The organism is Runella salmonicolor, from assembly GCF_024158025.1.
Taxonomy (GTDB): domain Bacteria; phylum Bacteroidota; class Bacteroidia; order Cytophagales; family Spirosomataceae; genus Runella; species Runella salmonicolor.
Genome location: NZ_JAMZEL010000004.1, coordinates 57672 through 173014 on the forward strand (window position 1 = coordinate 57672; position 115343 = coordinate 173014).

At 45.1% G+C, this 115343-nt stretch carries 86 protein-coding genes and 1 riboswitch (2 of these 87 cut by a window edge); of the genes, 39 read left to right on the plus strand and 47 right to left on the minus strand.

Translation table 11 applies throughout. The features are described 5' to 3' along the window. The 3 genes from NCI00_RS11770 to NCI00_RS11780 all read right to left on the minus strand — a co-directional run. Positions 1-743, minus strand: partial view of a 3-keto-alpha-glucoside-1,2-lyase-like domain-containing protein gene (locus NCI00_RS11770; RefSeq protein ID WP_253527705.1) — the 5' portion only. Its footprint begins 994 nt before the window's first position; 743 of the gene's 1737 nt are visible here — the first part of the coding sequence; its start codon is at positions 741-743; the stop codon falls past the left edge of the window. Between the two features lie 57 nt (positions 744-800). Beyond that, positions 801-5234, minus strand: a complete 4434-nt coding sequence (locus NCI00_RS11775) for an Ig-like domain-containing protein (RefSeq protein WP_253527707.1) — start codon at positions 5232-5234, stop codon at positions 801-803. Between the two features lie 87 nt (positions 5235-5321). Continuing rightward, on the minus strand, positions 5322-8288 hold the full coding sequence (locus NCI00_RS11780) for a serine hydrolase domain-containing protein (RefSeq protein WP_253527709.1): 2967 nt from the start codon (positions 8286-8288) through the stop codon (positions 5322-5324). A gap of 291 nt (positions 8289-8579) precedes the next feature. Here NCI00_RS11780 and NCI00_RS11785 point away from each other — a divergent pair, with 291 nt between their 5' ends. From NCI00_RS11785 to NCI00_RS11800, 4 genes are all read left to right on the plus strand, one after another. Then, positions 8580-11375: a TonB-dependent receptor gene (locus tag NCI00_RS11785; protein WP_253527711.1), complete on the plus strand. Its 2796-nt coding sequence runs from the start codon at positions 8580-8582 to the stop codon at positions 11373-11375. 42 nt (positions 11376-11417) lie between these two features. After that, positions 11418-13196: a beta-helix domain-containing protein gene (locus NCI00_RS11790; protein WP_253527713.1), complete on the plus strand. Its 1779-nt coding sequence runs from the start codon at positions 11418-11420 to the stop codon at positions 13194-13196. A gap of 45 nt (positions 13197-13241) precedes the next feature. Further along, positions 13242-13820, plus strand: coding sequence for a hypothetical protein (locus NCI00_RS11795; protein WP_253527716.1), 579 nt, complete (start codon positions 13242-13244; stop codon positions 13818-13820). 128 nt (positions 13821-13948) lie between these two features. Then, complete coding sequence (locus tag NCI00_RS11800; protein WP_253527719.1) at positions 13949-15028, plus strand: DUF3500 domain-containing protein; 1080 nt, start codon at positions 13949-13951, stop codon at positions 15026-15028. Position 15029: 1 nt separating this feature from the next. Here NCI00_RS11800 and NCI00_RS11805 read toward each other — a convergent pair whose 3' ends face one another. Next, on the minus strand, positions 15030-16235 hold the full coding sequence (locus NCI00_RS11805) for a parallel beta-helix domain-containing protein (protein ID WP_253527722.1): 1206 nt from the start codon (positions 16233-16235) through the stop codon (positions 15030-15032). Between the two features lie 121 nt (positions 16236-16356). Between NCI00_RS11805 and ribH the strand changes: the two genes are divergently transcribed. The 5 genes from ribH to NCI00_RS11830 are packed head-to-tail and all read left to right on the plus strand — an operon-like array spanning position 16357 to position 19259. Then, complete coding sequence (gene ribH / locus NCI00_RS11810; RefSeq protein WP_253527725.1) at positions 16357-16836, plus strand: 6,7-dimethyl-8-ribityllumazine synthase; 480 nt, start codon at positions 16357-16359, stop codon at positions 16834-16836. Between the two features lie 5 nt (positions 16837-16841). Continuing rightward, positions 16842-17429: an imidazole glycerol phosphate synthase subunit HisH gene (gene hisH, locus NCI00_RS11815; protein WP_253527728.1), complete on the plus strand. Its 588-nt coding sequence runs from the start codon at positions 16842-16844 to the stop codon at positions 17427-17429. Positions 17430-17450: 21 nt separating this feature from the next. Continuing rightward, positions 17451-18185 (plus strand): DUF2490 domain-containing protein, encoded by a 735-nt coding sequence (locus tag NCI00_RS11820; RefSeq protein WP_253527730.1) that lies wholly within the window; start codon positions 17451-17453, stop codon positions 18183-18185. Next, complete coding sequence (locus tag NCI00_RS11825; RefSeq protein WP_253527732.1) at positions 18185-18682, plus strand: rhodanese-like domain-containing protein; 498 nt, start codon at positions 18185-18187, stop codon at positions 18680-18682. Before NCI00_RS11820 ends, NCI00_RS11825 begins: the two co-directional genes overlap by 1 nt. Then, positions 18675-19259: a methyltransferase domain-containing protein gene (locus NCI00_RS11830; protein ID WP_253527734.1), complete on the plus strand. Its 585-nt coding sequence runs from the start codon at positions 18675-18677 to the stop codon at positions 19257-19259. The genes NCI00_RS11825 and NCI00_RS11830 overlap by 8 nt, the downstream gene beginning before the upstream one ends. Before the next feature lie 131 nt (positions 19260-19390). Here NCI00_RS11830 and NCI00_RS11835 read toward each other — a convergent pair whose 3' ends face one another. Both NCI00_RS11835 and NCI00_RS11840 read right to left on the minus strand, forming a co-directional pair. Then, on the minus strand, positions 19391-19651 hold the full coding sequence (locus tag NCI00_RS11835) for a hypothetical protein (protein WP_253527736.1): 261 nt from the start codon (positions 19649-19651) through the stop codon (positions 19391-19393). A gap of 369 nt (positions 19652-20020) precedes the next feature. After that, the gene (locus tag NCI00_RS11840) at positions 20021-21391 is read right to left on the minus strand and encodes a dihydroorotase (RefSeq protein ID WP_253527738.1); all 1371 of its coding nucleotides are present in this window, start codon (positions 21389-21391) and stop codon (positions 20021-20023) included. Positions 21392-21507: 116 nt separating this feature from the next. Here NCI00_RS11840 and NCI00_RS11845 point away from each other — a divergent pair, with 116 nt between their 5' ends. Next, entirely contained in the window at positions 21508-23940 is a 2433-nt protein-coding gene (locus NCI00_RS11845) for a TonB-dependent receptor (protein WP_253527740.1), read from the plus strand. Positions 23941-23945: 5 nt separating this feature from the next. After that, positions 23946-24884 carry a DUF4249 domain-containing protein gene (locus NCI00_RS11850; protein ID WP_253527743.1) on the plus strand — a complete coding sequence of 313 codons (939 nt, stop codon included), beginning with the start codon at positions 23946-23948 and terminating at the stop codon, positions 24882-24884. 52 nt (positions 24885-24936) lie between these two features. On the opposite strand, the gene NCI00_RS11855 is transcribed toward NCI00_RS11850, so the two are convergent. Then, the gene (locus NCI00_RS11855) at positions 24937-25908 is read right to left on the minus strand and encodes a zinc-dependent alcohol dehydrogenase family protein (protein WP_253527746.1); all 972 of its coding nucleotides are present in this window, start codon (positions 25906-25908) and stop codon (positions 24937-24939) included. Positions 25909-26143: 235 nt separating this feature from the next. Between NCI00_RS11855 and NCI00_RS11860 the strand changes: the two genes are divergently transcribed. Further along, on the plus strand, positions 26144-26755 hold the full coding sequence (locus tag NCI00_RS11860; protein WP_310586772.1) for a lysophospholipid acyltransferase family protein: 612 nt from the start codon (positions 26144-26146) through the stop codon (positions 26753-26755). 32 nt (positions 26756-26787) lie between these two features. On the opposite strand, the gene NCI00_RS11865 is transcribed toward NCI00_RS11860, so the two are convergent. From NCI00_RS11865 to hisA, 3 genes are all read right to left on the minus strand, one after another. Continuing rightward, on the minus strand, positions 26788-27027 hold the full coding sequence (locus NCI00_RS11865) for a hypothetical protein (RefSeq protein ID WP_114068449.1): 240 nt from the start codon (positions 27025-27027) through the stop codon (positions 26788-26790). Next, positions 27002-27601: an RNA polymerase sigma factor gene (locus NCI00_RS11870; protein WP_114068450.1), complete on the minus strand. Its 600-nt coding sequence runs from the start codon at positions 27599-27601 to the stop codon at positions 27002-27004. The genes NCI00_RS11865 and NCI00_RS11870 overlap by 26 nt, the downstream gene beginning before the upstream one ends. A gap of 301 nt (positions 27602-27902) precedes the next feature. Further along, positions 27903-28628, minus strand: a complete 726-nt coding sequence (hisA, locus tag NCI00_RS11875) for a 1-(5-phosphoribosyl)-5-[(5-phosphoribosylamino)methylideneamino]imidazole-4-carboxamide isomerase (RefSeq protein ID WP_253527752.1) — start codon at positions 28626-28628, stop codon at positions 27903-27905. Positions 28629-28822: 194 nt separating this feature from the next. Between hisA and NCI00_RS11880 the strand changes: the two genes are divergently transcribed. From NCI00_RS11880 to murI, 3 genes are read left to right on the plus strand one after another with little or no spacing between them, the layout of a single operon-like run. Further along, on the plus strand, positions 28823-31240 hold the full coding sequence (locus NCI00_RS11880) for an endonuclease MutS2 (RefSeq protein ID WP_253528341.1): 2418 nt from the start codon (positions 28823-28825) through the stop codon (positions 31238-31240). 45 nt (positions 31241-31285) lie between these two features. Beyond that, positions 31286-32464: a DUF819 family protein gene (locus NCI00_RS11885; RefSeq protein WP_253527755.1), complete on the plus strand. Its 1179-nt coding sequence runs from the start codon at positions 31286-31288 to the stop codon at positions 32462-32464. Between the two features lie 19 nt (positions 32465-32483). Next, a complete protein-coding gene (gene murI, locus NCI00_RS11890) occupies positions 32484-33317 on the plus strand; it encodes a glutamate racemase (RefSeq protein WP_253527757.1) in 834 nt (277 codons plus the stop codon). A gap of 52 nt (positions 33318-33369) precedes the next feature. Here the strand turns inward: murI and NCI00_RS11895 are convergent, their stop codons facing one another. Next, entirely contained in the window at positions 33370-34605 is a 1236-nt protein-coding gene (locus NCI00_RS11895) for an ABC transporter permease (RefSeq protein ID WP_253527759.1), read from the minus strand. Positions 34606-34801: 196 nt separating this feature from the next. On the opposite strand from NCI00_RS11895, the gene NCI00_RS11900 reads away from it, so the two are divergent. Beyond that, complete coding sequence (locus NCI00_RS11900) at positions 34802-35644, plus strand: universal stress protein (RefSeq protein ID WP_253527761.1); 843 nt, start codon at positions 34802-34804, stop codon at positions 35642-35644. Here NCI00_RS11900 and NCI00_RS11905 read toward each other — a convergent pair. After that, the gene (locus NCI00_RS11905) at positions 35637-39392 is read right to left on the minus strand and encodes a sensor histidine kinase (protein ID WP_253527763.1); all 3756 of its coding nucleotides are present in this window, start codon (positions 39390-39392) and stop codon (positions 35637-35639) included. The two genes, NCI00_RS11900 and NCI00_RS11905, sit on opposite strands and share 8 nt — an antisense overlap. Positions 39393-39537: 145 nt before the next feature. Further along, complete coding sequence (locus NCI00_RS11910) at positions 39538-39828, minus strand: HesB/IscA family protein (RefSeq protein WP_253527765.1); 291 nt, start codon at positions 39826-39828, stop codon at positions 39538-39540. A gap of 97 nt (positions 39829-39925) precedes the next feature. Between NCI00_RS11910 and NCI00_RS11915 the strand changes: the two genes are divergently transcribed. Further along, a complete protein-coding gene (locus NCI00_RS11915; protein ID WP_114461673.1) occupies positions 39926-40450 on the plus strand; it encodes a DUF7935 family protein in 525 nt (174 codons plus the stop codon). Positions 40451-40489: 39 nt separating this feature from the next. On the opposite strand, the gene NCI00_RS11920 is transcribed toward NCI00_RS11915, so the two are convergent. The 16 genes from NCI00_RS11920 to NCI00_RS11995 all read right to left on the minus strand — a co-directional run bounded on the left by NCI00_RS11920 (position 40490) and on the right by NCI00_RS11995 (position 53381). Then, positions 40490-41680 (minus strand): T9SS type A sorting domain-containing protein, encoded by a 1191-nt coding sequence (locus NCI00_RS11920; RefSeq protein ID WP_253527768.1) that lies wholly within the window; start codon positions 41678-41680, stop codon positions 40490-40492. Positions 41681-41814: 134 nt separating this feature from the next. Next, entirely contained in the window at positions 41815-43260 is a 1446-nt protein-coding gene (locus NCI00_RS11925; RefSeq protein ID WP_253527770.1) for an anthranilate synthase component I family protein, read from the minus strand. A gap of 252 nt (positions 43261-43512) precedes the next feature. Continuing rightward, the gene (locus NCI00_RS11930; protein ID WP_166558475.1) at positions 43513-44094 is read right to left on the minus strand and encodes a porin family protein; all 582 of its coding nucleotides are present in this window, start codon (positions 44092-44094) and stop codon (positions 43513-43515) included. 102 nt (positions 44095-44196) lie between these two features. Beyond that, entirely contained in the window at positions 44197-44751 is a 555-nt protein-coding gene (locus NCI00_RS11935; protein WP_166558476.1) for a YqgE/AlgH family protein, read from the minus strand. Between the two features lie 88 nt (positions 44752-44839). Further along, the gene (gene bioB, locus NCI00_RS11940) at positions 44840-45811 is read right to left on the minus strand and encodes a biotin synthase BioB (RefSeq protein WP_253527772.1); all 972 of its coding nucleotides are present in this window, start codon (positions 45809-45811) and stop codon (positions 44840-44842) included. A 14-nt stretch (positions 45812-45825) separates the two neighbouring features. Continuing rightward, the gene (locus NCI00_RS11945; RefSeq protein WP_253527774.1) at positions 45826-46527 is read right to left on the minus strand and encodes a Dph6-related ATP pyrophosphatase; all 702 of its coding nucleotides are present in this window, start codon (positions 46525-46527) and stop codon (positions 45826-45828) included. Then, complete coding sequence (locus NCI00_RS11950) at positions 46527-47117, minus strand: DUF6580 family putative transport protein (RefSeq protein WP_253527776.1); 591 nt, start codon at positions 47115-47117, stop codon at positions 46527-46529. Before NCI00_RS11950 ends, NCI00_RS11945 begins: the two co-directional genes overlap by 1 nt. Positions 47118-47167: 50 nt before the next feature. Beyond that, positions 47168-47383: riboswitch (cobalamin riboswitch) on the minus strand. Positions 47384-47489: 106 nt separating this feature from the next. Next, positions 47490-48041 carry a hypothetical protein gene (locus tag NCI00_RS11955; protein ID WP_253527778.1) on the minus strand — a complete coding sequence of 184 codons (552 nt, stop codon included), beginning with the start codon at positions 48039-48041 and terminating at the stop codon, positions 47490-47492. 218 nt (positions 48042-48259) lie between these two features. Continuing rightward, positions 48260-48598 (minus strand): DUF1493 family protein, encoded by a 339-nt coding sequence (locus NCI00_RS11960; protein ID WP_253527780.1) that lies wholly within the window; start codon positions 48596-48598, stop codon positions 48260-48262. Positions 48599-48814: 216 nt separating this feature from the next. Further along, the gene (locus NCI00_RS11965) at positions 48815-49366 is read right to left on the minus strand and encodes a hypothetical protein (RefSeq protein WP_253527782.1); all 552 of its coding nucleotides are present in this window, start codon (positions 49364-49366) and stop codon (positions 48815-48817) included. Positions 49367-49505: 139 nt separating this feature from the next. Next, a complete protein-coding gene (locus NCI00_RS11970; RefSeq protein ID WP_253527784.1) occupies positions 49506-50057 on the minus strand; it encodes a hypothetical protein in 552 nt (183 codons plus the stop codon). A 139-nt stretch (positions 50058-50196) separates the two neighbouring features. Beyond that, positions 50197-50748, minus strand: coding sequence for a hypothetical protein (locus NCI00_RS11975; protein WP_253527786.1), 552 nt, complete (start codon positions 50746-50748; stop codon positions 50197-50199). Positions 50749-50952: 204 nt separating this feature from the next. Beyond that, complete coding sequence (locus tag NCI00_RS11980) at positions 50953-51618, minus strand: hypothetical protein (protein ID WP_253527790.1); 666 nt, start codon at positions 51616-51618, stop codon at positions 50953-50955. A gap of 370 nt (positions 51619-51988) precedes the next feature. Beyond that, positions 51989-52297, minus strand: a complete 309-nt coding sequence (locus NCI00_RS11985) for a hypothetical protein (RefSeq protein WP_253527793.1) — start codon at positions 52295-52297, stop codon at positions 51989-51991. Between the two features lie 17 nt (positions 52298-52314). Continuing rightward, the gene (locus tag NCI00_RS11990; protein ID WP_253527795.1) at positions 52315-52938 is read right to left on the minus strand and encodes a hypothetical protein; all 624 of its coding nucleotides are present in this window, start codon (positions 52936-52938) and stop codon (positions 52315-52317) included. A 140-nt stretch (positions 52939-53078) separates the two neighbouring features. After that, positions 53079-53381 (minus strand): LuxR C-terminal-related transcriptional regulator, encoded by a 303-nt coding sequence (locus NCI00_RS11995; protein WP_253527797.1) that lies wholly within the window; start codon positions 53379-53381, stop codon positions 53079-53081. A gap of 337 nt (positions 53382-53718) precedes the next feature. Between NCI00_RS11995 and NCI00_RS12000 the strand changes: the two genes are divergently transcribed. After that, positions 53719-54618 (plus strand): DMT family transporter, encoded by a 900-nt coding sequence (locus tag NCI00_RS12000; protein ID WP_253527799.1) that lies wholly within the window; start codon positions 53719-53721, stop codon positions 54616-54618. A 2-nt stretch (positions 54619-54620) separates the two neighbouring features. On the opposite strand, the gene NCI00_RS12005 is transcribed toward NCI00_RS12000, so the two are convergent. Next, complete coding sequence (locus NCI00_RS12005) at positions 54621-56351, minus strand: TlpA family protein disulfide reductase (RefSeq protein WP_253527801.1); 1731 nt, start codon at positions 56349-56351, stop codon at positions 54621-54623. Between the two features lie 62 nt (positions 56352-56413). After that, positions 56414-57604, minus strand: coding sequence for a putative sugar nucleotidyl transferase (locus NCI00_RS12010; protein ID WP_253527803.1), 1191 nt, complete (start codon positions 57602-57604; stop codon positions 56414-56416). 191 nt (positions 57605-57795) lie between these two features. Here NCI00_RS12010 and NCI00_RS12015 point away from each other — a divergent pair, with 191 nt between their 5' ends. The 6 genes from NCI00_RS12015 (at position 57796) to rny (ending at position 65105) form a co-directional block, all read left to right on the plus strand. Then, positions 57796-59286, plus strand: coding sequence for a tagaturonate reductase (locus tag NCI00_RS12015; RefSeq protein WP_253527804.1), 1491 nt, complete (start codon positions 57796-57798; stop codon positions 59284-59286). A gap of 86 nt (positions 59287-59372) precedes the next feature. Beyond that, positions 59373-60014 (plus strand): DUF1684 domain-containing protein, encoded by a 642-nt coding sequence (locus NCI00_RS12020; protein WP_253527807.1) that lies wholly within the window; start codon positions 59373-59375, stop codon positions 60012-60014. 205 nt (positions 60015-60219) lie between these two features. After that, entirely contained in the window at positions 60220-62643 is a 2424-nt protein-coding gene (gene pheT, locus NCI00_RS12025) for a phenylalanine--tRNA ligase subunit beta (RefSeq protein WP_253527809.1), read from the plus strand. 88 nt (positions 62644-62731) lie between these two features. Then, a complete protein-coding gene (locus tag NCI00_RS12030; protein ID WP_253527811.1) occupies positions 62732-63130 on the plus strand; it encodes a hypothetical protein in 399 nt (132 codons plus the stop codon). Between the two features lie 10 nt (positions 63131-63140). Then, a complete protein-coding gene (gene zapA, locus NCI00_RS12035) occupies positions 63141-63440 on the plus strand; it encodes a cell division protein ZapA (protein ID WP_114461638.1) in 300 nt (99 codons plus the stop codon). A gap of 99 nt (positions 63441-63539) precedes the next feature. Continuing rightward, positions 63540-65105, plus strand: coding sequence for a ribonuclease Y (rny, locus tag NCI00_RS12040; RefSeq protein WP_114461637.1), 1566 nt, complete (start codon positions 63540-63542; stop codon positions 65103-65105). Positions 65106-65393: 288 nt separating this feature from the next. On the opposite strand, the gene NCI00_RS12045 is transcribed toward rny, so the two are convergent. Continuing rightward, positions 65394-65954, minus strand: coding sequence for an acyl-CoA thioesterase (locus tag NCI00_RS12045; RefSeq protein WP_253527814.1), 561 nt, complete (start codon positions 65952-65954; stop codon positions 65394-65396). 78 nt (positions 65955-66032) lie between these two features. Further along, on the minus strand, positions 66033-67712 hold the full coding sequence (locus NCI00_RS12050) for a S41 family peptidase (RefSeq protein WP_253527816.1): 1680 nt from the start codon (positions 67710-67712) through the stop codon (positions 66033-66035). 147 nt (positions 67713-67859) lie between these two features. Here NCI00_RS12050 and polA point away from each other — a divergent pair, with 147 nt between their 5' ends. Further along, positions 67860-70727 (plus strand): DNA polymerase I, encoded by a 2868-nt coding sequence (gene polA, locus NCI00_RS12055; protein ID WP_253527819.1) that lies wholly within the window; start codon positions 67860-67862, stop codon positions 70725-70727. Between the two features lie 21 nt (positions 70728-70748). Here polA and NCI00_RS12060 read toward each other — a convergent pair whose 3' ends face one another. From NCI00_RS12060 to NCI00_RS12070, 3 genes are read right to left on the minus strand one after another with little or no spacing between them, the layout of a single operon-like run. Next, positions 70749-71132, minus strand: a complete 384-nt coding sequence (locus NCI00_RS12060; protein WP_253527821.1) for a hypothetical protein — start codon at positions 71130-71132, stop codon at positions 70749-70751. Continuing rightward, the gene (locus NCI00_RS12065; RefSeq protein ID WP_253527823.1) at positions 71129-71953 is read right to left on the minus strand and encodes an endonuclease/exonuclease/phosphatase family protein; all 825 of its coding nucleotides are present in this window, start codon (positions 71951-71953) and stop codon (positions 71129-71131) included. The genes NCI00_RS12060 and NCI00_RS12065 overlap by 4 nt, the downstream gene beginning before the upstream one ends. Positions 71954-71983: 30 nt before the next feature. Further along, positions 71984-72400, minus strand: coding sequence for a hypothetical protein (locus NCI00_RS12070; RefSeq protein WP_253527825.1), 417 nt, complete (start codon positions 72398-72400; stop codon positions 71984-71986). Between the two features lie 372 nt (positions 72401-72772). Between NCI00_RS12070 and NCI00_RS12075 the strand changes: the two genes are divergently transcribed. The 3 genes from NCI00_RS12075 to NCI00_RS12085 all read left to right on the plus strand — a co-directional run bounded on the left by NCI00_RS12075 (position 72773) and on the right by NCI00_RS12085 (position 78253). Continuing rightward, entirely contained in the window at positions 72773-73141 is a 369-nt protein-coding gene (locus NCI00_RS12075) for a hypothetical protein (protein WP_253527827.1), read from the plus strand. Positions 73142-73306: 165 nt separating this feature from the next. After that, positions 73307-76396, plus strand: a complete 3090-nt coding sequence (gene secDF / locus NCI00_RS12080; protein ID WP_253527829.1) for a protein translocase subunit SecDF — start codon at positions 73307-73309, stop codon at positions 76394-76396. 213 nt (positions 76397-76609) lie between these two features. Continuing rightward, entirely contained in the window at positions 76610-78253 is a 1644-nt protein-coding gene (locus NCI00_RS12085; RefSeq protein WP_253527831.1) for an amino acid permease, read from the plus strand. Between the two features lie 205 nt (positions 78254-78458). Here the strand turns inward: NCI00_RS12085 and NCI00_RS12090 are convergent, their stop codons facing one another. The 4 genes from NCI00_RS12090 to NCI00_RS12105 form a co-directional block, all read right to left on the minus strand. Continuing rightward, positions 78459-79157: a porin family protein gene (locus tag NCI00_RS12090; RefSeq protein WP_253527834.1), complete on the minus strand. Its 699-nt coding sequence runs from the start codon at positions 79155-79157 to the stop codon at positions 78459-78461. A 133-nt stretch (positions 79158-79290) separates the two neighbouring features. Further along, complete coding sequence (locus tag NCI00_RS12095; protein WP_253527836.1) at positions 79291-81249, minus strand: STN and carboxypeptidase regulatory-like domain-containing protein; 1959 nt, start codon at positions 81247-81249, stop codon at positions 79291-79293. A 12-nt stretch (positions 81250-81261) separates the two neighbouring features. Continuing rightward, the gene (locus tag NCI00_RS12100; protein WP_253527838.1) at positions 81262-82332 is read right to left on the minus strand and encodes a FecR domain-containing protein; all 1071 of its coding nucleotides are present in this window, start codon (positions 82330-82332) and stop codon (positions 81262-81264) included. Between the two features lie 14 nt (positions 82333-82346). Next, entirely contained in the window at positions 82347-82925 is a 579-nt protein-coding gene (locus NCI00_RS12105; protein WP_253527840.1) for an RNA polymerase sigma-70 factor, read from the minus strand. A gap of 275 nt (positions 82926-83200) precedes the next feature. On the opposite strand from NCI00_RS12105, the gene NCI00_RS12110 reads away from it, so the two are divergent. Continuing rightward, on the plus strand, positions 83201-83932 hold the full coding sequence (locus NCI00_RS12110) for a head GIN domain-containing protein (protein WP_253527842.1): 732 nt from the start codon (positions 83201-83203) through the stop codon (positions 83930-83932). 45 nt (positions 83933-83977) lie between these two features. Here NCI00_RS12110 and NCI00_RS12115 read toward each other — a convergent pair whose 3' ends face one another. Continuing rightward, positions 83978-89686, minus strand: a complete 5709-nt coding sequence (locus NCI00_RS12115; protein WP_253527844.1) for a Kelch repeat-containing protein — start codon at positions 89684-89686, stop codon at positions 83978-83980. A gap of 482 nt (positions 89687-90168) precedes the next feature. On the opposite strand from NCI00_RS12115, the gene ileS reads away from it, so the two are divergent. Beyond that, positions 90169-93615: an isoleucine--tRNA ligase gene (gene ileS / locus NCI00_RS12120; RefSeq protein WP_253527846.1), complete on the plus strand. Its 3447-nt coding sequence runs from the start codon at positions 90169-90171 to the stop codon at positions 93613-93615. Positions 93616-93688: 73 nt separating this feature from the next. Here ileS and NCI00_RS12125 read toward each other — a convergent pair whose 3' ends face one another. The 3 genes from NCI00_RS12125 to NCI00_RS12135 form a co-directional block, all read right to left on the minus strand. Next, complete coding sequence (locus NCI00_RS12125) at positions 93689-94474, minus strand: LytR/AlgR family response regulator transcription factor (RefSeq protein WP_166558501.1); 786 nt, start codon at positions 94472-94474, stop codon at positions 93689-93691. 51 nt (positions 94475-94525) lie between these two features. Continuing rightward, on the minus strand, positions 94526-96556 hold the full coding sequence (locus tag NCI00_RS12130; RefSeq protein WP_253527848.1) for a histidine kinase dimerization/phosphoacceptor domain -containing protein: 2031 nt from the start codon (positions 96554-96556) through the stop codon (positions 94526-94528). 242 nt (positions 96557-96798) lie between these two features. Continuing rightward, complete coding sequence (locus NCI00_RS12135) at positions 96799-98949, minus strand: S9 family peptidase (protein WP_253527852.1); 2151 nt, start codon at positions 98947-98949, stop codon at positions 96799-96801. Between the two features lie 83 nt (positions 98950-99032). On the opposite strand from NCI00_RS12135, the gene NCI00_RS12140 reads away from it, so the two are divergent. After that, positions 99033-101897 (plus strand): metallophosphoesterase, encoded by a 2865-nt coding sequence (locus tag NCI00_RS12140; RefSeq protein WP_253527855.1) that lies wholly within the window; start codon positions 99033-99035, stop codon positions 101895-101897. Here the strand turns inward: NCI00_RS12140 and NCI00_RS12145 are convergent. Then, positions 101887-102348, minus strand: a complete 462-nt coding sequence (locus NCI00_RS12145) for a (deoxy)nucleoside triphosphate pyrophosphohydrolase (RefSeq protein ID WP_253527858.1) — start codon at positions 102346-102348, stop codon at positions 101887-101889. The genes NCI00_RS12140 and NCI00_RS12145 overlap by 11 nt on opposite strands. Before the next feature lie 173 nt (positions 102349-102521). Between NCI00_RS12145 and NCI00_RS12150 the strand changes: the two genes are divergently transcribed. Then, positions 102522-104030 (plus strand): DUF4301 family protein, encoded by a 1509-nt coding sequence (locus NCI00_RS12150; RefSeq protein ID WP_253527861.1) that lies wholly within the window; start codon positions 102522-102524, stop codon positions 104028-104030. 89 nt (positions 104031-104119) lie between these two features. Here NCI00_RS12150 and NCI00_RS12155 read toward each other — a convergent pair whose 3' ends face one another. Next, the gene (locus NCI00_RS12155) at positions 104120-106606 is read right to left on the minus strand and encodes a T9SS type A sorting domain-containing protein (RefSeq protein ID WP_253527863.1); all 2487 of its coding nucleotides are present in this window, start codon (positions 106604-106606) and stop codon (positions 104120-104122) included. A gap of 151 nt (positions 106607-106757) precedes the next feature. Between NCI00_RS12155 and NCI00_RS12160 the strand changes: the two genes are divergently transcribed. After that, positions 106758-107468 (plus strand): ATP-binding cassette domain-containing protein, encoded by a 711-nt coding sequence (locus NCI00_RS12160; protein WP_253527865.1) that lies wholly within the window; start codon positions 106758-106760, stop codon positions 107466-107468. A gap of 83 nt (positions 107469-107551) precedes the next feature. Then, positions 107552-108211, plus strand: a complete 660-nt coding sequence (locus NCI00_RS12165) for a hypothetical protein (RefSeq protein WP_253527867.1) — start codon at positions 107552-107554, stop codon at positions 108209-108211. A gap of 72 nt (positions 108212-108283) precedes the next feature. Here the strand turns inward: NCI00_RS12165 and NCI00_RS12170 are convergent, their stop codons facing one another. Beyond that, positions 108284-109534 (minus strand): bifunctional 3,4-dihydroxy-2-butanone-4-phosphate synthase/GTP cyclohydrolase II, encoded by a 1251-nt coding sequence (locus tag NCI00_RS12170; RefSeq protein ID WP_253527869.1) that lies wholly within the window; start codon positions 109532-109534, stop codon positions 108284-108286. 150 nt (positions 109535-109684) lie between these two features. Between NCI00_RS12170 and NCI00_RS12175 the strand changes: the two genes are divergently transcribed. The 5 genes from NCI00_RS12175 to NCI00_RS12195 all read left to right on the plus strand — a co-directional run. Further along, positions 109685-111625: a T9SS type B sorting domain-containing protein gene (locus NCI00_RS12175; RefSeq protein WP_253527871.1), complete on the plus strand. Its 1941-nt coding sequence runs from the start codon at positions 109685-109687 to the stop codon at positions 111623-111625. Between the two features lie 316 nt (positions 111626-111941). After that, positions 111942-113399 carry a CotH kinase family protein gene (locus NCI00_RS12180; protein ID WP_253527873.1) on the plus strand — a complete coding sequence of 486 codons (1458 nt, stop codon included), beginning with the start codon at positions 111942-111944 and terminating at the stop codon, positions 113397-113399. After that, the gene (locus NCI00_RS12185) at positions 113400-114206 is read left to right on the plus strand and encodes a polyphosphate polymerase domain-containing protein (RefSeq protein WP_253527875.1); all 807 of its coding nucleotides are present in this window, start codon (positions 113400-113402) and stop codon (positions 114204-114206) included. 27 nt (positions 114207-114233) lie between these two features. After that, complete coding sequence (locus tag NCI00_RS12190; RefSeq protein WP_253527878.1) at positions 114234-114896, plus strand: DUF4956 domain-containing protein; 663 nt, start codon at positions 114234-114236, stop codon at positions 114894-114896. Further along, positions 114856-115343, plus strand: partial view of a DUF2490 domain-containing protein gene (locus NCI00_RS12195; protein WP_253527881.1) — the 5' portion only. Its footprint extends 259 nt past the window's final position; the window shows 488 of its 747 coding nt (coding positions 1-488); its start codon is at positions 114856-114858; its stop codon lies beyond the right edge, outside the window. Before NCI00_RS12190 ends, NCI00_RS12195 begins: the two co-directional genes overlap by 41 nt.

A 115343-nucleotide genomic window follows, 5' to 3' on the forward strand; every position in this document is an offset into this window, starting at 1 on the left:
TTTTTGAGAAGGTTTTCGGCCAGAAGTTCTTTGGGTTTATCATTTCCTGCTTTGTACAACTGGTAAGACAGCTTGCGTAACGCTACTGGGCGGGTATCGTTGAGCAACTGATAAAAGACGTTTCGGAAAGCGGCCATGCCCGACACTACTTCCAGCGATAGGGCCGTTTCGGTCGTTGGTGGAGCGCTAAGAAATGCATTTTCCTGAACGGTTACGCCGTTGAGGACCAGCTTTTCAATTTGGGCGGCGGTGGTTTGACCCGCTCTCTTAAATTGTACCGTTATGCTTTGCCAAAGGCCCGGGGCTTTGGCGGCATTTTGTAGGGGAGCCAATGCCCCGATACCCGCGCTAACGTTTGCGTCCAATCGAGGGCTTTTCCAACTGTCATTGAGTCGAATGGCGTAGCCTCCGGGAAGGGTTAAGGCAGCATTGGTGCCGGGTGCTAGCATGAACTCCATCTTGAGCACAATATCACCTACCCCAAGGGCAACGGCGGCTTTGGCTCCCGTTTTTCCCAAAATAAGGCTGGTGTTTTTGTCGGTAGAAGGAGTGGTTTTAACAAACGACGCTTTGTCTGGATGCAAGGTCACCGACCCCGCTGCTTTCCAGTCGCCCGATAATTGAAAGGGGGCGTTTCCGTCGGTGGCGAGTTGGGTCATGCCTTGGTTTTGGGCATTGAGCGAAAAAATCAAACCGGCCGCCAAAAGTAGGCAGCCGGTTTGGAAAGCAATACGTATTTTCATATTCAAGGAATGTCGGCGTTTTGTATATTATTAATCAAAAACGTGGACGTGTTATTTCTACTGTATTTTTAAGATTTTTCGTCGAGCCATCTGGCCATCGCGCTCGGCATTTAGGAAGTACATGCCGGGGGCTAGGCTGCTGAAATCCAGCTCATCTTTGTTTGACGTGGTTTGTTGACGTAATATAATTCGCCCCAAGCCATCAGTTACGGTCATCGAAACCGTCTTGCCCGTAGTACCGTCGATTTCGATGGTACAGCGAGCCTGAACTGGTACAGGATACACTTTTATCCACTCACTGCCGAGGGCAGGCTCTACGCCCAATACGGGGTCTACGATGAGCACAAACCGAGAGGTAGCAGGTCCGTTTCCGCAACCATTACTTATGGATACCACGCTGTAAGTATTGGTTTTGCCGGGTCTGACGGTAAATTCATACGGTGTAGCAGATGTTGAGAAAGTAGTGTCCTTTGTTGAAAGACTATCCCGATACGTGATGTTCCAAGGGGTTTCGCCCGTGAAGGCAATGGCCAGTTTAGCACTTTCATTTTCATAGATTCTGGTCGGTCCTGAAATGGTAGCGGTCGGCAATTCCCGTACATTGATTTGAACAGGACTTAGTTTTCCTTTTATCGTAAAATTATTTCCTGCTACCGAAGCTAGACCCACAATTCTCAAATAGTAAGTGCCACCCGAAGTAGCATTTGGAATGGTAGCTCTAACGGGGCTGTTGTTTCCTTCTGTCGGAATGGTTTGGAAACTAGCATCATCCATTGTTTTAGAAATCTGCACCCGGAATTGGGTACTGGAAGGGAAAAAGTCGGATGAGAAATAAGGAATCGTAAACGTTTGGCTAGCGCAAATGGTGGTAGCACTTGGATTTCCAACATCAATGGTGGCAATTTTTACCTGCACAGAAGCACTGCCCGCGGGGGTTCCTTCCCCGCAGTTGTTGGTAATTTTTGTAACGTTATAAATGGTTGATTCAAGAGGATAAACTTGAATCGTTACGGGATTCTGGGGGGTTGTGAATGTTGAGCCGTTGGAAAGCGTATACGTCCAAGGGCCTTGTCCCGTAAAGGCAATGGTTAAATTGCTGGGTTCTCCCTGTGTAATTGCGCCACCGCCCGTAAGGGTTGCACTAGGAAGCGGTTGAATCACCACCGTAATTTCCGCCCTTGGGCTTTCGCAAGTATTCGCACCAGTTTGTGTTACATAAAACTGGTAGGTTCCGGGCGTTTGGGTGGGTGGGATGTTAGGCGTATCTTGAGGTGTACCACCCGTTTTGTTAGTATTGTACCATTTTAATCTTTCTCCCGTTGCCTGAAGTGGCTGAGGCGTAGAATTTTGGCAACTTACTACTGGAATAGTACTCACAGTTGGTAGCGGAGTGGTACGAACGTTGACTTTGATCTCAGTACGTCCACCTCGGCAGCCGTCTAGCACTTGCAACACGGCAAAAGTTCCAACAAATCCTGCCTCGGTTGTAATCACAGGTGCATTGCCTGTTTCGTTGCTGTTGGGTAAAATCCACACCAAACTTTGTCCAGTACCTTCCAATTTAGCGTCCAATTGAACCGATGGGTCAAATTGGCAAAGCAGGTATTCTTGTTTTGGTACATTCGGAAAAGGAGGCAAAGGTTTGGTGGTAACCTGTATCTGAGTGCGTGGGCTTTCGCAATTGAACTGGTTTGTCTGCGTTACATAAAAGTTTGCAGTTCCTACGTTACCTGTTGAAGGCGTAGGAGCAAGGCCTGACCCTGTACCGCCGGTGGGTTCATTGTACCATCTCAAATTCTCGCCATTGGCCGACAAGGGTTGAGAATTGGCGGTATTGCAATAAAAGATTGGAGTGCTTGCACTTGGATTGCCAGGGGTTGGATTGACCGTAACCACCAACTGCCCCCGGGGGCTTTCGCAGGTGAAGCTGTTGGTTTGTGAAACATAGAAACTCGTTTGACCTGGAGTCGTTGTAGATGGCGTTGGGGCTGCGGTGTTAGAAGTGCCTCCTGATGCGTTGGTGCCGTACCATTTCAGGGTGTTGCCCGCATCGGCAGAGGCATTTAAAGAAACTGCGGTAGCATTTTGACAATACTGAATAGGGTTTACGCCCGGCCTGCCGGGCGTGGGATTGATGGTAACCGTAATTTGTGCCCGTGGGCCTTCACAGTTAAATCCATTGGTTTGACTTACGTAATAATTAATTGCCCCTGCATTAGCGGTATTGGGGGTGGGCGCTGTTGTAGTGGCTGTACCACCCGTGGCAACCGTGTACCACTTGAGGCTATTTCCAGTGGCAGTTAGTGGGCTGGCTCCGTAGGTTTGGCAATAGGGTGCTGGATTGGTGGTACTGGGAGCCAATGGCAATGGATTTGTAATTACGGCAATTTGCGCCCGAGGGCTCTCACACCCTGCAAAACCTGAAACAGCATACAGCGTCTGGGAAACGTAAAAATTGGCCGTACCAACGGTGCCCGTGGATGGCGTGGGGGCTGTTCCGCTGGCCGAACCGCCCGAGGCGGCTGTGTACCAGTTCACGGTAGCACCCGAACCCGTATTGGCGGTTAAAGCCACTGCGGGGGCATTTTGACAATAAGAAACCGGAGAACTAACGCCCGGGGTAGGTGTTACATAAACCGTGGTGGTGATTTGAACTTTGGGACTTTCGCAGTTGGCGGGTGAGCCTGAAATTTGCGAAACATTATAAGTCGTAACTGCGGTACTTCCTACGTTGGTGGAAGGTGTGGGGGCGGTTGTTCCGATAAAGGAAGCTCCATTGTACCAGCGAAGCGTATTGCCGCTGCTCGCCGTCGCCGCTAGAGGGGTTGCGGAAGCATCTTTACAGTAAAGTACGGTGTTTGTTGCCACAGATGGCGCTGCGGGGATAGCATTGATAATCACACTGATGGGAGCCCGTGAACTTTCACAGGTATTGCTTATTTGACTAACATAATAGGTCGTCGTGCCTACACTTGCAGTGGAGGGTGTTGGGGCGCTTGGGCTTGATGAGCCCCCTGAAGCGTTTGTTCCCCACCAGAGCAAGTTGGCACCGCCAGAAGCAGTAGCAAATAGCGGGCCTGCTCCTGTGTTAAGGCATAAGTTGACTGGTGAAGTGACCGACGGAGCGTTGGGGACAGCGTTTACTTGTACAATAACGCTGGTCCGAGGACTGCTTTCACAACCTGTTGTATTATTCTTTTGGGTAACATAATACGTTGTCTGGCCTGTTGAGGAAGTACTCGGAACGGTTGCCGTCGTTGAACCGCTCCCTCCCGAAGATAATGTTCCGTACCAAAGTAATGAATTCCCGCCCGAGGCGTTGACGTAATTGCCCAATGATGTGGCGGTTCTGTTTTGACATTCATTAATCGGTAATCCTACCGAAATAGAAGGAGGAGCGGTGTAATTGACCGTAACCGTCACTTTGGTACGTGGCACAAACTCGCACCCAAACGAAGTGGCTTGCGTTACATAATATTCCGTAACCGTAGTGCTGTTGACGTTGGTATTGGGAGTGGGAGCCCCGCCAAGCTGGGTTGAATTGTTGCTTGCGTACCATCTTATGGTATTGCCCGAGGTAGGGGTCGCACTTAATGCAGAACCAGACTGTCCTTGGCAATAAACAACGTTTGTGTTGGTGGCAGGGGCGGTTGCAGCCCGTTGATTTATGTTAACAGTGATGGTGGTGCGGTTACTTTCGCAACCATTTACCGTTTGACTCACGTAATAAAGTTGCGTTCCTGCTCCACCTGTATTGGGCGTGGGAGCGGTGGTACTTCCTGTTCCGCCTGACGAAGTGGTGTACCATTTCAAATTACTACCGTTTGCCGAAAGTGGCCCTGGCGTATCTCCCTGACAATAATTGAGGGTGCTTTGCGCAACGGTTGGGGGAGCGGTAAAAATGACATTGACGGTAATTTGGGTGCGGTTGCTTTCACAACCATTGACGGTTTGACTCACGTAATAAAACTGCGTTCCTGCACTACCCGTATTTGGAGTGGGGGCGGTCGTATTTCCTGTTCCTCCCGAAGCAACGGTGTACCACTTTAGGTTACTCCCAGTAGCGCTTAACTGCGAAGCGGTAGCTCCCACGCAATAATTAACCGTCGTGGATGGAACCGTAGGGTTGGAAGGTGGGTTGCCTATCTGCAATGTTTGGGTGCTGGCAGCCGACGTGACCATTCCTGATATTACCCGAACTTTAAATCCGTTACCTGTGATATTGGGAAGGGTCGCCGAAACAGGGCTACTGGTACCAGTACCGATATTGATGGGAGACGCAAAACTGCCCGCTGAGTTTGACAGCTGTACCGTAAACGTCGTAAGTGCACTGGTAAACGTCACTCTGATGCTTGCACTGGTACAAAAATCAGACGTTGGTACGTTTGAGGTATTATTCACGGTTACGTTCGTAATCTGCGCTGCGCCAGTAATTGCTAACCCACAGACCAGTAAAGTGGCACAGCTGAGAATAAGTAGTTGTTTTAACATAACTTAAATTAGAAATAGGTTTTTTTTGTAAAAAACGCTCAAAATTAGTGCTTTATTGAAAACAGTCCTCTTTTCTGACCACAAGATTTATTTTCCGGTAATATCCATGGACTGATAAACATACTCGTGAATCCGTCGCCGAATCTTCTGCCGATTGATTTCATTGTTTTCGGCATTAGGGTGAACACGGTTGGAAAGAAACACAAAAACGAGGTCGTATTTAGGGTCTGCCCACACCATTGTGCCCGTAAAACCTGAATGCCCAAACGAGGCAGCGGAGGCGGAAGGAGCTACATAATTGCTTTCTCCTTTGGTAGGAGCTTTGTCCCAACCAAGCCCCCTGTGGTGAGCCATATCGTACATTTTTGTGAACAATGGAACCGTTGCATCCTGAAAATAACGCCGGTCGCCGTAGAGCCCTTTTTGTAAATTCATCTGCATCAAAATCGCTAAATCATAGGCAGTGCTAAACAAACCCGCATGACCTGCCACGCCGCCATAGACCGCCGCCATCTGGTCATGTACCGTACCGCGCAAGAGCTGGTTGCGGTACGAAAAATCGCTTTCGGTAGGGGCGATTTGCGTTTCTGGAAAGCGTTCTAACGATTTAAAGCCTGTTTGCATCATGCCCAGAGGTTCGTAAAAATTTTGCTGCAAAAACTCGTCAAGTGGCTGATTGGTGACGCGTTCGACGATTTTCTGTAACATTAAAATGCCTAAATCACTGTAAACAAAAGAATAACGACCTCCAGGCTCCCGCTTATTGTGGAGCGGAGATTGAATCACCCATTTCCAAACCGAATCTTTTAAGGCGGGTTTGGCAAATAACTTAGGCGCGATTTGCATTGAATATACACTGTCGCGCAGTGAACTGTAATATTCGGTCATCAGGCCACCTCCTCCCGTTCTGGTTCGTTCCCAGAGTTTAGGATAAAAAGCCACCATCCCTGAGCGGTGCAGTAGCAAGTCCTCCAAAGTGATCTGAGATTTGTTTGTCCCCACTAACTCAGGCAAATAGTGTGCCGATTTCTGTTTTAGGTCAAGTACATTTTGTTCTTGCAGGTACATCACGGCCTGAAGGGTAGCTGCTACCTTGGTGACCGAGGCTACATCATAAAGAGATTCATTCTGAACTTTTTCCGTGATTTTGTCATAACTGAGGGTTCCGTAATTTTTTTGGTATACAATCCGCCCCTTTCTCGCCACCACCACCTGACACCCCGGAAAGATGCGCGCATTGATAGAGTTCTGAATCAGGGTATCCATGCGGTTGAGCAGTAAACTACTCATGCCTACTTGCTCGGGCAAGCCCAGCGTCATGCGGTTGAGGGTGGTGGTTTCATACCCCGTTCCTATTTCGTATTGGCCTTCAATAGAGACGGGCAATTTTCCTTTGAAAGGCAGCGCCCCGAAGATTTGCTGCGCGGCGGTTACTTCCAAATCAGCCAGATTTTCGTACGCACACACCACCGCCGAGGTGGCAGGAAGCTGCTTAAGGGCGTAAGGTGTGGCAAACAAACTGACAATTACTTTGGCTTTTTGCTGTAATCTCGTAATCAATTCAATCGTAGCGGGGGTAATTACAAACGGTCGGTTAAAGTTCCGCCGTGTTTCGTGCAGACTTACAATAACAACGTTGGCATCGCCGACCTGCGTGAGCAAACTCTCCACTTCTTCGTTGGTGGTGGGTTTGTCGGCGTACATGATGTGTTTGAAGGGAGCGTAGCGACTTAGGGTTTGCTGAAACTGATTGATACCGCCACCGCCGATGGCGATAGATGCAAACGCGCAGGTATCAACGGCGCTGATGGGCAGAAGTTGGTTATCGTTGCGAACCAGCGTAACGGCTTGCTCGCACAATTCGCGCGAAAGCGCCCGCACTTCGGCTTTTTGGATATCGTCGTTCAAATGCTTCATCACAACGGGCCGGGATTTATGCAAGCCCATCCAGTATTTAGCCCGAAGTATTTTGTGGACTTTTTCGTCAATAACATCTTTGGGAATGCGCCCTTTTTCTACTTCTATTTTAATCCTTTTAATGGACTCGGCGACGTGCTCGGGGTACAATAAAATATCATTTCCTGCCAGTAGGGCTTTTATGTTGGCATCAACAGCGGTGCGTCCCCGCATCACCCCTTGCATGTTCATGGCGTCGGTGAAAACCAGCCCTTGAAAACCCAGTTTATTTTTAAGTAAATCAGTGACTATTTTTTCGGAAAGAGAGGAGGCGAGAAAAGGCGTATTGTCAAGAACGGGTACGTATAGATGCCCCGTAATGATGCCCGTGAGGCTGTCGGCGATGAGCTTACGGAACGGATAAAGGTCGGTCTCCTCCAAGCGGTCGCTGGAATGCGAGAGAACAGGTAAGGTATAGTGTGAGTCGGAATCTGTATCGCCGTGCCCTGGAAAATGCTTGGCGGTGGCGATGATGCGTTGATGCTGGAGGCCTTTCATGTAGGCGGCGGCTTTGTTGGTCACATTGTCGCGGTCTTCGCCAAATGAGCGCAGACCAATCACGGGATTACGAGGGTTGCTGTTAATATCGGCAACGGGCGCAAAGTTCACGTTTACCCCTAATCGTTGGCACTGGCGGGCTATTTCCAAGCCCATTTTATAAATGTATTGATTGTCCTGAATGGCCCCCAAAGTCATTTGTTTGGGAAAATCTTCGATGCTATCAAGCCGCATTCCTAAGCCCCATTCGCCATCAATGCCAATCATCAACGGCACGTTTGAGAGCGCCTGATAACGATTAATCAGGCTTGCCTGTCGCGCAGGACCACCTTTAAAGAAGATAAGCCCCCCAACTTGCTGATTTTTAATCAATGCATCGAAATGGCGATAGTAAGACTCGCTGCGGTCAGAATGCGTGGCGAGCATAAAAAACTGACCTATTTTTTGTTCGAGCGTAAGTGATTTAAAAACACTATCGACCCATTTACTTTCAGCAAATATAAAAGTGCCCCTCGGTGTGTCATTTTTAAAACTTGTCACGCCCAGTAGGCAAGCAAGAGTACACCCCAAAAAGGAGGTGCTAATCAATATTTTTTTCATTAGGTGTTGGTAAATACTGACAAAAATAATAAAAAATAAAGTTATGACATCCTAAAAAAATAGTACAAAACTCATTTCAAGGGTGAAAGAGGTTTTGGGGCGAATTATCCTGTATCGGTATTAGTAGGTAGTTGGTTTTGTATGTAAATATTTGATATTCAATTGTTTGTTCTTCGGGTTTTAATGGTAATCTACTCTTAATGTTGGCTTAACATTGGCATAATATTGTACCCGTACTTTTGCACCCGACAAAACACTGATATGAAAGTTAAATTTAAACATTACAAATCCATGAGCAGATTACTCATATTTGCTGCCATTATTTTTGTTTCGATTCAGTCCTTTGCCCAGTCGGGCACCGTTCGAGGCACCATTACCGATGCTAAGAATAAAGAAACGCTCATTGGGGCTACTGTAAAACTTGCCGGAACCCAACTTGGGGCCGCCACCGATATTAACGGTTTCTTTTCCATTGCCAAAGTCCCCGCGGGTAAGTATACATTAGAAATTACCTACGTTTCTTATAAAACGGAAATCATTGAAAATGTGTCTATTGAGGCCGACAAAGTAACCGAAGTCAATACGGCCCTTTTGGAAGCCGCCGCTACGTTACAAGAAGTGAGAGTGGTAGCTACCCGCCAAACCAACACGGAAGTTTCGGTCATCAGCGAAATCAAAGCCTCCCAGAATATCGTCAGCGGGATTTCGTCTCAACAAATTGCGCGTACCCTTGACCGCGATGCAGCGCAGGTGGTGAAACGTGTACCCGGAATTACCATCGTTGGCGACCGTTTTATCAATATTAGAGGATTAAATCAGCGTTATAACAACGTAATGCTGCACAATGCCTTCACGCCTTCGATGGAAACGGACGTGAAGTCGTTTTCATTCGACATCATCCCGAGTTCACAAATCGACCGTTTGTTGGTATTTAAAAGCCCAGCGGCGGAATTGCCCGGCGAGTTTGCGGGTGGAGTCGTGAAGATTTTTACCAAAAACATTCCCGACCAGACGAGCATTACGTTTGATTACAGCACGAGTTTCCGTCAAGGAACGACGTTCGGGGATTTTGATCAACCTGAGCAGGGCAAAAACTACTGGACGGGTTTCAACAACGGCTACCAGAGTATTCCGAGCAGTTTCCCTAATAAGAACCTGAATTTCGCCACGCCGGCTGAATTAGAACTGGCTGGCCGCGCCTTACGTAATAACTGGACCGCACAGCGCACATCGGCGATTCCTGACCAACGTTATTCGTTGACGGGCAACTTTAAACTACAAGCAGGAAACGTGAGAATCGGCAACGTTACAGCGCTTACGTATAGCGACAGCCGAACTGCTTTTGAAATAACGCGCAAAGACTTCAACGAGAGCAACAACAACGTACAGTCGGTCATTTATAACTACAACGATGCCCAGTCTAACCGCAATATTCGGGTGGGTATTTTGCACAACTGGTCGGTAAGATTTAACGAAAATCACTCTATTGATTTCAAAAACCTGTACAATCAACTGAGCAATTCGAGCACCGTAAACCGTACAGGACGCAACCTTGAATCCAACTTCTCGCCCGATAGCTATTCTTTTGACCAAGTGTATCGTGGAATTTATACGGGGCAATTGTTGGGAAAACACGAGTTTAACAACGATAAAACGGTGGTTGACTGGGTTGTAGGTTATAACAACGCCTACCGCGACCAACCCGACTATCGTCGTTACCGGTCCGATTTGGATGAATCAAACGGCCAAAGAACTCTTTATGTGCCCCTCGGCACGGCGGCGGCCTTTTTCTTAGGTCGTTTTTCTTCAAAAATGAATGAGAGTGCGGTAACGGGTGGTGTAAACCTGACGCATAAACTGGCAACCAAAAACGGTTCGGATATTGAGCTGAAAGTTGGTGGTTATTATGAAGATAAAAGCCGTGAATTTAAAGCCCGCAACTTAGGCTATGTGCGCACCAGTCGTACCAATCCCGATATTTTGAGTGGCTCAATTACGCAATTGTTTCAGCCTCAAAACATTAACAACACCGACGGAATTCGGATTGACGAACAAACCAACAACAGTGACTCTTACGATGCTGACAATAGCTTAATTGCCTTTTACGGTTCGGCGAACATTCCTCTGTCGAAAAAATTCAACATGATTGCTGGGGTACGTTATGAAGCCAACACGCAACAATTAAAATCAGCAACCATTAACGGAGACCCTATCAACGTAAGTTTTCCCGTCAATAAGCTGTTGCCGTCGCTGAATCTAACGTATAATTTCTCCGAAAAAACATTGATTCGGGCTGCCTACGGACGTACCCTCAACCGCCCCGAATTCCGCGAATTAGCGCCGTTTGCCTTCTATGATTTTGATTATAACATTGTTTACAAAGGAAATCCAGATGTTCAAACGGCCAATGTTGACAATTTTGACCTGCGCTACGAGTGGTACCCCACGCCCAATGAAGTGGTGAGTATTGCGGGTTTTTACAAGTATTTTACCAATCCCATTGAAGTAATCGTAGTGCCGGGCGCTGGCTCGGGAGGGGCAAAGACGTTTACGTTTGCCAACGCCAAAAGCTCTGTAAGCTCAGGTTTAGAATTAGAAATTCGCAAAGGACTAGGCTCGCTTGCTCCCTCTCCCATCTTGCAAAACGTGAGTTTGTTGTTCAACGCAGCCTTGATTTTCAGCCGCATCAAGTTAGGTACTTTAGGCTTAGGCCAGTCTGACGACCGCCCATTGCAGGGTCAATCGCCGTACATCGTCAACGTGGGCTTGAACTACAACAATCCTAAGTCTGATTTTCAGGTAAACGTGCTCTATAACGTCATTGGACGCCGAATCTTTGCCGCAGGTTTTGAAGGTTACCCTGATATTTATGAAATGCCCCGCAACGTATTGGACCTTACATTCTCTAAAGCAATCGGAGCGCGTTGGACGGTGAAAGGTGGGGTGACTGATATTCTGAACCAAACCAACGTGTTGTTGCAGAATGGCAACGGCGACAAAAAATTTGACCGTAACAACGACCAATTAATCCAAACGTATCGTCCGGGACGAATGCTGCAACTGGGCTTCTCTTTCCGCATTCTATAAGTTTTATGCTTTAACCATCAAGTAAGTCAATTATCCCAAACTATGAATATGTTTAAATCCATCAAAATGTTGCGAACGATAGCGCTTTTGCTGTCAACCGCAGTAATCTTCAATGCCTGTAAAGAAGAGGAAGAAGTTTTTCCTGCACCGACCATCGCGGCGGGTGCCGCCGCAAACGCCAAAACAGGTGATGTTGTAAAAATTACGGCTACGCTCAACGCTCCTGGCGGTTTGAAAACATTGACCGTTTTGAAAAATGGTCAAACATTTGAAAGCAAAGCACTTACGGGTGAAACAACGCTTTCTTATACCAAAGATTATACGGTAGAAAACTTGCCAGTAGGGTCTACGGTTGTGTTTACATTTCAAGCCACTGATAGCAAAGACCAAGCTTCTACGATTGCTACGCAAATCGTTACGGTTTCGGCCGTTCCGAGCAAGCCCATCGTGGATGTAAGCGGTACTTTAGAAGGAAACATCAGCTGGACAAAAGGGAATATCTACCGTCTGAAAGGATTCGTTCGGGTGGGTGAAGATGCCAAAATTGACGGAACCCCCACTAAAACGGGCACGCTGACCATTGAAGCTGGTACGGTGATTATCGGTGAGCGCTCTTCAAAAGCAACGTTGATTATACAGCGTGGTAGCAAAATCATCGCCAACGGAACCGCCGATGCCCCGATCGTATTTACCTCTGAGCGTGCCATTGGCGAACGCGAAGCGGGCGACTGGGGTGGTTTGGTTATCTGCGGTAGAGGTTTGAACAACTTGACCACCGGTGGTGTAAAAGGAGTAGCTGAATTGGAAGGCCAATACGGCGCATTCCACGGCGGAACCGACAATGCCGACAATTCAGGTTCATTGAAATACGTTCGGGTAGAATACGCTGGTATACCCATCAACCCCAACCAAGAAGTAAACTCGTTTACGTTTGGTTCGGTCGGAAGTGGCACTACCATGGAATACTTGCAGGCATCTTACGGCGGCGACGATTCTTTTGAGTGGTTTGGTGGTGCCGTTAACGGTAAATATTTGATTGCTTACCGTGGTTTGGACGATGATTTCGACATTGACAACGGTTTCAGCGGAAATTTACAGTACGGAATCGGTCTTCGTGGTGCGGCGGTTGCTGACCAGTCTGGTTCAAACGGTTTTGAAATCGACAACGACGGAAGCGGTACTGCCAATACGCCAGTGACATCGGCTACTTTATCGAACTTCTCTCTGATTGGACCAAAATTGGACAATACAACCGCCATCAGCGTTCAGTACCAAAACGGTATGCACTTGCGTCGTAATGCCCAAGTGAAGATTCATAATACCGTTGTAACGGGCTTTCCTAATGGTGTTTTCATCGACCCAAGTGGCGCAGTTTCTACGTTACAAAATGCCGCCGATGGAAAATTGGTGTTGAATCGCGTGGTGGTTTCTGGCGTAAAAAGCTGGGGTTCAAACAGCTTCGGTGCTGGTGCAGGCAACCCTAACGGTTTTGCGGTTCGTGATGTAAATACCGCTACTACGCCAGTAGCCCTTGCCAACATTGGTACGCAAAAACCATCTGAGTGGTTTGCGGCACAGCCCGGCAACAAAATCTTGACAGATTGGACGCTTACTGGCCTGAGTAATACCCTGTTTGTGGCAGGTACACCTACCTTTACGGTTGGTGCTTCTGCTGCGGAAACTTTAACCAAAGGTGGTCAAGCTCCTGCGGGTGCTTTCTTTACAGCGACTGATTTTATCGGCGCGTTTAAAGACATGGACTGGACTGCTAAATGGGCTAACTTTAATTCGGGCACGACGGATTATACCAAAGTGCAATAATTAGTATATTTCGGGAAGTCATTTAAATTCGACTTCCCGAAACTTATGAAAACACAATTTTCAACCGCGTTCTTTCTTTTATTTATTGCTATTGGAGCAACTGTTGGTGTTGTAAGTTGCAAAGACGGAGACCCTTACGATGTAAGTGCGTATTTTTCTGAAAATGAAAAAGATACGCTGCTCGCCAACATCATTACTTACACCAGTCAGTATGCCAAAGGAGCTACCAACGCTACCCGTTTTGAACCACGTTTTCGCAAAGAATACGTGAGTCGCTTGGGGCAGTATAAGTTTGAAGGTTACTTTGTTGCGCCTGATTCCACGCACTACTTTTTCATCAACCGCCCTGTGGGCAGTGGCTATTACAAGCGTGGGGTGGGAGGTAAGTTTAAGATGGGCAAAAATCTAATGCCTATGCAGTACGAAGAACTATGGTGTACACCTCATTTTAAGAGTGACAGTTTGGTGTTGGAACGAGGTGAGTTTTTGTTTAAAGCAATGATAAAAGAAGGAAACATTGATAAGTATGTGACCATGAAGCATTACGTGGAGTGGCCAGATTCGACTTTGGTTTATGATAAAAAGATAAATGAATGGGTTGTGCCGGCCAAAGTACAGCCTTAACATAAAGAATTCATATTGGTGTCAGATTATAAAAAAAGCCGAGGACGACTGTTCTCGGTTTTTTTATGGAGTAGATTTAAGGAATGTCATCATTTTCAGAGTGTTATTCCTTAAATCCTGCCCCGATTATGCAAACCTGCTCTTTTGTTTCTCGAAGAATCTCTGACAGCGCAAAAATTATCGCGCTTTTATTCCTCTATCTCTACGTTGTTACGGTGGAGCTACACGCGCAAAAAAAGCTCAGTAGCGACTTAAAATCAGCTTCTGAGCAATTTTTGGAAGCTCTTACAGCAGAACAAAAAGCATTGGCTACGTTGCCTTTCGACTCCGAGTGGCGTTATGATTGGAACTACACGCCGCGTCAACGCAAAGGATTGCCTCTCAAACAAATGAATGAATCCCAACGCAAAGCCGCCATGAATTTGTTGAAAGTTGCTTTAAGTGACCAAGGGTTAGCCAAAGCCGAGGCGATTATTAGCTTGGAATACGTATTGCGTCAGGTGGAAAAACGCCCCGAAAATGACACTTACCGCGACCCTGAAAATTACGCTTTTGCCGTTTTTGGTAGTCCCGATGCCAAGCAGCCCTGGGGCTGGAGTGTAGAAGGCCATCATTTGTCTTTGCATTTTACGATTGTGGATAACAAAGTGGAATTTATGCCGAGCTTTTTCGGTAGCAACCCGGGTATTGTACTGCCGGGTTACATTCAGGAAGGAAAACAGGTGTTGAAAGAAGAAACCGATGCTGCATTTCGCTTATTGGGTTCTTTTGACGAGCAACAACTCAAAAAAGTAATGCTTGCCGACAAAGCGCCCAATGATTTACTAACCACCAATTCTCGAAAGGTAAATCTCGAAAATCGGGAAGGATTGGCACTGGGCGATATGGCACCTGCACAACAGAAAATGTTTCAAGAATTGATAAGTATCTATCTAAGCCGATACCACGTAACGCTCAAAAATCAGGAATTGGACCGTTTGCGCCAAGCAGATATGAACAAAATTTATTTTGCTTGGATGGGCGACCGCGAGCCGATTCGGGGGGCAGGGCATGGGCATTATTTCCGCGTACACGGCCCCACGTTTTTGATTGAATACGACAATACCCAAAACGGCGGCAACCACGTTCATTCCGTGGTGCGAGATTTAACCAACGATTGGGGTGAAGATTTATTAAAAGCGCACTACGAGGCGGCCCATAAGAAATAAATTATTTCATACTGACCGCCGCTTGTTTTAGTGGCGAATGGGAACAGTCGTAGGCAGCGGCATCGCGCGAAACATTTTTGAAATTATTGGCTGCGTCAATATTTACAAAGGTTGCGTTTTGATTGTTTCGAACACAAATGCGGCTTTCCGCTTTAATTTGCCCGTTTTCTAAAGTGTTGGCGTCTACGATTCCGTCGTAAATAATATGGGGGACTTTTTTGCCGAAGCGTAATTTATAACGAAACAACTGGCCCAGGCGGCCCTTGCCCTGATAGCGCACGCGGTCGCGCTCATAGACGTTGTCGTGGATATAAATGCCCGTGGGATAAGGGTAATAATCTTTGTCTTTGATGCGATTTTCGGTCAGAAAATAGCTGATAATGCCTGTGCCTAGGCTGTTGTTGCCAATGATTTTATTGTTGAAAACCTCCACTTGGTTGGTCGCCAAAATCATGACTCCTGTACCCTGCGGCACGCCAGCTACGATGTTTCCTTTTGGGGCAAAATTGGGGAAATTATTGTGGTGAATATGATTGTTGTACACGCGCACATTCCCGCCTTTTTTCTGAACCAAATCGGGTAAGTCAAACACTAAAATACCGCCCGTATTTTCGGTGGATTCGTTGTCGTAGACGTCGGCTACGAGTGAGTTTTCGATTTCAATGCCTGCTACATTGTGGTAAGCACGGGAATTGCGTACGATGATATTTTTGGATTGCCCTACGTAAATACCTGCATCAGAAGCGCCAATGGCCACGCAACCCTCAATCAATACATTTTGGCACATAACTGGATACAATCCGTAAGCGCCGTTGGTGGCTTTGGGCTCGCCTGTCCATTCGGTTTTGACGTTTCTGAACGTTATACCATTGACATTCATGGTTTTGATGGCATCGCCCTTGGCATCTTGGACGCTAAAATTTTCTAGCATTATATTTTCGGCGTTACTCACCCGTAATCCTTCCGCGCCGTCGGTTTGGCCTTTGAAGCTCAGAATGGTTTTTTCCATTCCAGCTCCGCGAACGATAATATTTTTTTTGCCTTCGAGCGACAAACTTCCACTCAATGTATAAGTGCCAGCTTCAAGGTTAATGGTGGCACCGTCTTCGGCCATAATGAGCTGACGCTGAAGTTTTTTTTGAAAATCAGCCTGCGCAAGGGCCGTAAAAGAAGCAAAACTGAGGGCAACAAATGATAAAAAACGCATAATTTCGAAAGGTTTAGGAAAGACGAAAGTACGAAAAAATAGAAACTTCGCAGCAATACCCTAATTTTGTGATTCGCTGTTGTAAAACTATAGACTATTAACCGTAAACGGACTGCTAAGAATGTCATCTGCTCACAAAAACCTGAGTGTATTCAACACGGAAGGTTTACCCGATATAAGTGCTAAAAAATTTGTCATTGTTGTGGCCGAATGGAACGACGAGGTAACGGGCGCGCTCTACGAAGGAGCCCATAAAACGTTGCTCGAATACGGTGCCAAACCCGAGAATATTCGGAGAGTGAATGTTCCTGGAAGTTTCGAATTGAGTTTTGGCTCACAAGTATACGCCCAAAAGCCCGACGTCGATGCCGTTATTGCCATCGGCTGCGTGATTCAGGGCGAAACCAAGCACAACGACTATATCAACCACGCGGTTGCTCACGGTCTCACCGACGTAGCGTTGAAGTATAACAAACCCGTTATTTTTGGCGTCTTAACGCCCAATACGCTGCAACAGGCCCTCGACCGGGCAGGAGGTATCCACGGCAATAAAGGCGACGAAGCCGCCATCACCGCCATCAAAATGTTGGGCCTTCAATAAAAACGATGAAAACAGTTATTATCAAATACAACGCAGGCAATGTGCAGTCAGTGATGTACGCCTTGGACCGAATCGGCGCGGCCTACGAATGGACCGACGACCCAGATACGATTCGTTCGGCCGATAAAGTGATTTTTCCGGGCGTGGGAGAGGCAAGTACCGCCATGGCGTATTTGCGGGAGCGCGGGCTTGATAAATTGATACCCTCGCTCAAACAGCCGCTGTTGGGTACGTGCGTAGGAATGCAGCTTATGTGTCGTTATTCGGAAGAAAACGATACTACTTGCATGGGGATTTTTGACGTGGATGTGTTGCGTTTTCCGCGTACAAATGGCTTTAAGGTGCCTCAAACGGGTTGGAATGACATTTATTCGCTCAATAACCCACTTTGTGCGGGCTTGAATGAGCACGATTATGTGTATTATAATCACGGCTATTATGCACCGCTTTGTGACCAAACGGCAGCCAAGACCAACTACATCGTTGAATACTCAGCGATGTTACAAAAGGGTAACTTTTTTGCGGCTCAGTTTCACTCCGAAATCAGTGGGAATGTGGGGCAGCGCATTTTTGAAAATTTTCTAAATCTGTAAACTCTTTCAACCGCTTTCCCCTTGCATCGCTTCTTGTTCCTGTTTGCAGTTGGAGTATGGCCTTTCATTTCAGAGGCGCAAAAGCAGCATTACCCTCACCTAACGCTTTGGTCACGGGTGCAGGTAGCCAAAGAACCGAATCCGAACTGGAATCTTGTAGGGACGCTCATGTGGAGACGTCAGAATAATTATCAGGAGAATCCTCATAATCCAACTGCTAGCCCGCTGACGGTGGGAGGGCAAGCGCTGATTACACATCGTAATACCCAAAATACGGTATGGGTACATATTGCCCAAATGAGTTACATGGTTTCCAATCAGCTGTTGGGAAAAGAGGAGGATTTTAACGCTCCCATTGGCAAGGAGTTTCGTTATGCAGGCGGGGTGGAGTTTAATCAAGAGGTAAACGAAAAACTCACGTTTCGGCAGCGGTTCATGCAAGAGTTACGGTTTTTTAAAGCCAATAATTTTCATCCCGTTGGCCGGGTACGCGGTAGGGCCAATATTCGTTATCAATTCACCCCTTTTGTAAGTGTAAATGGCGTTACGGAGATTCTTTTTCATGACCCACCGCTGTTGAGCGGTCAAAAGCCTTTGCGTTTTCACCAATTTTGGCTTGGAGGAAGCTTGTTGTGGAGTTTAAGCGAACGTGTCAACCTCGAAACGGGTTATACATTTATTCATGGTCGTCGCGCTACATTAGTGGAGTTTGACGAACAAAATGTATTGAATCTCCATTTAGCGTTCGAAATCTAATGCGAAAGCTCCTTTTGTTACTGATGTTATTTTCATGGTTTAAACCCAACGCCCAGACCAACAGCCGAGCTTATAAGCTGATGTTGGAGGGCATGTATAAGCATACCGTTCCGACGGTAAGTTGTAAGGAATTGAAAAAGGAACAGTCTCAGGTTGTTCTGCTGGATACCCGCGCCAAACGCGAATATGATGTGAGCCATTTGCCCGAAGCTAGATGGGTTGGGTATGAAGAATTTGACCTCAAAAAAGTAGAAAACTTTCCCAAAAATACGCCAATCGTGGTGTATTGTACCGTAGGCGTTCGGTCAGAGCGCATTGGCGAAAGACTTAAAGCGTCAGGGTTTCAAAATGTCCGAAATCTTTATGGTAGTATTTTTGAATGGGTAAATCAGGGAAATGCCGTGGTAGATACGCAGGGAAAACCTACCCAAAAAGTCCATGCTTATTCGCGGTCTTGGGGGATTTGGCTCAATAAAGGTGAAAAAGTGTATGAGTAATTTAGACCAAAATTTCTGGGATGAACGCTACCGCGCTGGTCAAACGGGGTGGGATATTGGCTATGTATCGCCGCCTTTGAAAGAACACATTGACCAATTAACCGATAAGAATCTTCGTATTCTTATTCCTGGCGGTGGCAATAGCTATGAGGCAGAATATCTTCTTCAGCAGGGGTTTACGGATGTGACCGTGGTGGATATATCGGCCGAAATTGTTAAAAAACTTCAAGATAAACATGCTTCAAAAGGCTTAAAAGCTGTTTGTGAAGATTTCTTTGAGCACGAGGGGCAGTATGACTTAGTTTTGGAACAAACGTTTTTCTGCGCCATCGACCCGTCGCTGCGGCCGCGTTATGTGCACAAAATGCATGAATTGCTGACTCCAAGTGGAAAGTTGGCGGGACTTTTGTTTAATCGGTCGTTTGAGGGCGGTCCTCCTTTCGGTGGAACGGTCGAAGAGTATAAAGGTTTATTTGAGGAAACTTTTGACCTAAAACGCATGAGTCCCGCCGCCAATTCCATTCTTCCTCGGCAGGGTTTTGAGGTCTTTTTTGTGGCTTCTCCCAAGGTTAATTAAAAAACAAACGCCACCCAACCGAGCAGCGTTTGTCCCTTTTTCTAAACCCTAACTACAATAAATTTTTTACTTCTGAATGTTTTTGTGGAGTGCTTTTGTCATTGGGCTGAGACCTGCTGACGGTGGAAGTACTAGTGCGTAATTTTGATAATGAAGCTTACAATACGCCCAACGGTAGAAACAGCTTGGCGAGTTTCCTCCACGCCGTCCTGTGCTCGTTGCGTAACGTTCTTAAGAATAGAACCTTGCGGAATCACAGTCTTTTGGGGTTGAGCAACAACCGTACGCTCGGTCAAGGCTTTGTGGGTCGCAAAAATATTGTGCGGCCGGCCAATTGAAAAAGCGGCGGTACTCAACAAACACAGGGCGACGACGAGGGTGATAGCTTTCATGACTGTATGAGTTTTTAAATGGATTCGTAACGAGTATTTATTTTCGATGGCTGAATTCGGACCGACGATTCGGATGAAACAAAGATATGGGTTTGGGATGGTATTATGCAATACAAAGTACCTTGTTTTTGGTTAAAAAGTGTTAATCGGCAAATTTAGAGGATGAGTGGTAAGCAATTTTTCTTGTCGTTGAAAACTTCCTTTCATCACATAACCATTGACCACCAACCCTCTGCAACTATATGATGTAAAGGTGGGTGAAAAGGTTGCATGTTGCCCAAAAAAAAAGACAAACCTGTGGTTTCGCCTGATGAAACCGATAAAATAAGGAGTGAATTGCAAAAGGTAGAAATGCAACACAGTGCGTCTCTAAACTGTACGTCTAAAATATAATCGTTTTCCTCTTTCCGACTCATCAAAAACTCCGTTGGCATACACCAAATGTCCCGAAACAAGTGTGTGCGTAATGCCTGATTGAAAGGTAGTTCCTTCCAATGGAGACCAACCGCATTTGAATAAAATATTCTCTTTAGTTACGGTGGTAGGTTGGTTTAAATCTACCAATACTAAGTCGGCCCAGTAGCCTTCACGGATGTATCCACGGCGGTCTATCTGAAATACGTCGGCTACGGCGTGGCTCATTTTCTCTACTACTCGTTCTATCGAAATCTTACCTTGCTGCACAAATTCTAACATGATATTGAGTGAATGCTGCACTAAAGGCAAACCAGAAGGGGCCGCCCAATAGCCTTTTGATTTTTCTTCCCAAGTGTGTGGAGCGTGGTCGGTAGCGATGACGTCGATGCGGTTGTCAAGCAGGGCCTGAAAGATTTTTTCTTTGTGGTGAGGCGCTTTGATGGCAGGGTTACACTTGATTTGGGCACCCAATCGATGATAATCTTCGGCGTCAAACCATAGATGATGTACGCAGGCTTCTGAGGTGATGCGTTTTTGTCGTTTATCGCTTTCGGTTATGGCGCTGTTTCCGTAGCTACCAACTTCAAATAATTCGGTTTCCTCACCCGTCGAAATGTGGAGGATATGCAGCCGTGTACCGTGTTTTTTTGCCAGCTCCACCGCCATCGAAGATGATTTGTAACAAGCTTCTTCGTTGCGAATGAGCGCGTGAATATTGTACGGAACGTTGTCACCGTATTGTTGTTTAAACATTTCTGTACGCTGCCGAACCGTGGGCTCATCTTCGCAATGCGTGGCAATCAGGCAAGGAGCGTTGGCAAATAGTTTTTCCAGCACTTCTGGCGCATCTACGAGCATATTGCCCGTGGAAGAGCCCATAAAAATCTTGATGCCGCACACATCAGGGCAAATCGTTTGCATAACCTCATCATAATTATCGTTGGAAGCACCCATAAAAAAAGAGTAATTTGCCAACGAGGTCTGCGAAGCAATTTGGTATTTGTCTTCTAATAAGCTTTGGGTCAGTGCATTGGGTACTGTATTGGGCATCTCCATGAAAGAAGTTACCCCGCCCGCAACGGCCGCTTTGGCTTCCGAATAAATAGTAGCTTTGTGTGTCAGACCTGGCTCACGAAAGTGAACTTGGTCGTCTATCACCCCCGGTAGTAGGTATTTGCCAGCGGCGTCGATGATTTTATCGGCAGCAAGATGTTTTAAATCACCCCCGATTTTTTCAATCAAACCGTTTTTTACCAGAACGTCCTGTTCCAAAATACGCCCTTCGTTGACCACGCGGGCGTTAATGATAAGAATAGATGACATAATTATTTTCTAAGTTGGTTCCAACCTTTTTGGCTACTTAACAGACTATGTATTAAAAAGGAAGCGTTATACATTAAACCGCCAAACTTACAACTCATTACCTGAACAGCCATATCATGCGTTTAATTTTATTTTTTAGTCTGCTTACATTTTCGGTCTATGCCCAATCACGTTTTACGGTCAGTGGTTATATCCGCGAAAGCGGAAGCCAAGAGCAATTAATTGGTGTAAACGTTTATTTGCCCAATACCACCACAGGCACGACCTCCAATACCTACGGCTTTTATTCTATTACCCTTCCCGCGGCCGATTCTGTTACGTTGGCTTTTTCCTTTGTTGGTTATGGCACAGAAATCCGTACCGTAAAGCTGCGCAGCAATCTCCAACTTAACGTGCAGTTGGCGGCTATCGGACGAGAGCTGAATGAAGTGGTCGTATCGGGGCGGCGTGAGGCCGACAAAGTCAGCCAAACGGCACAAATGAGCCGGATTGATATTCCAGTGCAACAAATCAAGAAAATTCCCGCTTTTTTGGGTGAAAAGGACGTGTTGCGCGTGCTGCAACTCATGCCTGGGGTTCAAAAAGGCTCAGAAGGCCAAACGGGCATTTATGTACGTGGCGGTGGGCCCGACCAAAACTTGGTGATTCTCGACGATGCGCCAGTATACAATGTAAGTCACCTGTTTGGATTTTTCTCCGTTTTCAACGGCGACGCTCTCAAAAGTGTCGAACTGACCAAAGGAGGCTTTCCCGCACGATTTGGCGGGCGGTTGTCGTCGGTGGTGGAGTTGAATATGAAAGAAGGCAACAAAGAAAAGCTGCACGGTGAAGGTGGCGGCGGACTAATTGCCAGTCGTTTAACGCTCGAAGGGCCCATCAAAAAGAAAGGAGTTGCCGTGGCCAAGTCATCTTTTTTAATTTCTGGGCGACGTACGTATTTGGACTTATTGGCGCGGCCACTCATTGCCGCCCAAACCGACGACAATACGATGGGAGGCTATTATTTCTACGACCTCAATGCCAAATTTAATTATGATTTTGGACAAAAAAACAAGGTTTACGCCAGTGGCTATTTTGGGCAAGATCGCTTTTTCTTTCGCGAAAAAAACGCATCTTCTGGCAGTGAAGGGGGATTGAATTGGGGCAATGCGACTGGTACGCTGCGCTGGAACCACCTATTTAGTGAGAAACTGTTTTCCAACGCTTCGTTGATTTTTAGCAACTACAAATTTCAGATTTATGCCAAAGAGAGTGAAAGGTTTAACAATACAGAAAACGAGTTTGAGTTGCGCTATACCTCAGGGGTAAGGGATTGGGGGCTAAAGTATGACGTTGATTATTTCCCCAACCCTCAACATGCCTTACGTTTTGGCGTGGTGACCACATTGCACCGTTTTACACCGAGCGCCGTAGTGGTCAAAAATTCAGATATTAATCAATTCAAAACCGAAGTAGAGGCCCTCAACAACGTTGAATCTGGAATCTATGCCGAAGATACTTGGAAACCTAATCGTTGGCTCAAAATGAATGCGGGCTTAAGATTGAGCCATTTCAGCGCAGAAAACCAAAATTATTTTCGGCCAGAGCCTCGCATTTCGACGGCTCTGATGTTGCGCCCCGATTTGTCGTTTAAGGCGTCGTATGCCCGTATGAATCAGTACATTCACTTACTCTCTAACACTGGTATCGGCCTGCCTACGGATTTGTGGGTGCCGAGTACGGCCAAAATTGCACCGCAGCAATCGAGTCAGGTGGCGGCGGGTTTTGCCAAAGATTTTGAAAAACAGGGTTTGGCGCTGACTTTGGAAGGGTATTACAAAACCATGAAGAATATCGTCAACTATAAAGAAGGTTCTAGCTTTTTGTTGATTGATGACCCCTCAAGTGCTGACAAGGTTCGTTGGGATGAAAATATCACCAGCGGGCGTGGCTGGTCGTATGGGGCAGAAGTGTTATTACAGAAAAAAACGGGGAAACTTTCGGGTTGGATTGGCTACACCCTTTCGTGGACGCAATGGAAATTTGCTGAACTTAATTTCGGACAAACATTTTATCCCCGTTATGACCGCCGACATGATTTATCCGTTGTAGGAATTTATGAATTTAGCCCCCGTATTACGCTTTCGGGTACGTGGGTCTATGGCACTGGCAATGCCCTCACATTGCCCCAGAGCAATTATATAGCTTATCCGCATAATCTAAATCCGCAAGTGCAATACGGTCAAAATATCAATGCTTCGTCGGTTGTTTATAGGTCGTTTGGTGGTGGATGGAGTGTGAGCGATTATGGGCCCAAAAACAGTTTTCGCGCCGAGCCTTACCACCGCTTTGATTTAAGTTTGCAGTTTCATAAGAAAAAAAGGCATCACGAGCGAACCTGGGAATTAAGCGTTTATAACCTCTACAATCGTCGAAATCCTTTTTTCTATAATCTCACTTCCCGTCAAGTGTTTGATGCCAACGGAAAATATGTGAAAACAGAGACGGTGCTACAACGCATTTCTATTTTCCCGATTGTACCGACGTTGAGTTATAACTTTAAATTTTAAACGCCATGAAAAATATCATTTTGGCCCTCTTGGCGATTTGCTCAATCGGCCTTTTTTCTTGCGAAACCCTCGTCAATGACGTGGACCCTGACCGCCTGCCGCGCAGTGACAGCAAATTGGTGGTTCATGGTTATCTATCACCGCAGGATACCACGATAAGCATCAACGTTTACTATAGCAGTCAATTGATTGGTGGCAATAATTCACCTTATTGGCTGAATGGGTCGCCGATATCACTAAAAGACGCCGTTGTCACGCTCTCAAACCAAGGGAAAAGCGTGACGTTGCCATTTGATTCCAAAACAGGTACATACAGTATTAAAGCTACCATAATGCCGATTTTGGAAGGCCAAACGTATGAACTAAAAGTAGAAAGAGGCGGTCAAACCGCCGAAGCCCAATGTACAATCCCCCAAGCCGTCGCTATTCAGGAAATAAAACAAGATTCTGTGGATTCTAAGATGATGGATCCAAGTAACCCTAACTTTGTTCCACCTAAAGAATATCTTTATCGTATTGTTTGGCGCGACATTGCGGGGCAGAAAAATTATTATCGGGTAGGAGGGTATGTGTTTCAAAACCAGACCGTTCAAACAAGCCCCAATGTGTTTACTGTCATCCCATCCATTCAAGACCTGAATTTTTGGGAGAATAATCGTTTGGGGGCATTTTCGACGGATGCCAGTGCCGACGGCAAAGAAATGGTATCCAGTACTGCGCGCACTAGGCTGTATAATTATCCCGGCTCAATGTTGGTTTTTAAGGTCAAGTATGTCGAGTTGACGCTGCTTAATTGCGAGAAAACCTACTATGATTATCATCGTGCGGTGCAAGCATTTGACCGAGATAATCCCTTTGCGGAGCCGTCATTGATTCCTTCAAATATCAAAAACGGATTGGGTTGTTTTGCTGCATTCAACCGAAGTTCTTTTGTGTTAAAGTAAAAATCGTCCCTGTCAGAGTAACAAAATACACCCTCTGACAGGGACTGTTTGCTTATGGCTTCAATAGCACTTTTCCCCAGCGACCGTGGGCGTCGGCATGGGTAACGGCGGCTTTGATTTCGTCCAGGCTATAAATAGCCTCAATCGGCATTTTAACCTGCCCAGTAGACAATAACGTAATCACCTCCTGCGATACCTTTTGGCGCGTAGTTCCATCCACCCGTCGCATCCAATCTGTAAGCCAGAAGCCTTTTAGGGTCAGCTCGCGGAAAATCATCAGGCCGATATTTATTTTAGGGTCTTGAAGGCTTAAAACGCCATAAATGAGCATGATAGCGCCGCGCCCCATACATTTTATTGCTTCGCTTGCGGTGTCGCCTCCCACGCATTCCAAGACCGCTCGCACGCCTTCGTAGTTGGTGATGTGCTGTACGCGTTTAGGGAGGTTTTCTTCGGCGGTATTGATAATTTCATCCACACCAAGCGCTTTCAGTTCGTCATTATGGTCATTTCGGCGTACTGTGCCAATGGTTTTGATGCCGCGCATTTTACAGATTTGGACAACCATTTTTCCTAAGGCCGAAGTACAGGCCGTAATCATGAGCCATTCGCCTTCTTTCACGCCCGAGTCTTCTACCATAGCTACGGCCGTAAATGGATTTACGAACAATTGGGCGGCGGTTTCATCGTTCATGGCCTCTGGAACAGGAATTAACGTTCGATGGTTGGTGACGATGTACTCACTCCAAGCCCCAATCCCCGTAAAACTTACGCGTGTTCCGACCGCAATTTTGGCATTGCTGCCTACGGCTTCCACAATTCCTACCCCTTCAAATCCTGCTCCTGACGGCAAATGCGGGCGAATCCCGTACAGGTTTTGTACAAACATAATATCGGAAGGATTGATAGGGCTGGCCAAAACTTTGATGAGGACTTCGTCAGGTCCGGGAGTGGGGGTTTCTGCATTTTCAGCGTTTAAAATATCCGCTGGTTTACCGAAGTGATGGAATACGACTTTTTTCATGATTATAAAGAGATTAACTTATTTATATCAGTGTTTGTCAAATTGAATACAATGTTCAATATTCGGCAAATACTTTTACATTTTTCGTTTTTATGCAATGAAAGTTATTTATACAATTTGGTGTTTTTTTTGGTTGATTCTCATTTTTCTGCTCCTGTTTCCATTCACGTATATCTGCTTACAACGAAAAGAATGGAAGCCGTATGCGCATCGGATAAACCGACTCTGGGGACAATTGTTTTTTCCACTGGCAGGGATTAGGTTTGAGATAGAATACAGGGGGCAGCTTGCTCCAAAACAGGCCTACGTTTTTTGCGCCAATCATTTTTCGTATTTGGATATTGCAGTAATGGGCGTTATTGTAGAACATTATTTTGCATTTGTTGGCAAAGCCGATGTTAAGGACATTCCCCTTTTTGGGTATATGTTCCAGCATTTGCACATTCAGGTAAAGCGAGAAAGTACCCAGAGCCGGGTGTCGTCGCTGAATCGGGCCATCAAAACCTTGGCGCAAGGAAGAAGTATTGTGGTTTTTCCCGAAGGGGGGATTAAGGCAAAACAGCCACCTCAAATGCATCGACCTTTTATGGATGGCGCATTTAAGATGGCTATTCAGCAGCAAGTACCGATTGTTCCGATCAGTCTGCTGACAAACTACAAAATTTTACCAGACGTACATCCTATCCGAATGCATCGTTTTCCAATGCAGGCAATAGTACACGAAGCAATACCAACGGTCGGCCTAACCCCTCAAGATGTTGTATCTTTAAGAGACAAATGCTATGGAGTGATAGACGACGAACTGAAAAAACATCATCTCCCTCAACAGGAGGGAAGCAAAGAGTAATTCGCAAACAAAAAGCAGTCAATCGTTGGCAATTATGCCACAGATTGACTGCCTGTATAGTTTCGCGAATACTCCAGAATGTTTGAAACTGCGCGGTTTGAGGGCGCGCGTTCAATTTTGGTCATTAGGCTTTTTATCTCAAGCGTATCGAGATAAAATTCCAATAGCTCTTGGTCGCCGATTAAGGCATCTTCAATGAGCGTGTTTTCTTCATCGGTTGTTTCTTCATAAACATACCGAATGACATCATCTGGGGTAAACGTTTGTATCATATATAGGAACGCGTTTGCTGAGTTGCTTTCGCAAATTAATCAGCGCGTAACGCATTCTCCCCAAAGCCGTGTTGATACTCACTCCTGTGGCATCTGCAATTTCCTGAAAACTCATGTCTTCGTAGTGCCGCATAATGAGCACTTCCCGCTGAGGGTCAGGCAATCGTTGAATCAGTTCGCGTAAGTGTTCATGCGTTTCTTGACGAATCTGGAGCGACTCAATGGAGTCCTCCGAAAAGTCTAACGTATTAAACACGTTGCTTCCGTCTTCAAACACTATCTCGGGGTAGCGTTTGTCGCGCCGAAAATGGTCAATAGCCAAATTGTGAGCAATTCTCAGTATCCACGGCAAAAACTTGCCCTCATCGTTATACTTACCAGATTTAAGCGTTTCAACAGCTTTAACGAAGCTGTCCTGCATTAAATCTTCAGCTACGTACTGATCTTTAACAATCAAATAAATAGTGGTGTAAATCTTGGACTTGTGACGCTGAACGAGTTTTTCAAAGGCTTTTTCGTTGCCATGAACGTACAATGAAACCAGATCACTGTCGCTAACTTGGTACTTTTCCATTTCAGTATGTACAATTAGTTAACGTAAATCTTTGTTTCGATATTGTAGCCCCTCGTTGTTTTGGTTGAAGAAAATTATTTTGCGTCTTAACTTTATGACCCAAAGATAAAACAATAAAAATTTATTGTGCAAGCGTTTGCCAAATTTTTTTTAAAGTGTAAAGGAAACACCAAATATAATTCCGAGTATTCTTTGGAATCCAGAATTATTGTCTGTATTACACTTAACCAAGAAAAAATTGTACAACCAAATTGTTTTGTATAAACAGAATTTATTTTTTAAGTAATTTATACATGAAAAATTACTTAATAGACCAGCGTTGTAGCTCTGCCAGAGTCACTTTGCCTTCATAAATGGCTTTCCCAACAATTACGCCAAAAAGATTCATTTCGGCCAACATTTCAATATCGTTTAAGTTGCTTACGCCTCCGCTGGCAATGATTTGTATGCCAGGGCATTGGTCCTGCATATTTCTATACAATTCAAAAGACGGTCCCTGAAGCAATCCGTCTTTGGCTACATCTGTACTTATAGTATACTGTGCACCTTTATCAATCCATTTTTGTACAAAATCATAGACCCATAGTTCGGTGCCTTCCTCCCAACCGCTGACGGCTACGCGCTCATTGCGGGCATCGGCACCTAGAATGATTTTTTCGCCGCCATAATTTGAAAGCCATTTTTCAAATAAATCAGGGTTTTTTACGGCAATACTCCCACCCGTTACCTGTTTGGCTCCTGATTCAAATACTACCCGCAAATCATTTTCTGACTGAACGCCTCCGCCAAAATCGACATGAAGTTTGGTTTTGGTCGCGATGGTTTCCAAAACTTTCCAATTGATTACTTTTTTAGCCTTGGCACCGTCCAAATCAACAAGGTGTAGGCGAGTGAGTCCCGCATCCTCAAACTGCATAGCAACTTCCAACGGATGCTCATTGTAGATTTTTTTTTGTTCGTAATCGCCTTGGGTTAGGCGTACACATTTGCCTTCAATAAGGTCTATGGCGGGAATGATATGAAACATGAATTTAGTGAGTAATCCACCGTCAAAAGTGGAGTCTGTGGGTGAGTTTTGGTCGTAAAATTAAGTAGTAACCGTGGTTTTAACAATACTTCATTGTATAGTGACTACCTTTGTGGGAACTTTTCATTGAACATTTGTCATTTAGCATTGGCTATATATTTGGATGAATGTTCAATGCCTTATGTTGAATGACAATGTTATACCCGCAAGATTTAGAACAAAAATTAGGATTTGACCGCATTCGCGAACAATTGAGTGAGTTGTGCCTGAGCCCACTCGGGCGGGCCTTTGTGCAGAAGATTCGCTTTTCGGATAATTTCGCCGTGATTGATAAATTGACTCGTCAAACTGCCGAGATGAAAGCTATTCTCGAAGAATCGACGGGCGAGTTTCCTTCCCAAAACTATTTGGATGCTACCCCCGCTTTGGATAAAATGCGGGTGGAAGGCATGGTTTTGTCGTTGGATGAGTTTTTTGATTTGAAACTTTCGCTCCGCACCATTCGCCAGGTGCTGAAGTTTCTGGCCGAGCAGGAAGAAGGACGGTTTCCTTTTTTAACTGAATTGGCAGGCAACGTCAAAGTGGAAAAATCGGTCAGTGATGCCATCGACCGCATCATTGATGACCGCGGACAGATCCGTGACAATGCCTCGCCCGAGTTGGCGGATATTCGTCGTCGATTGATTTCGGAAGCGGCCGGTGTGCGTAAAAAGTTGGATTCGATGCTCAAGCACGCCAAAAGCAGCGGTTGGGTAGGGGATGATGTATCCTTAACGGTACGCAATGGCCGAATGGTAATTCCGATTTCAGCCGAACACAAGCGAAAATTAAAAGGCTTTGTCCACGATGAATCGTCGACAGGGCAAACCCTGTTCATTGAGCCCGCCGATGTGTTGGATTCCAATAACGAAATCAAAGAGTTAGAATACGCTGAACGACGGGAGATTAACCGTATTTTAATTCAATTGGCCAATCAAATTCGTCCCCATTTGCCTGATTTACAGAAAGCTTGTCAGTTTTTGGGGATGGTAGATTTTATTCGTGCCAAAGCAAAATTTGCGTCACTATTAGGAGCCGTCAATCCTGCTTTTGTGAATCAACCCGTGATTGACTGGCGCATGGCACGGCATCCATTGTTGTATTTGTCTTTTCAGAAACAAGGCCGAAAAGTGGTTCCTTTGGGCATTGAACTGCGTCAAAATCAACGTATTTTGGTGATTTCGGGACCAAACGCAGGGGGGAAATCCGTGGCATTGAAAACAATAGGATTGGTGCAATATATGCTTCAATGCGGTTTGCTCGTGCCCATGCGTGAAGATTCTACGGTGGGGTTATTTCAGAATTTATTTATTGACATCGGCGATGAGCAAAGTCTGGACAATGATTTGAGTACGTACAGCAGCCACCTGACCAACATGCGTCATTTCCTGCAATTTGCCCATAAACGTACGCTGTTTTTAATTGATGAATTTGGAACAGGAACCGAGCCCAGCTTAGGCGGGGCGGTTGCCGAAGCCATATTGGAAGATTTGACCAAGTCGGGCGCCTTTGGCGTAATCAATACGCACTATACCAACCTCAAAACCTACGCCGATAAAACACAGGGACTGGTAAATGGTGCTATGCGCTACGATGGAGAACATCTGGAGCCGCTGTATCAGCTCGAAATTGGCAAACCGGGGAGTAGTTTTGCGTTTGAAATTGCGACCAAAATCGGTTTGCCGAAGGCTGTTATTGAACGGGCTAAGGGTAAATTAGGTACGCAGCAGGTCAATTTCGAAAAATTGTTGAAAGAGCTGGACATTGAGAAAAAAGTGTTTTCGGAAAAGAACATTGAAATAGGAATCAAGGAGCGAAAACTGGCCCAACAACTGGTCGAAACGACAGCCTTGCAGACGCGTTTGGACAATGACCAAAAGAAAATCATCAACGATGCTAAGCAAAAAGCCAAGCAACTGTTGGCTACGGCCAATCAGCGCATCGAAAGTACCATTCGGGAAATAAAGGAAAACAAAGCCGAACGCGATACCACAAAACTGATACGGCAGGAACTGGAGCAGTTTGAAAAGCAGGAGTTGAAAATTGAAGCGGTTGCCGAACCCGAGCGCGAGGAATTTATTCCCGAGGGGGGAGAAGTTACCATTGGCAGCTTTGTACGAATCAAAGGACAGGCTACCGTGGGTGAAGTGCTGGCCATGAAAGGCAAAGATGTGGAGATTCGAATCGGCGATTTGAAGTCCAATGTAAAATTGAATCGGTTGGAAAAAGTCTCCAAAAAAGCGTTCAAAGAAGCAACGGGAGAAAAAGGCGCGGGCGCAGGCATAAGAACGGGCGTGGGCGGAATTGACATCAACGAAAAGATGATGAATTTTAGCTTTAATCTTGATATTAGAGGCAAGCGCGGAGAAGAAGCAATTGTTGAATTAGACGACTTTTTGAGCAATGCCCTGATGCTTGGTTTTAATGAGTTGCGGATTGTACACGGAAAAGGCGACGGTATTTTGCGTCAATTGGTTCGTAATCACTTAAAATCATATAAGCAGGTAGGAAAAATGCAGGATGAACATCCAGATCGCGGAGGAGCGGGGGTTACGATAGTGCAAATGCGATAAGAAATGATAAATTGCATCAGCTATTTACCCATTCCTTAACCTACTATGCCTTTATTTCAAGATTCACTGCCTATTTTGGCGGTATTGATGGTCAATATCATCATTTCCGAACGATTGGCACGTCTGCCGTACCTGCGTCACATGGGTACGGCGCTCATTGTCATTATATTGACCGCAATTACGTCCAATCTGGGCTTAATTCCAGCTTCAACCAATTCACCGCCAATTTACGACGGCATTTTTACTTATCTCGCGCCGATTTCGATATTCTATTTACTCCTGACGGTTAATCTGAAAGGGTTGAAAAAGGCCGGGACCCCCATGATTTTGAGTTTTTTTCTGGGAACAGCAGGAACCATGTTGGGCGTTATTGCGGGTATTTGGGCTATTTCAGGCCCCAAAGGTTTTGGGGAGTTTTATTATGCGTTGGGAGGAATGTTTACGGGTACGTACATCGGTGGCAGTACAAATTTCAACGCATTGGCGTTGCATTACGAAGTCAATAAAGAAGGAAATGTGTATGCCGCAGCGGTGGCGGTGGATAATATCCTGACGGCTTTATGGATGGTGGCGACATTACTATTACCGCAGCTCTTAAATCGTTATTTACCACGACGCATCGAATACAATCATACCGCCGAACAGGCGCAACAGTTTGAAAAAGAGGCTTCGGCGCAAGTGAGTGATGTTGAAACCTTCAACCCACAAGATTTGGCCATTTTGGTGGGGATGGGAGCGGCAGGGCTGTATGTATCAAAACAATTGGCAGTGATGATACCGCAGGTACCTCAAATCCTTATTTTAACCACGTTGGCGTTGGCATTGGCTCAACTTCCAGTAGTACAGCGTTTACGGGGAATGAAGGTATTGGCGATGTTTTTTATTTATTTATTTTTGGCCGTCATCGGCGCTTTTTGCGATATTGAGGCCTTGCTTAAAGACGGGCCTTTGGCCATTAGCATGATGGTTTTTGTAAGCACATTGATTGTGATTCATGCATTGGTCATCTTCGGAATTGGGGCGCTTTTAAAACAGGATTGGGATGTTTTATCCATCGCTTCACAAGCCAATATCGGAGGTTCTGCGTCGGCGTTGGCCTTGTCCAAAAGTCTGAATCGTCCAGATTTGTACCTGCCCGGAATTTTGGTGGGTGCTTTGGGAAATGCCATTGGCACGTATTGCGGGCTGTTTGTGGCGGAATATTTAAAAACAGTATCTTGGTAAACACTTTAAATGAACATCAATGCAGGGGCCGATTGGCGTATTTGATTCGGGTTACGGCGGCTTAACAATTTTAAGAGAGTTGGTGAAGCAATTGCCGCAGTATGATTACTTGTACTTGGGTGATAATGCCCGTGCTCCCTACGGCACGCGCTCGTTTGATACAGTGTATCATTACACCCTCGAATGCGTCAAACATCTTTTTTCTAAAGGCTGTCATTTGGTGATTCTGGCGTGTAATACCGCTTCGGCCAAAGCCTTGCGCAATATTCAGCAACTGGATTTGCCACATATTGCTCCTGATAGGCGGGTTTTAGGCGTTATTCGACCTACCACCGAAGTGATTGGGACATTTACCGATACGCAGCATATTGGGATTTTTGCCACGGCAGGTACCGTCTTATCGGAATCGTATTTGGTTGAAATAAAGAAATTTTTCCCAGACATACACGTCGTGCAGGAAGCTTGCCCAATGTGGGTGCCATTGATTGAAAATGGGGAATTTGACAGCGATGGAGCAGATTATTTTGTCAAAAAGCACGTTGAGCATTTGCTGGCGCAGTCGCCCGATATTGACGCTGTTTTGTTGGGATGTACGCATTATCCGTTGTTAATCAAGAAGATACGACAGTTTTTGCCCGCGTCTATTCGCATCATCAATCAAGCCGAAATTGTGGCGCACAGTTTGACGGATTATCTTCAGCGCCATCCCGAATTGGAAGCTAAATGCAGTAAAAATGGCAAACGGACATTTTATACCACGGATTCGACCGAGGCATTTGACCGTCAGTCAGCCGTGTTTTTCGGGCAAGAAGTAAAGAGTTTACATCAGGATTTAGGAAGTTCTATTAACTAAAAAGAAACCGCTGATGGGTATTTTACCAACCAGCGGTCTTAAGTGTAATGCTTTATTCTTCGGCCAATGTCCGCGACAAATTGATGCGATAAATGCCCAACGAAGGAATGGCCGCTGCTAAAATTCCAATCAGTATAGCGCCGCCCAGAAGCATAATTTCTTCGGGTAGAAGACTAAAATCGGCAAAAGAATAGTGATAATCCGACTCAGCCGCCCGACTGAATAGCCATAGCCCCACGCGACTGAGCAAAACTCCTGCGCCGTAGCCTACCAGTGCCAACATAATTCCTTCCAGTAATAACATCACAAAAAGTTTGGTGCGAGTGGCGCCCATCGATAGCATGAGGGCCATTTCGTATTTACGTTCTTTCAGTGAATTATAAAGCGAAATAAAAACACTCACGCCCGCAATGAGAATGATAATCAGCGCAATAGCGCGTAGGGTATCAATACCGATGCCCAATAATGAAAACAAACGATTGATTTCAAAAGCCACGGAAGCGGCCTGCATTTTGGTGTTTTCATTGATAAATCGCGGCAAGGCTACCATGCCCATTGGATTCCTAAATTTTACCAACAGGCTGGTGATTTCTTGACTTGGCTCATCGGTTTGGGTAGAATCGCCGCCTGTGAGCATATCAGTTACGTTGGCGCCTTTGCCGGGCTCATCGGCGTGCTCGTGAATAGACCATACGCTCGAAATATCGGTTAAAATAAGCTGGTCGATGACGGAATTATTGGTTTCGAAAATACCAACCACTTTGTATTTTTTGTTGCCATGGACATCATCCATGTTGTCAAAACCGTGTGCTCCCGAAAAAGTATCGCCGATTTTTAAGCCTGTCACACTTGCGGCTTTGGCCCCCACGGTCGCTTCCATTGTGGTCGAAAAAAGTCGGCCTTCTTTTACTTTGGCTTCAAAATGGTTGGGGTATTTTGGGTTTGTTCCCACAATCCGGTACGACATATAGTTATCCCCCATTGCCAACGGAATGGCCGTTTTGACCAGTGGGTTTTTCATCACCCGTTGAGCTTCGTCGAGCGACACATTGCCCGTAGGGGAGTCGATTTGATAAATACTCGATAAAATCAATTGCAGTGGACTGCCTTTGGCCCCCACGACCATATCAATTCCTTTGATGTTGCGGCGAAACTGCTCATCCAACTGCTTGTTCAACAACAATAACATCGAAATAATACCGATTCCGAGCGTCATTAGGAGTGCGCTTAGAAAACTGTTCAGCTTTTTATCTTTGAGATTGGCCCAACTTATTTTGAAAAGGTTCATCGATGGTTTTGTTAAATGAATATTGGTTACCAAAATTAAGCAGAGATTGATTGATAGACATCAGGTTGGGGACATATTTTCCGATGAAAAGTGATTAGTTGATGGAAATCAGTCACTTGTCTTGATTTTTGTCAGCATTTGAACTTCGTTGTAAATGTACATTTACTATCATTTTTAAATCAACCGATGTACTGCAATGAAAAAGATATTAGTTCCTACTGACTTCTCAGGTTTTGCGCACAATGCCCTTGAAGTGGCGGCCGATATAGCCTTTAAAACAAATGCCGAAATAATGTTGCTCCATGCCAACGAAAAAATGGTGACGGCAACGCCGTTGGCGGAGTACTATCTATACGATAAAGCCATCGAGGATGAGTATTTGGACATGGTCACGGAGAGCTTGAAAAAAACACTAGCCGAAATTGCAGAGAGTGGAAAGTTTGCGAGGGTAAAAGTTAAGACGGCCGTTATTGGAGGGCCGATGGTAAGCGTTATCGAAGATTTTGTGAAAGACCACGCCATTGATTTAGTTGTGATGGGAACGCGCGGTGTGTCGGGAATGGAAGAAATTATCGTAGGGTCAAATACTGAAAAAGTGATTCGTCGGGTAAAATGCCCCGTTTTGGCCGTGCCTTCCCCAGCAGTATCGTTTGGTAAAATTGTTTTTCCCACTACGCTCAAAGAAAGTCAACTTCCAGCTTTTAAGGCTTTTGCGGCTTTGCAGAAAATTTTTAGCGGAGAGGTGTCTTTGCTTTACATCAATGATCCTGGCCATTTTAAAAACACGGCGGCGATGGAAGCCCAAAAAGATTTTTTGGTGAAAGAATCAGGTTTAAAAAATGCAACCTTGTTTGTGTCTGACACCGAAGTATTCAATGAAGAAGATGCTATTCTTGACTTTGCGCACCAGAACCATGCGGATTTGATTGTGATGGGTACGCATCAACGTCGAGGACTGGCCCACTTTTTCATGGGTAGCATGACCGAAGACACCGTCAATCATTCGGATATTCCAGTGCTTAGTTTGAGCATTAAATAAGATTATTACTTACTTCAGCAGGACGATCGCTGTGCTTTAAGGGGAGGGATAGGAAAAATGTGGTTCCTGTCCCTTCTTCTGTTTCAAACCAGATGGAGCCTCCGGCATGTTCCACCCCTCGCTTGGCAATGGCCAGTCCCAAGCCTGAGCCGTCTTGCTTGGTACTGAAGTTAGGCAAGAATACTTTTGGACGGATGGCTTCTGGAATACCATTTCCGTTGTCTTGTACTTCGATATAAACATTGCCTTCATCAATCCGTAATCGAAGGAAGATTTCGGGTCTACGTCCAGTTGGTACAGACTGTATTCCATTGATAATCAGATTGGTGATGATGCGACCAATGAGTTGTCGGTCACCGATTACGTTCACTCTTCGGTTTTGAATATCTCGGTGAAGGATGATTTTGGTGTCGTCGGCATACAAATCAGCGGCCTTATTCAGTACGGATGAAATCTCAAATAGCTCATTTTTGGGAAGCGGCATTTTGGCGAAATCCGAAAACGACGTGGCAATGTCACTGATATTGTCTATCTGGTCAATCAACGATTCGAAGGTGCGTTTTATGCGCTCATTTTGGGGTAAATTAGGGGGCAAATCGCGCAGCATCGTTCGCTGAAGCTGTTGAATAGTCAGCTTCATCGGTGTTAGAGGGTTCTTGATTTCGTGCGCTACTTGCTTGGCCATCTCGCGCCATGCCGACTGCTTTTCATTTTTGGCGAGTTCTTCTTTGCTCTCATCTAGTTTCTTCAACATTTGGTTATAAGAACCTACCAACAAGCCAATCTCATCGTCTGATTTCCAATTGACGGGCTCGTTAAGTTGGTGCAGGTTGATTCGTCTGATTTTCTGCGTCAGGATGCGTAGCGGAATAGTCAATAGGTTGGAAGCCCAGTAAGAAATGGCTAAAAACAACAGAAACATGATGGCAAACACGCTCAAAATCGTTGAAATTACTTCGATGATTTGCCGATCAAGTTCAGGTTTTGAGTCAAAATAAGGTATACTTAAAATGCCCAATGGTTTGCTGGTGTTGCGGGCCCGGACAATCACGTATGCGGTGCGATACTGCTTTTTACCCAGCGATTCGTCCAATAATACTTCGTTTTCCCGGTCTTGAATCAGGTGAATATAAGCATCAGGGTTGAGCCATTTGGATAAAAGCTTGATTTCATAAATCAGGGGCTCGGTGGTGATGCTGAGGTTGCCTTCTTCATTAAAGAAATTAATGTCAACGTTGGCATCCCGGGCAATTTTCCCCAGTTCCTCTTCCATTGCGTCTCGGCTTCTTTTTCCGCTAAGGTACTCTTCCAGATAGGGGGCAAAGTTGTTGCCGATGTTTTTGGTACTGGTGAGATAGGTATTTTCTTGATTGCTGTTGTAGTTGGCCGTAATAACTTGTAGGGTGATAAGTACAATGAGTAATAATGGCGTGAAAAAAGCAACATTAAGCAAAATCTGAATTTTGGTTGTATAGCTAATTTTCAGCCGTCGTAAGCCATATTTTAGGGCATATACGCCAATAATACCAATGACGTATAATACCAATATGAGGTACAAAAATGAGAAATTGGAAATAATACTTTTATAAGGATACGACTTAGACGACACAATCATGTATCGGTTGTTTTTATCGCGATTGCCTATATGTTTGTAATCATAGAGTTGGATGCCCCGTGTGTATAAAATTGGATTGCCCAACTCAACAGGCGGCATTTTTCGGTCGTAGTTGTAGCTGCCTGAGCTATAAATAAGGTTTTTGGCCGTATCATAAACGGCATAGCTGTACTGACGTGTTTCGGGAGCTTGCACAAACTTTTTATCCATCAATAACTCTGGATATACATTTCTGGACTGCTCTTCGCGGGGGTTTAGGTTGAGTACTACCCGCCCAACTAAGGTTGAGCCTTTGCGAATATCAATCAAACTCAAGTACTGTTTCTGGAAATTGTTGACAAGATCATTAATAAAATAAAGGGAAGGGTACTTGGTTTGGTATTTGGACAGCTGGTAAAACTTAGTATAGTTGTCAAATGTTTCATCCGAAATGGACGTATCTAAAGGCTGCCCATCGGCCCGAAACGACACTACTTCAATATCATACTTATCAAAGTATTTATCCAAGTGAATACTCTTCACGATTTGCTGAATACGCTCTCGGGACAAAACTGTATCACTGACAAATGAATTTTGGATTTCGGGGTCTTTACTGATTGACTCTTTGGCGCGGTCCAACAAAAATTCACCCAAACCATCATTTTCAGAAAAAATTTGCTCTCCAAATTCTTTTTTGTTGGCAATGTCTTTTTGTTCTTCTTCATTGTAGACCACGTAGGTCGTAACGATGGCCCAGAAAAAAGCCCCCAGAAAATAATAAATGGTGGTTCGGTAACGAAATGTGTATAAAACACGTGGAAACCGGGCGAAGTATAACAATAAAAAATAAAGAGCATGAACACCCAAAATCCATTTAAGGTCGACTCCCAAAATAATTGCCAGAAGCAGAAAGATAAGGGCGCCAATCGCAAAAATCAGCACACCATATATTTTTTTTGGGTTGAGTCGAATAAATAATCCTACTAGTAAGTGAGTACATAGAAAATAGATGCTCGAAATAAGAATAAAGATAATGAGGCAAGCTATTTTAAGGACAGAGAACGAGATGCTTAACGTGATGTCGAGCGTAAATTGTGATTTTTCGTAGATGTTATTCAGTTCTAACAGACTTAGGTAAAATACCCCAAAACTAAGAATGATAAATAGAACTGATAAAATAGGTTGTACTTTTTGGGAGATATTTACTAAGAATAGGTAAGCCTTTGAACGGAAATAAAAATCAGCTACGTAAAGCGATAATATAAAGCAAACCGAGCAATTGAGCAAAAAGTCGCCGAGCGAAGGGGCAATGGGCGAGGAAGCATAAAACTTGGGGTTGAATAAATCGTTTTCTGAGAATAAAAAAGGAATTCCAAAATAAAGCATCCCTGCCCGAAGGAGCACCAAATACATCATCAATAGCAAAAATGCCATTTCGTAACGCTTCTGTTTGCTTAATGTAATGACCCATTGGATAATGTATATCCCGAACAAAACTGCCGCTAAGATTCCCCACGTGATGGTGTTGACGGGGGCTGTTTGATTATGGTAGGAGTCAAATTTGGGGGGGATGATAGAAAACAAAAACCGATTTTGGTTGTCCAGAATGTTTTGATACGCTGGCCCGAAATTGGTTGAAATTAGCTCGGGGTCTACCGTAAAAAGAGTTGCGTTGTAGCCCGATTGTAAGTAGTTATTTTCGTTCTTATAGTGTCGGTACAGATTAATGACTGAAACTACATCAATACGAGCATTGGGGCGCGTAAACTGCCGACGACTGACTAAATATTTGCTTTGGTCAAAGGTAACAAGTTGAGTTTGAGATATTTTATGAATAGCTTCATAGTCTGGAATAAATCGATAGTCGGACCAGAAAATCAAACGTCCGTTTTGGTAAACGTAGTAAGGGTATTTGGTGGGCTGGCGAAGGTCAGAAAACTGCGTATTTGTGGTTTGAGCAACCAGCATTGTAATGCGTTCAATCTCTTCCTGCGAAACCGAAAGTTCATGCTTGATTCGTTCTTTTACAGCCGAGAAATAAGTCTCTTCTGCCGCACCCAAAGCCCCTCTTTCAAAGAAAAAGAAAGACAATAATGCCACCAATAACGAACATGTCGCCAGAATGGCTGGTATATGTTTCCTAATTTTTTGCACGAAGATCCAAAAAGTGGTTTTGCCGGTTTTTATGTATTCAGTCAATTATACTATAGACCTAAAATCGTGCCAAAAGTTACTATTGTTTATATAAGTATTGATAGAAATAATTGTAAGCGCGGTGCGGTTGGCTATCAAGGGGAGGTTATTTTACCAAGGTAAATCCCGCTCCTTCCTCTGTTTCTTCAAAATCTACCTCTGTGCCGATTACGTACATTAAGTGGCGTTTGTCGATAATGACTTTGATGGTATCTACCATGTATACGTGGTCGTTTTCGGTGGGTAGATCAAAACCCAACAAGAACTGGGCGCCGCATCCTCCGCCTTTCATTCCGACCCTTAATCCGTATGTGTCTGGAATCTTGTTGATGCGTAAAGTATCCACTATTTCTTGGTGGGCAATGGGAGAAATTCTAATGGGATTTTTGGTAATCATGGGAGTTTTATGCGTTAATCCGCAAAAATACGCACTATTTTGCCGACAGTTTGCGTTCTTTGCGGAGACTCTTTACTGGTAAACAAACAATAAACGAATGGAAATTGTCACCGACCTGTTGAAAATAGTACTTCCTGCTGCTTTGGTGTTATATGCGGTGTATTTGACCGTAACTGCCTTTTTGAAAAAACAATTTGTGGAAAAACAGCTGGAAAACCGAAGTAAAAAGTTGGAAATAACCCTACCGATTCGGCTTCAGGCTTACGAGCGGATGTGCCTTTTTTTGGAACGAATCAGCCCCAATAATCTTATCGTTCGTTTGAATGGTTCGGCTACTCAAGCCATTGAATTTCAGCAGATTTTAATGCATGAAGTGCGCGAAGAATTCAATCATAATCTTTCGCAACAAGTCTATATGAGCCATGAGGCATGGGAGCAAATACGGGGTGCCCAGCAGGAAGTGATTACGCTTATCAATCAAGCCGCCTCAGAGGTAGCCCCCGACGCGCCTCCGCTTGATTTAGCCAAGAAGATTTTCGAGAAAATCATTCAGGAAAACCGCAACCCTACGGCTTCAGCGCTCAAGTTTGTTAAGGAAGAAATTCAGCAGGAGTTTATATAATTAACACTCAATATTTTCTGACGACTCCTTTTCTAGCCCTTATTTATTCACCCACAGCTTTTGGGTCAATCTTCCTCGTCCCATTGCGTCGGCATAGGTGATGAAATACAGCCCCGTTTGTAGTTCGCGCAGTGGTTTAATGGTCAAACTGTTGGTATTGCTGGCCTGAATTTCAAAAGGAATTTCCTGACCAAGTAAAGTCGACAAACGTAGACCATCTAGTTCAAGGTTATCAAATTGCAGTTTTATGTTTTGCCCATCTGAAGGGTTTGGGTAAATAACAAACCGTGAGGAGGCAGTTTGAGGGCTGACTGCAATGATTTTTGAATATTCTGAAGCGCGGTCTTTGTCCACTTGTTTCAGTCGATAATAATTCACTCCTGGCAAGGGCGCTTCATCCAAAAAGCTGTACTCGACGCGTTGCTTTGAATCTCCCGCCGACGTAATGCGCCCTATTGACGTAAATTCCTTTAAGTCTGTACTGCGCTCTACCTGAAAATAGTCACTGTTGGATTCATTTGCGGTGGCCCAATTCAGGCGTACGCGGTCGTTTTCTGCTTTTCCACGAAAATAAATAAGTTCAACAGGTACAATACTGGCCCATGATAAGTCCGTCAGGAAGATACTTTGCGCAGTAGTGGCACCGTTACGGATATTATCACCGCTGTTGAACGCAATGGTCACTTTTTTAACACCAGTGCCCGGAAAAGTAACCGTCGAGCGGGTACTGTCTAAGGGATCGGAATTGAAACCGGATAGAATTCTTACAAAAGGCTCTATTCCGTTGGTTAAAAAGGCAAAATTAGGATTATAAGAAATGGCCGGTGTGACACCTATATCGTTGTCGTCATAACCCGCAATAAGGACACGGTCTTGATAGTTACTAAAGCTTAATTCGCGGTCGATTCCCAGAATTCCAAATGATAAATTGGTTACGGGCTCACTAAATGTGAACGTAACACTGATGCCTTCGGTACGGTTTCCTAACGCAATGTTTAGCCATAATCCCCGGGAGTCATTACGGGGGGTTTGGTTACGAAGTCGATTGGTGTTCCCCTGAATGGTGGCCGTGACGGTCACTGGCGGAGTGCCTATGTTACTGAATGTCTGCAATAAAGCGCCATCGGGCCTCCACGGCGTCACCTCTGTATTTGAAGAAAGGTCAATATAACCCTGTCCAAATGCGAGTGTGGAATAAAATATGGTCAGTAGTGTAAAAAGTTTCCTCATACCGTGAAAACGATTATGCATTATACTTTCTTGTTTGATTACAGAATATATACGCAATAAACGAAACAAAGATAGACAAACTTTGGAAAAAAATCTGTTTCGAATTACGGACGATTTTGTGTTTTGGTGCTTTATTACAATTCATTAGCCATTTCAATGGCGTTGCGGAGCGCGGCGAGCTTATTATGCACCTCCTGCATCTCAGAAGCAATGTTCGATTTGGCCACTACGCCCATTCCTGCTTGATAAAACAACGTATTGTTTTTACTCAAAAAAGTACGAATCGTAATGCAGTGATTGAAGTCTCCGCTAAAACTGATATGACCCAATGCACCGCCGTAAATACTACGATTGGTGGTTTCAAGACGATTAATGATGGTCATCGCGTTGTGTTTGGGGGCGCCTGAGAGCGTTCCAGCCGGAAATGTATCGGCAACCAATTGGAGTGGATTAACCCCCGCGCTCATTTTTCCTGTTACCTTAGAAACCAAGTGAATCACGTGTGAGAAAAACTGTGCTTCTTTGTAGGTTTCTACTTTGACCACGTCGCAGCTCCGACTCAAATCATTACGGGCTAAGTCTACCAACATCACGTGTTCGGCTGTTTCTTTGGGGTCGGCGGCTAGTTGACGCGCCAATTCAGCGTCTTTTTCGTCATCGCCTGTACGCCGGAAAGTGCCCGCAATGGGGTGAATTTCGGCGTGCCCGTTTTTGATGTAAATTTGTTTTTCGGGCGACGAACCGAACACTTTGTAATTGCCGAAATCAAAGTAAAAAAGATACGGAGAAGGATTGATGGAGCGCAAAGCCCGGTAAACATTGAATTCATCGCCTTCAAATTTCTTGCTGAAACGACGCGAAGGTACAATCTGAAATACATCGCCGCGTAGGCAATGATTGATGCATTGCTGAATCGTACCCGCCATTTGCTCATCGGTGACGTTGCTTTCTTCGATGGCATTGGCTTTAAAGCGGAACGTCGCCATTTTAGGCGCTTTAACAATCATCTCCAAAGAATCCAAATCCATGCCCATACTTCGGCTGTGGTTGGAATCCTGCCTTGTTACGCCATAATCATGCTCAAACAAATACACTTCATCTTTGAAATGATTGAACGCAATCACAAAACGATACACGCGATACACCATCTGTGGAATGGCGTTGTCGGGTGTTTTTGGCTGAATCTCAATGTCTTCAAAGTATTCCACTGAGTCGTAGGTAATATGCCCAAACAAACCACCATTGATGAAAGGGTAATCATTTTTTGGAGCGTCAAAGCGCTGGATAAAATCCCGTAGGGTTTGCATGGCGTGTTTGCGATGAGGCAAACCAAACGTCTCCTCGGAGCCGTCAGGAAAGGTTTGCGTTACCACGTCTTCGTCCAACACAAACGAGGCAACGGGGTCGCAGGCAATGACGCTGAAGCCGTGCTCCATGCCGTGGTATTCGGCACTTTCGAGCATGACGGTGTAGGGGAACTTATCGCGGAGTTTGAGATAAACGCCAACGGGCGTAAGCATATCTCCTAATAATTTACGGCTTTGAGTGCTGATTTTGAAGGTAGTATCGGTCGTTGTCATTACCTATATCGGTTGAATTTGTTAGTTATCAAGTTTGGGAATTGAAAATAAAAAAAGCTCGCTGTGCGATGAACAGCGAGCTTTTTGGGTTAAAAATAAGCATAGCATTACGTGTTCATCTTTTTGGAAGAAGAACGCCACCACCATGCGCTATTTTTTACGTTTAAAATCATGTTGCAAAATTACAATCGGGATTTATAAATCCAAATTTTATTTATTCTTCCTCAAAAAACCCCTTGTAGATTGCTTGAGCTACTTCTTTTTGTACAAATTGTAAATGACCGAAACCTGTAACGTACGATTGTAAAGCGATTCAGTTTTGGAAGTTGACAAATTGGTGAACCCGTGAATGTAGCGAAGGTTCAGGCTGAAATCTTCTGCCATATCCATAAAGTCAAACCGTAGCCCTGTACCCATGCTGAATTCGTTTTTACGAAGTGGAACCACGCTTCGGAGGTTATTGACCGCGTAGCTAAACTCTGGTGCAACCTCAAAAGTTAAGCCTTCGGTGAGAATGTATCCTACCACTGGTACAAAGCTGGCGTAGTTGAAATTGTTGCGTACTACTTCAAGTTCTCCCTTAAATGTACCGCCGCGTACCGAAAGTTGTACTTCTGGTTGAAAAACCCATTTTTGATTCCGAATACGGTAGAAAACACCTAAATTAGGGTGAGACTGGCGTTTGAGGCTGTAAATAAAGTTGGGAGAATAGGTACTGCTGGAAATATTTAATCCTGCACGCAAACCCAAATGGGGTTTCATGTAAACAGTCTGGGCCTGTGCTCCAATGGACACAATCACCAAAAGTAGAAGTAATCTAAGGTTCAAATTCATGATACAATTCAAAAAGTTAGTTTATGGTGGTTTTCAAACCACTTGGCTGTGTTAGTGACAACCTCACTATTGTTTATGTGATTGATTATTAATTGTTTGTCTTTAATTTAGCCGTGGGTCGGTGGGATAATGCGACTTGACCCGGTACTCGCCGCCCATTTTTCGTAAAACTGCCCTCCAAAATTGATCAACTGGGGTGTCAAAGATAAAGCTAGCATCCGTGTCGGATACAATCCAGGCGTTTTTGCTGAGTTCTTCGTCCAATTGTCCCGCTGACCATCCTGAATATCCAATGAAAAAACGCAAATCTCGTTCGGTTATTTTCCCGACGTTGAGCATGCTCATAATTTGTTCAAAATCGCCGCTCCAATATAAATTATCACCTACGGGCACGGCATCTTCAATAAATGACAACCGATGAAGAAAATGTAAGGTGTTCTGTTCGACTGGACCGCCCAGATAAAGTGGCAGGTTGGTCACAACGGGCTCTTTCAGAACGTCGTTAAGGTGTAAGTTGGTGGTTTGATTAAAGACCAATCCAAAGGTTCCATGTTCGTTGTGTTCGCACAAAAACACCACGCTCCGTTCAAAATTGGGGTCACCCAAAGTTGGTTCGGCAATTAATAATTTTCCTTGGGCAGGTTTTAGCGGCGGCATTTGGTCCTGGTTCAGTGTCTCTTTTAGGGAGATAACGAAATAAAAATCAAAAATAGTGGATTTTCAAGAACAAATGAGCACGTTGTGACTAAACCGCTTCCAATTTTTGTGCTTTGAAGGCAGGACGCGGCCTGATATTCAGGGTTTGAAACATCTCTTGGTCGGCATCAACATCAGGATTGGGGGTTGTTAGCAGCTTTTCTCCCGCAAAAATAGAATTGGCCCCTGCCATAAAACAAAGTGCCTGTTCTTCCATCGTCATATTGACACGGCCCGCCGAGAGACGAACCATGGCTTTAGGCATCAGAATGCGGGCCGTGGCTATCATCCGAATCATATCCCAGACCGATACGCGTTTTTGATGCTCCAGCGGCGTGCCTTCTACGGCCACCAGGGCATTGACAGGCACCGATTCAGGAGCCTGTGGAAGCGACGCCAGGGTATGAAGCATTCCGATGCGGTCGTCGTGGCTCTCGCCCATGCCGATGATACCGCCTGAGCAGGCCGAAATTCCCACTTTCTGCACGTGATTGATGGTTTGGAGGCGGTCGTCGTAGGTACGGGTTGAAATAATATCGCGGTAAAACTCCTCGCTTGTGTCGAGGTTATGGTTGTAGGCATAAAGCCCAGCTTCTTTCAGTTTTTGAGCTTGGGTTTCGGTCAGCATTCCCAACGTGCAGCATACTTCCATGTCGAGTTGATTCACGCCTTTGACCATTTCCAGTACTTTATCAAAATCGCGATTATCACGGACTTCGCGCCAAGCGGCACCCATGCAGAAGCGCGTGCTGCCCGCTTCTTTGGCGCGTTGGGCGGCACTTAATACTTCATCCACTTCCATCAATTTATGGGCTTGTACTCCCGTGTGGTACCGCGCAGCCTGTGGGCAATAGGCGCAATCTTCGGGGCAGCCCCCCGTTTTGACAGACAGCAAGGTACAGACCTGTACTTCTTGAGGGTCGTGGTGTTGGCGGTGAACCGTGGCGGCTCGGTAAATCAACTCCAAAATAGGAGATTCGTAAATTTCGCGTACCGCGTCTTTCGATAACGTAGGATTCATCTTGCGCAATGACTTTAAATGGGCAACAAATCTGTGAAAAAATAAGTGGAAGTCAAGTGTTCTCCTTCGGCATTTTGAAAATGATAGGTCTTTTCGACGGTTTCTCCTTTTTGAAAATCAATGGGTTGGGAAAAATAAGGAGCTTCAAAAACAAAGGTGTGAAATTCGCCGTTTTCGCCACAGGGGTCGATATTGGCGGGCAATTCGCTGACAAAATCGCGGTCTAGCACGCGGCCACAAAAGGATTGGTCCAACACATTTCCGTTTACGCTGACGACGATGGTTTTGAATCCTAAGCCCCAAAATTCTTCCAGCAATTCCATCGAAGGACGTTTCCAGAGGGGAAATATTCCTTGCATTCCAATGGTCGCCAGTTGATTTTCGCGGTAAAGGCGCAAATCTTCCAGAAAAATATCGCCAAAAATGGATTTTGTGATGCCCGCGTCGGCTAAGGGTTGGAGAATTTGAGCCATACGGAGTTGATATTCTTCCATAGACGTAGTTTCGGGCAGGCGCAGCTTGAGCAGTTCGATGCCGAGCCGTTGGGCCTGTTGGTCGAGCAGTTCTTCGCGCACGCCGTGCATCGAGATTCGTCGGAAGGAGTCGTTCAGTGAAGTCAGGAGGTAACGAACGTCGTAGGCTTTGTTTTGCAAACTATGATACAATGCCAGCGCCGAGTCTTTTCCTCCCGACCAATTCATAAGAGCCGTCTGCATTATTCAGCAACGGCCAGTTTGGGAAAACGCATTTTCAGAACTTCAAAGCCGCCAAAAAGCAAAGCGCTGTATGCCAACGTACCCGCCAGAAAATTACGCATAAACGGCGCGCCCTGCGTGAGGCATTGCACAAACCCAGTCCAATCGCGCGTGAGGGGCAGACCCGTGCGCAGATCAATGCCACCGCTCAGCCACACGCTGCCATCCGACAAGACCCAATGCGACAACGTGGCAATGACGGCGACCAAAACGACGTTTTTGACGTTGATTTTTTGTAGTAACACTTTTCCGTAAAAAACAATCAGCGCAAAAATGCCGTATACCCAATACCAGCCTTCGTAGATGATGCCGTAGCGGCCTTGGTAAATGACGGCGTTGATGAGTAAATCGCTGATAAAAAGGGTGATAAGCGGGAAAGCAAAGGCTTTCCAACGGGTACTGAAATACGCGCCGCTAAACAGCGCCATCGCGCCAAGCGGTGTAAAATTGGAAATGGGCGAGAGCTGCGCCACGTTCAGAATACGAATCAGCGCTGCGGCCAACATAAAGCACAGCAACGTCAGCAGACGGGGATTGAGGGTGTTTTTCATACTATTTAAAAGAATAAAATCGGTTTAGCTGCGCATCCTCCGTGCGCGGCGACTAAATAGTTCATTGGGCAGGTCTCCTGACTTGTTTCATCGCCCTTGCACCTTCCCGATTTACGTTTGAAAATCAGTGGTTTATGCAGTTGTTAAGAGCGACCTTGGATGAAACTTACAGTTGCGGGGACAGTCTCCGTTTTGCACGGAATTCCCTTTTAAGCCGTCAAAGCCTGCCACGAAGCAGGCATGAGGCACCCAAGACGAATACAAAAGTAGGGAGAAGTAGGGAGTGAGGGGTAGGAAAGGCGGATTTATTTTTTGAGGGAGGGGGGATTTGCTTTTAGGTGGTAAATCGTGTCAAAGCAAGAAACGAGACACTTAGACACTTTTTAACTTTTTTACTTCCCCCGTTTTTTTGTTGATTATAAGAGTAATTTCAAAAGGCGAGCCTCCCATTGATATACCTATTTGGTAGTTTCTTCTTTTTAAACTCCCATCTCTATGGTAAGTCTCCACCCACCTTCCTCTTCTCTTTTGTTCAACAAATACCCGATCACCAACCTCATTCAACAAAGCTTCCAGTTGTTCGGGGGGAATTTCGTTTTTAATTATTTTGCCCTTTGCATCACGTTGATAAATCAAAATAACCTTTCCCCACAGATGCGCATATTGTTGGGGGGGATTATCTTTAAAGCTATCGGTCAGTCTTGCTACTAATTCAATTCTTTTTTCTTCCTTTCCACTATCTGGATATACATGCATTTCATAAACACCCATGTCTTTGTACATCTCATTCGCTTTCTTACAATTGATGATGAACTCGCCAATTGCATCAATAAGAATCGGGTCTTTAATTTGGGTTTTTTCGCAAGTCTGTGCCAGAGCAGAAACCCAAAAACAGCAGAGTAAAAGCGTGATTATAACTCTCATTATTTTATCAGGTTAAAACGACTTTATTTCATATGTCTTGAGTATTCGAAAAATACTTAGTTTCTGTATATGTATTTACATAAATTTCTTTTAAAGAAGAATCATTCAACTAAGCTTTTTTTATAAATGTAATTAAAAACAATAATATTCTCCCATAATCTTTAGGTAAAAAATGAGCAGAAAGATGATAGTAATGATTGAATATCACGATAGTAATACTAATCAATATTGTTCCATTTTTTATCAATTATTGCTTTTTCTAAATCCCCTAAAGTTAACTTATGCTTAGAACGTTTTGGTAATGGAGTTCCATAAATAAGTTGCTTAAACCAATCAATGTTAATCAGCAGTCCTTCATCGTCAAAATATTTTGAAAATTCAAAATTAGAGAATTCAATATTAAATTTTCTAAAAAAAGATTCCATAAACTCAATTGCATCGTCACCTGTCAATGATAAATCGCGCTCTAATTGAGTCTCTCTCGTTAACTCTTTTCTATATTTCCACCGTGTAGTGTGTACAAAGCTAATTAAATCACTAAAAATATCTTGTTCCATATGCTAACAGTCTTGAGTTATTTCATTGAATTTAGAAGTAGTTTTAAACAAAATAGAAACTAAATCATAAGCTAAAATCCCCCAACCAATGACAGGTTATGACAATCTCAAGACACACGTATGAAGTTACACATGAGGAGTAAGAATATTTTTTTAAACAAAAAAGCGAAGCCACAAACAAAAAAGTGGCTTTGCTTGATTCATTTACGCTCATCTTCAAACAGATTTCAACTTTCTTACTTCTCCCGTTTTTTTGTTGATTAAAAGAGTAATACTTGTAGGGGAGCCTCCGCCCGATATGATTTGCTGAAAGCTTCTTTTTTTTAAACTTCCATCGGCATTATAGGTTTCCACCCACCGTCCCCTTCTTTGTTGTTTAATAAATACCCGATCACCAACCTCATTCAACAAAGCTTCCAGTTGTTCGGGGGGAATTTCGTTTTTAATTATTTTGCCCTTTGCATCACGTTGATAAATCAAAATAACCTTTCCCCACAGATGCGCATATTGTTGGGGGGGATTATCTTTAAAACTATCGGTCAGATCTATCCACAAATTAATTCTTTTTTCTTCCTTTCCACTATCCGGATGCACTCCCATATGTATAACCCCCATATCTTTGTATATTTCATTGACTTTATTACAGTTAATAATAAACTCACCAATAGCATCAATGAGAATAGGGTCTTTAATTTGGGTTTTTTCGCAAGTCTGTGCCAGAGCAGACGAGAAAAAGTAGGAAAGTAAAAGCGTGATGTAAAGTTTCATTGGCTTCATTTTGTGAGCGAATTAAAGATATTGCCTATCATCCCAAGACATACGCATGAGGAGTAAGGATATTTTTTTAAACAAAAAAGCAAAGCCACAAACAAAAAAGTGGCTTTGCTTGATTCATTTACGATAATCTTCAAACAGATTTCAACTTTCTTACTTCTCCCGTTTTTTTATCGATTAAAAGGGTAATACTTGTAGGCCCACCTCCCATTGATATACCTATTTGGTAGTTTCTTCTTTTTAAACTCCCATCTCTATGGTAAGTCTCTACCCACCGTCCTCTTCTTTGTTGTTTAATAAATACCCGATCACCAACCTCATTCAACAAAGCTTCCAGTTGTTCGGGGGGGACTTCGTTTTTAATCATTGCGCTTTTTTCATTAAATTGATGAATCAATATAATTTTCCCAAAAAGATGGGCATAGTGTTGGGGTGGATTTTCTTTAAAGCTATCGGTCAAGCTTGCCCATAAGCTAATTCTTTTCTCTGCTTTACCACTATCGGGATTTATGCCCATGTGTATAACTCCCATGCTCTTGTACATTTCATTGGCTTTATTACAATTAATAATAAACTCCCCAATAGCGTCAATGAGAATAGGGTCTTTTATTTGGGTTTTCTCGCAGGTTTGAGCCAGAGCAGACGAGAAAAAGTAGGAAAGTAAAATCGTGATGTAAAGTTTCATTGGCTTCATTTTGTTAGCGAATTAAAGATATTGCCTATCATCCCAAGACACACTTACGTGTGTTACGCATCAGTTTTTAAACAAAAAAGCGAAGCCACAAACAAAAAAGTGGCTTTGCTTGATTCATTTACGCTCATCTTCAAACAGATTTCAACTTTCTTACTTCTCCCGTTTTTTTGTTGATTAAAAGAGTAATACTTGTAGGGGAGCCTCCGCCCGATATGATTTGCTGAAAGCTTCTTTTTTTTAAACTTCCATCGGCATTATAGGTTTCCACCCACCGTCCCCTTCTTTGTTGTTTAATAAATACCCGATCACCAACCTCATTCAACAAAGCTTCCAGTTGTTCGGGGGGGACTTCGTTTTTAATCATTGCGCTTTTTTCATTAAATTGATGAATCAATATAATTTTCCCAAAAAGATGGGCATAGTGTTGGGGTGGATTTTCTTTAAAGCTATCGGTCAAGCCTGCCCATAAGCTAATTCTTTTCTCTGCTTTACCACTATCGGGATTTATGCCTATGTATATAACGCCCATATCTTTATACATCTGATTGACTTTATTACAGTTAATAATAAACTCACCAATGGCATCAATGAGAATCGGGTCTTTTATTTGGGTTTTCTCGCAGGTTTGAGCCAAAGTAGAGGAGAAAAAGTAAGACAGTAAAAGCGTGATTATCAATCTCATTATTTTATCAGGTTAAAACTAAAATTACAGTTGCGGGGCAGTTTCCGTTCTGCACAGAATTTCCTTTTAAGCCTTCAAAGCCCCCTACGAAGTAGACATTAGGCACCCAAGACGAATACAAAAGTAGGGAGAAGTCGGGAGTGAGAAAGGAGACTTTATTTTTTGGGGAGGGGGCTTAGTATTTTTGAAAAAGCCCTTCTTATCCTATTTTATGGGAGTTTCCTGATCATAAAATTCAAGGATTTTTATTAAATCACTTTCGACGGAATAATCCAAACGATTAGATTTAACAAATTCCGAAATCATCGACGCTTTGTCACTTAATGCCTCCAAAACCGCCGATTTTTTTCGTTTGATAGGACTTATTTGTCCCTCTTTTACGAGGTATAGCTCTTCTTCCCGGACAAATTTTGATGATTTTACGACTGACCCAAATTCAGTTTCGGAGATCATTTTGGTTTGAATATTTTTCAACAACTTCGTGTGCTTATCATACAGAACTTGGTAGAAATGACGCGGACCTTGCTCGCCGATTGGGGGGAATCCGCACCGAAAAGTGGCTTGATTGAGTTTAAATTCAGAAATTTGTGCGGCATCCAATCGGAGTAGTTTGGCCGTAGAAGGCTGCTCGTACTCAAACTCATTTTTGTAGGCATCAAATCTTGCTTTGGGGTACCGATACCACTTCCCATTTTGCCGTGACTTGGTTTCTCCTTCCACAAAGGAGTCGTTCCAGTAAGGTGTTCCTTCAACGCCCGAAAATTTTGTTTCTAAAGCGGGTTGCCCATCCCCTTTGCTGACAAAACGGCCCTGGGCATACCCGTTATGTAAACTACACACAACAATGGCTACTAAAATATAAAGTCTCATCCTAGTTTTCGCTAAGTACGTAATAAAATAAAAACGCATAAAAAGGCACCAAAAATACAAGAATCCAAATAGCTGTTTTTTTTACAAGCGGCGTATATGTTAACCAATTAAGGTATTCCAAAAATACTCCCATTAAAACACAGGCTATGCCTATAAATAAAAAAAAATATCTCAAATAAGAATTATTGAACGAATTGGGATTGGTTAGACAAACAAAAGTCAACACTCCACCGGTACATAAAAAAACAAGCGTTATTATAGGGTGAATTACGGGTTTCATTGGGTCTAAAATTGCAATAAGTTTGCCTATAATTTGATATTACAGGCAAACTTAAATGTTGTTTGTGTATAAATGTAAATAAAAATACTACTACCCAATCTTTAGGTAAAAAATAAGCACAAAGGCTGTAGCAATGATGGAACAGACTATCATCGCTATTTGATTCTTTTTATTAGCATTATGATTTGTGAAGACTCTGTATGCCAAAAATAATTGCAGACATAAACCTAATAGAAAGAACAAAATTACCCATGTTTTTTTCATAGCAAAAGCCTCAATGCCGCCGATTAACCAAACACCTACGATGTTACCAACTACTACGTAGATAACATCCCTAACGAGGGTTTGCTTGTTTTTCTTAAGTTCTTGGTGTTTTTGTTTCAATTCTGTTTGTGTCATGGTATTAAGTGTTTAAATTAATGACAACAACCTCCATAAGTTTGTTCGGCTTTTCTAATGCAGTCGTTGGCCCAACCTGCACCTCTTAATGCAGGTACTGCCAAACCTGTTAACCAACTAAAACCTAAAATTACAGTTGATCCGCCTATACAACCCCATAAATGACCTCTCATACTTCCACAACAATCGGTTGATTTTGCAGTTTTAAAACGATCTCCGTAAGAAGTAATACAATGTTTCCATATTTCATTTCTGACTTCATCAGATAGGTTTGGTAAATTATTATATTTCTTCATGACAGAGATTTGGGCAGTATTTAATGCAGTTAAAGATTCTTGAAAGTCAGCATTAGTCTGTATATTTCTCTTTTTTAGAAGAAATAAAATATCGTCATTGCTTTTTTTTTCGTTTAGTTCAGTCAGCATACCTCCCCATTGATTTTTTGGAATGTCTTCATAAATATAGGATACTTGTACTGAAAAATCAATTTGACGATCAATAAGAGTAAATACTAACGGGTCTTTAGACATTTGTATCTTATACTGTTCAATTACAAAATTCTCATTTTCAATTGAAGAATCGTTTTGACAGGAAAAGATAAATAAAAATAGTAGAAAATAAATAAAAGGAAAAGATTTCATTTTTGTTGAATTTTAAGGTTGAACATTTTCTTTAATATTTGTCGTTGCGCTTCAACACCACAAACATAGCGGCTCAACCATTATCAAAATAGAGCAAAACTACCTCAAAGAATGAGGTATAATTCCCTCAAAATAGAGGGCTATTTCATTACTTCCTTTTTGAGTAGGTGTAAAAACTCTTGGTGTTGGATAGCGAAGCGTCGCAATGCCCGGCAACCACCAAGATATAGCTTGTCGGCAATGCGCTCTTTGTAGTTGGCTATACTTTTGGGTTTGATACGCATGGCTTTGGCAATCTCAACGGCGGTGAGGTCGTCGGCTAAGTGAATCAGAACAATGACCTCTTGTGAGGTAAGACCGGCCAATGATTGAACGTTTTCAGGCTTGATGCGGGGCTGTTGGTACGCAAGTGCCAACAGTTTTTGAGAGAGAATTAAAGACATGTTTTATGGCATTGGGTTCTATAAATGTAACTTTATCTATAGTTTCCCATAACGTAGCACCGTGCCCATAAAACTAGAACAGAAAATAGTGATTCCAAAATAAAATAATGAAAAAAGTGGCCAAATAACGGTGAAACCTAACTATTTGACCGTGAAATGACACTGCTATGGCCGATTGTCAGATGTTTCACGAATTAGATTTTTTTGTTTTTGTCACAAAAAATCCAGACTTAAAAGACATATTTTGTGTGTTTTGTGCTTCTTGTGTTCTTCGCAAAGGCTAAGATAATGTAAACACAAAATGCCTATTTTTGCTTTTTCGTAATCAACCTCCCGTATGAATTCTCCGCTGCCCAAACCCACCTTTGCCGATTACCTGCATTTGCATTTTTTAGTACTTATCTGGGGCTTTACGGCCATTTTGGGGAAACTGATTAATCCGCAACTTTCGCGTATTAGTCTCACGTTTTTTCGCACGCTGCTGGCGGCCGTTGGTTTGGCGGTGGTGCTGTGGTTGTGGAAAGAATGGAAGCGCGTACCAGCCAACGACCGTTGGGCCATGCTCGGCGTGGGGGCTATCATGGGGCTGCATTGGCTGACGTTCTTTGGCTCGGCGCACGTGTCGAGTGCGTCGGTGTGTTTGGCTGGAATGTCTACCACGTCGCTTTTTACTTCATTGTTGGAGCCGTTGTTTGCGCGGCGGCGGGTGCGGCCGCTGGAGATTTTGCTGAGTTTGTTGGTGATTGTAGGGCTTTACCTCATTTTTCGGTTTGAGGTAGACCAGTCGTTAGGCTTGGGTTTAGCGCTGGTTTCGGCGTTTTTGGCGGCTCTTTTTACCATTGCCAACAGCCGTTTTGCGCGCCGACACAATGCGCTTCTGATTACCTTTTACGAAATGAACGGCGCCACCATCGCCATGTTGATAGGTTTGGCGGGCGTAGCTTTTACAAGCGGGCTGACCACCCAGGAAATGATTCCTCAATCGGCTGATTGGCTCTGGCTCGTCATTTTAGCTTTGGTGTGTACGGTGTATGCTTACTCGGCAGGGGTGCATTTACTCCGAAAAGTCTCTCCTTTTACGCTCAATCTAACCATCAATCTGGAGCCAGTCTACGGCATGGTGCTGGCGTATTTTATCCTCAATGAGCGCATGACGGCGGGATTTTATGCAGGCTCGGTGGTGATACTGCTGGCCGTGATTGTATACCCGATGCTCAACAGTCGTTTTGCCAAATAAGATCAGTTAAAAACCTTATTCCAAATTTTGCTCCAGCCTTCACGGTCGGCGGGCAGGGGCGCGCCGCGACGGATGTATTTGCCGTTGGCATCCATCAAAACTGCATAAGGCACCTGAGTGATGGCCCATTCGTCCACAAAATAATCGTTTTGTGATTCGTCCAATTTAAGGTGCAAACCCCTGCTTCTACTTTTGATGGCGGCTTCGAGCCATACATTGTCGCTCGTTTTGTACTCTGATACGTACACAAATTCGACGCTGTTGGGTGGCAGGCTTGCCCGCAAGGCGTTGGCTTCGGCCAATACGCGGCGTCCCCATTCATCGTTGGTCCAAAAGATAAAATACACTTTTTTCCCTTTAAATTTTTGTTTGAGTTGGTCCCACAATAACGTTTCGTCAGATGATGAAGTGTTATTGGCCAATAGTACCCCCGATACCACTTCTAGCGGGTTATTCAAGGTGGCATCACTCATTTTGGGTTCGGAGGTACGAATCAATGCTGAATCCAGATTGGCGATGTGGTGAAGTTCGTCCAGAGAGCGCACATAATACGGGTTTTTGAGCCCAGGACGCAGGTGATTGTACCAGAGGGTCGTGTTTTTTAGCGTAAAATTATTGGTGTTTTCTGCGTAAAATACCGCATTTAAGTAGTCCAACTCTTTGGCTGAATGTGCGGCACCGAATTTGCGGGTGTACAATTCAAACGCAGCAATAAGCCGAAGTGTATCTTCTTTTTGATTAAACAGATTGCTAAGCCACCGCAACTCCCGCATTTTGGCCGTTTCTCCTTGCACATACCCCACCAATTTTAGGCTGTCGGCGGTCGAAATATTGGGAACATACTGTAAAATCAAACGTGCCAAGGTATTGACGGGCAAAGACGATTCGGGAAGATCGGGCGTGGTAGCTAAGGCGTAATTGGTGAATTGGCGGTAACTGTCGGCTTTGGCAAACGTAAAAAAACGGCTAGTGTCCAATTCGGTCGATGCGGATATAGCCAACGCGAGTTTTTGTTTTTCCTGCGATAAATAACTGTAAAATCTGGCTTTGGCGGCGTCGTTGAGCGACGAAATCACCCATTTGTCAAGCAGCGTATCTTTGACGGTTTGGAAGTTGCGATAAAAAGAAATTTTACGGTCGCGCTCTTGGGCCACTTTTTCCCAAAAGTGAAAGCCAGTCGCTGCTTTGATGGGCTTTTCGGGATTAGCTTTGAGCCACTTATTAAAAGCGGCATAAAAATGAGCGTGTCGATTATTGGTAGCTGCGTGAGCGCCCCCAAAACGGATAGGAACCTCGCTTTTGGTCAGAGAGTCGCCGTTGAGGGTGATTTCCACCGTGCCTTTTTCGCCCAAAAAAGGCATTACTACGTTGGCATAAGTTACATAACATTCTTCCAACGGATACACCAGTGGCATTTTCAACTCAAAACTTCCATCGGGTTGGAGTTGGGCGGCACGTACTATTTCTTGGTTAGATTGTAAAATATTGACCCGGGCTACCGTAATCTCGGGTGCTTGGCGGTACAGCCTCACCGTGAGATTTTCTATTTTTCCACGCACCGTTAGGGTGTCGGTTTGGGCGTATGACGAAGGAATGAACAATGCACTGAAGACGATGAGCCAAAGCAATAATAAAAGACGTTGGAGGCGTGGTGGAAAAAAACTGATTGCTGGGAGAACGATGCAATACAGATTCTTACAGAATGATAAAATTGCTTTATTTCGCTTATTCATTGCTTTGACTTTTGATGTTCAAAATTAATAATTGCCCATTCTGACTTGGCATTCCTCGCTCCTCACTTCTGATTGTTGCCCCGACTTAGCTCAAATACGTGCTTTAAAATCTCTTCCTCTATTTCTCCGAAGGCTTCGCCCCGTCGGCTAACGGTCTCATAGGCTACTTTGAGGGCTTTTTCGATGCGGTATTCCGTGAAGCCTTCGGCCGCGCCGCCCCACGAAAAAGACGTAATATGCTTGGGTTGAAAGCCTGCGCCGAAAACGTTGGTATTCACGCCCACCACCGTACCAGTGTTGAACAGAGTACTGATGCCTGCTTTGGTAAAATCGCCCATAAAGAGGCCACAAAACAGACGGTTTGTGTCTTCCAAGGTTTCGGTGGCGTAGCTGTAAAGCTTCACGTTGGTATAATCATTTTTGAGGTTGGAATTGTTGCAATTCGCCCCTAAGTTACACCACTCTCCCAAAACAGAATTCCCCAAAAAGCCGTCGTGACCTTTGTTGCTGAAACCAAAAAGTACCGAGTTGCTGACCTCGCCGCCAATTTTGCAATGCGGCCCCACGCTGGTATTCATCCGCATTTTAGCGCCCCAATTGACGGCAGAGCCCTCGCCCAACGCAAACGGCCCCATAATAACGCTGCCTTCGTTGACGGTCGCATTCTTTCCGATGTAAATCGGCCCATTTTCGGCATTCAGAATGGAAGCTCGTACCTTGGCACCTTCTTCCAAAAATACATTTTCTGGGGCGTAGACGTGCGTAAAAGGGTCTGCCAACGGCTCACTGACTCTGCCTTGGGTAAGAGCCACAAAATCTGCTTTGATTTGTGGACCGTTTTCGCCATAAATATCCCAAAGACGTTTAATGGTAACAATAGGTTCGGAAAAAAGAACCGTTTTCAACTCGCTCACGGGGTTTACTACTTCAAACGGTGAACGGTAGGCAATGACTTGGTCGTTTTCGAGGGCAATCAATGCTTCCCCCGCTTTTAATTGGCCAACGGCCGTTGCGATGGAAGCGGTTGCGCAGACGGCACCGTTGAGGAAAATATTGTCGTTGGTGGCAACAAACGGGAATTTATGCTGAAGATAAGGCTCGGTCAAAAAAGAGGGTTTGGCATGAAGAAAATGCGTCCACTTTTCGGTCAATGTCAGGATGCCGCAGCGGATTTCTGACACAGGACGCGTGAAAGTAAACGGCAACAGATGCGGACGGACGGCAGCATCGTCGTAAAGGATGTAATTGTTCATAAGAATGATTTTAGCGGTTCGATTCTATGAAATTTAGACTTGACTAGATGGCCTAAAATCCACGGAATGAATAAAATCTATTAGAGTTTTGACGGCTTTGGTCGCTACAAAGATAAGTTTTGCGCAAAATTTATTAGGTTTGCCAATACAAACATTTTTGACCTGCCAAACTGTTAAATATACCATTAGCTATGCCGAAATTATCTAAACAAGTCATTGATAGCGAAACTCAATATACCTTTGATTTGCCCGTAAAAGTATTGCAATTTGGAACAGGAGTGCTTCTGAGAGGGCTTTGCGACTACCTGATTGATAAAGCAAACAAGCAACATATTTTCAACGGACGAATTGTAGTGGTGAAATCTACCGCCGGTTCGGCCGATGATTTTGCCGAGCAGGATGGCCTCTACACGGTTTGCGTACGTGGGGTGGACAATGAAGGCCAAACCATCGACGAGGCCACGGCCGTTACGTCTATCAGTCGGGTCATTTCGGCGCAGGACAGTTGGCAGAGCATCCTACAGGTGGCGCGTAATCCGCATTTGGAAGTGATTATTTCAAATACCACTGAGGTAGGCATTCAGTACGTAGAGGAGAGCATTTTCCAGAGCCCACCGCAATCATTTCCTGCCAAGTTGACCGCGTTTTTGTATGAGCGTTTTCGTACTTACGGAGGCAAAAAAGACAAAGGGTTGGTGGTAGTTCCTACTGAATTGATTACCGATAACGGTCTCAAACTCCGTGAGTGCGTAGAAAAAATTTCGGTCTATAATGAGCTGGGGAAACTGTTTAATAAATGGCTTAAATACCACGTTAAATTCTGTAACTCATTGGTAGACAGGATTGTGCCAGGTAAGCCCGACGCGGCCACGTTTGCGGCGTTGCAGGAGAAAATCGGCTATGAAGATGCGCTTTTGACGGTAGCTGAGCCTTATCTGTTGTGGGCGATTGAAGGAGATGAGCGCGTGAAGAAAGCCCTTTCTTTTGAGCAAATCAGCGAAAATGTCATTGTCGACGAAGATATTTCTTATTACCGCGAGCGCAAATTACGTATCCTAAACGGAAGCCACAGCGCGGCGGCTCCTTTGGGTTATTTAAGCGGGTTTGACATCACGTTTCAGTGCATGAACGACCCCGCTATGTCGAAATATTACGAAAAGATTATCTACGACGAAATAGTCCCGACGTTGCCGTTTGAGGAGCAAATGGACGAGCTGAAAGTGTTTGCGGGGGATATTCTGAATCGTTACCGTAACCCATTTATTCAGCAAAAACTCATCGGGATTACGCTTCAGCAATCGTCGAAAATGAACGCGCGCAATGTAGCCACCATTCGTCGTTATTATCAGCAATTCAATAAAGCGCCTAAGTTGTTTACGATTGGCTTTGCAGCCTATTTGCTGTTTATGCGGGCTGTTAAGCAACAAAATGAGCATTATTTCGGTCAACGTGGGGAAGAGTTTTACGTCATCAACGACGAACAAGCGGCGTATTTCTACGAACAATGGCAGGGCGTGACGGTCGAAACCGTACCTGCATTTGTGCAAGCCGTATTGAGCAATACCAAACTTTGGGATACCGATTTGACCAAGCTCCCTGGTTTTGCCGAAACCGTGACGGAGTATTTGGCGGAAATGATGAACACCAGCGTAAAAACAACCTTGGAAAAAGCAATTCTATAATCATAAATGTAAGCGTAAAGGGGTTAGGTGTTAGGTATTGACTTAACTTCTAACCCCTTCACTTTTAGCACTAAATCTGGAAAGCTATGTTGAAAAATAAATTTTTACAGTTGCTGATTGCCATCGTTATCATCGGGGTGATTGGCTATACTTTTTTTGGGGAAGAAACAACGGTTTCGGATGCCGATTATGTGGCGCAGTTGGAGAAAGACCGCAAAGAAAAAGATAAGTTTTACCAAGATTCCGATACTTCTCCGATTGGCGACAAAGCGGCTTTTAAAGGTCTTAATTATTTCGCCCCCAACCCTGCCTACAAAGTGGTGGCTACTATTATTCCTTACCAAGCTCAGGATAAGCAAGTAGCCGTACCCATGACCGACGGCAGCACCACCACCTACGAAAAATACGGTTTTGCTGAATTTACATTGCCTGATGCAAGCAAGGCGGCCGAGCTGAACGTGTATCGCCTGCTCATTTATAAACATGAGAAAGGCCTTTCAATCCTCTTTCGCGATGCCACGGCCCCGCAAGAAACCTACGGTGGCGGGCGTTATTTAGATTTTAAAACCGACGATATAACCGACGGTAAACTTACCCTCGACTTCAACGTCGCCTATAATCCCTACTGCGCTTACAACCCTACTTACGCCTGCCCCATTCCGCCCAAAGAGAATACCTTGCCCGTACGTGTGGAAGCGGGAGAGAAGATTTATGAGAAGAATGAGTAAAGTTGAAGAATGAGACCGCTGTCCTGAATATCTTCTGGATTTGGAAAAACTTACCTCCATTGGAAGCGTAGTATTTCAATGCTTTTCCCTAAAATCCCCTAATTTTGCGGTGCCTTTGGGCAAAAGTTGCTGGTTATTGGTTGGACGTTGGTTGAAAAACGTTGCCCGATAACGGCAGACTAGTATAACGATTAACAAATTCTCAATGAAAATTTCCTATAACTGGCTTAAAGAACTTATTGATATTCAGGAGTCTGCCGAAGAAGTCGGTAAATTGTTGACCGCCACTGGTCTCGAAGTGGAAGGCATCGACCCGGTCCAACGCGTGGAAGGAGGATTGGAGGGCATCGTGATTGGAGAGGTGCTTACGTGCGAACCTTTTACCGTCAAAGAAAAAACATTGCACCTTACTACGGTAGATATTGGCGCGGATGTGCCATCCAATATCGTGTGTGGAGCGGCCAACGTAGCTGCGGGTCAGAAAGTAGTCGTAGCCACCGTGGGAGCCACGATTCATCCGACTGGCGGGGAGCCTTTTACCATTGCGAAGCGCAAAGTGTATGGCCACCCTTCCGAAGGAATGATTTGTGCTGAAGACGAAATCGGCTTGGGTACCTCACACGCGGGCATCATGGTATTGGATACTGATTTACCCAATGGCACGTCGGCGGCGGAATACTTCGGCTTATTGCCCGATTACGTCATTGAAATCGGGCTGACGCCCAACCGCGCTGATGCGGCCTCTCACCTTGGCGTGGCCCGCGACTTGAAAGCGGTGCTGAATCGAGAACTCAAAATGCCCGCAGTTGAAAACTTTACCGTTTCAACTACAACCTCGCCTATCGAAGTAAGTGTTGAAAACTCCGAAGCCTGCCCGCGTTATGCAGGGCTGACGATTTCGGGCTTGACCGTGACTGAGTCACCTGATTGGTTGAAAGAAAAATTGCAGGCGGTAGGTGTGCGGCCGATTAACAACGTGGTGGATATTACCAACTACATTTGCCACGAACTCGGACAACCATTGCACGCTTTTGATGCGGCCAAAATCATCGGCAACAAAGTAATCGTAAAAACGCTCCCTGCTGGTACGCCTTTCGTGACCCTTGACGGCGTAGAGCGCAAGCTGTCGGACCGAGATTTGATGATTTGTAACGCCGAAGAACCTATGTGTATCGGAGGTGTTTTTGGCGGCACTAAGTCGGGTGTTTCGGAGCAAACGACGGATATTTTTCTGGAAGCTGCTTATTTTTCTCCCGCTTCAATTCGCAAGACTGGTACTTTTCACGGCCTGAAAACCGACGCCTCTTTCCGCTTCGAGCGCGGAACTGACCCCAATATGCCCGTCTATGCACTCAAGCGTGCGGCGCTGTTGATTCAGGAGGTAGCTGGCGGACAAGTATCGTCGGAAATTGTGGATATTTATCCCAATCCGATTCCCAATCATGCAGTGAAAGTTAAGTACAAAAATGTCGATAGACTCATTGGCAAAGTACTAGACCGCGCGCTGATTAAGCAGATTTTAACCAGCCTCGACATTGAAATTCAAGACGAAACACCCGAAGGATTTTTGGCTTCTGTGGCCCCTTATCGCGTGGATGTGACGCGCGAAGCGGATGTCATTGAAGAAATCCTGCGGATTTATGGATTCGACAACATAGAGCTTTCCGAAAACTTAGCCACTGATTTCCTGTCGGGCTTCCCAATTGTCGACCCTGACAAACAGAAATTGCGCATTGCTAACCTTTTAGCCGCCAATGGATTTAACGAAACCATGTCAAATTCGTTGACAAAACCCATGTACAACGATGCAGTTCGGGCGAGTTTGCCTGGAGAAGATGTGGTAATGCTCAACCCTTTGAGCGAAGACCTCTCGGTGATGCGGCAGACGATGTTGTTTTCGGGATTGGAGTCATTGGCTTATAACCTGAACCGCCGTCAGCGTGATTTAAGAATATGTGAATTTGGAAAAACGTATCACAAGATGCCCGAATCGAAGTACAAGGAACTTTCGCACTTGGTTTTATTGATGGCGGGGCATCAACGGGCCGAAAGCTGGTTGGCCAAAGACCAAAAACTGGCTTTTCACGATTTGGCAGGGATGGTACATTTGGTTTTGAATGCCTTTCGGGTGGCGCAGGTAGAGAAGCAGGAAATTCAAGACAAAACAATTTTTGAGTATGGCCTGTCTTATACCATTAAAAAGAAGCCCGTCGTTAGTTTTGGACAGGTAAAAGCGAAGCTGACCAAAATCGCCGATATCAAACAACCTGTTTTTTACGCCGATTTTGATTGGGCCTATTTGTTGAAACAATACAACGATAAAGTGCGTTTTACGGAAGTTTCTAAGTTTCCAGAAGTACGTCGTGATTTGTCGTTGGTGTTGGATAAAGCCGTCACTTTTGAACAAATTCGTCAGACAGCCCATAAATATGAGCGAGAGTTGTTGACCAACATCAACGTGTTTGATGTGTATGAAGGAGAAAATATCGGAGCAGATAAAAAGTCGTATTCGGTAAGCCTCACGCTTCAGGATGAGACCCAAACCCTGACCGACAAAGTCATTGACAAAACCATGCAGAAATTAATGATGGCCTTTGAAAAAGATTTAAATGCAGTAATACGTAAATAACAGATACCAGATGGGTGACCTTGGACGTTAGAAGAGTGTTCGTTTTTAATGTCCAAGGTTGAAGTTTTACAGGATAACATAACGCGGCATGAAACTTGTAACCTTCGAAGACGATAGACTTTTAGACGAGCTGAATTTTCAATTTCTGTTTGTTGAAAGAAGTGTTAGTGCGTTGCAAGCGGCTTACGCCCACGAAAAAGCGGCGCACAGCGAGCTAAAGTCACGCTTTGAAGTCCTTCAAAAGCGTTATGACAAACAAAACGAAGAGTTAAAATTTGAACGCCAAGAAAATAAAATCTTAAAAACGGAAAATAAACAATTGCGAGAAAAAGAACTTTCTTTGAAAGAAAAGTTAAATAATTTCAAACAATTGTCTATAATTGTAAAAAACCCGAAAAACGTAGACGCGATTACGGAACTGAACACCAAATTGGACGAATACATTCGATACGTAGAAGAAACCATCACTTTGTTACACACGTTGTGACCCAGACGCAATGGAAACCATAAAAAAAAGGCGAATCGTAAGAGTAAAGATTGCCGATAAATCTTACGAAGTCTGGGCTGACTCAGACGAAGATGAGTCTTTTATGAGAGAAGCAGCCAAGAAAGTTGATGCACAGGTAGAACTTCGAATGAAAAAAGAAGGGGATATTCAGAAGGTTTTGGCAATGGTTTGCCTTGACTCGATGGTAGCTCGCCTAAAAGGAGATAACGATTTAGAAGTCATACAGTCAACAGTATTTAAACACTTAGACTACCTACAAAGACACTTCAATCCATCGGGCCAAAACTAATCCTTTTGGTCTCTTCCAATACGTTCAAAAAGGGATAGGTTCGGTACACTCAAGGCTGCGTTTAGGGAATATATGTTGAACCTATAAACACAGACACAGATGCCCGATATATTATTGTTTTTACTCGACGCTGCCGTTTCGGCGGTTGTGGGTGCAGTAATTGTCTACTTCGTTATTAAAAAGACAACCAAGAAAACCGAAGAAGACGCCCAACAGCGCGCCGCCGAAATCCTTAAAAATGCGGAAATTACCGCCGAAAACATCAAGAAAGACCGCATTCTTGAAGCAAAAGAAAAATATTTGAGGTTGAAATCAGAGTTTGAAGACGACACAAATAAAAAGAAGCAGATTATTCTTCAAAACGAGCAGAAAATCAAGCAACGTGAGCAGCAACTCAACCAAATGACGGAACAAAACAAACGTCGTGAGAACGAGTTGGAAGCTCTTAAGAAAAACCTCGAACAACAAACCGAGGTGGCTACAAAACGCCGTGATGAAGCCGAAAAAATGCATCGCTCACAAGTCGAACAATTGGAGCGAATCGCCAATCTGACCGCCGAGCAGGCCAAGCAGCAATTGGTAGAAGCCCTTCAAGCCGATGCCCAGTCGCAAGCCTCGGCATACATCAAAAATACGATTGATGAGGCCAAATTGACGGCCACCAAAGAAGCCAAGAAAATCGTAATCGAAACCATTCAACGCACCGCTTCTGAGCACGCCATCGAAAATACAGTTTCGGTATTCAACATTGAAAGCGATGATGTAAAAGGAAAAATCATTGGCCGGGAAGGACGCAATATTCGGGCGCTGGAAGCGGCTACGGGTTGTGAAATCATCGTTGATGATACTCCTGAAGCAATCGTTATTTCAGGTTTTGACCCCGTTCGTCGCGAAATAGCCCGCTTGTCGCTGCACCGTTTGGTGCAGGATGGACGTATTCACCCAGCGCGTATTGAAGAAGTGGTTTCAAAAACAAAGAAAAATATTGACGACGAAATCGTTGAAATCGGCGAGCGTACCGTCATTGATTTGGGGGTTCATGGTTTGCACCCTGAATTGGTAAAAATGATTGGACGGATGCGCTTCCGTTCGTCGTATGGCCAAAACCTCCTCCAACACTCGCGCGAAGTAGCGCGGCTTTGTGCTACGATGGCATCAGAGTTGGGGTTAAATGCCAAACTCGCCAAACGTGCTGGGTTACTGCACGATATTGGAAAAGTATGGCCCGAAGAATCAGAGCTGCCGCACGCAATTCTGGGGATGGAGTTGGCGAAAAAATACAAAGAGAATCCAGAAGTATGCAACGCCATCGGTGCTCACCACGATGAAATTGAGATGACGAGTATGATGTCGCCCATTATTCAGGTGTGTGATGCTATTTCGGGGTCGCGCCCAGGCGCTCGTCGCGAGATGATGGAGTCATATATTCAGCGTTTGAAGGATTTGGAAGCGTTAGCTACCAACTTCCCAGGCGTTGATAAATGTTATGCCATTCAGGCGGGGCGTGAGTTGCGCGTGATTGTCAATTCGGATACCGTCAATGATGATACCGCGGGTAAGCTTTCGTTTGATATTTCTCAAAAAATTGAGAAAGAAATGCAGTACCCTGGCCAAATCAAAGTAACGGTAATCCGTGAAATGCGCTCCGTAGCCTACGCAAAATAAAAATGCCGAGTTTCCGGGTTAGTTTATAAAACAGAAGTCGTTTTAAGCATAGGAAAACCCGTCGTTAGCAGCGACGGGTTTTCTATTTTCGGCCAAATCCAGCTTCGGAGAAGCCTAACTTTTGTAGAAAATATAAACAAACAAGTATAAAAATTCAAAAAAGCCTCGGAACGGAACGCCGCTGCGGAGGCGCAACCTTTGTAGATTAACAAGTCGGGTTGTGAGCAACCCGACACACCATAAACCCAGCTTGAGAACAGGCCGTCGCGCGGAAGTATAACCCTTGATTTATGAACTTTGAACTTCTTCGCTAACAATACATCGCTCATTTTTGAGCAGATGCAAATTCTCCTCCAATTTCATCCGTGTTTTCTCATTGTCGAATTCACCCGCGTAGGTGGTTTTCAATTCTTTGCGTTTGATAGCTTCCAGAAACCGACGCGTATCTTCTTTGGTTTCGAGGCTGAGCGGAGGTACTTCGGTGGGCTTTCCTTCGTCGTCCTTGGCTACCATGGTAAAATAGGAGGTATTGGTATGTTTTTGAACCCCTGTTCTAACATCTTCCGCAATCACCCTGATACCCACTACCATCGAACTACGACCTACGTAATTGATGGAGGCGTGGAGTGAGACTAATTGCCCTACTTCGATGGGTTGGAGAAAGTTTACGCCTTCGACCGACACCGTCACTACGTACGTGCCTGCGTGCTTGGAGGCGCACACATAAGCCACTTTGTCCATGAGTGATAACAAAATTCCTCCGTGGATTTTACCCCCGAAGTTGGCGTACGAAGGAATCATTAATTCCGTAATTGTTGTGCGGGAAAAGTTGACAGATTTGGCGAGCATGGGCAAAAAAATAGGTTATTGCGGATTTTATTAGAGAACTTCTAACAAAAATCTACAATAACCTGAGGATTCGCAAACTTACTTTTTGCCGTCTTTTAAGCTTACACTCATGCGCGACAGTTTTTCGGCTTCGTCAAAAAGGGTTACTGCTTTTTTATAGCCTTCGTCTAAGTCGGACATTACTTGGTAAAATTCATTATTTAAGCCCGCTTTATCGCGTTTTTGGTAGGCATAACGACCAATCATCGCTTTCAAATAAGTACGGATATAAGGCTTTGAGCGTTTGTATTGTTGTTCGTTAAACTTAATATCGTCGTTGTTGGCATTCCGAAGTATAATCTCCATATCTGCCTCACTCGGGGTGAAGGTTTTAAGGTAGTCGGCAAAGGTGAGTTTTTCCAACTGCTTTTTATTTTCGCCCACGTATCGTACGGCATAATCGCGAACGATGTTTTTGCCAAACAATTCGTACAAATACGGCGTCATCATGCTGGTATCGCGAGGTACAAACACATCGGGGGTGATTCCGCCGCCGCCATAAACGACCCGCCCTGCATCCGTACGAAACTGGAGTTTGGGATTGTTTTTGATACTGTCAGCCACGAAAAGCTCTCCGTGTGAAAAACGATTTTTGATGTCTTTTTCGTAACTTTCTACATCACCGTGGGTGTAAGGTTTTTGGATACTGCGACCGCTCGGGGTGAAATAACGGGAAATGGTCAAACGCAACTCCGAGCCATCCGATAAATTGACGGGCATTTGCACCAACCCTTTTCCAAACGAGCGTCGACCCACAATCAAGGCGCGGTCGTGGTCTTGCAATGCCCCTGCCACAATTTCAGAGGCAGAAGCACTTCCTTCGTCAATGAGGACTACTACGCTTCCGTTCTCAAACATACCTACGTTCTTGGTGCGGGTTTGGCGGTCATACCGGTCATCTTTGCCGTCGGTATAAACAATCATTTTGTCGCCCGAAATCAATTCGTCTACCATGTTGGTGGCACGGTCCATGTAGCCGCCTGGATTGCCTCTCAAATCCAACAGTAGTTTTTTCATTCCTTGGTTCTTGAGGCTGCTTATGGCGTTTTTAAACTCGTCGTAGGTGGATTCAGAAAAACGGGTCACTTTAACATATCCTGTTTCTTTATCAATCATATAGGAAGCGTCTACCGAATAAGTGGGAATTCGGTCTCGTTTCAGTTGAAAAGCCAATGGTTTAGGAACACCTCTGCGTAAAATCTCGATTTTAACTTCGCTGCCGCGTGGTCCGCGCAACTTAGAAAAAATAAAAGCATTATCAACCTTTGTTCCAGTAAAGACTTCGTTATTGACTTTCAAAATCTTATCGCCACTTTGAATACCCGCCGCTTCAGAAGGGCCGCCTACGAGTGGAGAAACCACATACACGGTGTCTTTGTACAAGTTGAATTCAATACCGATTCCGTCAAACCCACTTTCTAGTTGAGAACGAGCCGCAACGGCATCTTTGGGGTTGAAATAATAGGTGTGCGGGTCGAGCTTTTCGAGCATTTTAGTGATAGAATAATCCACCAACTCGTCGGTGTTGACCGTATCAACGTAGTTATTATCAATCAGTTGAAGAACTTCTTTAAATTTGGTATAGCCTCGGGCTACGTCAGTGATTCCTTTGCTTCCCCCAAAAAACGTAGCACCCAGAAATACCCCAGCGGCTAACGTAATACTCAATAAAATCGGCAACCGTACGGTGCGGCGATCATTTTGGATTGGATTTTCCATGTTACTTTTACAGAATGCGAGTCGTAATGTATAGATAGTGCATAAAAATAACGCACAAACGCCATAGGTAGTTTAACAACTCGGCAGAAAAATCAAAAATCCCGTTAAACTTTCCTTTCTTTGCATCATTTACTCATTAAATGACCCATGAAGCCTGACAAAAAACTGTTTCTTTTAGATGCTTTTGCGCTGATTTATCGTGCCCACTTCGCCTTTCTTAAAACTCCCAGAATTACTTCTAAAGGGTTGAATACAAGTGCCGTATTTGGTTTTTTGAACACCTTGCGGGAAGTTTTGAAAAACGAAAAACCAACGCACTTGGGAGTAGCATTTGATACGCCCAAGCCTACATTCCGTCACGTACAGTTTGAGGCCTACAAAGCCCAGCGGCAGCAGCAACCCGAAGACATTACCATCGCTGTTCCGTACGTGAAGCGATTGCTGAAAGCTATGTGTATTCCTGTGTTGGAGGTAGATGGCTATGAAGCAGATGATGTGGTGGGAACCCTTGCCAAAAAGGCCGCTCGCTCAGGATTTGAGGTGTTTATGATGACGCCCGATAAAGACTACGGTCAGTTGGTTGAGGAACATATTTACCTTTATAAACCCGCTATCATGGGCAAAGGCGTTGAAATCATGGGACCTGCCGAAGTGTGCGCACGTTGGGGGGTCAAAGATATCGGTCAGGTAGTGGATATGCTGGGTTTGCAGGGCGATGCGGTGGATAACATTCCGGGGATTCCGGGCGTGGGAGAGAAGACCGCTCAAAAACTAATTGAAGAGTTTGGCTCTATCGAAAACCTGTTGGTCAATACTCACAAACTAGCAGGAAAACTCAAAGAAAAAGTCATCGAAGGTGCCGATAAAGCCATTTTGTCAAAGCATTTGGCAACCATTGATATAAATGTACCGATTGAATTTCACGAAGAAGACCTCCTCATGTGTGAGCCCGATCGTGATATGCTGTCGGCATTGCTGGATGAGTTGGAATTTCGCACGTTGCGTAAAAGTATGCTGGGCGAAGATACCGCCGACGTAAAACCAACCAACTTGTCGGCCACTGTTTCTTCGGCTGATAAAAAAGGCCAACTTAGTTTGTTTGGAGAAAGTGCTCCTACCCCCGAAAGCAACGCTCAACACAAACCAGCAGTATCTTCGGAAAGCGATTTGCCGTTTCAAACGTCCGAATTTTCTTCAGAGCGCCGTACGGTAGCCAATACGCTCCACCGCTATCATTTGGTTGATACCCCCGAGTTGCGGCAGTCGTTGGCACATTATCTGAGTTTGCAAGAGGCTTTTTGTTTTGATACTGAAACCAACTCCTTGGATGCCATTGATGCCGAATTGGTAGGAATGTCGTTTGCCTACCAAAAAGGCGAGGCGTTTTACGTGAGCGTTCCAGCTGACCGCGAAGAGGCTCAAAAGGTAGTGGAAGATTTTAGGGCGGTGTTGGAAGATGAAAAGATTGAGAAAATCGCCCAAAACCTTAAATATGATCTTCTCGTCCTTCAAAACTACGGTATTGAGATTCGGGGGCCCATTTATGATACCATGCTGGCGCATTACCTGATTGAACCAGATAAGCGCCATAATATGGATATTTTGGCCAATTCGTACCTGAATTATGAGCCCGTTTCGATTGAGGCATTGATTGGTAAAAAAGGCCCGAAACAGCTCACGATGCGGGATGTAGACATCGAAAAGTTGGTAGAATACGCCGCTGAAGATGCCGACGTAACGCTACAATTGAAAGAAAAACTGAATCCCATATTGATTGAAAATCAGGCGGATAAACTTTTCAGAGGAGTGGAAGTGCGGCTCGTACCGGTGTTGGCAGGGATGGAGCGCGAAGGTATTAAAGTAGACATGAACGCCCTAAAAGAAATGTCGGGCGTGTTGGAGACGGATATGAAATTGGTAGAAAAAGACATCTATCAATTGGCGGGAGAGGAGTTCAATATTTCTTCGCCGAAGCAATTGGGCGTGGTGTTGTTTGAAAAAATGCAATTGATTAAAAAGCCTAAAAAAACGGCAACGGGTCAATATGCGACGGGCGAAGATATTCTGTCGGACTTGGAAGCGGAGCACGAAATAGCGCGTAAAATTCTGGATTACCGTGAGTTACAAAAACTGAAGTCTACTTATGTGGATGCCTTACCATTGCTGGTTAATGCCAAAACGGGGCGAATTCACACCTCCTTTAATCAAGCCGTAGCGGCTACGGGGCGTTTGAGTAGTACCAATCCCAACCTCCAAAATATTCCGATTCGAACGCCGAGAGGGCGCGAAATTCGCAAAGCTTTCGTACCGCATAGCGACGAGTTTGTGATTCTTTCGGCCGATTATTCCCAAATCGAATTGCGCATTATGGCGGCTTTCAGTCAGGATGCTACCATGTTGGAGGCGTTTAATCAGGGCTTAGACATTCATGCCAGTACCGCAAGTAAGGTATTTAAAGTGGAGCTTGCTGACGTTACTTCTGACATGCGACGCAAGGCAAAAATGGTCAATTTTGGCATTATCTACGGTATCTCAGCGTTTGGGTTGGCCCAACGGTTGGGGATTCCGCGCGGCGAAGCTGGCGAAATAATCCGTGCCTATTTTGAAGAATTCCCCGCCGTAAAAACATTCATGGATTTATCGATAAACAAAGCCCGGGAAAACAAATACGTAGAAACCATTCTGGGGCGTCGACGGTATTTGGCCGATATTGATTCTCAGAACCAAACGACGCGGAGTTTTGCCGAGCGCAACGCCATCAACGCTCCCATCCAAGGCTCGGCGGCCGATATGATAAAAGTGGCCATGATTAATATTCACGATTTCCTAAAAAAAGAGAAACTACGCTCTAAGATGATTCTTCAGGTACACGACGAATTGGTGTTTGATGCCCACCGCGACGAGGTAGAGCTATTGAGCCAGCACGTAAAAGAATTAATGGTCAACGCTATTCCACTTCCCGTGAAAATGGATACGGGGATTGGACTGGGGAATAACTGGTTGGAAGCGCATTAAAAAGGGGCTAAAATGTCCCTTTTAAACGTTTTCTGTTTCTTCTAAACTTTGGGAATAAAGAGAATTGATGACTTTTATCGTATGTTGGTCACGTAAAATTTCTTTTATCCTTTCTTTGAAGATTGTTTCATCTTCACAAATAATACTCCCGTCAATTGTTACTGGATAGAGGGTAGCGGGGTTATATTTTATATGAAACAGCTGGTACTTATAATTATTTAAATAGGGAGATGTGATGGAAAATCCAACAGTGGTTTCATCATAGGCTGAAACAAAACCAATTTCCCCTTTTAGAATGTTATTGGTTTTCTGTGATAATAGCTCTGCCTGCTCTTTTAGAATTGTTTTGGGACTTCTTACCGTTTCAAGTTCGAAGTCAGGCCAAAGGTCAATTAATTCGCTCATAGTAAGTTCAATTTTAACGTGAAATAAAGCGGTAAGTGGTCAGAATAGGTTTTATCCGGAAAGCCACTTGCCGTTAAAAGAGACTTTACTCCATCTTTGTCTAAAATTTGTAACGCTTCTTTATCAAAATTAGGAATTAGTTCAGGACGAATCAATACCTGATCAAAAGTATTCCAAAAGTAATTAATGTGATTGGAGGTGTTATAATAATAACTTCCGGCCACATCGCTTTTTATATCGCCTAACCAACTCCACATTGGGTTGTAAAAAAATTTGTAGTCTTTCTCCTGCACCGTTCGTGTTAATTTCTCAGAGACTTTCGATGAAGAAACCGCATGTAAACCTGTTGATTTAATCATAGCTGTTTCAAAAGGATTCATATTAAAATCGCCTACCAAAATGGTCTTTAAGATTCCTTTTTCAGTCTCTTCCCTTTTGATTTCCTGTACAAAATCTCGGCAAAATTGTTCTTGGTCATCAAGTGTATTGTGAGATTTATCAGGAACATGGACACTTGCCAATAAAATTTTTTCTAGTGATGGAAGTTCTAAAATATCAATTCTATAACGTTTACTTGCGAAAGCAGGTGTTATAAACTTATCTTTAAAACGAGTTAAAATTTTAACCTTTTCACATTTCGAAATGGGGTTATAGAAAAAATTTTGCTTTTTATTGGCTAATTCAACAGTTAAATGTGCTAGGTTGAAGCTTACTTCTGCCATTATCAGTACATCAATTTGGTGATGCTCAACGATATTGACAATTTCTTCAAAGGGCCGATTACGGTTCAGATTCCAAAATAAAAAGCGAATTTCCTGCATAAAAGCGTTTGACAGTTTTCGCGCAATATACTACTGATTTCCGTACTTCACCGCCGTGCCTGTCATCACAAAACCTTGATAATCTTTGGCAGTATAGTATTGGTATTTTACGTTGACGAGCGCGTGGGCGCCCATGCCTACGCCCTGCAAGATAAGTTGGTCAAGCAACGCCCGCTTTTGATCTTCGTCGTTTCCTCTGAAAAGCATTCGACCTTCCTTGGTTTGTCGCTCACTCAGCGGGACTTCCTTCTCAACTTTGACAGGACCAATGGGGGTATAAAGACGGGTGGTAGGTTGGTTTTCGTAAAATACATCAATGGGATACTCTGCTTTGGCGAGTTTGATGGGGATGCCCAAGCCACCGTCGGAGGTAGTGACGGGGCGTGCGCACGACAACAAAAAGGTGAAAGCAAAAAGACAAAATATAAAGGAGGTAATTGGCTTCATCAGATTCATAGCATTCTTTTTAAGTGTTCTCGTTATACACCGCAAACGAAAACAATGTTTCAGTAAAACGAAAATTTTTGATGTCGTATTGTCGGTTCAAAGCAAAGGATTATTATTCAATAAATGCATACTTAGCCAACAAAGTGCTTCGGCGCGTGCGTTTTTTGTGCACATTTACAAAAAAATAACGAGGCTGATTGCATGAAAATAGGGGTGTATTTTGAGTTTGTATGATATTTCAGAGAAATAGCTAGACAAAATTGATAATCTAAAACGAAGGGACTATTGTTTTGCAAAAAAAATGGTACGAACTTTGCGAGCCCTTTAAAACCGTAGACCATTATGGGTCGAAACGGTGCTTAAACCAAAAAAATGAAACAACGCAGGTTTTTTACGCAACTGACTTCCGCTGCCTTGGCGCTGCTGTTATTAATAACAGCTACCGCAGGTAAGTCGTTGTTGTTGCCCAAAGCCGCTGTCAAAAAGCCTGTTTCTGAAGAACCTTCCAAAAGCAAAAAAGCCAACCAAGAACGGCCTGTGGTGCAGGAAATGTCGTTGGTGGCAGTCGTGGCTCCCGCGGTTTCGTTTGATTTTGAGCAATCCTTTTATTTTTTACCTACCATTTTCAGTATTGAACTGCCCGGCACCAATGCCCTTCCGAAGCGGTTTGACATCTTTTATTACTTCTTCTCCTTTTTCCGAAATGTATTCGGACATTTTATTGCGATTAATGCGCCTTAGTTAAGGCGAAAATGACGGTGATTTTGTCACTTCGATTCCGTGTGCAGTTGTGAAAGCACATTGTATTTTCCTTTTGGGGCACGTCATAAGGCCCTTTACGGGGATAAAACCCCTCTCTCGTTTCACAAATATTTATTTCAATCATTTATTTACTTCAATAAAACAATGCAAAACAGACTTGGCATTTGGATTTTGACCGTAGTTGTTGCGGTATTGAGTATCTATTATCTGTCCTTCACGTTTGTAGCGCGCGGGATTCGTAAAGATGCTGAAACCTACGCTACGGGAAAAGATGGTCTTGTAGACCAAAAGAAAAAAGAGCGTTACCTCGACTCACTTCGTCGCGAGCCCGTTTATTTGGGCAGTACGTATCAGGAAGTTACCCAACGTGAGTTAGGATTAGGTCTTGATTTACAAGGAGGTATGCACGTGGTGCTAGAAGTGGCTCCCACCGATATTTTGAGAGGACTAGCGGGTGGAAATGCGCGCAACAGTCAATTTAACGAAGCACTCAAACAGGCCACTGAGGCGCAGAAATCGAGCCAGTCTAATTATGTAGACTTGTTTGTAAGTTCTTATAAAAAGGTGGCTCCAAGCGCAACTTTGGCGCAAATTTTCTCTAATAGTACCAATCGCGGTAAAATCAGCAACAGCTCATCGGACAGCGAAGTAACGAAGTTTTTGAAAGAAGAAGTGGATGGTGCCACGAGTCGTGCGTTCCAAATCATTCAACAACGCGTGGATAAATTTGGGGTAGCCAACCCTAACATCCAGCGTTTGCCAGGTTCAGGCCGTATTTTGATTGAGTTGCCAGGCGTAGATAACCCCGAGCGTGTGCGTCGTCTTTTGACGGGTTCAGCCAAGCTTGAATTCTGTGAGGTATATACATTGGATGAAGTTTCTCCTGCGCTTAATGCATTGGGGGCTTATTTGACTCAGCTCGATTTGGAAAAGAAAATCGCTGAAAAAGGTTCTTCCGCTGCCGACACTTCAAAAGCTGGTGGATTGGCGGCTCAGTTGGCCAAAGGGGCAAAAACAGATTCTACTTCAAAAGATACAACTGCTAACCAAACGGGTCTTGCTAGTTTGTTTGTGCCAATTTCTCAAGGTCAACTAGGCGTTTATGCCAAAGATACTGCTCGTGCCAATGAGCTTTTGGCCCGTACAGAAGTAAAAGCAATGTTTCCTTCTGATGCCGTTATTATGTGGGATCGCAAAGGAATTGAGACGACCGACAAGCGTAACGAAATCGTTGGTATTTATTTTATTAAGAAAGCCAATGGACAGGCGCCGTTGGAAGGGGATGTGATTGTTGATGCAACGGGTAACAACTACGACGACCGCGGCCGTCCAGAAGTATCGATGCGTATGAACGCCGAAGGAGCCCGTAAATGGAAAAACCTGACTGCTGCTAACATTGGCCGTCCGGTAGCCATTATTTTGGACGGATTTGTCTACACTGCTCCAAACGTACAAAATGAAATTCCTAACGGAAACTCAAGCATCACGGGTAGCTTTACCATTGATGAAACCAAGGACATGGCCAACGTGCTAAAAGCAGGTAAGCTTCCCGCACCGACCACCATCGTGGAAGAGGCCATCGTAGGAGCTACTTTGGGTTCAGAATCAGTCAGTGCAGGGGTAATTTCCTCGTTGGTAGGTTTGCTGGTTGTATTGATTTTCATGGTCATCTACTACAACAAGGCGGGAATGATTGCCGACGTTGCGTTGGTTATCAACCTGTTTTTCTTAATGGGAATTATGGCTTCGTTGGGGGCAATCCTTACCCTGCCAGGTATTGCGGGTATCGTATTGACCATTGGTATGGCGGTGGATGCCAACGTGTTGGTGTTTGAACGTATCAAGGAAGAATTGGCGGCGGGTAAAGAATTGAAATTAGCGATTTCGGATGGTTTCAAAAACTCACTTTCTTCTATTCTTGACTCAAACGTAACGACTTTGTTGACGGGTATTATCCTTTTCTTCTTGGGTACAGGCTTGATTTTAGGTTTTGCCACGACCCTCGTGATTGGTATCCTGACGTCGTTGTTTGCGGCATTGTTTGTATCTCGTTTGATTCTAGAATGGTGGGTTGGTAAAGGCCGTAAGATTGAATTCTTCGCTTCATGGTCGCAAAACCTGTTCAAAGATGCCAACTTCGACTTCGTATCACGTCGTCGTGTGTATTATATTATTTCTTCGGTCATTATCGGATTAGGAATTATCTCTGTCATTTTCAAAGGATTTGGGTTGGGTGTTGACTTCAAAGGCGGTCGTAGTTATGTTGTCCGTTTTGAAAAAGGCGTGGAGACTTCTGAAGTTCGTGAGATTTTGACGGGAGTGTTTGGTGCTGCGCCTGAAGTAAAAACATTTGGGGGAATCGGTATCGGAGCCAATGAGCAGGTAAAAGTAACGACGAGCTTTTTGGCCGATGCCACCACGCCAGATGCCGATAAACAGGCCGAAGCCAAATTGAACGAAGGGTTAAGCAAGTTGACTGACAATAAGGCAACGATTCAAAGTTCACAAAAAGTAGGTCCGACGATTGCGTTTGACTTGATTATGACTTCCTTGAAATCGATTTTGCTGGCGGTGTTGGTGGTATCGATATACATTTTTATTCGATTCCGTAAGGTTGCGTTCGTTTGGGGGGCTATTGTGGCCCTGTTCCACGACGTTCTCGTTATTTTGGCGGTATTCTCTATCTTCAACGGTTTGCTGCCTTTCTCATTGGATGTTGACCAAGCATTTATTGGGGCGGTGCTGACCATTATGGGTTATTCCATGAACGACACCGTGGTGGTTTTTGACCGGGTTCGTGAATATTTGAGAGACAATAAAGGCAAGAAAGAAACGATTCCGGCCATCATCAACAACGCCTTGAACAGTACGCTTAGCCGTACGGCTGTAACGGGTCTTTCGACAATGTTTGTGTTGATTGTATTATTCATTTTTGGGGGAGAGGTAATTCGCGGATTCTCCTTTGCGATGTTGATTGGGGTAATCGTGGGTACATATTCTTCGTTGTTTGTGGCTACGCCAATCGTAGTAGATTCGTTGACCCGCGACCAAGCCAAAGATGAAGCCGCTGGTGAGGCGAAAAAAGCAGCGCCTGCTCGTTTGATTTCTGATTTTCCTGATACCCCTCGCGGTGGCTTGCAGCAAGTAGAGATGCCGCAGGAAGAAGAAGAGGAAAAAGAGAAAGTAAAGAAAGAAAAGAAAGCACCTTTGATTAAGCCTTCTTTGAAAAAATAGAGTAACTCAAAGTGGTTAGTCGTGAATGTCGTATGAAAAGTTGGATAGTTATTCAGCAAATCATCCGTCATTCCACTAACCACTTTTATTTTGCCTTAAAATAAGTTTACCTTGCGTTTGTTTGGTAACAACCCAATAAGAGCGTATTTTTCAATTCCATTTCACTCACAAACAGATAGTACCTTATTGTTAAAATTTCTAACCTAATCGAGCATGGCAAATCAACTTTGGACTAGAAAGCCCTTAGATAAACTCATGAATGAGTCTTCGGGTGAAGGTAACCAACTAAAACGTACACTTGGCCCCGGCAGTTTGATTGCTCTTGGTATTGGAGCAATCATCGGCGCGGGGTTATTTTCAATTACGGGGGGAGCTGCCGCCAATCAGGCCGGACCTGCCATTACCATTTCTTTTATAGTAGCTGCATTCGGTTGTGCTTTTGCTGGGTTGTGTTATGCCGAATTTGCCTCCATGATTCCAGTGGCGGGTAGTGCCTATACCTACTCTTACGCTACCATGGGGGAGTTCATCGCGTGGATTATCGGCTGGGATTTAGTGTTAGAGTACGCTGTAGGAGCTGCTACGGTGAGTATCAGTTGGAGTCGATACTTAGTGAAATTTCTGGAAGGCTTTGATGTTCACCTACCCGTTGCGCTCACGGTTGGGCCTTGGGATGGCGGGCTTATCAACCTACCTGCCGTATTTATCGTTGTTCTGATGAGTTTGTTACTCATGAAAGGAACCCAGGAAAGTGCTACCGTCAACGGTATTATTGTAGCTTTGAAAGTAGCAGTTGTGATTATTTTCATCGTTTTGGGTTGGAAATATATCAACACCGATAACTATGTTCCTTATATTCCTGACAATACGGGCACCTTTGGTGAATATGGATTTAGTGGTATCATTCGAGCGGCGGCTATTGTATTTTTTGCCTACATTGGATTTGATGCGGTAAGTACCGCCGCGCAAGAAGCTAAAAACCCGCGCAAGGATATGCCTATCGGTATTTTGGCTTCGTTGGCGATTTGCACGATTCTCTATATTTTGTTTGCCCACGTCATGACGGGTGTAACAAGCTATACTTCTTTTAAAGGTCAGGATGGGATTGCGCCAGTTGCCGTAGCCATTGAGCACATGGGAACGCCCAATGCCGCAGGAGTGATTGTGCCAGATTATCCTTGGTTGAACCGGGCGATTATCGTGGCGATTTTGGCGGGGTATGCTTCGGTTATTCTGGTAATGCTCATGGGCCAAACGCGCGTATTCTTCAGTATGAGTAAAGATGGATTATTGCCAAAAATCTTTTCAAGCGTTCACCCTAAATTCCAAACGCCTGTCAAAAGCAACGCCATGTTTATGCTGTTTGTGAGCTTGTTTGCGGCATTTATCCCAGCAAGGGTGGTGGGCGAGATGACCAGTATCGGTACTTTGTTTGCCTTTATTCTGGTGTGCCTCGGTATAATCGTGATGCGCAAGCAAATGCCCAATGCTCCCCGGGCTTTCGTGACACCTTTGGTGCCGTTGGTTCCTATTTTGGGCGTTGTTACCTGTTTCTTTATGATGGCATTTTTGCCTTTGGATACTTGGATTCGTTTGATTGTATGGATGATTATCGGTTTCGATATCTATCTGTGGTATGGTATCCACAATAGTAAGTTGTCTACGGGAGTAGGAACCTTAAAAGGAGATTTTAAGATAGTGTGCTTGTCAGGATTGGCGCTCGCCGCAGTGTTGGGGGTGGTCGCTTTTGTACACCACAATCAATCAATTGAGGGAGATGCTCCGCTGTTTTATTTCTCTTTGATTTTTGCCGCTATTCATGCCGTAGCGTATCTGTATACTTGGCTGAAAAAATAACGATGTAGTTTTATTTAATAACCAAAAAAACCGCCTTGATGAGAGGCGGTTTTTTTATGCAGTTCTGACACGGTTTTTCGCTGGCACGAGGTTGTGAGCAACCTCGGCCTAGGTTTTGAGAAACCTAGCTCACCTGATACCTGTTGGGCGGCTCGTCGATGTGGTTCTCAAAACTGACCTTTGGGTTGCCGCAATCGCCCACGCGTTACTGTCCGAGAGGTATTGCAAATCCTGCCAAAACACTGAAACTTTGGTTGTGAACGGGAACCCTAACGAGTGGGGTATCGTAGAGTCGAGTCAGACCACGCTCGTAACGACCTTCCACAAATATTTTACTGTTTCCTACCGTAAAACTAAGGCCCGCACCGCCCGCGGCCCCTACTTCAAAGCGGTTAAACGTTCCCAAGCCAATTTTTGTCCGCGTAGGTTGGGTTTGAAATAAAATCAAATCCGCCCGCGAAACGATTTTTCCATCGGCCAGATAATTGAACGTTGGCCCTGCAATGAGGTAAGGTTGGACGGGGCTGCCTTCGTAGCCAAAATCGTATTGGAACAGCATAGGCGCCTGAATATAGGTGAGACGCTGCTTGATGCTTCCACCCAACGGGATATTTACGCCGATGAGATCCAACAGATTATTGGAAGAAACCCCAGCTCCGCTTTGCTTGTATCCAAGCTCAGGACGGAACGATAAGCCGCCCGCAATCGGCACTTTTAAGAAAATGGCACCGTTGCCGCTCACGATATAATCAAGGTTGCCCGTAAAATTTTCGATAAATCCGCCGTTGCCCGTGGTTTTAGCAAGCGATACTCCCCCACGTGCCCCAATTGATACTTGTGCTTGGGTCGATAAACCTACACATACTACGGAAAGGGCGGTTAATAGATGACGTAATCTTTTCATTTTGTCAGAAGATGGTTAATTAAAAAATAAAAAAGTTACGTAAAGTTGGTACCATGTCTAAAGTTGTTTTATCACTTAACGACGTTTAGACGCGGGTATTTTAGCGTGTCACTGAATGTTTGGTTAACGATTGTTAACGGTTCATAATCCTTAATCCCGCCTGAAAACCTACCCAATTGGTCAAATCAAGGCCATTGCGAAGCGTTGTGTTTGGAAAGACTTGATACAGAGTTGATTTGTCTACTTTTAGATAACCAGGTTGGGCTGTCATGGCTGTGAGAGAGGCCGCGCCGAAGAGGGCCACCCCACGCGCGATTCTTTTTTCAAGTCCTAAACTTGCCCGGTAAAAATTTCCATTGGATGTATCGAAGCGATTGGTGGCTTCCATGATTTTATTGGCGGTGAGGTCGAGGTTGGTCATCCAGCCACGCCCGAAGTTGATAGCGGTGCCAAGGCCATAGCCAAAGGTGTAGAGGGGTTTGTCGGCCATGCCAAAACTGCCACCGATGGTGACAATATTGTACAAACGTCGAACGCCTGTTTTAAAGGTAAGGTTGGCGTAATTGAGTTCGTCGGTACTGATTTCAAAACGACGATACCCGTTGCGTCGTACAAAACTGAATATTCCGATGGGAACGGCACCAGATGAGTCAGCATAGTTGAATACCCCCAATTGGAGCCCTTTTTCGTGGATGGTTGCATAGTTTATAAAAGGGCTTATCTGAACACCGCGAAATTTCCTGAGTGCTACGTTGCCAAATCCGCTTATCTGCCAGCCGCGCATGTTGCCGAGCGTTACGTTGGCAAAGCCACTTATCTGCCAGCCGTACATTTTGCCCATTGTAACGCTTGCAAAGCCAGCGCTTTGGAAGCCGTAATAAAAATTCTGACCCGTTAAGTTAGCAAATCCCGCTACCTGAACCCCGCTGTGATTGCCTCCTGTGGCATTAGCAAAGCCTGCCAATTGCATGCCTTCAACATTTTTTAAAACGGCATTAGCAAAGCCTGATGTTTGCAATCCGTATACGTTCCGACCCACCAAATTGGCAAAGCCCGCAAATTGAGCACCGTGTACATTCCAACGGACAAGGTTGGCAAAACCACCCACTTCCAAGGCGTTAACGCCGAGTGAATAGCCTGCGATGATATTAAAAGACATTGAATTGACGACGTTCCCGCTCATGACGTGGTTGGTCCCGACAAACGGAAGCAATGAAACCTGAAACGGTCGATAAAGCGTATCTCGTACGTTTTGAATGTGAACCGCCTGTTTAGCCGTGGCAAAGGCATCGACAAAGGTTTTTTCAACTTTATCTAAATTGATTCGCTTGGGCTTGGCCGTGGTAAGTGCGGTATCATTTGAGGCGATTAATATTGGTTGTACGGTGGGAACCCGAACGATTAGGGTATCGGTTGCGGGGCGAGAAATCGTCTTGAGCTGCGGCGCAACCGCCTGTAATCGGTCATCGAGGGGCATTTGTACCAAACTGATGTCCAAAGAGCGTTCGGTGACCGCAATGCTAGAACCAAAATATCGCTCTTTGCGAACCTCCAGATGCGGATTGGCAAGGGTAGCAGGTATTTTTAGACGATAGTATCCTGCCTGATTGGTTACGGCGGATGCTAGAGTACGTTTTTCAAAAATACTGACCTGGGCAATTCGCTCGCCAGTGGCGCGGTCAAAAACGTAGCCGTTGATGATAATGTCTTGGGGTTTTTCGGCAGGCAATTCAGCGATTTTTTGGAGAATAATATGCCCACGCCGCTCTTTGTATGCCGCCGCCCCCTTAAATATTTCGTCCAATACCTGCCGAACGGCTTTTCCAGCGGCATTGAGCGTAACGCGCCGATTCAAATCAAACTCGTTGGGATTATACGAGAAGCTAAAATTACCCCGTTCGCCAATTACCCTTAACACTTCTTCGAGGCGTTCGTTGGTGACCCGTACCGTAATGGGCCGGTCGAGAATCGAGGCTTTCTGAGCGAAGCTCAATAAACTGTTAAACCCAAAGGTTAAAAGAAAAATGACGTAAGTTACGCGGCTCCGCAAGTTGAGAAAGCGGAAGATGTTGAGAGTCAATACGTGTTTCATGGCTAGTATGTTTTACGGACAACCCTGCCCGTCGAGCAGGATGGTTTGCCCTTTTCGGGTGACTTGCAGGTGGAGCGTTTCGGCAATTACGCTCAGGGTAGCGTCCAGACTTTCGCGTTCGAAGCGAGCCGTTAATTGGCAATTTTTTAAACGACCGCTCAATTGAATGTCGGTTTGGTAGCCTTCTCGTAGCGATGCAACCACATCGCCTAAGTTGGTTTTGTCAAAGACGAATACTTTGGTACGGTACGCCATTGCGTTCAAATCGACGGCAGGCAGTTTGATGATGGTATCGGCTTGGGCGGTGGCCGTTTCATTTTTAACCAACAGTGTTTTGACTTTTGGCGTTGAAAACTGCACTTTTCCGCTCGTTACGGCCACGTTTACTTTTTGGTCGTAAGCACGTACGTTGAAAGATGTCCCCAAAACCTTGATTTCCGTTCCGTTAGCTTGAATGATAAAGGGGCGGTTTTCGTCGCGTTTTACGTCAAAATAAGCTTCACCCTTCAGCATAACTGTACGCATATCTTGCCCAAAATCATCGGCGTATGAAAGGGTTGTGTTGTGATTCAAAAAAACCTTTGTTCCGTCAGGCAATGTATGCTCGGTGGTTTTTTGCTGGGTTTTCAGGACGCTGGCAATGGCAGGTTCGTTTGATTTTTCAAAAAAACGATACCCAAACCAACCAAGGCCCATCACGATTAAAATGCTCGCTGCCGCCCGCCAAAAACGGAAGATTGAAGGCGACTTGCCCGAGCGAAGCGGCCGAACATCGGCGTCGTTTTTGTGGATTGTAAACGGAAGCGGATTTTGTGCAGCGACTTCCGAATCGGAAATGGCGGGCGTTGAAGGTTGAGCTTCAAACCGACCACTAACTTTTTTCCAAGCCGCCTCTACGTCGACTTCGGCCACTGGTTTGACAGCCTCTGCTGCTTCCCATATTTTCTGAAAACGAAGCAATTCTTCCTCATAGCCCGCCGATTGGCTTAGCCACGCTTTTACCTGACGGGTTTCGTCGGGGGTGGTTTCCCCTGCCACGTAACGCGCCAGCAAATCGTCAGGAATATGTACGTTCGAATTCATTTAGTAGTTGTCAATCATAAGTAGTCGGTTAAACCCAACCAAATCAAAACGGGTAAGTAATCAGCAAGCTCAGTTCGTAATATTTTAAGGGCTTTTCCAATTTGGTTTTCGACGGTTTTGACCGAAAGACCCAGTTGGTCGGCAATCTCTTGGTATTTTAATTCATCAAAACGGCTCAATTTAAAAATGATTCGGCATTGTTCGGGCAGTTTTTCGATGGCTACCGATAACTGTTGTTCCAACTCATTTTTATAGACCGTTTGGCTTACCGATTCATACGTGGTTTCTTGGTGATACGTGGCATATTGTTGGTGTTCATCCCTTACTTTTTGGTGTTTGATTCGGTTAAGGCAATGATTATGCACTGCCCGGTACAAATACGATTTCAACGATTGGGTAATTTCAATCTCAGTTCGTTTTTCCCAAATGTTCACAAACACGGTTTGGACAATTTCCTCCGCTTCGTCAGCATCCCGCAAAATCGAACGTCCGTAGGCGCATAGGCTGCCGTAGTGCTTTCGAAACAACTGTTCGAAAACCCCTTCATTTCCCTGCCCAATGGCTATAAGTATTTGTGTATCCGATAATTGCACGAAATGACGAATCGTTTTGGGGCAAAGTTAACGCTTTACCCTTAACGATAGGGCCGTTTTTGTGACGAGTTGTTGAAAATGATGGTTGGAACCGCATTTTAGGTAGGACAAGCGAACCAAAGTTTACCCCTACGCGAGGCGTGTATTTTTTTTGATGTCTTTCAAGTGAGGTGTTGCCACTAAAAAAAAGAGAATATTTTTTCAGTGTAGTATGGGGGAAGATTAAATGTAAGTTGTCATAGGTTCAAAACAGTTTAATTAATACCATAACAGTCATGAAAAAGTTACGTGTTGTTTCTGCCCGGTTGGCAAGTTTTGTCTTTTTTATTTTTGCCCTTCAATCCTGTGTTTTTATTGACGGCGATGCTCGTTTGGACCCTAAAAATCCTGACAGTGAAACCTTCGACCTCCGCGATTTTGACCGGTTGGAAATGGGTAGCGCCTTCGACGTAAAGGTGCGACAATCGGGCCAGTTCAGTGTTTTTGTGCGCGGTGACCGCCGCGATATTGATGACTTAGAAGTGTTTGTGGACCGCAGCGGCAAGTTGGTCATTCGCTACCGTAATTACCGGGTTCGGCGCTATGACATGGACGTCGACATTACGATGCCTGTTTTACGCGGAGTTGATTTTTCAGGAGCCACAGTTTCAACCATTGACGGCTTTACCAATACCCGTGATTTGGAAGTGGAATTGTCGGGCGCATCAAAATCAACGATTGATGGCGACTGGGAACGCGTAGACATTGACCTTTCGGGCGCTTCCAATCTTACATTGCGCGGGCAGGGGCTAAGCCTGACCGGCGATTTATCGGGGGCCTCTAAGTTAAATGCTTTTGATTACGTGGTTGATAATGTTGATTTGGGCCTCTCGGGCGGAAGTAACGCCAACGTATTGGTTGATAAATCTTTGAAAGTAGATGCGAGCGGCGGTAGCAGCTTGCGCTACCGTGGCAACCCAGAAGTACGCTCCAATGTATCGGGCGGAAGCAGTGTGAAGAAAGATTAAAAATAGCCAACGGAGCCGTGGTTTAGACGGCTCCGTTGGTAACATTTATTGTTTACTGATTTTGAAAGTAGCCTTACGGTTGCCTATTTTTAGATTTAAGAAGTAGGTGCCTGCGGGCCAAGTCGTAGTGTTGATGGTTTCGTCATAAGAAGAAAGATTTTTTGCTTCTTTCTTTAGCAAAATACGCCCAGTATTATCAACCACCTGCCACTGAATCTCGCTTGAGGTGGTGTCTGAAATCACGATATGAAGAAAATCGGTGGTTGGATTGGGATAAACCCGTAACTGAGCGACGCCCCAATTGTCAACGGCCGTAATGAGCGTGACGGTCACTCTGCCCGATGCTTTCCCTTCTCCACATGCATTGCCCACCGAGCGCAGCGTGTACACATCTGATCCTTTGGGCTGAACGCTCCTCAAAAGCGGCGTACGGGTGGTGCTACCCGAAAGCGTGTCGGAGGAGCCGTAGCCAATGATATAACTCCATGGTGAACTGCCTTTAAAATCCAGTTGAAGGGTGATAGGCTCGCCCGTTAGAATGCTTAAAGAGTCTTTCTTTTGCGCTTCTACAAGGGTACCGCTGGGCAAGATTCGCATCCCAAAAGGCACAGAAACAACTTCTTCTGTGGGAAGGGTGGTAGATGTACTTACGCGGATTTGGTAGGCCGTGCCCATGGAGAGCGTATCAGGCAATTTCGCTTTGATGACTCCGTTAAATGGAAAAACAGGATTGGTAACGGAAGTGGTTTCGAGCGTAATTGGGCGGTTGAAACGACCGTTTTTGTCGGATAAATAAGCCGTAAACTTGTACGTCGTTGCGGTTGGAATATCGGCTTTGAAGCCTATTGTTATCGAATCAGCAGGGCAGTAATTTGTTTTGTTTAAACCAGTTATTTGGACCGTAGCTTTTTTGACCACTGCGCGCACCTGACCCGCCACGCGACCCAATCCGCAACTATTTTTCATGGTTACGGTGTAGGTTAGGCTTGAGTCGGGGGTGGTACGAAACAAGTAGGTATTTTGGGCGGTTTGGTCTGTCAGGCCGTTTGAAAGGGTAAAACTCCACGGAGGAATGCCCGTAAATTTAAGTTGCATCGGAATACTCTCGCCCTTCCAGATTTCAGCGCTTTGCCGGTTGTCTTGGGTGGAAAAGGTAACTTTGGGCGCCAGTTGAATGGTATAAAAAGCCGCTTCCTTTGCCTCAAAAATGGAAGTTTGGGCAGGGACCACCGCAATCTGATAGTCACCTTGGAGCAATGAATCTGGCAAGGTAATTTTCATAGGGCTGGTTTGACCAGTGCCAATAACGGTTCTTTTTGGATAAAAGCTAGGACTTAAGGCTGATAAATAGGCCTCATAGACGGTGTTAGGAGCATTGTTTTTTACAGTGAAAGGAATGTTGTAGCTATTGCCCGAACATAAAGTGGGATAGGCCAATTTATTGGTTTGTACTTCCATAACTGCCTTCGGAGCAGGGGCAGGTGTTGCGCCAGTTAGGCCTGAGAGTTCTGCATCCAACAGATAGGGTGTGTAGTTGCGCCCACCGCCACATGACCACAGCGGACGGGTTTTTAAAGCAATAATATTGACTCCTTCTTTAAAAAATTGAGTAGGTATGCTAAGGGTATTTTTGGTGAAAATAGGTCCAGATAGGGCGAGAAGGGTATCCACTTTCACGCCATTGATATAAATACCCACGGCCGCGTCTTGGAAGCGGGAAATCTGTAGTTGAAAGCCCGTAAAGTTGTTTTTTTGTGATAAGGTAAAGATTTTTTTGAAATATGCGTTTCCGCCAATCTCAAGGTCTCTGATGAGGGTTCCATCTTTCAATCCGTTGGTATTCCAAGCCGTATAATCTACAAAAGGTGCCTGACCGTACCAATCATTGTCACGTTGGGGATTCCAGACTGTATCCTTGCTCCAAGCGGCAAAATTGCTCCATTCGGGAGCGTAATAAGGGCCACTGCCACCAACACAAGAATGTAATTCCACGTGCGAAAACCACGTGCTTGCAAAAGGCATCAGGCGCTTTACGCTGGGGTCTTTGATGATGCTAAACGAGTCGGCAACGACGAAGGTATTGCTACCTTCGGGTTCTTTGATGAACTTAACATCTAGGCGATTGTCATTGAAAAGTAATTCGACGGAGCCGCCAGTTACGTGGTAAAAATCATTGCTCGACGCAAGCACATCCAATGGAAGCTTGGAAGTACTTGGGGAGTTGACCAGATGTGCTTTGGAAGGTCCGTATCCACCGTCGTCTAAAGTGGAGCTGTAAAAACCTCTACCTGCCGAACCCGTCAAAATGTAAGAATAAGCCGTTTCGGCACTTGTTTTTACGTATGGCGTTGTGCGGCCCAAGTTACCGTTTTGGCTAAAATCGGTTTTACGGGTAGTGCCGCTTTTTCTAACCATACCCGCCCGTAAGTACGCGTGGCTATGAGAAACCACAATAGCATCTACGTGGTAGGCAGGCTCTTCCAGAATAGGCAGCAGGCGCTCTCTCACTCTTTTCAAGTCAGATTCGTCTTCTAAATGCCCGATGGTAGAAAAAGGAGGAATGTGAAAGGTGACCACGGTCCAACGTTTGGTGTTGTTAGCCAAATCATTCTTAAGCCACTGTATTTGAGGTATTTGATTCACGTCGCCCTCGTTAGGGTCTCGTGTAATGGAGAGGTCGCCCCATATTTGTTTGTATTCTGTCTGCTCGTTGGGGTCTACCCATAGGCTATGCCCTTCAATAAGATATGGATTCAAAACCACAAAGTGAACATCCCCCTGATTGAAAGAATAATACCCTTTTTCAACCCCCAATGTAGGGCGAGGATACGAAAAGGCCGAAAAACTTGCCGCCGTTTGTTTGTGGTAGGCTTTTTGGATTTTAATGGTTTCCCCGTTGTACATAAAGGCGTTGTCAGGATCATAGTCGTGATTGCCTAATACTGTCCAAAAGGGGATTTTGGACAAAAGAGGCTTGTCGGTGGGGCGGTTATAAAACCTAAAGAAAGTCGTATCCAAAGCCTGTTGTAGCCCTTCAAAAGGCTGTGTGTTGGAATTGTCACCCAAAAATAGGATTCCGTCTATGTTGGGATTCCCTTTTGATTTGAGGTAATTCAAGTACGCATCGCGGACGCGATAGGGGCGTTGGTTTTGGGCTTTTGCCGCTCCCGCATCTCCCAAAAGCCAATAACGCAGGGTAGTGGATGTGCTGGATAATGTCTGAAACTGATTGATTTCGGGATTGTTCTGTAACACAACGGGATTTTCGGGGTCGCCGTAGCCCACCGAATAGTAGTATTTGGTACCGCTTGCCAACCCTTCTAACTTGACAATCTGGACTGTGTCGAGGGTATAATCCTGCGCTGTTAGGTTTAAATTGGCGGGGTCGGTTCCGTAGCGTACAATGCCGTTAATGGCTTCGGTGGTGTACCAACGGATGGTCATGGTGTTAGGGCCCGGTAGTTGTAAATAGGGCTGGCGAGTGAGACCTAGCGGAATCGTTTCTAGCTGAAAATCAAACAATAAATCGCTGCTCGTCGGGCTGTTTTGATAGACCACTACGGCCACCTGATTGACTTGGGTGGTTGAAAGATTATTGAGGCGCAGGAGGGTGTCGGTCAGGACCTCGGTGCCGTTGGGATAGTTTATATACCCATCTCCGTCGGTGTCTGTCGCGTTTTTCTGATAGACGGGTTTGCCATTAACAAAAACAGCAATGCCATCATCAAACCAGAGTTTTAGGCGAAAATTGGCCGTTGTTTTACCAGAGGCAAATTGTTTACGGAAATAATATTGTTTGTGTTGAGCGCCCGTAGGGCCTGGCAAAAGCAGCGTTACTGGTTTGTAATCTACGTTGGCCCAGCGATTGTTGCGGTCAAAGCCCAGCGGTGCGCTTCCCGTTTTCCAATTAGCGTCGTTGTAAGTGTTCGTCTGCCAATCGGTGCTGTTCAAAAGCGTCCCATTGTCCAAATAGGCCCATGAAGTGCCTCGGCTGATCACTTTTGTGCTGCTTTCGACCGTGATACACGCTTGATTATCGGCGTCGTTGGACTCTCGTGCGTATTGATAATAGATAGAGCTGCATACCTGAAACTTGCCATCGGGCTGTTGGGCCGCGTCCAATTGCGCATAAAATTGAAGCGTCGCAGTCGTTTTAGGAACAACATACGGAATGTACCAATCGAGGGTGTCGTTCGACACCGTCAGGTCTCCCAAGACAACGCTGTCGGATTTACGTCGGTAAAACTTCATGCCTTTGGGAAGCGGCGTACGTACTTTTATACGGGTTGCGCCGTAGTTGCTTTGCTCGCTGACGGTTATCATGAGGAGTTGCAGGTTTTGCTCTCCATACGTAACGGCTTCCGTTTTGACAGCTGCTTTTAAATCGACGGAAGGCACCCAAATTTTATTCATGTCGTTGAGGTGGCTCATTACGAGATTTTTAATGGGTGTATAGCCCTCGAAGGTATATTGACGTTTGATTCCAAGCCCTCCAAACATCCATAAACTGCCAAGCGAATCTTCCCAAACGGCAGCAATGCTTCGGGCGCTGGGGGCATTGTCTTCGTCGGGGTCGGTGCGGCTTATTTCACCATCAGAATTTACTTCGTTACTTCCTGAGCGCCAAGACCATTCCTGTGTTTTGGGATTGTAGTACCAAGTATCGTTGAGCAGACTACCTCGCTCCGTTGCGCCACCAAACATCACCAAATAGTCGTCTTTATTTACCCACCCAGCGGCGCTCTCGCGCGCCCTTGGGATGTTGTTGACAGATGGAACCCTCAGTGTGCCATACGTACCTTTGTGATTATAAGATTGCGTTCCGCTCATCCACACCCAGCGGTTAGTGGCGAAATTGTATTTCCAGAGGTCGTTCAGGTAAAAACTATCATCGTCGTCGTTGTAATGCTGGCCACCAAAAATCCAGAAATCACCATTGGCATCCGTAAATCCCGTGGTGCGGGTGCGGCTGTCGGGTAGGTTAAGCGGAGATTCAACGCCTTTTTGTCCATAGCTACCCGCAGTTTTTGGGGTATTATTGCCTTTTATCCACGACCATACGTTTGCTTGGACGTCATATTTCCAAAGGTCATTGCCTTCGTTGCCACTAAACAGCCACAGGTTGCCGATTTTATCCTTAAAACCCGTACCGAAGTAACGCCCGCCGGGGGTGTTTTGGCTCGCGGGTACTCCCAACGTACCATAAATAGCTTTGTTGGCGCTTTGCACAGTTTGATTGGAGCCATGCATCCAAGTCCAGGTTTTAGCGGTGGGATTATATTTCCATAAGTCGTTACCAATGATCATGGAGGTAGCAAAATCGTCGGCTAAAGGGCGGCTACCGCCATAGAGCCAAAGATTGCCGTCGTTGTCGGCCCACATGGTATGCCCAACTCGGCCGCCAGGAGAATTTTCGGTGGAGGCAACTCCCTTGGTGCCGTGGTTGGCGGCTCTGTTGGGCAGATTGGAGCCCCCCTCCCACGTCCACTGATAGGTACTGACATCAAATCGCCATAAATCATCAAAGTTATTCCCGCCAGTTCCTCCGCCGTAGAGCCATAGATTGCCGTTTTTATCGGTACATGAGGCGGCACCGATTCGTTTCCCGGGCGAATTTTCGGCGCTCGGGATGCCTTTTATCCCGTAAATACCCTGCCCATCGGTGGCGGTGGTCAACACCCATTGTTGCGCCCACGTAAGGGTAGTAATGAAAACTCCGATGCTTAGGCCGACCCATTTTGTAAATAAACGCATGTGCTGTTGTCTGATTTGGAGTAGATAAAGAATGAAAATGATAAACCGCATAACTAGTTACGCAGGTAATGAACGCAAGCGTCGCTAGATAGCCTTGGTTTCGTTTGAAACTTAGCCTGTATTTGGTTGGGCTGCAATGATGGTAGTGGGCCTATATAGATGATTAAAATCAGCTTGGGAATAATTGCCTGCGATTTTAATGGTTGAGGAGTAGCACTGATTTTTTGGATAAGCCCCAAAAGAGGCGCTTTAAGGCGGCAAAAAGCCCGTAACTGAGATTGTTTTCGACGATTAGGCAGGAATTGAGAAATGTTTGTAAAACCGGATTAAGTTAAAAAATTCATAACTTTGCACTCCGTTTTCAGAAATTTGTCAATAGAAGTCGTTAATGGTTAATGGTTGAACAAGAAGGATGGCCAAAAAATGGTCCCGTAACGTTTAACAAATGACGATTAACGGCATTTTTATAATCAAAAATGCCGATGAACTATAAAGAGTATAAGGGGTTGGACTACGCACAGTTGGGCAAAGACATCCTTGAGTTTTGGAAAGAAAATCGAATCTTCGAAAAGTCTGTTGAGGTACGTGAAGGCGCACCTTCGTTTACGTTTTATGAAGGCCCTCCGTCGGCCAATGGTACTCCGGGTATTCACCACGTAATGGCGCGTACCATTAAGGATATGTTTTGCCGGTACAAAACCCTGCGCGGCTATCAGGTAAAGCGCAAAGGGGGCTGGGATACGCACGGTTTGCCCATTGAGCTGCAGGTAGAAAAAGAGTTGGGCATCAAGAAAGACGACATCGGCATCAAAATCAGCATTGAGGATTACAATAAAAAATGCCGTGAGGCGGTCATGCGTTTTACTGACCGCTGGCTGACCATGACCGAGAAAATGGGGTATTGGGTGGACATGGAAGACCCGTACGTCACCTACAAAAATGACTACATCGAGAGCCTCTGGTGGTTGCTGAAACAGCTTTACGAAAAAGGATTGCTGTATAAAGGCTACACGATTCAGCCGTATTCGCCTGCGGCGGGGACCGGACTCAGCTCGCACGAGTTGAACATGCCAGGCACCTATAAAGACGTAAAAGACACGACCATTGTCGCGCAGTTTAAGATAAAACTCACGGGTAAATCAGGCTATTTGTTTGATGCTGCCGACAGCGACAATATCTACATTCTGGCGTGGACGACTACCCCGTGGACCCTTCCCGCCAACTCGGCGCTGACCGTTGGGAAAGACATTGATTATGTGTTGATTACAACTTTTAATCAATACACACACCTTCCTATCAACGTCATTTTGGCGAAAGATTTGGTGGGAAAATATTTTTCTGAAAAAGGAAAAGATGCCAAGTTGGGAGCCTACAAAGAAGGCGATAAGGTGATTCCGTGGTCGATTGTAATGGAGTTTAAAGGCCAGCATTTGGAAGGGATTCAGTACGAGCAATTGCTCCCGTACGTGCAACCACTGGAAGATGCCGATAAAGCTTTCCGCGTTATTTTAGGCGATTTTGTGACCACCGAAGACGGAACAGGCGTGGTGCATACCGCCCCAACCTTCGGAGCGGATGACTTTAGAGTGGCCAAAGCCAATGGCGTACCGGGCATTATGGTACGCGATGAAAATGGCAAAGAAGTGCCGATTGTGGACAAGCAGGGGCGTTTTGTACCCGAAATCGGTGAGTTTGGCGGACGATTTGTAAAAGAGCAATACTACTCGGCAGAAGAGCAGGAAGACCCTGACTTTAAGCCGACTGACGTGTTGATTGCGATAAAATTAAAAGAAGAAAACCGGGCGTTTAAAGTCGAAAAATACGAGCACCCGTACCCACACTGCTGGCGTACGGATAAGCCCGTGTTGTACTATCCAATGGATAGCTGGTTTATCAGAACAACCGCGCTGAAAGACCGTTTGGTGGCGTTGAATAATACCATCAACTGGAATCCAGAGAGTACGGGGACGGGACGCTTTGGCAATTGGCTCGAAAATTTGGTAGACTGGAACCTCAGCCGTAGTCGCTATTGGGGTACTCCTTTGCCGATTTGGCGCAATGAGGAAGGTGATGAAAAGTGCATTGGCTCCGTAGAAGAGTTGACCGTTGAGCTTGAAAAAGCCTTGGCAAGTGGTGTTTTGACGGATGAGCAACGGGCTAAAAATGAGTCATTCCTTCAGTCAAAAGGAACCGAAGCCTTTGATTTACACCGTCCTTACGTGGATGAAATCTTTTTGGTGTCGGATGCTGGCAAAGTAATGACCCGCGAAACCGACCTCATCGATGTATGGTTTGATTCGGGTGCGATGCCTTACGCGCAGTTCCACTTTCCGTTTGAGAACTTGGATAAATACCCCCAAAGTATGGGTGGTACGGCGGCCAATGAGTCGCTTACTTCGTATCCCGCCGATTTTATCAGCGAAGGTGTTGACCAAACGCGTGGCTGGTTCTTTACGCTACACGCCATCGCGGGGCTTTTGTTTGATTCGGTTGCTTTCAAAAACGTCGTTTCTACGGGCTTGGTATTGGATAAAAACGGTAACAAAATGTCGAAACGCCTCGGCAATGGTATTGACCCGTTTGAGACCATCGATAAATACGGTCCCGACGCGCCACGCTGGTACATGATTACCAACGCAGAGCCGTGGGACAACCTCAAGTTCAACATCGACGGAGTGGTAGAAGTGCAGCGTAAATTTTTTGGTACGTTGTTCAACACCTACAACTTCTTTGCGCTTTACGCCAACTTAGACGGTTATAAGATTGAGCAGTTTAACCGCGTGCCGAAAGAGCAATTGTCGGAGCTTGACCGCTGGATTATTTCAAAAGTGTTTAGTTTGGTGAAAGACGTCACCGAGCAGTTTGATAATTATAACCCCACAAAAGCAGGGCGTTTGATTCAGGATTTTGTGTGCGATGATTTGTCAAACTGGTACGTGCGTTTGTGCCGCCGGCGGTTCTGGCAGGGCGAAATGACGACCGACAAGCGGGCCGCCTATGAAACACTACAACACTGTTTGGCGGCGGTGGCGCAGTTGATGTCGCCAATTGCACCGTTTTTTGGCGAATGGCTGTATCGGAATCTCACGGACCATGTTCGCGAAGAATCCATTGAGAAAAATACACCATTCAAGCACGAATCGGTACATTTCACGGATTGGCATACTTACGATGAATATTGGGTAGACAAGGATTTGGAAGCGTCGATGCAGTTGGCGCAGGATATTTGCTCGTTGGTGCACTCGTTGCGCAAAGGCAACAAAATCAAGGTGCGTCAGCCGCTGTCGAAAGTATTGATTCCGGTATTGAGTGAAAAAATACGGGAACAGATTGAGCACGTTACGCCCATCATTATGTCGGAAGTAAACGTGAAAGCCGTTGAGTTTGTGAGCGATGACAGCGGAATTTTGAAGAAAAAAATCAAACCTAACTTCAAAGCATTAGGGCCTAAATACGGTCCCAAAATGAAGGAAGTCGCGGCCATCATCAACGGACTGAGCGCCGCCGATATTTCGGTGATTGAAAAAGAAGGCGTACTTGTGTCAGGAGATTTTTCACTGCTCCGCGACGACGTCGAAATCATTGCCGAAGACGTACCAGGCTGGCTGGTGGCAAGTCAGGGAAGCCTGACAGTGGCGCTTGATGTGACCATCACGGAAGAGCTGCGCCGCGAAGGTCTGGCCCGCGACGTGGTCAATCGTATTCAAAATCTACGCAAAGACAGCGGTTTTGAAGTGACCGATAAAATCAAAATTACGGTGCAAGACAACAGTCCCGAATTGGCCGAAGCCGTGACGTCCAACAAAGATTACATTTGCCAGGAAGTACAGGCGGTTTCGTTGGATTTGGTCGCTGATTTGAACGGCTCCGCCACCGAGATAGAAATCGACGAATTTTTATTGAAGGTAAAAATTGAAGTGGCCAATTAAGCGGCCCAAAATACAACAATCAGGGGATGATTTGACGGCGTTGACAGTCGGTTAAATCATCCCTTTTTTGTATTTATCGAAACAGAAAATACTTCATAAAGTCTTCCTTATGGCTCCGGCCAATAGGGATTTGAAATTTGCCAATGTTGAGGTCGTGCTCATCGAAAGAATCAATTTTGTCAATATTGACGGCGTACGAACGGTGCACTCTGATAAATTTGGTGGTGGAAAGCCGTTCCAAAACGGTGTTTAGGGTGAGGCGCAGGGCAATTTTTCGGGACTCGGTATGAATGGTTGTGTAGTTTTTGTCGGCTTCAAAAAATAGAATATCGTTCAACTGTATTTTCTGAAACTTATAATTCTCTTTGATGAAAACGTAGTCATTGATTTGTAGGATGGTTTCGCGGTCGGGCAGTTTGGGGGTTGGATGCAAAGGTTTTATTGGATCTTCTTTTTCTTTGGTAAACGGCTGATTTTGAGCGCGAAGTGCAAAGTTGTTGATGGCTAAATCAATGGCAATTTTAAGGCTTTCGTTATTAAAAGGCTTCGTAATATAGGCCGAAGGATAAGTCTTCATGGCAGCTTCTATGGTGGAACGGTCGGCTTGGGCGGTCAGGTAAATGACGGGAGCTTCCCGAAACGCAATCATTTCCTGAACGGCTTCAATGCCCGTCATGTTGCCGATCAGCTTAATATCGCACAAAATAAGATCTACTTGTTGGGATTTATACACTTCAATCGCCTTAGGGCCGTTATTTACCACATTCACGATTTCGTATCCTTCGGCTTCTAGGCGCGCCTCCAAATCAAGCCCAACAACGGCTTCATCTTCTACAATCAGGATTTTGATAGAATGCATAGTGGGTTAAATAGTCAGAAGTGAGTAGGTAAGGCGATAGATATTTTTTGATTAAGCCGCTGTTTTTAGGCGTGTACTCGGAATATGAAGATGATACCAAGTGCCGTTGTCGTTCTGAACCTGTGCTTCGCCACCCAGTTGTTCCGACAGCGATTTTATCAGTTTTTTGCCGAAAGAACCTTTGCGACCTTCCCACGTGGCAAGGTCGATGCCAGGGCCGTTGTCGCGCACATCCAACAGAATTCCGTTGTCATTCTTTAAGGATACGGTCAACGACGGATGATGGGTTGATTGGTAGGCATATTTGAACGAATTTGTTACTAATTCATTGACAATGAGTCCAATGGGCATCGCTAGTTCTACGTCCAGTTCGCGCTCCTGAATGTCTAACGTAAGGTCAAAATCCTCAGGGGTATGGCCGTACGTTTTCATGATGCTTTCGACAAGGTTGCTTAGGTACTCCCGCATGTCTATCGTAGTGAGGTGTTCTTTTTGGTAGAGCCTCTGATGGATAAGCGACATGGCCTCGATGCGCTGCTGCCCTTCTCGAATCGCCTGTACGGCTTTTTTGTCTTCGAGGTTGTAGGTTTGTAGATTCAGCAGGCTGGACACGATTTGTAGATTATTTTTTACCCGGTGGTGGAGTTCTTTCATCATCAATTCCAGTTTATTGGACTGCTCGCTGATGGTTTGGTTTTGGGTAGTTAGCTGATTGCGTTGAGTGGCAAGCGTAATATTTTGTTTTTGTACTTTTTGGTAAAGAAAAATCATCCCGCCCAACAGTAGTGCCAATACCCCCATTCCAGCCGCGAGCCATTGCATTTGGCGTGTTTTACTCTGATTTTCTGAGTTTAACTGCTGAATTTTCGTTTCCTTTTGTTCAGTCGCGTATTTTGTGCTGATTTCAGCAATCGACCGGGTTTTTTCAACTTCCGACTGTGCTTTGATGAAGGCCAACTGTTTTTCTTTTTGGACGTTGAGCATGGCCAAATACTCGGCTTGCTCTATTTGGAACCGTTGCTGCGTCTCGGCTATTTTTCGCTGGTTGAAGGCGTTAATCATGGCCGCCTCACGCGCTTGCTTGGTTTGAAATTCGGCTTCAATTTTGGCAATGGCCTTCTTTTTTTCGTTGTCCCGCACACTGTCATTCAGCGCTACGGCACTTCGATAGTAGGAAAGTGCCTGCTCGAAATCTTTTTTCTGCTCGTAGGCTCGTGAAAGAAACTGGTGAAAGTCCTTTTGATGCTCTTTTTGTTCGGACTGATTTTTAGAAAGCGCGATGCCATAGTTTGCCACTTTGATGGCTTCATCGGGGTTATTGATGGTAAGGTACACCTCGCAAAGACCTTTCTGAACGTACATTTCCAAATAATTGTCTTTTGCTTTTTTGGCATACTGTGCTATCTCACTAAAACGGGCAGCTGCCTCATCGGTGCGTTTTAGATGTGCCAGTTTAAGGGCGTAATTGTACATGCCTGAAAAATAGGCTTCGTCGTCGTTTTCATGTTTGTAAATTTCCAAGGCTCGTTCATTGAAGACTAGGGCTTTCTCGTGGTTTTGTCGTTTTCCTTCTACTGCTGCAAAGCTTTCAAGAACATAGGCTAAGAAATTCTTGGGGAGTTTGGCCGCATGGGCTAGGTAGTACTGATGCGTTTTTTGGTAATATTTTTCGGCCTGATTAAACTCATGCTCGTTGAAATAGGCATACCCGACTTTATGAATACTCAGAAAAGCGCCTCGGTAGAACGCATGACGGTCAAAAAGCTCATGCGCTTTTAAATAATGCTCAACGGCCTTGGGGGTATCGTGTTGGTGCAGATAGAAAAGCCCATAGTGAGAAATAATATCCGCTTCGCAAAATTTGGAACGTACGGTTTTGTTCATTTTAACCGCCGCTTGTAGGTAGGCGCTTGCCTTGTCGAAATCACCACTGAAAATAAAGTTTTGGGATAGGTTGGCTAACGAACGGATTTTTAGAGAATCATAAGGGGCGCGTAAAAGGCTGTCGGGAACAGCGACGCTTTGCGCCCATAACGTTCTAACAAACAGACTCATACAAGCCCAAATCAGTAGACGATTCATAGTGGGATAAAATGCGGGGCGGTGAAAAATTTATAAAACCCCGACAAAGGAATGACATCTTTGCCGGGGAGACTTATTCAAATCGTTGAGTAGAGATAGTCTACTTCACAAATTCGGAAATTATGCTTTTTTGTCAATGCTTTTGAGGATGAATGTTGGTAATTTATGGGTGAAATACATGATTTTGGTATACATGTGAGGTGGAAAAGAGTGCTTACCTCCATCATTTATATACAAAGATGTTAGTTTGAAATTCCCATTTGAGATAAAATAAACGCAAAATTAAATGCCTCTTCTTTCAAATAGTCAAACCGCCCTGTGGCTCCGCCGTGGCCCGAATCCATGTTGATTTTCAACAACAAAATATTGTTGTCAGTTTTGAGGTCGCGCAGTTTGGCAACCCACTTGGCTGGTTCATGGAAGCCTACTTGAGAGTCATTCAGCCCGCCAGTGGCCAAAATAGCGGGATAATTGGCTTTTTTAAGGTTGTCATAAGGAGAGTACGTCATCATGTAGTCGTAGTCTTTTTTGACATTGGGGTTCCCCCATTGTTCATATTCTTGCGTGGTGAGGGGCAAACTGCTATCCAGCATGGTGTTTATGACATCAACAAAGGGAACTTCGGCCACCACTACTCTAAATAAATCGGGACGTAAATTGGTGACGGCCCCCATCAGAAGCCCACCTGCACTGCCGCCGTTGATGGCGAGTTTTGAGGAAGAGGTATATTTTTCCTTGATTAGATGCTCGGCACAGGCAACAAAATCAGTGAACGTGTTCATCTTCTTCTGCAACTTTCCGTCTTCGTACCATTGTTCTCCCAAATCCGAGCCGCCGCGTATGTGGGCAATGGCGTACACAAAACCTCGGTTTACCAGACTAAATACATTGGCGTTAAAATTGGCGTCGGTTGAATACCCATACGAGCCGTACGAGTACAACAGGCAAGGATTGCTCCCGTTTAATTCCATGCCTTTTTTGTAGACAATCGACAACGGTACTTTTACCCCGTCTTTGGCGACGGCCCACAGGCGTTTTACCTCGTAGTCGTCGGCATTAAAACCACTCGGTACTTCCCGCTCTTTGAGCTTTGTGGCTTGGTTGGTCACCATGTCGTAGTCATAAATGGTGGTCGGGCGGTTGAGAGACGTGTATGAATAACGAAATTTAGTGGAAGTAAACTCGGGCGTGCCGTTGGAGTAGGCGGTGTAGACGGGTTCGGGGAAATTGACGGTTTTGGTAGTTCCGCTGGCGATTTCTCGCACATTCATTTCCAGTAATCCGTTGACGCGCTTAGTGACGACCATGTATTTTTCAAAGACTTCGATTCCTTCAATCTTAGCTTGCGGGTCGTGAGCAATGATTTCTTTCCATTTGGAGCGGTCTTCATAACCCTGTTTTGGGGCTTCATACACCTTTTGGTTTTTGTTTTGGGGGTCTTTCCAAGTGATGAAATAACGATCAGGATAATCATCAATTCCGTACTGAATGTCTTTCTGACGGGGCAAAAATGACTTGAATGCATCGTTGGGGCGGTCGGCGGGGAGCAGATAGGCCTCCGAGCTTGTAAAACTCGTGGCGTAAATGGCAATCATTTTTTTCGTTTTGGAACGACCCACGTAGGCGTTAAACAATTCGTCTTTCTCTTCGTAAACCAGGGCGTCGCTTGGATTGCCCAATACGTGTTTATAAATACGGTGCGAGCGTAATGCTGCGTTGGGGACGTTGTAAAAAACAGTTTTGTTGTCTGCTGCCCAAGTAATACCACCGGCCATGCGGGCTATTTTGTCGGGCAATTCTTTCCCCGTGCGGAGGTCTTTAAATTTCAGTTCATACTCCGCATACGAGCCGGTGGTATTGCTGACGTACGCCATTATGTTATTGTCGTCGCTTATTTCAAAACCACCAAAAATGAAAGCGGGTTTGCCCTTCGCCATTTTGTTTTGGTCTAGAATAATCTCTTCAGGAGCGTCTAAACTGCCTTTTTTACGGCAATTGATGCTGTATTGTTTGCCTTTTTCTTGGCGGGAGTAGTAATAGTAGCCGTTGTCGAGGGATGGAACAGATTGGTCTTCTTCTTTGATACGCCCTTTCATTTCCTCAAAAAGCGTTTTTTGTAGCCCCTTTGTACTAGCCATCACGGTGTCAGCGTAGGCGTTTTCAGCCTTTAGATAAGCGATGGTTTCGGGGTTAGATTTGTCTTTGAGCCAAAAATAATCGTCGGAGCGTTGGTAGCCGTGATTGGTAAATATTTGCGGTTTTTTGGGGGCTTTGGGAGGTGCTGGAAAATCAGCTTGGGTAAACACTTTTGTTTGTTCAGGGGAGGTCTTGCAAGCTGAAATACAGAAGAATAACAGCACGTAAAAGCCAAAGGCCATTTTGATTGTTTTCATGAAAAAAAAGGGTTGAGAATTGGGAGACCAAATTAGTGAAAAAATGTGCATTTTTGTCTACTCTTTCATGCCAATCCTACTTTATGATGTATTCGTGGTGTAAAACTTTTCTTATCGCAGTTCTTGTGACCGTGGGGGCAAGAGAAATTTGGGGTCAAAAAATCGTTCGAGGGCCTTATCTCCAACTTGGGACTCCCACGAGTATCGTAATACGGTGGCGAACAGATGTTCCTACCAATAGTAAAATTAACTTTGGACTTACTGTCGATCAGCTAAACCGTACCGCTGTTGATGAAGCCGTTACTACCGAGCATGAAGTAAAATTGGTTGATTTACAGCCTAATACGGTTTATTTCTATTCGGTGGGTACCACTAGTGGTGTGCAGGGAAGTGGCAATGATTATTATTTCAAAACCGCCGCGCCTGCTGGTAGCAAACAAAAAATACGTATTTGGACCATGGGCGATATGGGTAGTGGCAGTCCCAATCAGCTGAGTGTGCGTGATTCGTACATGAACTTCATCAAAAAAAATAATCGAGCTACGGATTTGGTGCTTCTCTTGGGTGATAACGCCTATGGCACAGGAACTGAAGAGGAATTCCAGAATAATTTCTTCAATATCTATCAAAATCACTTTCTGAAAAACAACGTATTGTGGGCTATTCCGGGCAATCATGAGTATTATTCGGGAGACCAAACCAAGCGGGAAGTCGCCTTCTTCAACATTTTCTCCTTCGCTCAAAATGGAGAAGCTGGAGGGGTGCCGTCGGGGACCAAGATGTACTATTCGTTCGATTACGCCAATGTTCACTTTGTTGGGTTAGACTCTTATGGCATAGAAGAAGGAAAGTACCGACTCTACGATACGCTTGGCCCGCAGGTAGCTTGGTTGAAGAAGGATTTAGCCGCCAATAAACAGCCTTGGACGATTGTGATGTTTCACCACCCTCCGTATACAAAAAATTCGCACGACTCAGATGCTGAAAATGAACTTGTCCAAATTCACAAAAACTTGACGCCTATTTTGGAGCGGTATAAGGTTGATTTAGTATTGAGTGGGCATAGTCATTTATACGAACGCTCAAAATTGATGCGGGGGCATACCGAACATTCGAGCACATTTGATGCCCAGAGGCACGTTGTCAATACGTCGTCGGGTAGATATGATGGGTCGCCTAATTCTTGCGCCTATATCAAAAATCCCGCTACGGAAGGGGTTATCTACGCGGTCGTGGGTTCTTCGGGTCAAAACAATGGTTTCAATGGCATACCTCATCCCGCGATGCCTTTTAAAAATGCGACGGTTGGCGGGTCAGCGTACATTGATGTAGAAGACAACCGTTTGGAATTTAATTGGTTAGGTTCAGACCAAATTGTTCATGACCAATTTACCATCTACAAGAATGTGAATAAAATTACCGAGCTGAAAGCCCGACATGGTGAAGTAGTAAAACTGGCGCCATCGTGGAAAGGTAGCTATTTCTGGCCAGATGGCAGTCGCAAACACACCAAAGAACTGATGCTTTTGAGTGATACGACCATCATCGTACGCGATAGCCTTGGATGTTTGGAAGACCGTTTCAAAATTGAGGTATTTCCCCGCCCCAAAATTACGACCGAAACCCTTAAAACTGTTTGTAGCGGGGACCCATTGACGGTGCCATTTTCGGTTACCAATACCGACGCCGCCAAATGGACCTATACCGTGCAATTGTCGAATGCAATGGGTAGCTTTGAGCAGCCCATTGCATTGGGTAGTGGCAGTGGAACATCACTCACTGTCAATATTCCCGCAAATCTTTTGGCAGGAGAAGGTTATAAAATAAGGGTCGTTGCCAACGCACAGGGGTTTGATTATACACCCTCGGCGGCGTTTAGCGTGCGTCAAAAAGCAACCGCCACGCTGAAGGGAGATGCAACCATCGACGCTGGCAAAACCGCAAATATTACGCTGACATTTACAGGTTCAGCCCCTTGGACTTATCGTCTTTCTGACAACACGGGCGGTACTACCTCCGCTAATCCGTTGTCGTTGACGGTTAATCCTTTGAAAACCACGCTCTATGCCTTTTCTGCTCTTACAAATGCCTGCGGCGACGGTTCTGCCACTGGCAATGCCCGCGTTGTGGTAGTGCCGCGTATCGAAACAACTTTACCCACTACGGTCACTGTGTGCAACGGAGCATCGTTGGATGTGCCTTTTGCGCAGGTGGGGCAATTTGAAACAGCAGTGAATTACGTAGCCCAATTGTCAAACAAAGATGGTGATTTTTCTACACCAACGCTTATCGGTTCGGGTAGCCAAAGTCCCGTCAAAGTCACCATCCCACTTTCAGCAACCCTTGGAACAGGCTATCGGATTCGTATCGTTGCTGAGAATAATAACTCTGCCAACGTTGCACCTTCGGGGGTATTTGCCATACGTCAGCGTGCTTCGGCCACCATCAGCGGTGATACTGCCATTAAATTTGAAGAGCGGGCTTCATTAACCTTACGCTTTGAGGGCACACCACCCTGGACCTACGCACTTTCCGATAATTCAACGAATACCGTCGATTTTTCCCCTTTTACCGTGGCGGTTTCTCCGACCGTTCCCACGGTTTATACCTTAAAATCAGTCACGAATGTATGCGGCGCAGGTGTGGTGAGCGGAAGTGCTTTGGTGAAGGTGATTATTACAGGCACCGTGCAGGAAGAAGAAAACAAGATAAAAATATTTCCTAATCCCGCCCAAACAAAAGTGAAGGTAGAAGTGAATACTCCGCAAAGCCAATCGCTGATGTGGGAGTTGGTAAATGTAGATGGCAGAATGGTGAAAGAGGGGAGTATAAGAAAAAGCCAGCGGAGCAGTTTTGAGATAGACGTCGTAGAATTGCCTTCGGGAACCTACGTTTTGCGAATTTCGCTGGGTGAACAAACGATTGTCAGAAAACTGATTAAACTCTAACCTTTGATTTATTCCAACAAAGGGCTCGTTGTTCTTTGTATTTGAGGTATGTATCAATCACTTCCAAATCGGCATCAGCCCAGTCTACTTTTGAAAGTTGGTCGATTCGTACCCATTTGTACTGCGCGTGTTCGGTAAGAATGACGGGCGAGCTGGTCATGCGACAGATATAAGGCACCAAACAAATAATACGATTACGGGTGGGGTCTTCTTTGTAGGCAGGAGCGAGGCGGGCCCCGATTTCAATTTCGATGCTCAATTCTTCCATGATTTCGCGGTGAAGGGCTTCGGTTTCAGATTCACCTTCATCCACTTTTCCGCCCGGAAATTCCCATTTAAGCGGTAACGACATGGTACTACTGCGTTGAGCGGCAAACAATTGCCCATCTTTTTCGAAAATGGCGCAGGGAACCATCACGATGTTTCTCGAATGTTCAGATGGGGTAGACATATAATGGGTGTTTTTTTGCACAAAGGTACGACGGAAAATTATTTGTGAACGGTTTTTTTATCAAGCGGTCGTCAACTTGAGAAATATTTTTTACTTTCAACCCAAGTTACAAGTGGTTTTTGACCTGTATTCCCTTTATTGTGTAAGATTTTATTCAACCCTTTTATAAAATTATGTTTACGGAAAAAGATTATCAGCAAATTGCCAAACAGGGCATTCCAATCGAAACTATTCAACAACAAATCAGTCATTTTGTTAACGGTTTTCCGTATCTCAAAGTGCTCAAAGCGGCTACCGTAGGGGATGGAATTGTACGGGTCGAAGAAAACGAATTGGAGGCATTGGTGAAGGCGTTTGACGCGCAGGCTGACCAAGTGTCTTTGTTGAAATTTGTTCCTGCTTCGGGCGCCGCTACGCGTATGTTTAAGGCATTGTTTGCGTTCAAGGATGAAGGCAAAAGCGATAAATCCATCGTTGAGTTTAGCGAACGCTTGCGCGATTTTGCCTTTTTTGAAGATCTACAAACCATCATGGCCGCGGAGGGCGGAGCCATTGAAGCCGATATGGCCGCGGGAGAATTTCGGAAGATTGCGGATTATCTGCTTACGGGCAAGGGGCTGGATTACGGCAACTTACCCAAAGGACTCCTGAAATTTCATGCCTATCCCGACGGGGCCCGTACGCCCGTAGAAGAGCATTTGATTGAAGGCACAAACTATGCAAATTCGGGGGGGAAAGTGCGCATTCATTTTACCGTTTCGCCAGAGCACCGGAGCCGTTTTGAAGCCTTGATTGATGCCGTAAAACCGCTTTATGAGGATAAGTTTGGGGTGGTTTACGATATTAGTTTCTCCGAACAAAAACCGTCGACAGATACCATTTCGGTCAACTTAGACAATACGCCTTTCCGCAATGCCGATGGCAGTTTGTTGTTCCGTCCAGCTGGGCATGGGGCGTTGTTGGCCAACCTCGACGAACAAGACGGTGACGTGGTCTTTATCAAAAATATTGACAACGTTGTTCCTGATAGTCTGAAAGAAACCACCTTTACGTACAAGAAAGTGCTGGGGGCTTTGTTGTTGAACTACCGTCAACAAGGTTTTGATTTTCAGAAACGGATCGAAAACGGAGAAACCAGCGATGCTCTGCTGGAAGAGTTGACCCACTATTTTGAAAAAACCTTGTTTACATTACCTCCCGCAGGATTTGAAGCGTTTTCTTCGGCGGAGAAATTAGCCTATTTCCAACAAAAACTGGATCGTCCATTCCGTCTGTGCGGTATGGTACAAAACGTGGGAGAACCTGGCGGTGGGCCGTTTTGGGCGAGCAACCCCGACGGAACTACTTCGCTCCAAGTGGTTGAGTCAGCGCAGATTGACATGACAGATGCGGCCCAAAAGGCCCTGTTTGATACTGCTACCCACTTCAACCCCGTCGATTTGGTGTGCTCGTTGAGAGGCTACAAAGGCAAAAAATTTGAATTGATGAAATACGTAGACATTAATACGGGATTCATCACCCAAAAATCAAAAGACGGTAAAGACCTCAAAGCACAGGAGTTGCCGGGATTGTGGAACGGCTCCATGTCTGATTGGAACACGGTATTTGTAGAAGTACCTTTGATTACGTTCAACCCCGTAAAAACCGTCAATGACTTGCTCCGTAAAGAGCACCAGTCATAGGGAAGCATTAGAGAGGTTAAAGGTTAAGGTGGCTAAATTCAACATAAGAACCCAAAAACCTTTAACCTCTCAATATATGATTCATTTACTTATTCTTTCACCATTTTTGTGCTGAACCAACGGTCGTCTATTTTTACCTTCATAAAATAAACACCAGCAGGAAATGAATGGGTGTCTACGGTTTCTTCATACGTGGGGCGAGATTCCCAACGATTACTTTTTAAGATTCTTCCCTGATTATCCACCAATTGCCATTCGGTTGCGGCAGTATTAGAGATGCTGACGTTAAGTTGTTTGGATATAGGGTTAGGATAAAAATTGATGCCGCTTTTGATGAGGTCGGTGATGCTGGTGATAATCACGTTGGCAAACGCACTTCCCGAAACATTCCCAGTACCGCAGGTATTGCTCACCGATTTGAGGGTGTAAGTGGTGGGCAATTGCGGAGCAACGGTCAGCAACGCGGGGCTGATAGAGGTGGTGCCAGTGGTATTGTCTGATAAAGTGTACGTCCAGGGGCCATCACCGCTAAACTGAATGACCAAAAAAACATCTTCTCCCGGCTTGAGTGGTGTTGTGCCCCCACCGCTTAAAACCGCTCCAGGACGCCGCCCCAGAAAGAAAGCATTGGTAGGTACCAAGGTGATGGCTGAGCCTCCCGTGGCAATTACCCTGATGCGATAGCTACCACCTACGGGTGTAGTGGCAGGAATAGAAGCAATGATTGGGCTTTGGGTGCCAGTGCCTATCAGCACTGGGTTGGTAAATGCGCCCACGCTGTCAGAAAGTTGCACCTGAAAACCAGTCGTGCCCGACAATACGCCACCAACTGTAAACTTGATTTCGACGTCTTTTCCCGAACAAATAGCAGTACTTGGATTTTCGGTCAGCAAACGCGGAATAACGGTGACGGACGCATTGCCCGATGTGGTACCTTCCCCACATACGTTTCGAACCGAACTTACCACATAGGTTGCGGTTTGGGTGGGTGTGATATTGACCGTAAAAGGGGTTTGGGTTGCGGTGGAAGTGCTGCCATCAGAAAGGGTAAATGTCCAGGGACTTTCACCCGTAAAATTGAGTGTGAGGGAGGCTGTTTCTCCGAAATTAACGGTTGAGCTGCCGCTCAAAGCGGCACTAGGGCGCGCTCGAATCGTAAAGGCTGGACTATTGATAGACGAGGCGGCTGCACTCGCCACTACGCGCAAACGGTATCCAGTGCCTGCCGCAACGTTGGAGGGAATGCTAATAGTGATGGGGCTACCCGCTCCGGAAGCTAAGACGCGCGGCGTGGCAAAACTCCCGGCTACGTCCGAAAGCTGTACGGTGTATGTAACTGGCGTGGTGAACGTTCCCGTTACCAAAAAAGGAAGACTTACGTTGGTTCCGACACAGACCCCACCCAAAGCGACATCTGCTACGCTGATTTTAGGTACTACCGTGACGGTAGCGGTTCCTGAAACCGTTCCTGCGCCGCAAGCGTTGCTGACCGACACCAAGCTGTAGTTTGTGGTTACGGTGGGATTAACAACGAGTTTCGTGGGGTTAGTAGAAGTTGTCGTTGCGGAGCCAGAGGCAAGTTGGTAGGTCCAAGGTGCATCACCCGTAAACGCAATGCTTAAACTTGTGGTGTCTCCTATACCCACAGCGGCCGTTCCACTGAGGGTTGCGGTAGGTAAGGGTTTGACCGTAAATGCGTTACTGCTGACATACGTAGCCACCGAACTCGCAATAACGCGAACCTGATAATTCCCTGCTGCCAAGTTGGTGGGTAGGGTTACATTCAAAGGACTGGCAGTGCCTGAGCCGAGGGTGGTGGGCGAGAGAAAACTTCCAGCGGCGTTCGAAAGCTGAGCAGTATACGTCACTCCAGGGCTAGCAAAAGCGCCCGTAACGGTAAAAGGAACCGTTACGGCAGCACCTGCGCACAAACTTGTGGCGGTGAAATCTGTGGTAATGCGAGGAAAAACCGTGACTCGTGCGCTGCCAGATACTATGCCAGGACCACAAATATTGGTGACGGATTGTAGCGCGTAGGTGGTTGAAACAGTGGGTTGCACTAATCCTCTGAGTGGGTTGATTGAGGTAGTCGAGGTGTTGGTATTGGTAAAGGTATACGTCCAGGGGCCGTTGCCTGTAAATGCAATAGATAATTGGGCCGTACCGCCTACGTTGATGCTGGTATCACCACTCAAAAAAGCGGTCGGTGCTTTGAGCATCATAAAGACCGCAGATGGTGTGTAGCTCACGCCCGTTGTGTCGGTAATTACGCGCAGGCGATAGTCTCCGCCTAAAGTACTTGCGGGGAGCGTCACCTGAATGGGACTTCTGGTACCAGTGCCTATGGAGGTTGGGTTGGTAAAAGCACCGACAGCGTTGGAAAGCTGAACAATAAACAGCCGATTGGTCGTGGTCAGGTTGGATGTAACAAACGACACGGGTATGGTAGTACCCGCACAGGCCATAGCTCCGCTGACGTTGTTGGTGACAATGGTGGGCAGCTGAGCAAAAAGGGCGTTTTTTACCAAAACTAAAAGCAAAATCAGTACTAACTCAACACGTATAGACAATCTCATAAAACGTTTTCCGTTAAATGTTATTCGCTTGGTATAACTCCTTAAAAAGAGGATATTATCCTTCGGACATTCAAACTGCAATTTTTCCTGCTGACAAAGATACAAGACCCTACGCGAGAATTTTGTATTTTCGCCCCAATTCTAGAAAATCATGTCCATTCGGATTCAACATTTAACCAAAGTGTACGGCAGTCAGAAGGCCGTCAATGACGTAAGTTTTGACGTTAGTCGTGGCGAAATCGTCGGATTTTTGGGGCCAAACGGGGCCGGGAAATCAACAACGATGAAAATCACAACCTGCTATCTATCCGCCACAAGCGGTCAGGTGGAAGTCAACGGTTTTGACGTGATGCAACATTCTATGGATGTACGCCGTAGTATCGGGTATTTGCCCGAGCACAATCCGCTTTATACCGACATGTACATCAAGGAATTTTTGCGATTTGTGGGGGCTTTATATCATTTAAAAGGCGAAACCCTGACGAAGCGGGTGAGCGAAATGATTGAAATCTGTGGGTTGGAGGTTGAACAACGAAAAAAAATAGGCCAATTGTCTAAGGGATATCGCCAACGCGTCGGACTCGCGCAGGCGTTGATTCATAACCCACCCGTTTTGATTTTGGATGAAGCCACGACGGGCTTGGACCCCAATCAACTGGTAGAAATTCGCAACTTGATTAAAACCGTGGGCAAAGAAAAAACGGTTTTGTTTTCTTCTCATATCATGCAGGAAGTAGAAGCGATCTGTGACCGGGTCGTGATTATCAATCGTGGGCAGGTAGTGGCCGACCGCTCCCTGAAGGACTTGCAAAACGAAGGTAAGCCGCTAGAAGTGGTTTTCCAGGAGCTTACCATGCAATAGTCGACCTTTATTCTTCGTTTTGAAACATAATTTTCGATTTTGACGTAATAGTAACATAAGCGTATTTATTTGAAAAGACAACCATGAGAAAGACTTATTTAATACTCGCATTTGGTGTGTTGTTGACCTATTCTGCAACGGCCCAAAGTACGGCTAATCCTGATGCCCCCCCGCCGCCCGTTCGTCAGAATGAAGGCCCTATCAAGGTGCTAGACGCGCCGCCCCGCAAAAGCGAAGACCCTCAACGCCCCCCTTCAGCACTCGATAAAATCCGTTTGGGCGGCAGTATCGGCCCGCTGTCGTTTGGTACTTTTACAAGTATCGGAGTTTCACCAATAGCAGGTTATCAAGTAACCGAACGTTTGTCTTTGGGAGGTGGGCTTAGCTACACTTATTCAAGCTATAAGAATCCATATACGAGGGTTAAAACTAACTCAAATAACTATGGTGGCCGTTTTTTTGGGATGTTCAATATATTTGAAAGCATTAATTTAAATGCTGAATATGAATCATTAAATGTAGAATATCCTGATTTTACCTCCCAAATTTATAGAAGAACTTGGTTGAATTCAGCAATGGTAGGAGCCTCTTATTCTACCCCCATCGGTGGGAGATTTGTCAGGGCTTTTAACCTGATTGTTTTGTATAATTTAAGTTATAATAACTTGGTGAATCCAAGCGACCGAACTCAAAACATCTACCCAACGTCTAGCCCGCTGGTGATTAGGGCGGTGTTGTTTTAAGTGAAAAAAACACAAACAAAAAGCGCCTTACTGAGCAAGTAAGGCGCTTTTTGTTTGTGAAAAACAGGCGTATTATTCTTCTTTGACGGTCGTGAACTGCGTCAGGCGGTGGCCCATTTTGTTGTATTTGGTCCGAAGATAATCCTCGTTGTGAGGATTAGCGGCCATTTCGATTTGAATATTGTCCACAATTTCGAGCCCGTACCCCATCAATCCAACGCGCTTTTTGGGGTTGTTTGAAATGAGGTTGATTTTGGTTAGGCCCAAATCCCGCAAAATCTGCGCTCCGACGCCGTAGTCACGCTCATCCATCTTAAACCCTAATGCAAGATTGGCTTCCACTGTATCCAAACCGTTTTCTTGTAATTTGTAGGCTTTCAGTTTGTTGATTAAACCAATACCCCGGCCTTCTTGATTCATATACAATACCACCCCTTTTCCAGCACGTTCGACCATTTGCATGGCGGCGTGGAGTTGAGGGCCGCAATCGCAGCGACACGAACCGAAAATGTCGCCCGTGGCGCAGGAAGAATGGACGCGTACCATCACAGTTTCGTCTTTTTCCCACGAACCTTTGATTAATGCTAAGTGCAGTTCATCGGTGTTTAACTGGCGGTACGCAATCATGTCAAAATGGCCCCATTCGGTAGGCATGTCAACCGCGATTTCACGTTTGATGAGTGATTCGGTGCGGAGGCGATAGGCAATCAAGTCTTTGATAGAGACCAACTTCATTCCGAATTTGTCGGCCAAAATACGCAATTGCGGCAAACGAGCCATGGTTCCGTCTTCGTTCAGGATTTCGATGAGCACCCCTGCTGGTTTTAACCCTGCAAGTCTGGCAAAGTCAATGGTTGCTTCGGTATGACCCGTACGACGCAATACCCCTCCTGGCATAGCCCGAAGCGGGAAAATATGTCCTGGACGGCCCAATTCTTCGGGTTTTGTTGCGGGATTTACCAGCGCCTGAATGGTTTTGGCGCGGTCGGAAGCGGAGATGCCAGTGGTGCAGCCGTAGCCCAGCAAATCCACCGAAACCGTAAACGGCGTTTCGTGGGTGGAGGTATTATCACCCACCATCATTTTAAGGCCCAATTCTTCGCAGCGCTCTACGGTGAGCGGAGCGCACATCAATCCACGTCCTTCGCGGACCATGAAATTCACCATTTCTGGGGTGATTTTTTCGGCGGCACAGACAAAGTCCCCTTCATTTTCCCGATCTTCGTCGTCTACGACAATGATAATTTTTCCATCCCTAATATCGGCAATGGCATCTTCAATTCTATCAAGTTGTATGGAATTGGTATTATTATTGCTATCCATGTATCAAGTAAAAAAATAGTTTGTCAAAAATTACGTTTTATGCTTAATTACCCGCTTGAGCTTATTTGTTGTGAGCATGGTTGTGTAGTTAAAACAACCGTGCGCAAAGATACGTTCTTTGAACGGAACGAAAGAAGAATAACCAAATCTATGAGAATCTATCTTTTACTTGCTTTGTTGACATTTCTATTTGTCGATTCATATGCACAGGAGGATTGGTGTACAAATCCCCCCGCGGGAGTATCGCAGGGTGGATTTAATGTTGCTGGGTCTTCCAATGGCTGCGCCCCTTTTGACGTCAAAGTTGAAAAAACGGTAGGCGATAATTATAAGTATATCTACGACTATAAAGGAGGAAGCCCTCTCAAAGCTCCTTATGTACCAGAAGATGTCACAACCCATAAATACCTCAAACAAGGTACTTATAAGATACTGCAACTGGGCAGTAACGGCTCAGGCTCGGTTTTTTGTCGCACTGTAAATGTGTATTCACCACCTAATTTTACCGTCAGAGCCTGTAGTAACCGAAAAATTCAAGTCGTTATTGCCGATGATAGCACCACCAAACTCTACGATGGATTTACGATTGATTGGGGAGGTGTGAAAGAAAATGTTTCAAAACCTGGGGTATACACGCACTCCTACAGTGCAGCAACCATTTTAGCAACAGTTTTTGTTACGGGGAGCATTGGAGGCCAATCGTTAGGCTGTTCGATTCCGAGTGCCACTATTGCTATCAATAATGTAGACCTGTCAACCACTTCAATTCGTAGAGTAACACTAAACAACGACGGCTCAGTGGCAGTCTTGATTAGAGCCCCAGTGGGAACGACCACATCCGTGCAGGTAAGCCAAAATAGCGGAGCTTTTACGGGGCTTCCGGGGCAAATAACCCTCACAAGAGACACGGCGACCATTACGGTCAGAGACGTAAATGCGCTGAAAGATACGTACTGCTTCCGCCTGAATACCAACGATGGATGTGCCAATAATGCCGCTTTAACGTCCAACGTAGTTTGTGCCACGCCTTTAGAAGTAAAAGCAGAAAACCGCCAGAATGTGGCCGCGTGGAAAGAATATCCCAACGCCGCCGATTTTCAGAGTTATCGTATTACGCGTAATCTGGTAAGTTTGGGCGGAGCAAGTGTGCGAACCAATACTACCCAAACCGATGCCAATGTGACCTGCGGAGAGCAATATTGTTATCAGGTAACGGTCCGATTGGTGGGCGGAGCGGAGTCGGTTTCACCATCGGTATGTGTGAAGGCCATCTCTACGGAGTTTCCTACGGTGGTTCAAAATGCGTTTGTTACGGTAGCAGATGAAGGGAAAATAAACATTTTTGCTACTCCTCCCGCTTCGGGAGCGACCCCCGCTAAGTTCAAAACGATTTTCTTTCGTACAGAAAACGGCAGTGGAGACTTTAAGGAAGTGGCGTCGTTGGATAACTTACTTTCGTACGTCGATAATGCCGTGAACCCCAACCAGCAATCCTATTGTTACAGGATTGCGTACGAAAATTCCTGCGGCAATCGCTCGCAGCCATCCGAGCCTCTTTGTTCCATTTATTTATCTTCCAAATCAGGTTCAACCATCGACTGGACGCCAGAAACGCCATTTTTAGTGCCCGTTAATCGTTATCAACTGGAGATTCTGGACGAACAGGGCAATCCATACGACCAAGTGCCAGTGGGGGTGAATACCAGCTATTCGCCCAATGTTTCTGACCAGCAGTTGTTTCGGTACCGGATTTTAGGATTTGGGCAGGGTGGCGGCAACAGCAACAGCTACTCCAACTATTACGTATTCAAGAAGAATGCGCTGCTGTTTATTCCAGATGTTTTTTCACCCAACGGCGACAATGTCAACGATGTTTTTGCTCCCAAAGGTCAATTTGTGGATAAGTCGCGCATGATTGTGTATAACCGCTGGGGACAGGTTCTTTTTGAAACCAGCAACGCTCTCGAAGGCTGGGATGGCACCATCAACGGGCAACCAGCCGTGGAGGGAACGTACGTTTTTCGGATTGAAATAACCGATTCCTTGGGCGCTAACTTCGTCAAAACAGGAACTGTTTTGCTGGCACGTTAGCGTTTTGCACGCTGATTTTATCCAACGCTACCACGAACGACTGATGCACCCTGCATAATTGAAGCAGTGCTCTGTATTTTGTAAACTTCTCTATCTATTTCTCAGTACAAATAGGCCAAATGCCTTTTTGAGGGTGGTTATAAACCGTCAATAAATAATTGATTATCTTCAATTCCAAACCTTCCAACGCATAGGTCTGATAAGCTGTGTCGAAAATAACCATCAGAAAGTGTCTGTGGTGATAAGGTTTTTCGCAACGACGACGCAAAAACTTGCGTATACATCAAAACATACCTGAACACCAATAAACACTACTATGAAATCAATTCACTATACGCTGCTTACTGCTGCGCTGTTATGGGTAGCTTCGGCCTGTAAGGATAAAACCACCGACCTTGTGCCGCAAAATGCCAATTCTGATTGGACCACCGAATCGCACAGTAATGATGTAGCCCCCAACTATGACATTGTTTTTCCGCAAAATCAAGTAAACACCTTAGAAATCACCATGACGGCCGCCGACTGGACCGCCATCAAAGCCGATATGCAAACCAAAAGCGGAACGGCTTTTGGAGCAGGAGGCGGAACGAGTCAGGGAGGAATGGCTCCTGGCGGAATGTTGGGTGGTGTTCCTCCTGGGGGAAATGGTGCCGGAGGGTTGGACCTTATTCCGGGAGACCCCATTTATGTGGCTACTACCATGAAATTTAACGGAAAAGCTTGGAACAACGTAGGGTTCAGACTCAAAGGCAATTCTAGCCTTTCGTCTATTTGGCGAGCGGGAATTTATAAATTACCGTTTCGTCTCAAAATGGATGAATACGAAGATAAATATCCCGAAATCAATAATCAGCGTTTTTATGGATTTAAGGAACTTTCGATGTCGCCAGCATTTTCTGATAATTCACTTATTCGGGAGAAAGTAGTGGCGGATATTTTCAGAATGGGTGGCGTGGCAGCGGCCCGAACGGCCTTTTATAAAGTGTATCTGAATTTTGGCGATGGTCTTAAATATTGCGGCGTCTATACCATGGTCGAAATCATTGACGACACGATGGTCAAAGACCAATTTGGGGAAGACAAAGGCAATATCTACAAACCTGAATCAACGTTTCAGACGTTTGTGCAATCGCAATTTGAAAAGAAAAACAACGAAACGGCTGCTGATTACAGTGATGTACAAGCATTTGTGGCGGCCCTCAACAGCACAGACCGCACAACGAATGCCGCTCAATGGCGTGCCAATCTGGAGAAAACGTTCAACGTGGATCATTATCTGAAATTTTTGGCCATCAACAACACGATTGTCAACTGGGATACCTACGGGGCTATGGCGCATAATTATTATCTTTACAATTCACCCACCAATAAGCTCACCTGGATTCCGTGGGACCATAACATGTCGATGACAAGTACTACTGGGGGTGGAAATGCGGGCGGTGCTGGTGGCGGGGGGCGAGCGGCAGTGTCGTTGGCTATGACCGAAGTCGGTACGGGCTGGCCGCTGATTCGCTACGTAGCGGCCGACCCAGTGTATTATGCCAAGTACAAACAATATGTTAGAACATTCGCGGATGAAGTATTTACGACGGCCAAAATGAATGAGTTGTTTGATAAATACACCAACCTGATTACGCCGTACGTCAATGGAACAGAAAAAGAGGTGGCACCGTATACCAATCTTACCAATACCGCCGCTTTCGCCACCGCTCTCACGGCATTAAAACAACATGTATCAACGCGAAATCAGGCCGTTAATACCTTTTTAAAATAGATGGCAGCGCAATTCCTCACCCCCACTATTGTACAGAAAATAGGGTTGTATGATCCTATTTCGCTGGCCGAAATGGACGGCGTCAAACTCATGAACCGTACTGATGCCAAATTTTTGGTTCCCTTAAAAATGTTGCCTACGTTGTTGGAGGATTTGCGGCCCTACTATCGTTTGTTGGAAATCAACGGGCATCGGATGTGTGATTATGAAACGCTCTACTTTGATACGCCTGATTTACGGTTTTACCACGACCATCAAGCAGGACGATTGAATCGGTATAAAATTCGTCAACGTAAGTATGTTCATAGCAACACAATTTTTACGGAAGTAAAATTCAAGAATAATAAAGGGCGTACGATTAAGACCCGTTTGCTGAATCAAAGACCCGTCAATACTACCTTGACCGAGGAAACGAACACGTTTATAAGCCTACAAACACCTGTTGACCCCGCCACACTGACGCCAGTACTTCGAGTAGATTATACCCGGATTACCCTTGTGAGCCGCACGACGGCTGAACGTTTAACGCTGGATTTGAATTTGACGTTTCACAATGAGGCAAGCCGTAAAAGTTATGAACAATTGGTGGTAGCCGAAGTAAAACAAGATTCGCTAAAACACTCCCGATTTTTGGATTTAATGAAGAAGTATCAATTGCGGGAAGGCTCCCTGAGTAAGTATTGCTTGGGCGTTATTAGTCTCAATAAAACGGTCAAACACAATCGGTTTAAAGAAAAGTTGAATCATGTGTTAAAAATAAATGCCCGATGTACTTCCTTGCCCGAAAATAGTCATTATTCTGCTTAACATTGTCTGATACCTAACGATAAAAAAATGATTTTTCTCCAAGAGCTTGCCACTGCCGACACCTTTGAATGGTTCAATAAACTTCCCGAAAAGTTTTTTGTACGCTTGTTGGTTGATTTGTTGACGGTCACGATTTTGGTCCGACTGATTTATTACCGACTTTACCGTCGTACTGACTTGTTCCTGACGTTTTTTGGTTTCAATTTGGTCATTTTTCTCATTACCTATTTGCTTAATAAAGTGCAGATGTCGATGGGGGCAGCCTTTGGGTTATTTGCCGTGTTTTCGATGCTTCGCTACCGCACCGAAGGGCTTTCGGCCAAAGACATGACCTATCTTTTCATCGTTATTTCGCTGGGGCTTATTTCCGCTATTATCAAAGGAAGTTGGGACGAATTGGGCTTGGTCAATGGCATGATTGTGCTGAGTGTGTGGCTTTTGGAAGGCAACTGGCTTATCAAACGGGAGTTAACAAAAGTTGTGCAATACGACAAAATTGATCTGATTTTGCCCGAGCGGCGTGCCGAATTGATTCAAGACCTGCGGGCACGTACGGGTTTGAATATTCACCGTGTAGAAATTCAAACCATGGATTTTCTGAGAGATTCGGCCCTTATCATGATTTTTTATTATCAAACTCCTGCCCAAAATGAAAAGAAAATCGAAGAAAATATTTTGGAAAATGCATAATTTAGGAAATAATCCTGCGCTTATCAAAGGATTGTCAAGTTGTTGGTTTAGAAGAGTTTATGGTTCATTGTTGCTGTTGGTTTTACCAATGGTGGGCTATTCGCAAGCCGCCGATATTGGCCTTTGGGCGGGGGTCGGAGTGGAGAAAAAGATTACTAAAAAATGGTCGGCCAACGTCAATGTACAATCCCGTTTTACGGACAATATTTCCGTTTTAAAAGCGTATTTGGGGGAAGTCGGCTTATCCTACAAGCTTACCAAGCATTGGGAAGTGAGCGGATATTATCGCTACATAGCCCGACGTAAAAGAAATGAGGATAAAACTGGATATGAATACCGCTCGTACAATCGTTTTTATGCTGATTTAGCTTATGATCATAAGCTTTGGAAATTGAAATTTGATTATCGTCTGCGCTACCAGAATCAGTTTCAGGATGATGAAAGCGC

Excerpts from the sequence above, each read along its gene's own strand:
- NCI00_RS11775 (WP_253527707.1), bottom strand. The coding sequence starts at position 5,234 with ATGTTAAAACAACTACTTATTCTCAGCTGTGCCACTTTACTGGTCTGT.
- NCI00_RS11780 (WP_253527709.1), bottom strand. The coding sequence starts at position 8,288 with ATGAAAAAAATATTGATTAGCACCTCCTTTTTGGGGTGTACTCTTGCT.
- NCI00_RS11785 (WP_253527711.1), top strand. The coding sequence starts at position 8,580 with ATGAGCAGATTACTCATATTTGCTGCCATTATTTTTGTTTCGATTCAG.
- NCI00_RS11790 (WP_253527713.1), top strand. The coding sequence starts at position 11,418 with ATGAATATGTTTAAATCCATCAAAATGTTGCGAACGATAGCGCTTTTG.
- NCI00_RS11795 (WP_253527716.1), top strand. The coding sequence starts at position 13,242 with ATGAAAACACAATTTTCAACCGCGTTCTTTCTTTTATTTATTGCTATT.
- NCI00_RS11800 (WP_253527719.1), top strand. The coding sequence starts at position 13,949 with ATGCAAACCTGCTCTTTTGTTTCTCGAAGAATCTCTGACAGCGCAAAA.
- NCI00_RS11805 (WP_253527722.1), bottom strand. The coding sequence starts at position 16,235 with ATGCGTTTTTTATCATTTGTTGCCCTCAGTTTTGCTTCTTTTACGGCC.
- ribH (WP_253527725.1), top strand. The coding sequence starts at position 16,357 with ATGTCATCTGCTCACAAAAACCTGAGTGTATTCAACACGGAAGGTTTA.
- hisH (WP_253527728.1), top strand. The coding sequence starts at position 16,842 with ATGAAAACAGTTATTATCAAATACAACGCAGGCAATGTGCAGTCAGTG.
- NCI00_RS11825 (WP_253527732.1), top strand. The coding sequence starts at position 18,185 with ATGCGAAAGCTCCTTTTGTTACTGATGTTATTTTCATGGTTTAAACCC.
- NCI00_RS11830 (WP_253527734.1), top strand. The coding sequence starts at position 18,675 with ATGAGTAATTTAGACCAAAATTTCTGGGATGAACGCTACCGCGCTGGT.
- NCI00_RS11835 (WP_253527736.1), bottom strand. The coding sequence starts at position 19,651 with ATGAAAGCTATCACCCTCGTCGTCGCCCTGTGTTTGTTGAGTACCGCC.
- NCI00_RS11840 (WP_253527738.1), bottom strand. The coding sequence starts at position 21,391 with ATGTCATCTATTCTTATCATTAACGCCCGCGTGGTCAACGAAGGGCGT.
- NCI00_RS11845 (WP_253527740.1), top strand. The coding sequence starts at position 21,508 with ATGCGTTTAATTTTATTTTTTAGTCTGCTTACATTTTCGGTCTATGCC.
- NCI00_RS11850 (WP_253527743.1), top strand. The coding sequence starts at position 23,946 with ATGAAAAATATCATTTTGGCCCTCTTGGCGATTTGCTCAATCGGCCTT.
- NCI00_RS11855 (WP_253527746.1), bottom strand. The coding sequence starts at position 25,908 with ATGAAAAAAGTCGTATTCCATCACTTCGGTAAACCAGCGGATATTTTA.
- NCI00_RS11865 (WP_114068449.1), bottom strand. The coding sequence starts at position 27,027 with ATGATACAAACGTTTACCCCAGATGATGTCATTCGGTATGTTTATGAA.
- NCI00_RS11870 (WP_114068450.1), bottom strand. The coding sequence starts at position 27,601 with ATGGAAAAGTACCAAGTTAGCGACAGTGATCTGGTTTCATTGTACGTT.
- hisA (WP_253527752.1), bottom strand. The coding sequence starts at position 28,628 with ATGTTTCATATCATTCCCGCCATAGACCTTATTGAAGGCAAATGTGTA.
- NCI00_RS11880 (WP_253528341.1), top strand. The coding sequence starts at position 28,823 with ATGTTATACCCGCAAGATTTAGAACAAAAATTAGGATTTGACCGCATT.
- NCI00_RS11885 (WP_253527755.1), top strand. The coding sequence starts at position 31,286 with ATGCCTTTATTTCAAGATTCACTGCCTATTTTGGCGGTATTGATGGTC.
- murI (WP_253527757.1), top strand. The coding sequence starts at position 32,484 with ATGCAGGGGCCGATTGGCGTATTTGATTCGGGTTACGGCGGCTTAACA.
- NCI00_RS11895 (WP_253527759.1), bottom strand. The coding sequence starts at position 34,605 with ATGAACCTTTTCAAAATAAGTTGGGCCAATCTCAAAGATAAAAAGCTG.
- NCI00_RS11900 (WP_253527761.1), top strand. The coding sequence starts at position 34,802 with ATGAAAAAGATATTAGTTCCTACTGACTTCTCAGGTTTTGCGCACAAT.
- NCI00_RS11910 (WP_253527765.1), bottom strand. The coding sequence starts at position 39,828 with ATGATTACCAAAAATCCCATTAGAATTTCTCCCATTGCCCACCAAGAA.
- NCI00_RS11915 (WP_114461673.1), top strand. The coding sequence starts at position 39,926 with ATGGAAATTGTCACCGACCTGTTGAAAATAGTACTTCCTGCTGCTTTG.
- NCI00_RS11920 (WP_253527768.1), bottom strand. The coding sequence starts at position 41,680 with ATGAGGAAACTTTTTACACTACTGACCATATTTTATTCCACACTCGCA.
- NCI00_RS11925 (WP_253527770.1), bottom strand. The coding sequence starts at position 43,260 with ATGACAACGACCGATACTACCTTCAAAATCAGCACTCAAAGCCGTAAA.
- NCI00_RS11930 (WP_166558475.1), bottom strand. The coding sequence starts at position 44,094 with ATGAATTTGAACCTTAGATTACTTCTACTTTTGGTGATTGTGTCCATT.
- NCI00_RS11935 (WP_166558476.1), bottom strand. The coding sequence starts at position 44,751 with ATGCCGCCGCTAAAACCTGCCCAAGGAAAATTATTAATTGCCGAACCA.
- bioB (WP_253527772.1), bottom strand. The coding sequence starts at position 45,811 with ATGAATCCTACGTTATCGAAAGACGCGGTACGCGAAATTTACGAATCT.
- NCI00_RS11945 (WP_253527774.1), bottom strand. The coding sequence starts at position 46,527 with ATGCAGACGGCTCTTATGAATTGGTCGGGAGGAAAAGACTCGGCGCTG.
- NCI00_RS11950 (WP_253527776.1), bottom strand. The coding sequence starts at position 47,117 with ATGAAAAACACCCTCAATCCCCGTCTGCTGACGTTGCTGTGCTTTATG.
- NCI00_RS11955 (WP_253527778.1), bottom strand. The coding sequence starts at position 48,041 with ATGAGAGTTATAATCACGCTTTTACTCTGCTGTTTTTGGGTTTCTGCT.
- NCI00_RS11960 (WP_253527780.1), bottom strand. The coding sequence starts at position 48,598 with ATGGAACAAGATATTTTTAGTGATTTAATTAGCTTTGTACACACTACA.
- NCI00_RS11965 (WP_253527782.1), bottom strand. The coding sequence starts at position 49,366 with ATGAAACTTTACATCACGCTTTTACTTTCCTACTTTTTCTCGTCTGCT.
- NCI00_RS11970 (WP_253527784.1), bottom strand. The coding sequence starts at position 50,057 with ATGAAACTTTACATCACGATTTTACTTTCCTACTTTTTCTCGTCTGCT.
- NCI00_RS11975 (WP_253527786.1), bottom strand. The coding sequence starts at position 50,748 with ATGAGATTGATAATCACGCTTTTACTGTCTTACTTTTTCTCCTCTACT.
- NCI00_RS11980 (WP_253527790.1), bottom strand. The coding sequence starts at position 51,618 with ATGAGACTTTATATTTTAGTAGCCATTGTTGTGTGTAGTTTACATAAC.
- NCI00_RS11985 (WP_253527793.1), bottom strand. The coding sequence starts at position 52,297 with ATGACACAAACAGAATTGAAACAAAAACACCAAGAACTTAAGAAAAAC.
- NCI00_RS11990 (WP_253527795.1), bottom strand. The coding sequence starts at position 52,938 with ATGAAATCTTTTCCTTTTATTTATTTTCTACTATTTTTATTTATCTTT.
- NCI00_RS11995 (WP_253527797.1), bottom strand. The coding sequence starts at position 53,381 with ATGTCTTTAATTCTCTCTCAAAAACTGTTGGCACTTGCGTACCAACAG.
- NCI00_RS12000 (WP_253527799.1), top strand. The coding sequence starts at position 53,719 with ATGAATTCTCCGCTGCCCAAACCCACCTTTGCCGATTACCTGCATTTG.
- NCI00_RS12005 (WP_253527801.1), bottom strand. The coding sequence starts at position 56,351 with ATGAATAAGCGAAATAAAGCAATTTTATCATTCTGTAAGAATCTGTAT.
- NCI00_RS12010 (WP_253527803.1), bottom strand. The coding sequence starts at position 57,604 with ATGAACAATTACATCCTTTACGACGATGCTGCCGTCCGTCCGCATCTG.
- NCI00_RS12015 (WP_253527804.1), top strand. The coding sequence starts at position 57,796 with ATGCCGAAATTATCTAAACAAGTCATTGATAGCGAAACTCAATATACC.
- NCI00_RS12020 (WP_253527807.1), top strand. The coding sequence starts at position 59,373 with ATGTTGAAAAATAAATTTTTACAGTTGCTGATTGCCATCGTTATCATC.
- pheT (WP_253527809.1), top strand. The coding sequence starts at position 60,220 with ATGAAAATTTCCTATAACTGGCTTAAAGAACTTATTGATATTCAGGAG.
- NCI00_RS12030 (WP_253527811.1), top strand. The coding sequence starts at position 62,732 with ATGAAACTTGTAACCTTCGAAGACGATAGACTTTTAGACGAGCTGAAT.
- zapA (WP_114461638.1), top strand. The coding sequence starts at position 63,141 with ATGGAAACCATAAAAAAAAGGCGAATCGTAAGAGTAAAGATTGCCGAT.
- rny (WP_114461637.1), top strand. The coding sequence starts at position 63,540 with ATGCCCGATATATTATTGTTTTTACTCGACGCTGCCGTTTCGGCGGTT.
- NCI00_RS12045 (WP_253527814.1), bottom strand. The coding sequence starts at position 65,954 with ATGCTCGCCAAATCTGTCAACTTTTCCCGCACAACAATTACGGAATTA.
- NCI00_RS12050 (WP_253527816.1), bottom strand. The coding sequence starts at position 67,712 with ATGGAAAATCCAATCCAAAATGATCGCCGCACCGTACGGTTGCCGATT.
- polA (WP_253527819.1), top strand. The coding sequence starts at position 67,860 with ATGAAGCCTGACAAAAAACTGTTTCTTTTAGATGCTTTTGCGCTGATT.
- NCI00_RS12060 (WP_253527821.1), bottom strand. The coding sequence starts at position 71,132 with ATGAGCGAATTAATTGACCTTTGGCCTGACTTCGAACTTGAAACGGTA.
- NCI00_RS12065 (WP_253527823.1), bottom strand. The coding sequence starts at position 71,953 with ATGCAGGAAATTCGCTTTTTATTTTGGAATCTGAACCGTAATCGGCCC.
- NCI00_RS12070 (WP_253527825.1), bottom strand. The coding sequence starts at position 72,400 with ATGAAGCCAATTACCTCCTTTATATTTTGTCTTTTTGCTTTCACCTTT.
- NCI00_RS12075 (WP_253527827.1), top strand. The coding sequence starts at position 72,773 with ATGAAACAACGCAGGTTTTTTACGCAACTGACTTCCGCTGCCTTGGCG.
- secDF (WP_253527829.1), top strand. The coding sequence starts at position 73,307 with ATGCAAAACAGACTTGGCATTTGGATTTTGACCGTAGTTGTTGCGGTA.
- NCI00_RS12085 (WP_253527831.1), top strand. The coding sequence starts at position 76,610 with ATGGCAAATCAACTTTGGACTAGAAAGCCCTTAGATAAACTCATGAAT.
- NCI00_RS12090 (WP_253527834.1), bottom strand. The coding sequence starts at position 79,157 with ATGAAAAGATTACGTCATCTATTAACCGCCCTTTCCGTAGTATGTGTA.
- NCI00_RS12095 (WP_253527836.1), bottom strand. The coding sequence starts at position 81,249 with ATGAAACACGTATTGACTCTCAACATCTTCCGCTTTCTCAACTTGCGG.
- NCI00_RS12100 (WP_253527838.1), bottom strand. The coding sequence starts at position 82,332 with ATGAATTCGAACGTACATATTCCTGACGATTTGCTGGCGCGTTACGTG.
- NCI00_RS12110 (WP_253527842.1), top strand. The coding sequence starts at position 83,201 with ATGAAAAAGTTACGTGTTGTTTCTGCCCGGTTGGCAAGTTTTGTCTTT.
- NCI00_RS12115 (WP_253527844.1), bottom strand. The coding sequence starts at position 89,686 with ATGCGTTTATTTACAAAATGGGTCGGCCTAAGCATCGGAGTTTTCATT.
- ileS (WP_253527846.1), top strand. The coding sequence starts at position 90,169 with ATGAACTATAAAGAGTATAAGGGGTTGGACTACGCACAGTTGGGCAAA.
- NCI00_RS12125 (WP_166558501.1), bottom strand. The coding sequence starts at position 94,474 with ATGCATTCTATCAAAATCCTGATTGTAGAAGATGAAGCCGTTGTTGGG.
- NCI00_RS12130 (WP_253527848.1), bottom strand. The coding sequence starts at position 96,556 with ATGAATCGTCTACTGATTTGGGCTTGTATGAGTCTGTTTGTTAGAACG.
- NCI00_RS12135 (WP_253527852.1), bottom strand. The coding sequence starts at position 98,949 with ATGAAAACAATCAAAATGGCCTTTGGCTTTTACGTGCTGTTATTCTTC.
- NCI00_RS12140 (WP_253527855.1), top strand. The coding sequence starts at position 99,033 with ATGATGTATTCGTGGTGTAAAACTTTTCTTATCGCAGTTCTTGTGACC.
- NCI00_RS12145 (WP_253527858.1), bottom strand. The coding sequence starts at position 102,348 with ATGTCTACCCCATCTGAACATTCGAGAAACATCGTGATGGTTCCCTGC.
- NCI00_RS12150 (WP_253527861.1), top strand. The coding sequence starts at position 102,522 with ATGTTTACGGAAAAAGATTATCAGCAAATTGCCAAACAGGGCATTCCA.
- NCI00_RS12155 (WP_253527863.1), bottom strand. The coding sequence starts at position 106,606 with ATGAGATTGTCTATACGTGTTGAGTTAGTACTGATTTTGCTTTTAGTT.
- NCI00_RS12160 (WP_253527865.1), top strand. The coding sequence starts at position 106,758 with ATGTCCATTCGGATTCAACATTTAACCAAAGTGTACGGCAGTCAGAAG.
- NCI00_RS12165 (WP_253527867.1), top strand. The coding sequence starts at position 107,552 with ATGAGAAAGACTTATTTAATACTCGCATTTGGTGTGTTGTTGACCTAT.
- NCI00_RS12170 (WP_253527869.1), bottom strand. The coding sequence starts at position 109,534 with ATGGATAGCAATAATAATACCAATTCCATACAACTTGATAGAATTGAA.
- NCI00_RS12175 (WP_253527871.1), top strand. The coding sequence starts at position 109,685 with ATGAGAATCTATCTTTTACTTGCTTTGTTGACATTTCTATTTGTCGAT.
- NCI00_RS12180 (WP_253527873.1), top strand. The coding sequence starts at position 111,942 with ATGAAATCAATTCACTATACGCTGCTTACTGCTGCGCTGTTATGGGTA.
- NCI00_RS12185 (WP_253527875.1), top strand. The coding sequence starts at position 113,400 with ATGGCAGCGCAATTCCTCACCCCCACTATTGTACAGAAAATAGGGTTG.
- NCI00_RS12190 (WP_253527878.1), top strand. The coding sequence starts at position 114,234 with ATGATTTTTCTCCAAGAGCTTGCCACTGCCGACACCTTTGAATGGTTC.